The sequence below is a fragment of the Arthrobacter sp. NPDC057259 genome, assembly GCF_042668995.1.
Classification (GTDB): Bacteria; Actinomycetota; Actinomycetes; order Actinomycetales; family Micrococcaceae; genus Arthrobacter.
In genome coordinates this window covers 225,859-339,041 of record NZ_JBHUYA010000001.1, presented here as the reverse complement: position 1 = coordinate 339,041, position 113,183 = coordinate 225,859, and the positions used below count along the sequence as shown (strand labels likewise).

Here is a 113,183-nt window from a genome sequence, read left to right as displayed (position 1 = left end):
ACGCCGTGGATCTTGCCGGTGTCGCTGTTGCCTGCCACCAGGCCGGGCACCAGCTCCAGGTAGGCCGGGGCGAGGCAGGTCCAGAACGGGCCGCCGAAGACGACGCGGTCCACGTCCAGGGCGTTGATGACGGCTGACACGGCCCGGCTGACCAGCACCGCCGAGTCGCGGAGGATTGCGACGGCACCCTCGTGGCCGCCGTAGGCCATGGCACACAGCTCGGCGAAGCGCTCCTGGACGGCGGGGGCGCTGTGGCCCTCCTCGGGGCCGTCCAGCACGCCGGTGGCGACGGCCTTGGCCACCAGGACCTGCGGGATGGCGGAGGACTTGACGCAGCCGCGCTGGCCGCAGTCGCACTCGGGCCCGTCCGGGTCCACGATCACGTGGCCGATCTCGCCCGCGTTGCCGGAGACACCGCGGACCACTTCACCGTTGAGGACGAGGCCGCAGCCGATGCCGGTCCCCATGTACATGAAGAGGAAGCTGCCGGCGCCGCTGGGGCCGCCTGCCCAGGTCTCGGCGACGGCGGCGCTGGTGACGTCCTTGTCCAGGATGGTGGAGAGGCAGGTGGCCTCGGCCAGGGCGTCGCGGAGGTTCACGCGGTCCCAGCCCGGCAGCAGCGGCGGGTCCACGACCGCGCCGGCCACCAGGTCGATGGGTCCGGGCGAGGCGACGCCCAGGCCGGCGATCTTGGCCCGGTCCACGCCCGAGTCGTCGATCAGCTGTTTGATCTCGGCGGCGATGGTGTCGATGATGGCGCCGGGTTCGCTCCCGTCGGGCGTCGGGATCCGGGTGTGCCGGACGACGTCGCCCACCAGGTCCAGCAGGACGAACGTGAGGACGGCGGGGTCCACGTGCACGCCGACGGCGTACATGCCGGCCGGGTTCAGCCGCAGCATGGTGCGGGGCTTACCGGGGCCGGTGCCCTCCTTGCCGGCCTCGACGATCAGGCTCTGGTCCAAGAGGCGGCGGGAGATGTTGGAGATGGTCTGCGGGGAGAGCCCGACGATTTGGGCCAGCTCCACCCGGCTCAGTCCCGCCGGGGAACGGCGGATCGCGTCCAGGATGACGGTGAGGTTGAAGTCGCCCATCCGTGGGAGGTTCGTTCCCCGCCGCGGCGAGGGTGTGCGGCTCTCAGTCACTGGTACCTCTCAACGTCATCGGGCAAGTACTGCTGATGAGGGAAATGCTACGTCACCGGCCTGTTGCTGCCACACAGGCAGCCGTCACGTTCGCGCGGATTACGCGGGCCGGCGGGTGCTGGCGGTGACGGTGAACTTCGGGTTCCGGCCAGCCTCGCGGGTGGGACCCACCAGGCGCTCCAGGGCGGGCCGGTACTGCAGGTGGCTGTTGTAGACGGTCCAGAGTTCTCCCCCGGGCGCCAGCACCCGGGCGGCGGCCTCGATCAGCTTGAGGCCGGCGCCGGCGTGCACGGCCGAGCCCAGGTGGAAGGGCGGGTTGAGCAGCACCAGGTCCACCGAGGCGTCGGGCAGGGTGCTCAGGGCGTCGTCCCGCAAACCCGTCACGCTCGTGATCCCGTTGGCGCGCGCGGTGGCCAGGGCGGAGTCGACGGCGGCGGCGGAGCGGTCCGTGGCGGTGACGCGGGACTCCGGGTGGCTCCGGGCATAGAGGGCGGCGAGGATGCCGGTGCCGCAGCCGAGGTCGACGGCGTGCCGGGCGGCCGGCATCTGCGGCAGGAAGTGCAGGAGGAAGCGGGTGCCGATGTCCAGCCCGGTGCCGGCGAAGACCGCACCGCGGGCGCAGACCGTGAGGTCCAGGCCCGGGTGGTGCTCTGACACCGGGTACGGCGGCTCCCCCACGGCCGGCTTCGGGCCGCGGGCCACCAGCACGCGGGACTTTTGCCGCGCGAGCTGGGGCTGGACCTCCGCGAAGGAGCGGGCCAGGACCGCGTTCATGCCCAGGCTCATGTGCTTGACCCGGCCGCCGGCCAGCAGCACCGCGCCGGGGGCGGCGTGGCGCGCGACGGCGTCGGCGATCTCCTCCAGTTCGGCGAGGGAGCGGGGCAGCTGGAGCAGCACCAGGGAGGCGCCGTCGACGGCGTCGGACAGGGTGGTCTGGATGAAACCGCCGGTGAGGCCCGCAGCGTCGGCGTTGCGCCGCAGGGCGCGTTCGCCCGTGATGAGGTCCTGATGGACCCGGACCGCCGGTGTCGCCGGGTCAGTGCCGCCGTCGGCGGTCCCCAGCGCGAGGAGGCCGAGGGTCAGTGCGCCGTAGTTGTCGCCGATGACCGCCACCGGGCCGCCGTCGTGGAAGCCGGCAGCGGTGTCCAGCAGCAGGCGGTCGGTGGCGTCCCAGGCCTGGAGGTTGGGGGCCTCCACGTCAGGGAAGCGCCGCAGTCCGGCGAAGAGCTGGTCGAGGGGATGGTCCGACACGTCCGGTTTCCGCCGTTTCGTCATGGTGGGTGGGGTGGCCGAAGGGTTAAAGCGGTGAGGCCCCGCTCAATGAGCGGGGCCTCGTTCGGTGGAGCTGAGGGGACTCGAACCCCTGACCCCCTGCATGCCATGCAGGTGCGCTACCAGCTGCGCCACAGCCCCGAACCGTTTCCTGCCGATCCGGTTTTTTATGCCGTTCCGATCAAGCAACCTGATTAGAGTAATGCACTTTCGTCCGGGATGCTAATCGGCGGCCGGCGGGCGTGTCCCGGCTGGTTTCCGGGGGGCTTCGCGGGACTCCGGAGCGCATCCGGGCAATAAAAAATCCGCCGGAACCTGTTGGTTCCGGCGGATTACGGTGGAGCTGAGGGGACTCGAACCCCTGACCCCCTGCATGCCATGCAGGTGCGCTACCAGCTGCGCCACAGCCCCGTATTCTCGCCGCTTCGACCTCGTTCCCGCCGAAGCAACTCAAATATCTTAGAACACCACTTCCGAAAATTCCAAATCGGGAATATTCAGGATGGGCCCGCCCCGGAGGGCTGGCAGCTACTCCGCGTCGGTGCCGGCCGCGGCCTTGGCGGACGCGTCGTCGCCGAGCTGCAGGTCGACCACGGGGCAGTCCTTCCAGAGACGCTCGAGGGCGTAGAAGACCCGGTCCTCTTCGTGCTGGACGTGGATGACGACGTCGGCGTAGTCCAGCAGCACCCAGCGGCCGCCGGAGCGCCCCTCGCGGCGGACGGGCTTGAGATCGTGCTTGGACAGTTCGTCCTCGATGCCGTCGACGATCGCGTTGACCTGGCGCTCGGACGGGGCCGACGCGATGAGGAAGACGTCGGCCAGGGCGAGGCGTTCGCTGACGTCGAGCGCCACGATGTCTTCGGCCAGCTTGTCCGCGGCCGCGTGGGCGGCGTGGCGGGCGGTGGTGATGGCTGAATCGGTTGCAGTCACGGGACTCCTTGTTGGTGATGAAACTGTGGTGAAACTCGGTGAATAGGGTGCCGGCCCGGGGCCGGACGGTGAAAGCTGGTGACGAGGGCGGTCCGGCGGGGGCCGCGTCAGTGGCCCATGCCGGTGATGATCAGGATGACGCCGGCCACGAGGGCCAGGACGCCGAGGGCCAGGACGCTGAGCTGCAGCAGGTGCAGCCGCCGCGCCCGGCCGAGCCCGGCGGTGGAGGCGTCCAGCGGGTCCAGTCCGTAGGCGGCGTTGGCGGCGACCGGCGGACGGGCGGCCAGGTCTTCCTGCGCCTGCGTGTCCTGGACCTGGTCCCCTGCTGCGGGACGCCGGCCGGCCTTGGCCGCGGCTTCGGCCCGGGCCAGGACCCCGGTGCGGCCGGCGTCGCGCTGCTGCTTGGCCGGACGGCGGCCGGTGCGGGGCTGGACTTTCGGACCCTGGTTGGTTACGAGCGGCACGTAGGAGGTCGCCGGGCGCTTCATCACCGGGCGTTCCATGCCGGGCACCTCGACGAATTCCAGCGGGGTGACCATGGCCAGGTTGCTGGCCGTGGAGGGCCCGTTGTCCGGGGCGCCGGGTTTGGGGGCGGATCCCTCGGCCCCCGCCTCCGGGACGCCGGCGGTGGTCCGGGGTGCCTGCTGGCTGTTCTGCTCGGCAAGCTTCTGCTTGGCCGCGGCGCGCCGGTTCAGGACGGCGGCCCGCTCGGCCAGGGCGATCTGCTGCGCCAGGACCTCGGGGTCGACGGCGTCGGGGTCGGTGGCGGCAATGTGCTCCATCTTCGCCACCTGGTTGCGGGCCTGGGCTGCCAGGATTTCCCGGGCGGCAAGGGCCTGCTCGACGCTCATGCCCTCCGGGGCGGCCGGTGCTTCCGGAGCGTCCGCCGTTTCGGGAGCCTGCTGCGGAGCCGCTTCGGGTGGGGCGTCCCGCTTCGGAGCCACCACCGGGTGCCGCTGCGTCCGCGGCGAGGGCATCGGCACGATCGGGTTGGCCGACGTGGCCGGAGCCGTTTCCTCGGCCAGCTGCTGGAGGCGCAGCTGCCGGCGGGTGGGCGGGCCGCCCGGGGAGAGCTGGCCCTCCTTCTCGGCGAGTTCCTTGATGGTGCGCAGGGCGGCCCGGTCACGGGCACGGACCTGGGAGGACCGCTCGGCGGGCGACTCGCGGCGCACGGTGTCTACCGGGCCGGGGATCCGGCGGCGGCCGGTGGTCTCGGCCTCGGTGGGTTCCACGGGCCGGGACTGCCGTGCAGCGGCGGCGTTCTCCGGGGAGCCGGAACCGGCGCCGGCACTCCCCGGGTTCCCGGGGGTATCGGCGCTCCCGGAGTTATCCGGTTCCGCTGCCTGCCGTTCATCCCTGGCACGGCGCAGTTCGCGTCGGCTGCGGATGGGAGGCTGTTCCTGACTCATGGGAGGCTCACTCGGTACTGGCGGTTAGGTGTGGTTGGAGGACGGGGCGGACCTGGTGGACGTCCAGTTCCGTTTCCGGCTGGCCGTCGTAGAGCCCGTACTTGGCGATGTACTGCACCACGCCGTCGGGCACCAGGTACCAGACGGGGTTGCCGGCGGCCACGCGGGCGCGGCAGTCCGTGGACGAGATCGCCATCGCCGGAATCTCCAGGAGCGTGACGTCGTCGCGGCCCATGCCGTCCAGGACGTGGCCGGGACGCGTCACCCCGACGAAGTGCGCCAGCGACCAGAGCTCGTTGATGTCCTTCCAGGAGAGGATCTGCGCCAGGGCGTCCGCTCCGGTGATGAAGAACAAGTCCGCGTCGGGACGCTGCGTGTGCAGGTCCCGCAGGGTGTCGATGGTGTACGTCGGACCGGGCCGGTCGATGTCCACGCGGCTGACCGTGAAGCGCGGATTGGACGCTGTGGCAATGACGGTCATCAGGTACCGGTGCTCGGCCTGGGTGACCTTTTTGCTGCTCTTCTGCCACGGCTGCCCGGTGGGTACGAACACCACCTCGTCGAGGCCGAACTTGGCCGCGACCTCGCTGGCGGCCACCAGGTGCCCGTGGTGGATCGGATCGAACGTGCCGCCCATCACACCCAGGCGCAGGCGGCGTGTTGCGCCGTGCGGCTTCATGATGGCGGAAATATTAGTGGCCTTGGCCGTGGTCGTGCTTGTTCGGGTGCTGGCGGTGCGGGTCAGCGTGCTCTTCGACGGCGCTGTGGCGCTTGCCCAGGTTGCCGTAGGAGAGAGTGATGAACATCAGGACCAGGAGGAGCACGAACATCGTGCCGCCGATCACGTAAGGCGGCGCGATGAGCGGAGCGGGTTCTTCGTGCGCCACTGCTGCGGCAACGGACGTGGCGATCTGCTGAAACAGCATGTTCTCCCCTAGTGAGTTCTACAAATGGACGACGGCGGAGGATCCCGCCGTTCCTGGCTTTAGTCCATGGTACCGCGTGACTAGGCCCGGACCTGGCCCTCGCCCTGCACGATCCACTTGGTGGTGGTGAGTTCGGTCAAGCCCATCGGACCGCGGGCGTGCAGCTTCTGGGTGGAGATCCCCACCTCGGCGCCCAACCCCAGCTCGCCGCCGTCGGTGAACCGGGTGGAGGCGTTGACGATCACCGCGGCGGAATCAATCTCCGCGATGAAGCGCTCGGCGTTGGCGAGGTCGTTGGTGACGATCGCCTCGGTGTGGCCGGTGGACCAGGAGCGGATGTGGGCCAGTGCCTCGTCCATGCTGTCGACCATGGCTACGGCGAGGTTCAGGTCCATATACTCGGTGGCCCAGTCCACGTCCGTGGCGGGCACGGTCTCCACCGAGGGCAGCGCGGCGGTGACGCGGGCGTCGGTGTGCAGGGTGACCCCGGCGGCCCGGAGGGCGTCGGCGACGGCGGGCAGCACGGTGGACCCCGAGTGCACCAAGAGGGTTTCGACCGTGTTGCAGACGCTGGGCCGCTGGGTCTTGGCGTTGAGGAGGATCTCCACGGCCATCTTCTCGTCCGCGGAGGCGTCGAGGAAGATGTGCACGTTGCCCTCGCCGGTCTCGATGACGGGGACGGCGGAGTTGGTCACGACGGTCTGGATCAGGTCCCGGCCGCCGCGTGGAATCAGGACGTCCACACGGCCGCGGGCCCGCATCAGCACGTTGGCGCCGTCGCGGCCGTATTCGTCGACGCTCTGGACGGCGTCCGCGGGCAGCCCAACGGAGACCAGGGCGTCGCGGAGGACGTTGATCAGGGCGATGTTGGTTTCGGCTGCGGCGCTGCCGCCGCGCAGGATCACGGCGTTGCCGCTCTTGAGCGCCAGTCCGGCGATGTCCACGGTGACGTTGGGGCGGGCCTCGTAGATGGCGGCGACGACGCCCATGGGCACGTTGACCTGCCGGAGCCGGAGCCCGTTCGGCAGGGTCTGGCCGCGCACCACGTTGCCCACGGGGTCGGGCAGGCCGGCGAGGTTATCCAGCGCCGCGGCGAGGGCTTCGATCCGGGCGTCGTTCAGCGTCAGCCGGTCCAGCAGCGCGGCGGAGGTGCCGTTGGCGCGGCCGGCGGCGACGTCCTTGGCGTTGGCGGCGAGGATGGTGCCCCGGTGCTCCAGGAGGGCGGCGCCGATGGCGCGCAGGCCGCGGTCCTTCCAGGCCCGGTTGGCGCGGGCCATCTCGCGCGAGGCGGCGCGAGACCGGTCGGCGATCGCGTGGACCGCGGCTTCGACACCCGGGGCCGCCGGCGGCAGGCCTGCGGCAGGCGTGTCGTTCAGGGGCAGGTCGGGGTGCGAAGTCAGGGCCTCAGTCATGCTCCAAGTTTAGGCGAGTGGGTGGGTCAGACCAGCACCAGGTCGTCAACATGAACAACTTCGCGCTCGTAGCCAGGGCCCAGGCTGCGGCCCAGGTCCATGGTGGAGCGTCCGAGCATCTGCGGCAGCTCCCCGGCGCCGTAGTTGACCAGCCCGCGGGCGATCACGGTGCCGTCGGCGCCGACCATCTCCACCGGGTCGCCGCTCTCGAAGTCCCCATGCACGGCGGTGATGCCGGCTGGCAGCAGGGAGGTGTGGCGTTCCCGGACGGCGCGGACGGCGCCGTCGTCGAGCACCAGCCGGCCCTGGACGGACGCGAGGTGCGCCAGCCAGAGCAGCCGGATGGGCTTGCGGGCGCCGTTAACGGAGAACCAGGTGCCCACGTCCTCCCCCGCCAGTGCGGCGGCGGCGTTCGGGGTGGAGGTGACCAGGACGTGGATGCCGGAGCCGGCGGCGATCGAGGCTGCCTCCACCTTGGTGACCATTCCGCCGGTCCCCACGCCGGCCTTGCCGGTGCTGCCAATCGAGACGCCCTCGAGGTCACGGGGGCCCGCGACGTGCGGGATCCTCCGGGCGCCGCGTGCGGGCGGCCCGTCGTAGAGGGAGTCGACGTCGGAGAGCAGCACCAGCGCGTCGGCGCGGACCAGGTGGGCCACCAAGGCGGCCAGCCGGTCGTTGTCGCCGAAGCGGATCTCGTGGGTGGCGACGGTGTCGTTCTCGTTGACCACGGGCACGACGCCGAGGTTCAGCAGCCGGTCCAGGGCGCGGAACGCGTTGGTGTGCTGGCTGCGGCGCATGAAGTCGTCCGCGGTCAGCAGGACCTGGCTGACAGTGACCCCGTGGGCGCCGAAGGCGTGGGTGTAGCGGGCCATGAGCAGGCCCTGCCCCACGCTCGCCGCGGCCTGCTGGGTGGCGAGGTCGCGGGGGCGCTTCTCCAGGCCCAGAGGTGCCAGGCCGGCGGCGATCGCGCCGGAGGAGACCAGGATGATCTCGGTGCCGGCGTTGCGCTTGTGCGCCAGGGCGTCGGCCAGGCCGGTGAGGGCCTCCTCGTCGATGCCGCCCTTGATGGACGTCAGCGAGGAGGAGCCGACCTTGACGACGATCCGGCGCGCGTCGGCCAGGAGTGCCCGGCCGGGAAATACTGCCGACGTCACGTCGCCGGCCCGGGTGGCGTTACTGGTCATCGGCGTCGCCGAGTCCACTCTCCTTGAGCGGCTGCTGGGCGCGGCGGCCGCTGACCGATTCGGTCCAGATGCCGGCCTTGCGCTCGGCTTCCAGCTCGGCGCGGGCGGCGGCCTTGGCGTCGCGGCGTTCCTGCTGTTCCTCGCGCTTCTGGCCGCGGGTGGGCCGGTCGCCGATGTCCGCGAAGCGGATGTCGGTGCCGCGCGGGGAGGCCAGCAGTTCCGCGCCGGCCATCATAGTGGGCTCCCAGTCGAAGACGACGCCGTCGTCCTCGCCGATCACCACGGCGTCGCCGGGCTTGGCGCCCTGCTTGAACAGCTCGGTTTCCACGCCCAGCTTGGCCAGCCGGTCCGCGAGGTAGCCGATGGCTTCCTCGTTGGTGAAGTCCGTCTGCTTGACCCAGCGGACCGGCTTTTCGCCCAGGACGCGGAACAACGGCTCCATGCCGCGCTCCTCGCGCCGGATGGTGAAGCCGGATTCGTTGACGGCGCGGGGGCGCAGCACCGGGGCGGCGACCTTCGGCGGGGTGGCGGCGACGGCATCGCGGGCGGCCTTGACGATCTCTGCCATGGCAAAGCCGAGCTGGCGCAGGCCCTCGTGGCTGGTGGCGGAGATTTCGAAGACGCGGTAGCCGCGCTTCTCCAACTCGGGGCGGACGAACTCGGCCATGTCCTTGCCGTCGGGCAGGTCCACCTTGTTCAGGGCGACCAGCCGAGGGCGGTGGTTCAGCGGGACGACCTCGCCGTCGGTGCCGGCGTAGCTCATGTCGACGGCGTACTTCTCCAGCTCGGCCTCGATCACGGCCAGGTCGGAGAGCGGGTCGCGGTCAGATTCGAGCGTGCCGCAGTCGAGGACATGGACCAGGGCGGCGCAGCGTTCGACGTGGCGCAGGAAGTGGTGGCCGAGGCCCTTGCCCTCGCTGGCGCCCTCGATCAGGCCGGGCACGTCGGCGATGGTGAAGCGGATGTCGCCGGCCTGGACGACGCCGAGGTTGGGGATCAGGGTGGTGAAGGGGTAGTCCGCGATCTTGGGCCGCGCGGCGGACATGGCGGCGATCAGGCTGGACTTGCCGGCGGACGGGAAGCCGACCAGGGCGATGTCCGCGATGGACTTCAGTTCCAGGACGATGTCGCTGGATTCGCCCTCGATGCCGAGGAGGGCAAAGCCGGGGGCGCGGCGCTTCTGCGAGGACAGGGCGGCGTTGCCGAGGCCCCCGAGGCCGCCGGCGGCGGCGATGTATTCGGTGCCCTCCCCCACCATGTCGGCCAGGACGGTGCCATCCTTGCTCTTGACGACGGTGCCTTCGGGGACGGGCAGGACCAGGGTCTCGCCGTTCTTGCCGCCGCGCCAGTCACCCATACCGGGGCCGCCGTTGGTGGCGTGCCGGTGGGGGGCGTGGTGGTAGTCCAGGAGGGTGGTGGTCTGGGGATCGACGCGGAGGATGACGTCGCCGCCGTTGCCGCCGTTGCCGCCGTCGGGTCCGCCGAGGGGCTTGAACTTTTCACGGTGGACGGAGACACACCCGTGACCGCCGGTACCGCCGGATACGTGCAGTACTACCCGGTCTACAAAGCTGGCCACGTGGATCTCCTCAGTGCTGTTCCCGGTCCGCAAGGTCCCGGAATGATTGTAATGCGGTTAAAACACCGGTGGAGCGGACCCATTGGCCCGCCCCACCGATTGTGAAACGTAGGTGTTACTCTGCGGCTGCAGCAGCCACGATGTTCACGACGCGACGGCCGCGGCGGGTGCCGAACTCGACAGCGCCGGGGGTCAGTGCGAACAGGGTGTCGTCGCCGCCACGGCCAACGCCGGCGCCCGGGTGGAAGTGGGTGCCACGCTGGCGGACGATGATCTCGCCGGCGGAAACAACCTGGCCGCCGAAGCGCTTCACGCCGAGGTACTGGGCGTTGGAGTCACGACCGTTGCGAGTGGAGCTCGCGCCTTTTTTATGTGCCATTTGGAATGCCTGCCTTCAAAAAATTCTGGGAAACTGCGGGAACCTGATCAGTAACGGAAAGTTACTTGATACCGGTGATCTTGACCTTGGTCAGTTCCTGACGGTGACCCTGGCGCTTCTTGTAACCGGTCTTGTTCTTGTACTTCTGGATGACGATCTTGGGACCACGGAGGTCTTCCAGGATCTCAGCCGTAACCGTTACCTTAGCCAGGTCCGCTGCGGCAGACGTGACCTTGTCACCGTCCACCAGGAGCAGTGCGGGCAGCTCAAAGGTGCTGCCGGCTCCACCGGGGACGCGGTTCAGGGTAACGAAGTCTCCAACAGAAACCTTCTCTTGGCGGCCGCCTGCGCGGACAATCGCGTACACCACTGGGGAACTCACTTCTCTCGACGTTTATTACTAGATTTGCGTGCGGAACCTGGCCCCGAAATACCGGAGCGGCTCACGCTGTGCCTCAACGCCGGCAGGTTCCCCGGGGGAACCCATGAGCTATCCCGTGGATCATCCGTCCCGCGTGGGGTGGACAGGTCCTCAAGGTCATAACCCAAGTGTTGGCGTAAGCACCGAAGATCAAGACTACGCTAATTTCGCCTTCGGCCGCAAACGAGGCAGGCCCCGGAGAGTCGGGCGTGACCGGTGCCACAGTGCCGTTTTTCAAGGAACCGGACCGGGCGCCGCAGCCGCTTTCGGGAACCGCGCCCCACCACCTTACCGGCCGCGGTCCCCGTTCCGGGTCAGGCGTGGAGCCTCGGCGCGTCGAAGAAGTCCACCTCGAAGCGCACCGAGTGGACGAACGCCTCGGTCATGGCGCCCCGTTCGGCGGCGGAACCGCGGCGGGCGGCGGCGTCCGTGTAGCGGATCGCCTGCCGGGTTGACTCGGCGAAGGCCTCGTCCGCGTAGGTCCGCAGCCAGGCCGCGTAGGGGTGGCCTTCGTCCGCGCCCGCGGCGAGGTACTGTGCGTGCAGCGCGGCGCCCACCTCGGCGTAGAGCCAGAAGCAGGGCACCGCCGCGGCCACGAGGACCCCGTAACTGCCGGCCAGGGACGCAGCGTGCAGGTGGTCCACGTAGGACTTGGTGACCGGTCCCTGCCGCGGGGTGCCGGCGCGCCCGGCGAGCCAGCTGCGGTGCAGTTCCGACTCAACCTCAAGGCACTGGGCGGCCGACCGTGACCAGAACAGTTGCTCCGCCTCCGTCGGGGCAAGCGCCGCGGCGCGGGACAGCACCCGGGAGTAGCCGTTGAGGTAGAGCGCGTCCTGGCCGAGGTAGTAGGCGAACTCGTGTTCCGGCAGGGTCCCGTCCGCCAGGCCCCGGATGAAGTCCAGGGCGTAGATCTCCGACAGGCCCTCCGCGGCGAGGGGCTCGAGGCCGGTGGCGAAGTCGCCGGGTTCCTTAAGGTGTTCCGTGGAGTGTTCCGCGCCGGCCCCGGGCGCCGGTTCCGCCGGCTGGGCAAGGTGGTGGAAGTGGTGGACGGGTCCGTTGCCGGTGCCGACGTCGAGCCGTCCGGCTTCGCGCAGCGCCCCGAGCAGCCAGGGCTTGACGCGTCGCAGCGCGGCCTCCCAGTCCCCGCCGGCGGCGTAGGCCGTGGCGAGGGCCGAGGACAGCGAGCACCCGGTTCCGTGGCTGTTGCGGGTGTCGACCCGCTCCCCCGGCACCACCACGGTCTCGCTGCCGGGCAGTCCCGCGCTGTTGACCAGCGCGTCCGGGCACCCGCCGTCGGCGTCCTCCTCGAGATGGCCGCCCTTGACCAGGACCGTGGTTCCGGCCAGCGCGGAGAGGCGCTTGCCCTGCTCCAGCGCCCCCGCCCAGCCGGCGGCGACCGGTTCATCCAGCAGGAGGGCGAGTTCGGCCAGGTTCGGGGTCACCAGGTCGGCGAGCGGCAGCAGGGTGTGGAGGGCCGCGACGGCCGATTCCTGCAGCAGCGGGTCGCCGCTGGTGGCGACCATGACGGGGTCCAGGACGACGACGGCGGGCCGGGTGCGTTCCAGCCACTCACGCACCGCGTCGATGACGCCGGCGTCGCCGAGCATGCCGATCTTGACGGCGTCGATGGTGATGTCCTCGGCGATGGCGTCCAGCTGCTCGGTCAGGAAGGCGGCGGGGGGCACGTGCACGGACCGGACGCCGCGGGTGTTCTGCGCGGTCAGCGCGGTGATGGCGGCCATGCCGTAGCCGCCCATGGCCGCGATGCTCTTCAGGTCCGCCTGGATCCCGGCGCCGCCGGAGGGGTCGGACCCGGCGATGGCCAGGACCCGGGGAACCGGGGCCCGTCCGGTGGCGTCGTGGGCCATGCCGGCCGACGCCTCGGGTCCGGCGTCGGCCCTGGATGCAGGGAACACCGTCTGCAGGAAACTGGCGCCGGCCGCGGGCGTGGTTGAAGGTGCCGCGGGTGCTGCCGCGGGTTGGGTCAAAGACAAGAGACATCCCTTCGCCGGTGCTAACCGGACAGGTTCAACGGGTGTGGATCTCAGCCGGTCCGATGCGCGGCACCCCGTGTCGCGTTCCAGCGTAGCGCCCCGTCCCGGGTTCGCCCGCCCGTCCCGTTCGATCCTCCGGCCAGCCTTCCTCCTTAACCGGCTCGCGGGTACCGCCCGGAGCCGACGCTTCGAAACGTCGAGTCCGGGAGATACCCGCGAGTGGTACGGAGCGGTACCGGGTGGTGCGGCGGCGGAGCGGTTTAGAGCTCCGAGGCCGGTACGCCGACGCCGAGGATGATCGGGCCCCCGTTGTCCTTGACGACCGGCTTGACCGTTTCCGGTGCCTTGGCCTCGTGGACGGAGCCCTGGCCGGACGGGGCGGAGGCCTGCCGGCGCTGCTCGACGGCGGTCTCGTTGGCTGCCCCCTGGGCACGGCTGGCACTACGGTGCCGCCGCGGACGGCGCTGGCCGGTGGCCGGTTCCGCTGCCGCCGGAGTGCGGGTGGCGACGGGGGCCGCCGTCGGTGCGGCCGTCTTCGGAGCCTCCTGCTGGCGGGTTTCCTGTTTCGGAGCCTGCTGCGGGGCGGGTTCCCTGCGGTTTTCCGGTTCGGCCGCGCGGTTGCGGGCGTTCGGCGGCTGGATCCGGGCCGTGCGGGCACGTCCCCGGCCACGGGTGGCCCGGGACTGGTCGGCGGACCGTCCGGCGGCCGGAGCCTCGGCGGGTGCTTCAGCCTCCGGGGCGGGGGCTTCCACGGACCGTGCTTCCACGGACGGCGCTTCCACGGACGGGACGGCCTCGCGGACCGCGGACTCCGTGGTCCCGGACTGGCGGTTCCGCGAGTCCGAGTCGCCCAGGTTGGCGAACGCCTCGGTCAGCAGGTCCAGGGTCAGGGCCGGCTGCGGCGCCTGCTCGGCGTGCTCGACGAAGGGCAGGGCCACCTGCTCGCCGCCGAACGTCAGCACGGCGGCGGGACGACCTGCTGCTTCCTCGGTGGAGGCCAGCTCGACGGCGGCGTCCAGCGCCGCCTGCCGGGTCTCGGCGTCGGGCGCTGCGCTGGCGTCGCCGTCGTGCAGGTGGGCCGCGTGGGCGGCCGCCGCGATATTCGCCAGCGCTGCACGGGTGGCCTCGGCCTTGGCGTGCCGCTCGGCCTCGGTGGGCTCGTGGTGCCCGGCCGCCGGCACCTGCTGCTGCTGGCCCTCGGTGCCCTGGCCGCCCTTGCCGCGGCGGCGCTTGCGCTCGTTGCGGGCGGCGGGCTGCTGCTCGGTGCGCGGAACATGGTGTTCCGCGGCGACGGTGTTGGCGCGGCGGTGCTCGACCGGTTCGTCGTGCGTGACGACGCCCCGGCCGGCGCAGGCCTCGCACTGCTCGCCGAAGACTTCCAGCAGGCCGGTGCCCATCCGCTTGCGGGTCATCTGCACGAGGCCGAGCGAGGTAACCTCGGCCACCTGGTGCTTGGTCCGGTCCCGGCCCAGGCACTCCACCATGCGGCGCAGAACGAGGTCGCGGTTGGATTCGAGCACCATGTCGATGAAGTCGATGACGATAATGCCGCCGATGTCGCGCAGGCGCAGCTGGCGGACGACTTCCTCGGCCGCTTCGAGGTTGTTCTTGGTGACGGTTTCCTCGAGGTTGCCGCCGCTGCCGGTGAACTTGCCGGTGTTGACGTCCACCACGGTCATTGCCTCGGTGCGGTCAATCACGAGGGAGCCGCCGGACGGCAGGAAGACCTTGCGTTCCAGAGCCTTGTGGATCTGCTCGTCGATGCGCCAGGCGGAGAAGATGTCCGTGTCCTTGGTCCACTTCTCGAGCCTGCCCACCAGGTCCGGTGCCACGTAGGTGACGTAGGCCTCGATGGTGTCCCAGGCCTCCTCACCGGAGACGATCAGCTTGGAGAAGTCCTCGTTGAACACGTCGCGGACCACCTTGATGGTCAGGTCCGGTTCGCCGTAGAGGAGCTCCGGGGCGAGGATCTTGGTGGACGTGGCCTGGCTTTCGATGCCCTCCCACTGGGCGCGGAGCCGGTTGATGTCATGCGTCAGCTCCTCTTCCGAGGCTCCCTCGGCCGCGGTGCGGACGATCACGCCGGCGTCTTCCGGCAGGCGGTCCTTGAGGATGCGCTTGAGCCGGTTGCGTTCGACGTCGGGCAGCTTGCGGGAGATGCCCGTCATGGAACCGCCGGGCACGTACACGAGGTACCGGCCGGGCAGCGAGATCTGGCTGGTGAGGCGGGCGCCCTTGTGGCCCACCGGGTCCTTGGTCACCTGGACCAGGACGGAGTCGCCGGACTTGAGCGCGTTCTCGATCCGGCGCTGCTTGCCCTCGAGGTTGACGGCGTCCCAGTTGACCTCGCCGGCATACAGCACGGCGTTGCGGCCGCGTCCGATGTCGACGAAGGCCGCCTCCATAGAGGGCAGCACGTTCTGGACGCGGCCCAGGTAGACGTTGCCGATCAGGGAGTCCTGCTGGGTCTTGGACACGAAGTGCTCGGCCAGGACGCCGTCTTCGAGGACACCGATCTGGATTCTGTCGTCGCGCTGGCGAACGATCATCTGCCGGTCCACGGATTCGCGGCGCGCCAGGAACTCCGCTTCGGTGATGACGGTGCGGCGGCGGCCGGTGTCGCGGGACTCGCGGCGGCGCTGCTTCTTCGCCTCCAGCCGGGTGGAGCCCTTGACCGAGGTGACGCGGTTGCTGACCGGTGCTTCGCTGACGGTGCGCGGCGCGCGGACCCGGGTGACGGTGTTGGGCGGGTCGTCGTCGCTGCCGCCGGTCAGTTCGAGGTCCTGGTCACCGCGACGGCGGCGACGGCGGCGGCGGGACGTCACGCCGTCCTCCAGTGCGGCCTCGCGGCCCTCCTCGGCGTCCTCGTCGCCGGGCTCGGCGTCGGTGTCGGCCTCGGAGACCCGGCTGCGGCCACGGCGGCCGCGGCTGCGGCGACGGCGGCGGTTGCCCTGCTCGTCGTCTTCCTCGTCTTCGTCGGTGTCTGTGTCCTCGGCAGCTGCCGCGGCAGGGGCGGGACGGACGACAGCGGTGAGGTCCGGGGCCTGGAAGAGCATGGAGGTGACGGCGCCGGGGGCGGAAGGGGCGAGGAACAACGACGGCGTTTCGGTTTCCTGGGCCTCCTCGGCGGGGGCCTCCGTTGCCGGGGCCTGCTCGGCGGGGGTTTCGGTGGCGGCGGCGGGAGCGTCCGGGGCGGCAACGGCAGCATCAGCCGTGGGCGCGTCGTCGGTGGCGCCGGCCTCCGGGGCGGTTTCCGCGGGCACCTCGGCGGGGGCAGCCTTGGCGCGGCTGGCCCGGCGGCGGACCGGCTTGCGCGGGACATCGGCCTCAGCCTCGGCATCGGCGGGAACGTCGGCGGGGGCCACGGCCTCGGAAACGGTCAGGAGGGCGGGGGCTTCGTCCGCGGCGTCAGCCTCGGGTGCTGCGGCTGCCTTCGGGGCGGCCTGGCGGCGGGTGCGGGTCCGGCGCGCCGGGGCCTTCTCCGCTGCGGGTTCCTCCGCGGCATCGGCCGGGACGCTGTTGTCTGCATTGGCAGCGTCTGCTTCGGCGCCTGCGGCGGGAGCCGCGGCGTCGGCGGTTTCATCGGCCGGTGCGGCCGCTTCGGCCTTGGGAGCCGCTTTCTTTCGGGTGCGCGGTGCCCGTTTAGGCTTTTCCGGCACCTCGGTGGCGGTTGCGCCGTCGGTCATGGGGGCGTCGGAAACCGTTGCTTCGTCGTTGCCCGTTTCCAGCTGTTCATTATCCATATGTGGCCACGCTCCTGCCCCTGATGCGCCGCCACATCCGGCGCCCTGGGGGCATATATTTGTCAACACCCGCAGGCATTGACAGAAGTCAATTGAATACCCTCAGGTTCGCACCGGCCTTGGGGTGCGGCAGCCCTGGAGGGCCGGCGGCTTCGCTGCGAACCCGTTGATCGATGCATCACAACCAGGTGCCGTCCAATGGCATTGCGGGAAAACCGGATCATCAGACCCGGGAAGATCCCTGCTCCTCATTGGCGGTCTTGAATTCGAAGTCGCCGGACTGAAGCGCGAATGTGGTTCACGTCCCAGCCAGCTTCATTGTCTCACAGCACTCGGAAATGCCGGCTTAGGCCACACATCCCGGACGCACATGACACCGAATCACCGGTACGCGAGGGGGTGGCCGGGACCGGAACCCGGGATTCGTCCAGCCTCCGGCGATAGAATCGGCCTGAGCACGCCGTTCCGCAGCCACCGCTACGGTCGCGACGGACCACAACACAGAGAACCTGACCATGAGAAGACCCAGCACCGAGAACCGACGCAAAGGACGAACGATCCATGCCCAGCATCTCCCACGCCCCTGACGACGTGGCCACCCCGGCACGGGACAACGGACCGGCCGAAGCGGACCGGCAGGTTCCGTCGATGACCCGGCCGCGGCCGTTCGGCTGGCTGCTGGTGATTACCGGCGTCGTCGGCTGGCTCGCCTCCGGCGCCTTGGTGCTGGAGAAGCTCGCCGTCCTCAAGGACCCCAGCCACGTCACCGTCTGCGACGTCAACCCCTGGATCTCCTGCGGCCAGGTGATGCAGACCTGGCAGAGCTCACTCTTCGGTTTCCCGAACATGTTCATCGGGATCGTCGCCTTTGCCGTGATCATCACCACCGGCATGGGCCTGCTGTCCGGCGCCCGCTTCGCCCGCTGGTACTGGATCGGGCTGCAGACCGGCGTGACCCTGGGCTTCGCCTTCGTGGTGTGGCTGTGGTCGCAGGCGCTGTACTCGATCCACATCCTCTGCCCGTTCTGCATGATCGTCTGGGCGGCCATGATTCCGCTCTTCGTCTGGGTAACCGTCCGCAACATCACCCACGGCGTCATTCCGATGCCCGCCGGCGCCACCCGCATCCTGGGCGAGTCCGGCTGGATCCTGACCGCCCTGCTCTACATCGCCGTCGTCGCCACGATCTTCTTCGCCTTCATCCAGGTCTTCGTCGGTACGTCCGGCTACTAAGAGGCCGCAGCAACGCGAAAAAGCCGGGGCCGGTGTTCGATTACGAACACCGGCCCCGGCTTTTTTCGCGCCCCGCGGGGGCGGGAGCCTAGAACCAGATCTCGATCTCGCGCTCGGCGGACTCCACCGAGTCGGAGCCGTGGACCAGGTTCTGCTGGACCTTGACGCCCCAGTCGCGGCCGAAGTCGCCACGGATGGTGCCCGGAGCCGCCGTCGTCGGGTCGGTGGTGCCGGCCAGCGAACGGAAGCCCTCGATCACGCGGTGGCCCTCGAAGATCGCCGCGACCACGGGGCCGCTGAGCATGAATTCGACCAGCGGCTCGTAGAAGGGCTTGCCGACGTGCTCTTCGTAGTGCTGCTCGAGGAGTTCGCGGGTGGCGTTGACCTTCTTCAGTTCGGCCAGGGCGTAGCCCTTGGCTTCGATCCGGGCGATGATGCTGCCGGTCAGGTTGCGGGCGACGCCGTCGGGCTTGACCAGGACTAGGGTGCGCTCGATGCTCACAGCTGCTCCAATGTGTTGGGGTGGGTTTGGGACAAGTCTAGTTGCTCGGGGTGTCCGGGTTGGCGGCCTCCCAGGCAGCCTGCTCCCGGTCCCGCTGGGCCGCCTCGCGGTCGATCCGGATGCCGGTGCGGATGCCGTACCACCAGGTGAGGGCGAACAGGGCGCCCACCACGAACATGGTCGGTTCCACGAAACCGGTGAGGATCAGCACCAGCTGCAGTACCCAGCCCAGAGCCACGCCCCACGGTTTGGTCAGCACCGCGCAGGTCAGTGCCAGCACCAGGGCCAGCCCGATGCCGAGCCCAAAGACCAGCGCCGGGGGAAATTCCCCGCGCCGCAGGCCGAACACGGCCAGGGTCCCGAAGAGCGCCACGAAGGCCTCCAGCAGGAGGACCGTGGAGGCGAACATGACCTTGGTTGAACGCCGCTTCTTCGGCATGCCCGGGCGCCACTCGCGCTGGGCCTTGGTGAGTTTCGCCATCGGTTACGCCTCGGACTTTCCGAGCAGGATCCGGGCTTCGGCGACGAGCGTGATGGAGCCGGTGACCAGGATGCCGCCGGCCAGGTCGTCGTTGGATTCTGCCCGCTCCACCGCCCATTCGAGGGCGTCGTCGAGCTTCTCCGCGGTGTGCACGAGGTCCTCGCCGAAGCCCAGGTCCAAGGCAAGCTCGCCGAGTTCCTCGGCGGGGATGGCCCGCGGCGAGTTGGACTGCGTGAAGCAGAATTCGGCCGGGACCTCCGCGAGGGAGTCCTTGAGCTGGCGGAGGATTTCCTCGGCGTCCTTTTCCTGCAGGATGCCCAGGACCACCACCAGCTTGCTGAAGCTGAAGGCCTCCTGGAGCGCCTCGGCGGAGACCCGGATGCCCTCCGGGTTGTGTGCGGCGTCCACCACGATGGTGGGGGCGGTGCGCAGCACCTCCAGCCGGCCCGGGGAGGTGACGGCGGCGAAGGCCTCCTGGAGCACCTCGGGGTTCAGCGGCTTGTCCGCGCCGAAGAACGCTTCCAGGGCGGCGACGGCGACGGCGGCGTTCTCGGCCTGGTGGGCGCCGTGCAGCGGCACCAGGAGGCCCTCGTACCGGTCCGCGAGGCCCTGGATGGTCACCATCTGGCCGCCGACGGCCACGGTGCGGGACTCGACGCCGAACTCGACGCCTTCGAAGCGGAACGGCACGCCCACCTCTTTGGCCTTCTCCAGCAGCACCTGGGCGGCGTCCACCGGCTGGGCGGCGCTGACCAGGAAGCCGCCGGGCTTGATGATGCCGGCCTTCTCGTGCGCGATGTCCTCGGTGGTGTCGCCCAAGAGGTCCGTGTGGTCCAGGGAGATCGGGGTGATGACTGAGACCAGGCCGTCGCCGACGTTGGTGGCATCGGTGATGCCGCCCAGGCCCACCTCGATCACGGCCACGTTCACCGGCTGGTCCGCGAAGACCGCGAAGCCCAGAATGGTGAGGCATTCGAAGTAGGTCAGCCGGGGCTGGCCCTCCGCGGTGAGTTCGTTGTCCACGATCTCCAGATAAGGCCGGATCTCGTCCCAGATCCGGACGAAGGTCTCATCGGAGACCGGTTCGCCGTCGATGCTGATCCGCTCGGTGACCTTGGACAGGTGCGGGCTGGTGTACCGGCCGGTGCTCAGGCCGTGGGCACGCAGCCCGGCCTCAATCATCCGGGCCGTGGAGGTCTTACCGTTGGTGCCGGTGACGTGGATGATCGGGAAGGCCTTGTTCGGCTCCCCCAGGATGTCCATCGCCCGGCGCAGCGGCGCCAGCCGGGGTTCCATCTTGTTCTCCGGCGCCCGGCCCAGCAGTTCGGCGTAGACGCTCTCGACCGAAAATTCGTCGCTCATGGATTATGCCCCTGCCTTCTGGAGATTCACCGAGACACTCCGACCGCCGGGAAGAACAGAATCAAGGCCACCCCAAGGATTACTCAGGCTTGGTTCCATTTCGCCGGGCCCTCCCGGGAGTTCGCTATCGAGTTTGGCGAGATCCATATTCACGCCGCCGCCTGGTTTCCATGCAAGCTCTGTGGCGAGCGTCGCCGTCATGATCAGGTCACGCTGTGCCGAGATAGCTGACCCAACAGTGGGGTCTCCTAGAACCTCAACACTGATCCTGTCACTGACCTGGAAGTTGTTCTTACGGCGAGTCTCCTGGATGACTCGGATGATGTCCCGTGCCAGACCCTCGGCCTCCAGTTCCGGCGTGACCTCGGTGTTAAGGACCACGAAGCCGCCGCCGGGCAGGACTGCCGCCGCCCGGGATCCCTCCCCTGCCGCGGCCTCGGCCACGACGGTTTCCAGGGTGTATTCCTGCGGCTCGAGTTCGAGGCCGCCGGCGGTGACCACGCCGGCGTCGTTCACGGACCAGTCGCCGGACTTGGAGCCCTTGATGGCCTGCTGGACGTTCTTGCCCAGCCGCGGACCGGCGGCGCGGGCGTTGACCACCAGCTTCTGCTCGATGCCGAACTCCTCCGGGGAGGCGGCGTCGGCGTCGAGCACGCGGACGGAGCGCAGGTTCAGCTCGTCCGCGACGACGGCGGCGAAGCCCGCCAGTGTGTCCGCGCCGGGGGCGACCACAGTGAGTTCCTGCAGCGGCAGGCGCACCCGCAGGTTCGCGGCCTTACGCAGCGAGGAGCCGGTGGAGCAAATCTGCTGCACCCGGTCCATCGCCTCCACCAGCCCGGCGTTGGCGGGGAACAGGCCCGCGTCCGGCCAATCGGCCAGGTGCACGGAGCGCCCGCCGGTGAGGCCGCGCCAGATCTCCTCGGAGATCAGCGGCAGCAGCGGGGCGGCGACGCGGCAGACGGTCTCCAGCGCGGTGTACAGCGCGTCAAAGGCATCGGTGTTCTCGTCGAAGAACCGCTGGCGGCTGCGCCGGACGTACCAGTTCGTGAGCATGTCCAGGTAGCCGCGCAGTTCGTCGCAGGCGCCGGAGATGTCGTAGCTGTCCAGCTGTTCGGTCATGCTGCGGACCAGGTCGCCGGTGTTGGCCATCAGGTACTGGTCCAGGGTGTCGGCGTAGCCGTCGTAGCGGAGCTTCGCGTCGTAGCCGGAGCCCCCGTTCGAGGCGTTCGTGTAGAGGGTGAAGAAGCTGTACACGTTCCACAGCGGCAGGATGACCTGGCGGACGCCGTCGCGGATGCCCTGTTCGGTGACCACGAGGTTGCCGCCGCGCAGGATGGGGCTGGACATCAGGAACCAGCGCATCGCGTCGGAGCCGTCGCGGTCCAGGACCTCGGAGACGTCCGGGTAGTTGCGCAGGCTCTTGGACATCTTCTGCCCGTCGGAGCCGAGGACGATGCCGTGGCTGATGACGTTGCGGAAGGCCGGGCGGTCGAACAGCGCGGTGGAGAGGATGTGCAGCATGTAGAACCAGCCGCGGGTCTGGCCGATGTACTCGACGATGAAGTCCGCCGGGTTGTGGGTGTCGAACCATTCCTCGTTCTGGAACGGGTAGTGCACCTGGCCGTAGGGCATGGAGCCGGAGTCGAACCAGACGTCCAGGACGTCCTCGACGCGGCGCATCACGGACTGGCCCTCTTCGGGGGTGCGCGGGTCGTCCGGGTTCGGGCGGGTCAGTTCGTCGATGAACGGACGGTGCAGGTCCACCTGGCCGTCGTTGTTCAGCGGCAGCCGGCCGAAATCGGCCTCGATCTCGGCGAGCGAACCGTAGACGTCGGTGCGCGGGTAGTCCGGGTCGCTGGACTGCCAGACCGGGATGGGGCTGCCCCAGTAACGGTTGCGGCTGATCGACCAGTCGCGGGCGTTGGCCAGCCACTTGCCGAACTGGCCGTCCTTGACGTTGCCCGGGATCCAGTTGATTTCCTGGTTCAGTTCGGACATGCGGTCCTTGAACTTGGTGACCTCGACGTACCAGGAGGAAACGGCACGGTAGATCAGCGGGTTCCGGCAGCGCCAGCAGTGCGGGTAGGAGTGCTCGTAGCTGGCCTGGCGGACCAGGCGGCCCTCGGCGCGGAGCACCTGGGTGATGGGCTTGTTGGCCTCGAAGACCTGCAGCCCGGCGATCGCGGCGAGGGGTCCATGGCCGAAGAGGGGCAGGAACTTCGCGCCCTCGTCGACGGAAAGGACCACGGGGATGCCGGCCTCTTCACAGACCTTCTGGTCGTCTTCACCGTAGGCCGGGGCCTGGTGGACGATGCCGGTGCCGTCGGTGGTGGTGACATAGTCGGCCACGAGGAAACGCCAACCGTTCTCGGTGCCGTACTTCTCGGCGTCGGCGAAGTAATCCCAGAGCGGCTCGTACGTCAGGCCCTCGAGTTCCGTGCCCAGGTGGCGGGAGACGACGGCGGCCTCGGCCGCGGCGGCACCCTCGGCGCCGTCGCCGTAGCCCAGGTCCTTGGCGTAGGCGCCGAGGAGGTCGGCGGCGAGCAGGAAGGATCCGGTAACGGGGGCGTCGTCGGAGGCGGCCTTGATCCCGTGCGGTCCGGCGGGCAGCACCACGTAGGTGATGGCGGGTCCGACGGCGAGCGCCAGGTTGGTGGGCAGGGTCCAGGGCGTGGTGGTCCAGGCGAGCGCCTGGACACCGGCGAGCTGCTTCGAGAGCTCCGACTCCCCCGCCGTGATCGGGAAGGTCACGGTGACGGTCTGGTCCTGGCGGTTCTTGTAGACGTCGTCGTCCATCCGCAGCTCATGGTTGGAGAGCGGCGTCTCGTCCTTCCAGCAGTACGGCAGGACCCGGTAGCCGTTGTAGGTCAGGCCCTTCTCGTGCAGCTGCTTGAAGGCCCAGAGCACGGACTCCATGTATTCGACGTTGAGCGTCTTGTAGTCGTTCTCGAAGTCCACCCAGCGGGCCTGGCGGGTGACGTAGCTCTTCCACTCGTCGGCGTACTTCATCACCGAGGCGCGGCAGGCATCGTTAAACTTATCGATGCCCATGGCCTCGATCTGGGTCTTGTCCGTCATCCCCAGCTGCTTCATCGCCTCGAGCTCGGCGGGCAGGCCGTGGGTGTCCCAGCCGAAGCGGCGCTCGACGCGGCGGCCGCGCTGGGTCTGGTAGCGGCCCACCAGGTCCTTGGCGTACCCGGTCAGCAGGTGGCCGTAGTGCGGGAGGCCGTTGGCGAAGGGAGGGCCGTCGTAGAAGACGAATTCGTTGGAGCCGTCCTGACCCGCATCCCGCTGGTCGATGCTCGCCTGGAACGTGCTGTCCTGGTCCCAGTACTTGAGGATGCGCTCCTCGATCTCCGGGAACTTCACGGAGGCGGACACGCCGGCGGCGTTGGAAGCCGTGCCGGAGGCGCTGGCGTCGGAGGGTGCGGCTGAGGCCTTGGGGTAATGGGTCATCTCGACATCCTGGGTTGAGCTGTGAACAACGGGATTCATTCAGGATGCGAGGACGGCTCCTGTGCTGTCGGAACAACACCGGCGCCGCGGTACCACCTCACTTACCGGCTACGGGCCCGGACCACCCGTGAGGGTGGCACGCGCACCGCTGCCGGCCGCTCGTTGACTGCTGTGACGGGCTTACCCGTCCGGTTCTACTGGCACCGCGCGGACCGTGGGGTCGCGCCGGAGTGTTCTTCCGGAAGCTCACCGGTGATGGCCGGGTCGACGCTGTTAGTTCGATGGTACCGGAAAGGGGCCGGTGCCCGCCGCGCACCATGGGCCGCCAGCCAGGGATACGGGCGGCTCGTTTCCGGCCGAACCCTCGCCCCGGGCGCCGCGCCTGCCTACACTCGGGGAATGGGCCTCCCTCACGGCGTTGCGGACCGGCTGTCCGGGACAACCCGGGCCGGGGTGGTGCCGCGCCGGCGCTGGCTGGCGGCGGCGGGGCTGCTAGGGGTGCCGGTGGCCGGACTGTCCGTGTGCCGTGCCGTGGATCTGCCGTGGCCGGAAACGGTGGTGCAGCTGCTGTCCTTCACGCCCTGGCTGGTGGTTCCTGCCGGATTCTCGGTGCTCTGTGCTGTGGCGGCACGCCGTCCGGTGGCGGCCGGCGCCGCCGCGGCGCTCCTGGCCCTGCAGGCGGCGTGGCTGTTTTCGCCCGGCCACGCGCGTCCGTTGCCGCCGGCGGGGGGCAGGGGCGCGGAGCTGGTGACGATGAGCATCAACGCGAAGCTTGGCCGGGCCGACGCCGGGGAGATCGTCCGGCTGGTCCGGGACCACGGCGTGGGGCTGCTGGCGCTCCAGGAGTACACCCCGGCCCTGGAGCTGCGGCTGGAGGCCGCGGGCATCACCGGCGAGCTGCCCTACCGGATCAGCGCCCCTGCCAAGGACGCCTCCGGCGGGGCGCTCTACTCCCGCTTCCCGCTGCAATCGACCGGAACCCTGGCCGGGACCCGGTTCCCGATGGCCTCAGCGAGGCTCGAGCTGCCCGCCCCGGACGGCGGCGCCGCCCTGCTGGAGGTGACGAACGTGCACACCCGGGCGCCGGTGGGCGGCGGACTGGGCCAGTGGCGCCGGGAGCTGGCGGCCCTCGGCAGGCTGCCGGAGCAAGCGGCAGCCGCAGTTGCCGGCCGGCAACAAGCAGGGCAGCAGCCACCGCTGCTCCTGCTGGGCGACTTCAACGCCGGATACGACCACGCGGAATTCCGGCGCCTGGTCTCCGCCGGCGCCGCTCATCCCCTGGTGGACGTGGCCACCGCCCAGGGTGCGCGGCTGGTCCCCACCTGGCCGATGGACCTGCCGCTGCCGGGGACCACGCTGGACCACCTGCTGACAGGCCCATCGGTCGGCAGCACGGACTTCGCGGTGCACCGGGTGGCCGGTACGGATCACGCGGTCGTAGTGGCCACGCTCACCATCCCGGCGCCGGGCTAAGCCGCCGGGCTAGGTTACCGGGCTAAGCCGCCGGGCGGGTGGCCGCTCCGGTCCGGAACATCCGATCAGCCCTTGCGGATGACCTTGAAGTTGGACGCCTGCGCGACCGGCCGGATGATGATCTGGTCCAGGTTCACGTGGTGCGGGGCGGTCACCGCGTAGCGGACCACGTCGGCGACGTCGTCGGCCGTCAGCGGCTTCTCGACCCCGGCGTAGACCTTGTCCGCGGCGCCCTTGTCCCCGAGGCGGTTGAGCGAGAACTCCTCCGTCTGCACCATGCCCGGGGCCACCTCGATCACACGGAGGTTGTGTTCGGCTTCCTCCAGGCGGAGCGCCCCGGTGAGGGCGTGCTGGCCGAACTTGGCCGCGTTATACCCTCCCCCGCCTTCATAGGCGGAAAGCCCGGCGGTGGAGGTGAGGTTCAGGACGGTGCCTTCCCCGCAGGCCCGCAGCATCGGCAGGAAGGCGCGGGTCAGCTTGAGGGTGCCGAGGACGTTGACCTCGTACATCCACTGCCAGTCCTCGGTCTTGCCGTCGGCAATCTTGTCCGCCCCGCGGGCTCCGCCGGCAACGTTGATGAGGGTGTCAATACCGCCTTCGCGGGTGACCTCCTCGACCAGGCGGGCGACGGCGTCGTCGTCGGTCACGTCCGCGGCCAGCGCGACGGCGCCGGTTTCCGCCGCGAGGGCGTCCAGGCGGTCGGCCCGGCGGGCGACGGCGAACACGGTCCACCCTTCCTGGCGGAGCGCACGGACCGTGGCCTGCCCGATTCCGGTGCTGGCGCCGGTGACGACGGCCGCTTTGGCTGCTGCTGTGTTGGTGGTTCCCTCAGTCATGGCACCACCCTAATCGGAATCGGGCGGCGGTTAGCGGCCACCGCGCTGGAGGAATTCCAACAGCACCCGGGCGTGGTTGGTTTCCACGTCCCTTGCCCCGAAAAGCAGGGTCACGCGGGCGTGCTCGGTCCCGATCCGGCGCAGGGTTTCCACCGCCGGGTTGTCCGCAAGCTCCGCCTCGTAGGCGGACCGGAAGTCCTCGAAGCGCTCCTGCATGTGCGCGAACTCGGTGCGCAGCGGCCCGGACGGGGCCACCTCCTTGAGCCACAGGTCCAGCTGGGCCCGCTCCTTGCTGACGCCACGCGGCCAGAGCCGGTCCACCAGGACCCGGTAGCCGTCGGCGTCGCCGGGCGGGTCATAGATCCGTTTGATCGCGAAATTCGCCGAATTTTCCTCCATAGTCCCGCACGTTATTGCAGCGGGATCCCGAAATCGCGAAACGCGGTGAAAACTAAAGCGAAAAGAACTGCAAGAATTGACCCATGGCTGAAGACACGCAGGGTACAGACACGCCCACCACCGCCCCCACCAACGTTCCGGACAAGCCCGCCCTCGAGGGCCTGGAGGCATCGCTCACCCGGCGCTGGCTTGACGAAGGAACCTACAAGTTCAACCCGGACACCACCCGGGAGCAGGTCTACTCGATCGACACTCCCCCGCCCACCGCGTCGGGTTCGCTGCACGTCGGACACATGTTCTCCTACACGCAGACCGACGTCCTGGCCCGCTACCAGCGGATGACCGGCAAGAACGTCTTCTACCCGATGGGCTGGGACGACAACGGCCTGCCCACCGAGCGCCGCGTGCAGAACTACTACGGTGTGCGCTGCGATCCGGCCATCCCCTACGATGCCAACTACCGGCCCCCGGCCGAGCCGGCCAAGAACCAGCGCGACTTCGACGTCGTCTCGCGCCGGAACTTCATCGAACTCTGCGAGGAACTCGCCGTCGAGGACGAGAAGGTCTTCGAGAACCTCTTCCAGACCCTGGGTCTCTCCGTTGACTGGGACCTGACCTACCGGACCATCGACGACAAGTCCCGCGCCATCTCCCAGCGCGCGTTCCTGGCCAACCTGGCCGCCGGCGACGCGTACATGGCCGAGGCCCCCACCCTGTGGGACGTCACCTTCCGCACCGCGGTGGCCCAGGCCGAACTGGAGGACCGCGAGGTCGCCGGCGCCTACTACCGCTACCCGTTCTTCACCGAATCCGGCGAGAAGATCTACATCGAGACCACCCGCCCCGAGTTGCTGGCCGCCTGCGCCGCGCTGGTGGCGAACCCCGACGACGAGAGCTACCAGCCGCTCTTCGGCACCAAGGTCACCTCCCCAATCTTCGGCGTCGAGGTGGAGGTCAAGGCCCACCCGCTGGCCAAGGCGGACAAGGGCTCGGGCATCGCGATGGTCTGCACCTTCGGTGACCTCACCGACGTCACCTGGTGGCGTGAGCTGCAGCTGCCCACCCGCGCGATCGTGGGCCGCGACGGCCGCATCGTCGGCGAGACCCCGGACTGGATCACCACTGCGGAGGGCCGCGAGGCCTTCGCCGCGATCGCCGGCAAGACCGTCTTCAGCGCCAAGGAGGGCGTGGTGGAGTTGCTGGCCGCCGCGGACCTGCTGGACGGCGAACCGAAGAAGATTATGCACCCGGTCAACTTCTTCGAAAAGGGCGACAAGCCCCTTGAGGTCGTTACCTCCCGCCAGTGGTACATCCGCAACGGCGGCCGCGACGAGGACCGCCGCGAACGCCTGATCGGCCGCGGCAAGGAGATCGACTTCCACCCCGCGTTCATGCGCTCCCGGTACGAGAACTGGATCACCGGCCTGAACGGCGACTGGCTGGTCTCCCGCCAGCGCTTCTTCGGCGTGCCGGTGCCGGTCTGGTACCCGCTGGACGCCGACGGCAACCCCGACTACGACACGCCGATCCTGCCGGCCGACGGCCAGCTCCCGGTGGACCCCGCCGCGGACGCAGCCCCCGGCTACGAGGAAGCCCAGCGCGACGTCCCGGGCGGCTTCACCGGCGACGCCGACGTCCTGGACACCTGGGCCACGTCGTCGCTGACCCCGCAGATCGTGGGCGGGTGGAGCACCGACGAGGCGCTCTTCTCGAAGGTCTTCCCGTTCGACGTGCGCCCGCAGGGCCACGACATCATCCGGACGTGGCTGTTCTCCTCCGCGGTCCGTGCCGACTCCCTGCAGGGCGTGGCGCCGTGGAAGCACGCTGCCATTTCCGGCTGGATCCTCGACCCGGACCGGAAGAAGATGTCCAAGTCCAAGGGCAACGTGATTGTTCCGACCGATGTGCTCAACGAGTACGGCTCGGACGCGGTCCGCTACTGGGCGGCCTCGGCCAAGCTCGGCGCGGACACCGCCTACGAGATCGCGCAGATGAAGATCGGCCGCCGCCTTGCGATCAAGCTGCTCAACGCCTCCAAGTTTGTCCTGAACCTCGGCGCCACCGAGGACTCGGTGCTCTCCGGGGACCTGTCCGTCCTGACGAACCCGTTGGACCGCGGCGTGCTTGCCCAGCTGGCCGACGTGGTGGCCCAGGCGACGAAGGCCTTCGAGGCCTACGACTACGCCCGTGCCCTGCAGATCACCGAGAGCTTCTTCTGGCACTTCACCGACGACTACGTGGAACTGATCAAGGACCGCGCCTACGGTGCCGCCGGGGAGGAGCAGCAGGCCTCCGTGCTGGCCGCTCTCGCCACCAGCCTGGACACCCTGCTGCGGCTCTTCGCCCCGTTCCTGCCCTTCGCCACGGAGGAAGTCTGGAGCTGGTGGCGGAAGGACTCCGTGCACCGTGCGCAGTGGCCCGCCGCCGTGGAGGTCGACGGCGACACCACGCTGCTGTCCAGCGTCGGCGCGGCCCTGGGCGGCATCCGCAAGGCCAAGTCCGAGGCAAAGGTCAAGCAGCGCACCGAGGTGCTCTCCGCGGCCATCACCGGCTCGGAGTCCCTGGTCCAGCAGCTCCGTGCCGGACTGGGCGATCTGAAGGCCGCGGCGAACGCCCGTGAGCTGACGCTGATAGCCGGCGACGGCGAGCTGGCGGTCAGCGACGTCGTCCTGGCCCCGGCGGACGCTCCCGTGGAAGCGCCCACCCAGGCCTAGTCCCGCGACGCTTAACGACAAGGGCCCCCGCCCGGCTGATGCCGGACGGGGGCCCGTGTGGTTGCGGGAGGCGCTCAGGCCTCGAACGAGGTCTCAAAGTGCGTCAGCGTCGGCGGGGCGGCCAGCAGGGCGCCGAGGCCGCTGGCGCCCTCCTCGGTGGCGCGCCAGGCACGGTAGGCGGCGTCCTGTTCCATGGAGGCCCAGCGTTCGACGACGAGGACGTGCGTGGGATTCTCCCGCTCGACCAGGACATCGACGCCCAGGCAGCCGTCGAAGGCGCGGGTGTCGGCCAGCGTCTCGCGCAGGACGTCGGGGGCGGTGTCGAGGACTTCGGTCTTCAGGGTCAGGTCCAGATGTGCGGTGATAGCCAATGTCGCTCCAATGGTCGCGGGACATCCCGGGGGATGCTGTCATAGGGGCCAACCTCATCAGCGCGGCGCTTGTTCCCCGCCGTCGTCTCCCCCGGCATTCTCCTCCCGGCTCCGCCGCTCGGCCTCGCCGATGGCCCAGGCCGCATTTACCAGCCCGATGTGGCTGAAGGCCTGCGGAAAGTTGCCCAGCAGTTCCTGGCCGTCCGGGGCTACCTCCTCAGCCATCAGCCCCAGGTCGGTGGCGAAGCCAGCGGCGCGCTCGAAGACCTCCCGGGCGCGCTCGGTCCGGCCGGCGAGGGCCAGTGCGTGGGCCAGCCAAAAGGTGCAGAGCAGGAATGCGCCCTCCCCGCCGGGCAGGCCGTCGTCGGCGAGGTAGCGGTAGACCAGCCCGCGGGAATCGGTGAGGCGTTGCTCCACGGCCTCCACGGTCGCAAGGAACCGCGGGTCCGTCCCCTCCAGGAACCCCACGATGCCCAGCATCAGTGCGGAGGCGTCCAGTTCGGCGGCGCCGTAGGACTGCGTGTACGCACCGGCCGCCTCATTCCAGCCGTGGGTGCAGATCGATTCCCTGATCTCCTCCCGGGCCGCCGTCCAGCCGGGCAACCGGTCCGTGGCCCGCAGCAGGGCGGCCAGGCCGATGGCGCGGTCCACGGCCACCCAGCACATCAGCTTCGAGTACAGGAAGTGCCGTGGCTCGCCCCGGACTTCCCAGATGCCTTGGTCCGGGCCCCGCCACCGGGCCGCGGCGACGTCGGCGGCGTCGGCCAGGAACCGCAAGGTCTCCGGTGCCAGCTCCGCGACGGAATCCCGCATCGTGGCGGCCGCGTCCAGCAGCTCTCCGTAGACGTCCAGTTGCCGCTGGTCCCAGGCGCCGTTGCCCACCCGGACGGGTGCGCTGCCACGCCAGCCGGGCAGGTGGCTGAGCTCCCGTTCCGGAAGTTCCCGTTCGCCGCCGATGCCGTACATGATGTGGAGGTCTTCCCCGGCTGCCAGCTGCCGGGCGGCGGCCGTCGCCAGGAACTGGAAGAACGTACCGGCCTCGTCCGGGCAGGCGGCCACCCACAGCGCCTGGAGCGTCATGCTGGCGTCCCGCACCCAGGTGTAGCGGTAGTCCCAGTTCCGGGTGCCCCCGGCGACCTCCGGCAGCGAGGTGGTGGGCGCCGCCACGATCGCTCCCGACGGATAGTAGCTCAGCGCCTGCAGCACCCTCCCGCTGCCTGCCACCAGGTCCTGCCAGGGCCCGCTGTAGTTCTGGTGGATACCGGACCAGCTGGTCCAGCCTTCGAGGGTGTCCGCGAGCCTGCGGTGCATCTCCGCCTGGTCCCAGAACACGGGGTCCTCGCCGCCGCCATGCGGGCGGTGCAGGGCGAATGCCACCTTCTCGCCGGCCCGCAGCCGGAACGTGGCGGACGCCGTCCCGCCGTCGGGCTCCAGCGCCACCGGGGAGGACAGCGTGAGCGCCTCGCCGCCCGCGGTGATCAGCAGGCCGCCGGGGACTCTCCGCAGGACAGGTTCGAGGAGGCCATAGCCGGGGCGCGGCGCGCACTCGACCTCCACGTGGACGCTCCCCCGCGTGCAGGCCAGACTCCGGAGCAGGGTGCCGGGCGAGCCGTCTCCAAGGTCGTGGCCACGGCGGCCGCTGCCCAGGACCAGGGCGTCGGTGACGGTCAGGTCTCCGTCATCGGTCCGGTGCCGGGTCTCCAGGACCATCGACGGTCCAAGGTACCGCCGGGAACTCCCGCGCGCGCCCGCGGCACGCACCGACCAGTGACCGGCAGACTCACCGAGAATCCGGCCGAAGACGGAGGGGCTGTCAAAGCGCGGAAAACAGAGCCAGTCCACGGAGCCGGCGGCACTGACCAGGGCGGCGGACCGGCAGTCGGACAGCAACGCGTAATCGGCGATGGGCTGGTTGCTCATGTCCCGGTCTGTCCTCCGGTGAGGCGGGAGTTTTTAAAGTGTTTTTTGGGCAAAGGGGAAGCCCCATCAGCTTTTTGCGGTTGGTGGGGCTTCGACTTTTTCGATCACCACGTGACGTCTTAGGCAATCTGGCGGGATCCTTGGAATTTCAGGTCTTCCTACCTCGCCACTGGTAGCCATCATCTGACTGTGCCGAAGGCTGCGTCGGATGAGTGTCACTGAATCTTTGGTTCCTGCGTCCCTCCCCTTGCGGAGTGGGTAATAACCATTGTTCTCCCGTCCCCGGGGATGCACAAGGGCGCCGCGGGAACTACAGCGTGGTAGTTCCCGCGGCGCCCTGTGGTCCCGCTGTGGCGGGTCCGGTGCCTAGTCGAAGACGGGGGTTTCGGTGCGGCTGCGCTTGAGCTCGAAGAAGTACGGGTAGGATGCCAGGCCCACGGAGGCGTCCCAGAGCTTGCCGGCGTCCTCGCCGCGGGGAATGCGGGTCAGGACCGGGCCGAAGAACGCGGTGCCGTTGATGGCCACCACCGGGGTGCCGACGTCCTGGCCCACCAGGGAGATGCCGGACTCGTGGCTGGCGCGGAGTTCGGCGTCGAACTCGTCGCTGTCGCCGGCCGCGGCGAGCTCCGCCGGGAGGCCGACCTCGGACAGGGACTTCGCGATGACCTCGGCGATGTCCTTGTTGCCCTCGTTGTGGATCTTGGTCCCCATGGCGTCGTAGAGCGGCTTGATGTACTGCTCGCCGTGTTTCTGCGCCGCGGCCACGATCACCCGGACCGGGGCCCATGCCTTGGTCAGGAATTCCTTGTACTCGGCGGGCAGTTCGTCCCGGCCCTCGTTCAGGACGGCGAGGCTCATGACGTGCCACTCGGTCGAGATGCTCCGGACGGTTTCCACCTCGGAAATCCAGCGGGAGGTGACCCAGGCAAAGGGGCACATCGGGTCGAACCAGAAGTCGGCCTTGTTCGTGGCGGTGTTCTCAGGCACGTGAATTCTCCTTGTTGGGAAGCTGACAGGCGTCTCAGGGCACAGCGGAGAGCGGCGCGGATTTATTCCGGGTTCCTGCCGTTCCGAGAAGGAATCAGGCGGACTTACGGCGCTTCACGTCGTGCGGAATCATCGTGGGTTCGGCCTTCTTCGCCACGACGTCCTCGGTGATCACCACGGTGGCGACGTCGTCGCGGCTGGGCAGGTCGAACATCACCGGCAGGAGGACTTCCTCCATGATGGCGCGCAGGCCGCGGGCGCCGGTGCCGCGTTCCAGTGCCTGGTCCGCAATCATGTCCAGCGCCTCGTCCTCGAAGACCAGTTCCACGCCGTCGAGCTGGAACATCTTCTGGTACTGCTTGACCAAGGCGTTCTTGGGCGTGGACAGGATCTGGATCAGGGCGGGGCGGTCCAGGTTGGAGACCGTGGTGATGACCGGGAGGCGGCCGATGAATTCGGGGATCAGGCCGAACTTCAGGAGGTCCTCCGGCATGACCTCACCGTAGGAGTCGGCGTTGTCCTTGACCTCGTTCAGCGGGGCGCCGAAGCCGATGCCCTTCCGGCCGGACCGGGACCCGATGATCTCCTCGAGGCCGGCGAAGGCGCCGGCGACGATGAAGAGCACGTTGGTGGTGTCGATCTGGATGAATTCCTGGTGCGGGTGCTTGCGGCCGCCCTGCGGGGGGACGGACGCCACCGTGCCCTCGAGGATCTTCAGCAACGCCTGCTGGACGCCCTCGCCGGAGACGTCCCGGGTGATGGAGGGGTTCTCGCTCTTGCGCGAGATCTTGTCGATCTCGTCGATGTAGATGATGCCCTGTTCGGCCTTCTTGACGTCGTAGTCCGCGGCCTGGATCAGCTTGAGCAGGATGTTCTCGACGTCTTCACCGACGTAGCCAGCCTCGGTCAGAGCCGTGGCGTCGGCGACGGCGAACGGGACGTTCAGGCGCCGGGCCAGGGTCTGGGCCAGGTAGGTCTTGCCGCAGCCGGTGGGGCCGATCAGCAGGATGTTGGACTTGGCGATCTCCACGTCGTCGTGGTGGCCGCCTTCGGCCAGCGCTCCGCTCTTGGGCGCGTGGCCGGCCTGGATGCGCTTGTAGTGGTTGTAGACCGCGACGGCGAGGGAACGCTTGGCGGGTTCCTGGCCGATGACGTATTCCTGCAGGAAGTCGAAGATTTCCCGGGGCTTGGGCAGTTCAAAGCTGCCCAGGTCGGCGACTTCGGCGAGTTCTTCTTCGATGATCTCGTTGCAGAGTTCGATGCACTCGTCGCAGATGTAGACGCCGGGCCCGGCAATGAGCTTGCGGACCTGCTTCTGGCTCTTTCCGCAGAACGAGCACTTCAGCAGATCGGTGCTCTCGCCAATCCGAGCCATATGTGAACCCCTTTGTATCTTGCTGCCGGCCGGGTCATGCCTCCGTGCAGCGTGGCACCCATTTTGAAACACCGCCAGCCCCGAACGGGACGGCCGTGACATAGTCCACTCTAGGTCACTTTGGGCCTGTTGGGTGGAAAGAAGACGCCGGTTCACCCCGTTTCCACGGGCCGAACCGGCGTCGTCTACTGCTGTGAAGCTGCCAAGGCTACTTGGTCAGCGCCTGCGGCTTGATCTTGCGCGAGTCGAGGACCTGGTCGATCAGGCCGTAGCTCATGGCCTCGGCGGCCGTGAGGATCTTGTCGCGCTCGATGTCGTTGTTGACCTGCTCGGAGGTCCGGCCCGAGTGCTTGGCCAGGGTGTCCTCCAGCCAGGAGCGCATCCGCATGACCTCGGCGGCCTGAATTTCCAGGTCGGAGGCCTGTCCGCCCTGGCCCCCGGAGAGTGCCGGCTGGTGGATCAGGACGCGGGCGTTCGGCAGTGCCAGGCGCTTGCCCGGCGTCCCGGCGGCCAGCAGCACGGCGGCGGCGCTGGCTGCCTGGCCGAGGCAGACCGTCTGGATCTCCGGGCGGATGTACTGCATGGTGTCGTAGATCGCCGTCATGGCGGTGAAGGAGCCGCCCGGGGAGTTGATGTAGAGGGTGATGTCCCGGTCCGGGTCCGTCGACTCGAGGACCAGCAGCTGGGCCATGATGTCGTCGGCCGAGGCGTCGTCCACCTGGACGCCGAGGAAGATGATGCGGTCCTCGAAGAGCTTGGTGTACGGGTCCTGGCGCTTGAAGCCGTAGGGGGTGCGCTCCTCAAACTGCGGCAGCACGTAGCGGCTGCTGGGCAGGTTTCCGGCAGTCGATCCGAAGTTGTAGTTCATGTTCATTGCTCCTGGAGTCGGTTCTGTCTGCGTGCCGGTTACTTGCCGCTGTCGGCGTTGGTTCCGCCGCCGCCGGCCACGGACCCGGCGTGGGCCGCGATCTTGTCGAAGAAGCCGTATTCGAGGGCCTCGGTCGCCGTGAACCACTTGTCACGGTCGTTGTCCTTGAGGATGGTCTCCACGGTCTGGCCGGTCTGTTCGGCCGTCAGTTCGGCCATGACCTTCTTCATGTGCAGGATCAGCTCGGCCTGGATCTTGATGTCCGAGGCGGTGCCGCCGATGCCGCCGGAGGGCTGGTGCATCAGGATGCGGGCGTTCGGGGTGGCGTAGCGCTTGCCCTTGGTGCCGGAGCTGAGCAGGAACTGGCCCATCGAGGCGGCGAGGCCGGTGGCCACGGTGACGACGTCGTTCGGGATGAACTGCATGGTGTCGTAGATGGCCATGCCGGCGGTGACGGAGCCGCCGGGAGAGTTGATGTAAAGGTAGATGTCCTTTTCGGGGTTCTCCGCCGAGAGGAGGAGCAGCTGGGAGCAGATCGCGTTGGCGTTCTCGTCGCGGACCTCGGAGCCGAGCCAGATGATGCGCTCTTTCAGCAGGCGGTTGTAAATGTAGTTATCCTGGGCCGCGGGATCGACGGTAGCCATCCGGGGTGCCCCTGCTTGCTGTGACATGTGTACTTACCTCTCGCTGGCGACGGTGGTGCCGTGGGGTGGCTCCACTGAACTTTCCTACATGGACACTAACCGTTTTCCCTGCCGCATTGTGCCGGCGTGGCGGGCTGTTCGCTGACGGCGCACGATTGGGCCGCCGGGTTCGTCTGCGGCTTAAAAAGCCGCACCCCCGGATCGGTGATCCGGGGGTGCGGGCACTGCTCAGGGTGCCGGGCGGGCTAGAACTTCACTGCCGCCGGGTCGTCGTTCTTGGGAGCCTCGGTGGCTTCCTCGGAGGACGCTTCCTCGGCCGGAGCTTCCTCGAAGGAGGACTCTTCGCCGCCGGGACGGACGAACTCGCTCAGGTCAACCTTGTTGCCCTCGGAGTCGGTGACCTCGGCCTGGCCCAGCACGACGGCCAGGGCCTTGCGGCGGCGGACCTCGGAGACCATCATCGGGACCTGGCCGCTCTGATCGATGATCTGGGCGAACTGGTTCGGGTCCATGCCGTACTGGCTGGCGGTGGTGACGATGTAGTCGATCAGCTCGTTCTGAGTGACGTTGACTTCTTCCTTTTCAGCGATGGCGTCAAGGATGATCTCGTTCTGGAAGGCACGCTCGGTGTTGGCCTTGACCTCGGCGCGGTGCTCCTCGGTGTCGTGCTCGCCTTCACCGTGGTTGTTCTCGGCGCTGAAGTGCTGCTCGAGCTGCTCTTCGACGACGGACTCGGGAACCGGGACCTCGATCATTTCGACGAGCTTGTCCAGGACCTTGTCGCGGGCTTCGACGCCCTGCTCGACGGTCTTGGAGTCGGCGGCCTGCTTGGCGAGGTCCTCGCGGAGCTCGGCCAGGGTGTCGAACTCGGAGGCCAGCTGGGCGAAATCGTCGTTGGCCTCGGGGAGCTCGCGCTCCTTGACGGCCTTCACGACAACCTTGACCTGGGCGGCTTCGCCGGCGTGGTCGCCGCCCACCAGGGTGGTGTCGAAGATGGCATCCTCGTCGGCGCTGAGGCCGGTGACAGCCTCGTCCAGGCCCTCGAGCATGGTGCCGGCGCCAACCTGGTAGGACAGGCCGGAGGCGGAATCAACCTCGGAGCCCTCGATGCTGGCGGTGATGTCGATGGTCAGGAAGTCGCCGTCGGCGGCCGGGCGGTCAACGCTCTTCAGCGTGCCGAAGCGGCCGCGCAGCTCGTCCAGGGCCTTGTCGACGTCGGCCTCGGAGGACTCGGCGGCGGCAACCTCGACCTTGATGCCGGCGTAGTCCGGCAGCTCGATCTCGGGACGGATGTCAACCTCGGCGTGGAACTTCAGCTCACCGTCGGTGGCGGACGGGTCCGGCACCTCGGTGATCTCGACCTCGGGACGGCTCAGCGGGCGGATACCGGTCTCCTGGACGGCGGCCTGGTACCAGCCGTTGAGGCCCTCGTTGATGGCGGTTTCCAGGACGTAGCCGCGGCCGACGCGCTGGTCGATCAGCTTGGAAGGGACCTTGCCCTTACGGAAGCCGGGTACCTGAATCTGGGAAGCAACGCTCTTGTACGCCTCGGCGATGCTGGGCTGCAGTTCCTCAAACGGGACCTCAACATTGAGCTTGACCCGCGTAGGGGTGAGGTTCTCGACGGCGCTCTTCACAGTCTAAGTACTCCTGGTTTTGGGGGATTGTGGGTCTGCAACGCCGATGACCGGCAGTTGCTGCAGAGTCGGGGTGACAGGATTTGAACCTGCGACTTCCTGCTCCCAAAGCAGGCGCTCTAGCCAAGCTGAGCTACACCCCGTAAGTGCACAGAACAGTCTAAGGTCATCGTGTGGCCATTTGCACATTTGACACTGCGGGGCTGCATTGGGTTTAGTTGTATCCGGCTTGAACAGCCGACCGGAAGTTTTGCTGGATTTCCAGCATAGTCCCGGGGACGTAGCTTAATGGTAAAGCCTCAGTCTTCCAAACTGATTACGCGGGTTCGATTCCCGTCGTCCCCTCTCAAAAAAACACAGAAGGGCCCCTCCAGCGGAGGGGCCCTTCGTGCTTTCTGCGGGCCCTGCGTCACGGTTTTAGCCTTGCTGGCAGACCGTGCACCAGTACAGCTTGCGGGCCGAGTGTTCCACGAGCGAGACGGGGGTACCGCAGACCCGGCAGTCCTGGCCCTGCCGCCGGTAGACGAAGTGCGCCTCCTCCGGGGCGGGAAGGGCCGCTGCCTCTCCTTCGGAGGACTCTCCCCCGCCGCTCCAGTACCGGGGTCCGGTGGTGATGATCCGGCCGTCGCGCACGCCGTCGGCCATGATGGCGGCCGTGTCGTCCCAGAGCAGCCCGGCGTCCCCGGCCGGGAGGCCGGTTCCGGGCAGCCAGGGGTCCAGGCGCTGCCGGAACAGCAGCTCGGCGCGGTAGACGTTCCCGACGCCGGCAATCACCTTCTGGTCCATGAGCAGGGTGGCCAGCGGGGTCTTCCGCCGGCCCAGCGTGGCGACAAAGGCCTCCCTGTCCCCCGGCAGGTTCCGCAGCGGATCCGGGCCCAGCCGGGCCATCACGGCGTCGGTTTCTGCTTCGGTGAGGGTCTCGCAGGTGGTCGCCCCGCGCAGGTCCGCCCAGCCGTGGCTGCCGGCGAGCCGGACGCGGACGGCGCCCACCGGGGCGGGCGGGCCGGCGTAGGCGGCGTCGTCATTCACCGCGTCGGTGCCGGCGTCGCGGTCCTCCCGCTCCCCGACCCTGCGCGGCGCGCCGATGCTGGAGGCGCCCCGGAAGGTGCTGTCGCCGCCGAAGTTCCAGGCGCCGTAGAGGCCCAGGTGGACGTGCAGGGACAGCCCGTGCTCGAAGCGGAGGAACAGGTGTTTGCCGTGCGCGGTCGATCCGGTGAGGACGTGCCCGTCCAGCAGGGCGGCGCCGCCGGCGAAGCGTCCCTGCGGACTAGAGACGGCCAGCCGCGCGCCCGTGAAGACGTCCGCGAACTGGCGGGCGAGCCGGTGGATCGAGTGGCCCTCGGGCACTACTCGACGACCTCGCCGGTGGCCTCGTAGCGCGCGATCTTGCCGATGCGGCGGACGTGGCGCTCGTCGTGGCTGAACGGCTCGGTCAGGAACGCCTCGATGATTTCGGTGGCCTCGTCGACGCTGTGCTGCCGGCCGCCGACGGCGACGACGTTGGCGTCGTTGTGCTCGCGGGCCAGCCTCGCGGTGGGCAGGCTCCACGCCAGGGCCGCGCGGACGCCCTTGACCTTGTTGGCGGCGATCTGCTCGCCGTTGCCGGAACCGCCCAGGACAATCCCCAGGGCGTGGACGCCGGCGTCCTGGTCCGCCACGACGGCCAGGGCGGCGTTGATGCAGAAGGACGGGTAGTCATCGAGCGCGTCGTAGACCTTCGGTCCGTGGTCCACCACCTCGTAGCCCTTTGCGCTGAGGTGCTCCACCAGGTGGGCGCTGAGCTCCATGCCGGCGTGGTCGGTAGCGATGTGGACGCGCGGGAGGTCCTGGGCGGTGGTCACAGTCGGATCCATTCTGTGGTCGCCGGAGGGCATCCGGCGTGGTGATCGGGGTGGCTCCAGCCTACTAGGGACGGGGCGGCGCACCGTCGCCGCGGGCCCGGGAAGCCACGCGGGTCAGGGTCTGCGCGACGTTGTCCGCCGAGGCGGGGCCGCCGGCGCTGACCGTCACGGTGCCGCCGTCCAGGCGCCGAACCACGACGGCGGGCCCGTTGGCCACCAGCATGCTGGAGTCCCGGCCGTGGCGGCGGAAGCCCCAGCCGCCACGCTCCGCCGCGCGCACCAGCTCCGGGGCGGCCGAGCCGATCTCGGCGGCGGGGACCGTCAGCACGGGCAGCAGCCCGGCGGCGAGGACCCGGAGCCCGGCCCGGTCCACCTTGACCCGGGCGAAGAGGAACAGGGTTGCCGCGAGCGCCGCGGCCGTCAGAACGGCCGCGAGCCAGGGCAGGGCCACGCTGAGCAGCGCTGCCGGGAACAGCGTGGAGATTCCGAGCATCACGAAGATCGAGCTGCGGGCGTGGACCCAGAGGCGAACGTCGTCCCTGGCCAGGTCCGGGTCGCGGATGTGTTCGAGCGCCGCGCGGGCGGCGCGTTCGTCGTCGACGGACCAGCGCTCGTCGGCCTTGAACACGAAGCCCATCACCACGCCCAGGCCCAGGGCGGCGCCGCTGCCCATCGCCAGGATGGTGACGTCAACGTGCGAGGCGCGGGCGTCGGACAGACCGATCTGCCCGACCAGGACCGCGGCCAGCACGGCGGTGACGAACAGGCTAAGGCCCAGCCCGGCGCCCATCATGATCCGGCGCATCACGGCCGGCCGGGTCAACGGGGCGGCTTGGAGCAGCACCGCCCAGCCCGTCAGGACGATCATGGCGGCGCCCACGCCCACCACGGCGGCGAAGGGGGCGAAGTTTTCGGCGCCGTCCGCGGACCACCGGACGGCCAGCGGCTCGGGCAGCCGGGACCGGATCAGGAACGCGCACACCGTGAAGGCGGCGGCCAGCACCAGGGGAAAGCCGATGGCGAAGCGCACGGCCCTGGTGTCGACGGAGTTCCGGAAGGTTCCCATGCCGTCAACGCTACCCCCGTCCGCGCCACCGGCGGCTGGGCTGTGACGGGGGCAACTTGCCAAGGCCGCAAGGCGTGAAAGAATAACTTCACGCCTATCCCCATCTCCCGTTCCCGCATTCCTGGAGGCCCCCTTGCCCGGTATGAACCTCACACGCGCCGAAGCCCGCGAGCGCGCCGCCCTGATCGCCGTCGACTCCTACGACGTGACCCTGGACCTGACCCGGGGCGACACCGTCTTCGGCTCCACCACCCGCGTGCGCTTCACCGCGGCGCCGGGATCCTCCACGTTCATCGACGCGGTCACCCGGACCGTGCACAGCGTGACCCTCAACGGCCGCGAACTGGACCCGGCCGAGGTCTCGGACGGCATCCGCATCCAGCTCCCGGACCTGGCCGCGAAGAACGAACTCGTGGTGGTCGCGGACGCCCCCTACATGAACACCGGCGAGGGCCTGCACCGCTTCGTGGACCCGGTCGACGGCGAGGTCTACCTCTACACCCAGTTCGAGGTCCCCGACTCCCGCCGGATGTTCGCCGTCTTCGAACAGCCGGACCTCAAGGCCACGTTCACGTTCACCGTCACCGCGCCGTCGCACTGGGACGTGGTGTCCAACTCCCCCACCCCGGCACCGTCCGAGACCAGCCCGGGCGAGGACGGCGGCGCGCGCTCGGTCTGGGCCTTCGCGCCGACCCCGCGGCTGTCCTCCTATGTCACCGCGCTGATCGCCGGCCCGTACCAGAGCGTCCGCAGCGAGGTGGTCTCCGCCACGGGCAAGGTCACCCCGCTGGGCGTCTTCGCCCGCAAATCCCTCATGCAGTACCTGGACGCGGACAACATCTTCGAACTGACCCGCCAGGGCTTCGAGTTCTTCGAGGCGCAGTTCGGCTGCCCCTACCCGTTCGAGAAGTACGACCAGCTCTTCGTGCCCGAGTTCAACGCCGGCGCTATGGAGAACGCCGGGGCGGTGACCATCCTGGAGGGCTACGTCTTCCGCAGCAAGGTCACCGGGGCACAGGTGGAGCGGCGCGCCATCACCGTCCTGCACGAACTGGCCCACATGTGGTTCGGCGACCTGGTGACGATGCGCTGGTGGAATGACCTCTGGCTGAATGAGTCCTTCGCCGAATACATGTCCCACCTCGCCGCCGTCGAAAACACCAAGTTCGACGCCGCGTGGACCACCTTCGCCTCGGTGGAGAAATCCTGGGCCTACCGCCAGGACCAGCTGCCCACCACGCACCCGATCTTCGCGGAGATCAACGACCTGCAGGACGTCGAGGTCAACTTCGACGGCATCACCTACGCCAAGGGAGCCTCCGTGCTGCGGCAACTGGTGGCCTGGGTGGGTCCGGAGGAGTTCATGGCCGGCGTCCGCGAGTACTTCCGCAAGCACTCGTGGAAGAACACCGAGCTGGCGGACCTGATGGTGGAGCTGGAGCAGGCCAGCGGCCGCGACCTGGACCAGTGGGGCAAGCTCTGGCTGGAGACCGCCGGCGTGAACACCCTGAAGCCGGAGCTGTCCGTCGGCGAGGATGGGACCATCACCTCCTTCGCGATCCTGCAGTCCGCCACCGAAGCGCAGCCGACCATCCGCCCGCACCGGCTGGCCGTGGGCTTCTACAACCTCGACGGCGCCGGCAAGCTGGAGCGCGTGCACCGCGAGGAGCTCGACGTCGACGGCGCACGCACCGAGGTCCCGGCCCTGGCCGGCCTGGCGCGGCCGGACCTGATCCTGCTCAACGACGACGACCTCGCCTACGCGAAGGTCCGGCTCGATCCGCAGTCGTGGGCCACCGCCACGGCTCACCTGAAGGACTTCGGCCGCAGCCTGCCGCGGACCCTGGTCTGGGGCTCGGCCTGGGACGCGGCGCGCGACGGCGAGACCCCGGCGCGCGGCTACGTGGAGCTGATCCTGGCCAACATCGCGGAGGAGACGGACTCCTCGGTGATCCTGGTGCAGCTGCGCCAGCTGGCCACCACGCTGAACTTCTACGTCGCCGCCGAGCACAAGGACGCCACGGCGGCCGCCGCCGCGGACCGGCTCTGGGACCTCGCCTCCCGCGTGGCCGCCGGTTCCGACGCCCAGCTGCAGTTCGTGAAGTCCTACGCTCTGCTGGCCCGCACGGGCGCGCAGTTCGACACGGTCGCCGGGCTGCTGGACGGCTCCCGTGAGCTGCAGGGCCTCACCGTGGACCAGGACCTGCGCTGGGAACTGATCACCTCCCTCGTGGTGGGCGGCCGGGCCGGCAAGGCGGAGATCGACGCCGAACTCGAGCACGACAACACCGCCACCGGCCAGAACGCGGCCGCCCAGGCCACGGCCGCCATCCCCACCCCGGAGGCCAAGGCCGCCGCCTGGGAGTCGATCGTGGTGACGGGCGAGCTGTCCAACGCGCTGCAGGGGTCCGCCGTCGCCGGCTTCACCCGGGTGTTGGACACCGCCCTGCTCGAGCCCTACGCGGAGAAGTACTTCGAGGCCGTTCCCGGGATCGTGCGGGACCGCACCCACGCCCTGGCCCAGCAGATCGTCGTGGGGCTCTACCCGGCGCAGCTGACCACCCAGGCCACCGTGGACCGCACGGACGAGTTCCTCGCCGCCCTGCCGGCGGACAGCGCCGCGCTGCGCCGGATGATGCTGGAGAACCGCGACGGCGTGGCCCGCGCCCTGCGCGCCCGCGCCGCGGACGTCGGCTAGGCAGGAAGCCCCACCCCGCCCAACTAGCTCGCAGCTAAGGCCGTTTTGGACGCTCAAAACGGCCCCTGCTGCCAGTCAGTTGGGCGGGGACGTGTCCTAGACTGGCGGCATGAGCCTGGACGAGCACAACTACGCCCTGACGGTCACCTGGACGGGCAACCTCGGCGAGGGGACGTCCGGCTACCGGGCGTACAGCCGGGACCACGACATCGAGATTCCCGGCCTGCCTGTCCTCAAGGGCTCGGCGGACCCGACGTTCCGCGGCGACCCCGGCCGGTACAACCCCGAGCAACTGCTCCTGGCCGCGCTAAGCCAGTGCCACATGCTCTCTTTCCTGCACGTGGCGGTGGAGCATGGCGTGGTGGTCACCGGCTACCGGGACCGGGCCGAGGGGCTGATGCGGACCAACCGGGACGGCAGCGGCCAGTTCGAGTCGGTCACGCTGCGTCCGGTGGTGGCCACGAAGGACCCGGTGTCCCCGGAAGCCTTGGCGGAGATGCACCACGAGGCCAACTTGCTCTGCTTCATCGCCCGCAGCGTCAACTTCCCGGTCCGGCACGAGGCGTCCGCCGGCTGACGGTTCGGCGCCTCCCAGCCTCGGGCGGCCATTAGCCTGCGGCGCCGACCGGGTCCGTCGCGTCCCGCCATTCCTCCAGCAGCCGGCGCTCGGTGTCCGGGCTGAGTCCGGCCTTGCGTTCCCGGTCCAGCCCCCGGCGGCGCTCGTCGTCGAGACTGTCCGCCAGCGTCCGGGTCCACGGCCGCAACCGGAGTCCGGCCGCAACCGCCGCGGCGTTGCTGCGGGTGCTGAATCCCTCGTGGCCCGGCGGCAGCCACAGCGGCAGGGAGTCCGGACCCGCCCAATAGTTCACCCCGCGCGCGGCGAGCCAGTCGGGCGGCGCGGCCACGATCTCCGCGGCTCCCCCGTCGAGACGCCGTGATTCATCGAGGTATTCGGCGAACGGCACGGGATCGCCGACCGCGTTCAGCGGCCCGGTAACGCCCCGCTCCGCCGCGGTCAGCACCCAGGCGGCCAGGTCCCGGACGTCGATGATCTGGGTCAATGCTGCCGGGGTGTCCGGGACGAGGACGGGTCCCGGGTGTCGGGCGAAGCGGGCAGGCCAGTACCCGTAACGGTCCGATTCGTCCCCGGGGCCGCCGATCAGGCCCGGCCGGCACAGGTGCGCCTTGTCCCCGGCCAGTTCCAGGGTCAGGTGTTCAATCGCGGACTTCGTGGCACCGTAGTTCTCCATGGTCGCCGGCGTCCCGGCGGGCAGCGGCGGCAGCACGACGGCGTCCTCCGCCGTGCCGGGGACCGAGGGGTCCGCGTAGACCGAACAGCTGGAGACGAAGGTCCAGTGCCGTGCGCGGCCGGCGAGCGCCACGAGGGCATCCTCCGCCTGCCCGGGGTCGCGGGCCACGTCGACGACGGCGTCCCACTCCCCCGCGTGGACGGCCCCGGCGTAGGCAGCCGGACCCTGCGAGCGGTCCGCCTTGAGCCAGCTGGCACCCTGGGGCGGCGCGGTCCGGGATCCACGGGCCAGGCACATGACGTCGTGGCCGGCGGCGACTGCCTGCCGGGCGATTTCGGCAGAGAGGAAGGCGGTGCCACCGAGGACGAGGATGCGCATGGGGCCACGCTACGGCGCTAGTCTGGACAGTGAACAGAGTCTTATGCGGCCGGCGAACGCGGGCGTGCCGAAGGAGCAGTACCACTTGATCTTGAGCTTGACCACCCCCGAACCCCTGACACCGCTCGATGTCTCCGCCATCAACGTGCCCGGAGCCCTGATCAGCATCGGGGTGGGCGTCCTCGTCTGGCTGGTGGCGTCCTTCGTGATTTCCGGGATCACCAAGCGCGTCGCCGCGGGCAGCACCTTCTTCAAGAAGCCGCGGTTCCGCTGGGTTGCCCCCGCCCTGCGCGCGCTGGACCACCAGCGCCGGGAGCAGCGGGCCCGCACCATCGGCGCGCTGCTGACCAGTGTGGTGAGCGTCCTCGTCGTCGTGATCACCGCGATGTACGTGCTGCAGTATCTTGACGTCAATATCGCGCCGCTGCTGACCAGCGTCGGCATCCTGGGTGTCGCGATCGGCTTCGGCGCCCAGCAGCTCATCCGCGACTTCCTGGCCGGGATCTTCATCACCATCGAGGACCAGTACGGCATCGGCGACGTCATCGAAACCTCCGAGGTGGTGGGCACGGTGGAGTCGATGGGCCTGCGCATCACCCGGGTCCGCGCCGACGACGGCACCATCTGGTACCTGCGCAACGGCGAGATCCTCCGTGTGGGCAACCGCTCCCAGGGCACCTACACCCCGCCCGCCGACGAGGTCGACCAGGCCGGTGCCGCCGAGGCAGCACCCCAGCAGAAAGCCGGAGAGTAATGACCATCCCCCTCGGCGGAGATCCCCGCCAGCCCCGGCAGCTGATGCAGAACGACCCCTTCAGCAAGCCCGGCTACACCGACAACTTCTACGACGCTGTCGGCGGGCACGAGACGTTCGTAAAGCTCATCGACGTGTTCTACGACGGCGTCGCCACCGACCCGCTGCTGCGGCCCATGTACCCGGAGGAGGACCTCGCGCCGGCGAAGCGCCGCTTCCTCATGTTCCTGGAGCAGTACTGGGGAGGTCCCACCACCTACGGCGAGGAACGCGGCCACCCCCGGCTCCGGATGCGGCACCAGCCGTTCCGCGTGACCCCGGAGGCCAAGGACGCCTGGCTCCGGCACATGCGCACCGCCGTCGATGCCCTGGAGCTCCCGCCGCTCTACGAGGGAACCCTGTGGGACTACATGGAGCGGGCCGCCCTCTCCATGGTCAACAGCCCGTCCGGAGCCTAGGCGGGTTGCGCCGCTTGCCGGCCGGCACACAGAGAAAGACCCCGGAGGCACTTGGGGGGATGCCTCCGGGGTCTTTCTGAAATTTATAATACCCACCCGGGTATGACCGCGCAAGGGGTCGCCTCCGCCTAGGCTGGAGCCATGATCACCATTCGCGAAACGGTCGACGGCGACCTGCCCGCCCTCGCCGCGCTGCGGACCACCTGGACGGCCGAACAGGCACCCGCCGCCGACGGCACGACCATAGACCCGGAAGAGTTCGTCGCCGTGCTCAAGCGGTGGCTGGAGGCCAATCCGCGGACCTTCTTCCTCGCCGAGCACAACGGCGTTCCCGTGGGCATGCTGAACCTCATGGTGTTCGAACGCATGCCCAAGCCAGGCAAGGACATCTCACGCTGGGTGTACCTGGGGAACGTCTATGTGCTTCCGGACCGCAGGAACGCCGGCATCGGGGCGCAGCTGGTGGAGGCCGCCCTGACCTATTCGCGGGAGATCAACGCGGTCCGCATGCTCCTCTCTCCGTCGTCGGAGTCTCGAAGCTTTTACGCGCGGCTCGGTTTCGTGCCGGCGTCGGAACTCAACGTGCTGACCTTCTGAGCTGCGTACCCACCCTTACCGGGCCCGCTTACGGGCACTTCCGAGCACTTCCCGGCGCCCCCGGGTCTAGGCTGGCGGTCATGGCGATCATTCATCAGGCAACGTTGACCCCCTCCAAGATGGAACTCCTCGAGCGCTGGCTCCCCGGCCGGTCCTGGTTCCCGGACACCGGGTCCGTCCCGGAGAAGGCCGGGCACTTCCGCTTCGACGACCCGGAGGGGGAGGTGGGCCTCGAGACCATCCTGGTGCGTTCCGGCGGCGCCGTGTTCCAGGTGCCGCTCAGCTACCGGGGCGCTCCCCTGCCCGGCGGCGACGATCACCTGGTCGGCACCATGGAACACTCCGTCCTGGGCAGCCGCTGGGTCTACGACGCGTGCGCGGACCCGGCCTACGTCCGTGCCCTGGCCGGTGCCATCCTGGCCGGCACGCCGCAGGCACAGCATGTCCTGCAGGTCGACGGCGGGCAAAAGGTTCTCCCCGAGTCGGTTACCGTGCACGGCACGGGAACCGCGGGTACACCGGTTCCGGAGGTTGGCGACGTCACGGCCAGCGACGCCGCGGAGGGGACCGTGATCCGCGCCGGTGCGCTGGAAATTTTGGTCTACCGGCGGCTCGACCCCGCTGTCCCGCCGGCAGCCCGCTCCCTGGTCGGCACCTGGGAGGGTCAGGACACTCCGGTAGCCCTCGCCGCCGTCACGGAAGGATAGGGCGTCGTCGCGGGGGCCGCTAGAGGCCGGACCCTGTGCGGACCAGCACGTGGCCGCGGGGGCTGCTGAGCCGGAACCACGTGTCGGCGCGGAAGACGGACTGCTCCCCCTCGGCCAGGAACCCCAGGGTCAGCGCCGCGAAGGCCGCCCCCGCGGGCAACCCGTGCGCCGCCGGCAACGGCCGGCCCCAGACGGTGGCGCGGGCGTTGTTCACGATCAGGGCACCGGGCTTGTCCGGGATGATGCCGGCGATCTCCCTGATCCCCTCCTCAGCCGCCCGCCGCAGTTCCGCGTCGGGGACGGTGCCGGCCGGTTCCCAGCCGCCGCGGGGTGCTCCGACGCCGGCCCAGGATTCCCGCAGGGTCATCGGCGGGACGGGAAGGTCGACGTCGTCGGGCCCCGACCGGGCCAGGCGGTCCAGCACCGCCGAGAGCGGCACCGTCACGTCCAGCCGGGCCGGCGCGGCCAGAGCCATCGTGCGCAGGCCCAGGATGGTCGGCGTTCCCTCGCCCAGCAGCCGCGGCCGCAGGAGGCAGACGTAGGCGGCCAGGACGGTGCCGTCGGCGCTGAGGCGGATGCCGCCGTCGTCCACCGCCTTGGCCCTGGTGGCGAAGGTGCGCAGGTCGGCAAGGTCGCGGGGATCGGAGAACTGCAGGGACTCGGTGAGGACATCAGACACATTCCCGACTTTACCGGCTGAGCCTCTTTGGAGCCCGGCCAAGCCGCCGTCTAAAGTCAAACCATGACTGAAGCCGAAGCCGCAGTGCAGGCCGCACCCCCGGAGGACCCGACCACCTCGCTCATCCAGCTCCTGGACCTGGGCGAACTTCAGGGCGCCCGGACGGACGAGGACATTTTCCTGGGCCCGTCGCAAAAGCAGCCCCGGCAGCGGGTGTTCGGCGGCCAGGTGCTGGCGCAGTCGCTGGTGGCCGGCAGCCGGACGGTTCCCGAGGGCCGGGGCGTGCACTCGATGCACGGGTATTTCCTGCGGCCGGGCGACGCGAACCAGCCGATCACTTTCGGCGTCCAGCGGCTCCGCGACGGGCGCTCCTTCTCGGCCCGCCGGGTCCACGCATACCAGGACGGCAAGCCGATCCTGTCGATGATCGCCTCTTTCCAGGACGAGGATGAGGGCATCGAGCACCAGACGCAGATGCCGGAGGGAATCCCGGACCCGGAGTCGCTGCCGAGCACGGCCGACCTGCTGGGCAAGTTCGACCACCCGGTGGCCCGGCACTGGGCCTATGAGCGGCCCTTCGACATCCGCCACGTGGACCCTGCCCTGTATGTCTCGGCCGAGGGGCCCAAGGAGGCCCGCAACGCCGTGTGGATGCGGACCTTTGGACCGATGCCGGACGATCCCGGCCTGCACCGCGCCGCGCTGGCCTACGCCAGCGACTACACCCTCCTGGAGTCGGTCCTGCGGCGGCACGGCTTGAGCTGGATTACGCCGGGGATGTCCGTGGCGAGCCTGGACCACGCCATGTGGTGGCACCGGCCCGTGCGGGTGGACGAATGGCTGCTGTACGTGCAGGAATCCCCCAGCGCCCAGGGCGCCCGGGGCCTGGCGACCGGGAAGATCTTCAGCCGCGACGGCCGGCACGTCGCCACCGTGGCGCAGGAGGGCATGATCCGGGTGCCCACGGAACCGGCGCCCCGGTAACGGCGAACGCCTTTAACGCATAAGCCCGGCGCACCCCCTCTCGGGGGCGCGCCGGGCTTTTGCGTTGGCGGGCCGGCCGCGGAACTAGTCGCGGGTCAGGCGGCGGTGGGTGACCCGGTGCGGCTTGGCCGCGTCGGGGCCGAGGCGCTCCACCTTGTTCTCCTCGTAGGATTCAAAGTTGCCCTCGAACCAGTACCACTTGGAGGGGTTCTCCTCGTCACCTTCGTAGGCGAGGATGTGGGTGGCCACCCGGTCGAGGAACCAGCGGTCGTGCGAGACGACGACGGCGCAGCCGGGGAATTCCAGCAGGGCGTTCTCGAGGCTGCTGAGGGTTTCGACGTCGAGGTCGTTGGTCGGTTCGTCGAGGAGCAGCAGGTTTCCGCCCTGCTTGAGGGTCAGCGCGAGGTTCAGGCGGTTGCGCTCACCGCCGGAGAGGACGCCGGCCTTCTTCTGCTGATCCGGGCCCTTGAAGCCGAAGGCGGCGACGTAGGCGCGGGACGGCATCTCGACCTGGCCGACCTGGATGAAGTCGAGTCCGTCGGAGACGACCTCCCAGAGGGTCTTGTTCGGGTCGATGCCGCCGCGGCTCTGGTCCGCGTAGGAGATCTTCACCGAGTCGCCGACCTTCAGTTCGCCGCCGTCGAGCGGCTCCAGGCCGACGATGGTCTTGAACAGGGTGGTCTTGCCGACGCCGTTGGGGCCGATGACGCCCACGATGCCGTTGCGCGGCAGCGAGAACGACAGGCCGTCGATCAGCATCCGGTCCTCGAAGCCCTTTTGCAGGTTCTTCGCTTCCAGGACCAGTCCGCCCAGGCGCGGTCCCGGCGGGATCTGGATCTCTTCGAAGTCGAGCTTGCGGGTCCGGTCCGCCTCGGCGGCCATTTCCTCATAGCGGGCCAGACGGGCCTTGGACTTGGTCTGGCGGCCCTTGGCGTTGGAGCGCACCCACTCGAGTTCCTCGGCGAGGCGCTTGGCCTGCTTGGCGTCCTTCTTGCCCTGGATTTCCAGGCGGGCACGCTTCTTCTCGAGGTAGGTCGAGTAGTTGCCCTCGTAGGGGTAGAGGTGGCCGCGGTCCACTTCGGCGATCCATTCGGCCACGTGGTCCAGGAAGTACCGGTCGTGGGTGACGGCCAGGACGGCGCCGGGGTACGAGGAGAGGTGCTGTTCGAGCCAGAGCACGCTCTCGGCGTCGAGGTGGTTGGTGGGCTCGTCGAGGAGCAGCAGGTCGGGCTTCTGCAGCAGGAGCTTGCAGAGGGCGACGCGGCGACGCTCACCACCTGAGAGCACGGTGACGTCGGCGTCGGCCGGCGGGCAGCGCAGCGCGTCCATGGCCTGCTCCAGCTGGGAGTCGAGGTCCCAGGCGTCGGCGGCGTCGATCGCTTCCTGAAGCTGGCCCATCTCTTCAAGCAGGGCGTCGTAGTCGGCGTCCGGATTGGCCATCTCTTCGGAGATCTCGTTGAAGCGCTGGATCTTGCCGTAGATCTCGCCCACGCCCTCCTGGACGTTGCCGAGGACGGTCTTTTCCTCGTTCAGCGGCGGCTCCTGCAGCAGGATGCCGACGGTGTAGCCGGGGCTCAGCCGAGCCTCGCCGTTCGAGGGAGTGTCCAGGCCGGCCATGATCTTGAGGATGGTGGACTTACCGGCGCCGTTCGGGCCGACAACACCGATCTTGGCACCGGGGAAGAAGGACATACTCACGTCGTCGAGGATGAGTTTTTCGCCAACGGCCTTACGGGCCTTGGTCATTGTGTAGATAAATTCCGCCATACTCTCAAATCTAGTGGTTCGGCGCTGATAACTCACATTCCGAGGCGACAGGTTCCGCGCCGCCCATACCGGGGAGACCGGTCAGGCGGCCGGGCCCGCGAGGCAGCGGCCGTCGGCGAGGGCCGGCAGGACGGTGGCGGTGACGGACCGCCCCCGGATCTGGGCGACGACGCAGTCCCCGCCCTGCCGGACGGACGCTTCCACAGCATCGGCGTCCAGGCCCGTGGGGGTCCGGCTGGCGGTGACCTCGATGGCCCCGGGAGCGTAACCGGCCCGGACCAGGGCCGCCCGCACGCTGTCCGTCCCCGGCACCGACCCAGCGGCGAGGCCGGCGAGCGCGTCGCGCACTTTGGCCGCATCCTCGGGTTGCGTGGCCGCCGAGCCGCCCGCCACCGAAGGAGCCGTGGGCGTGGGCGCGGAGGGGGCGGCGGGCGTGGCCGTCGCGGTCGCGGTCCCGACGGCGGTGGATGCTTCCGGCGCGGGGGCGACCGTATCGCCCGACCCGGAGCATCCGGCGAGGGCCATTGCCACTACGATGCCGGCCAGGGTGGCGGACGTCGGGAACAGGGCGCGGGGAAGGAGTCTGGGCCGGGTCACCCGGCCATTCTGCCACCGGCGCCGGTCCGGACATCGCCGTCACCGCCTCCACCGCTCTTGTCCGAGCCCCTCTGGTCGGCGGTGCCGGCAGCCTGCTGGCACTGGCCGGGAAACGAGGCCCTCAGGCGGCGTCCTCCTTCACCTCTCCGGTTTCCTCGTCGAAGTCGGGCAACTCCTCCGCGGCGTCGGCTCCGCCGTCGCCGGCGCTCCCCTGCCCGGCGGCTCCCGGAGTCCCGCCCTGGTCCGCCCCGTCCGACTGCTGCTGCTGCCCGCCGGTATTGCGGGTGAAGTTGGCGGCGCCCCACGACAGGTCGTGACCGATGGCGTCGGCATCGATGTCCACGGCGTGGTGGATGCGGCCCTCCGACTCCCAGGTGCGGATCTTGAGCCTGCCGGCAACGATGACGGGCTGCCCTTTCCGGATACTGCAGGCCATGTTGCCGGCCAGCTGGCGGTAGCCCTGCACGGTGAACCAGTTGGTGGTCCCGTCCACCCAGGCGTTGGCCGCCCGGTCGAAGCGCCGTCCGGTGGAACCCAGCCGGAAGGACGCGGTGGCGACGCCGCCGGGCGTCGTCGAACTCTTAATCTCCGTGGCGACGAAGCCCCGGATGGTGATGCTGTCATTCATTGGTATGTCCTGTCTCATGGGAAGGCTGGCTGGTCCTTCCCACTCTGCAACCGGGGTCCGGCACACGGCAGTCCATACCGGGGCTATGTGGAAAACGGGACGCGGTGGCACGGTAAACTTCTTGAGGCGTGCCCGGCTCCGGCCGATAGGCACGCGCGTGCCCCAGTAGCTCAGGGGATAGAGCAGCGGCCTTCTAATCCGCCGGTCGGGGGTTCGATTCCCTCCTGGGGCGCCTGCACGGCCCCGGTCACGGACTATCCGTGACCGGGGCCGTTCCGCTTAAGCTCCCGCCGCTTCTTGGGCTCCCCGGCTCAGCTTCCGGAGCGCCGTCTCCCGCCCAAGCCATAAGCAGGCTTAGTATTGAGTCCAGAGAGATGGAGGCAGGGCCCCGGCCCATAACCGAAAGTAAGGCAGCCATGACGCAGACACCCCGCGGATTCGACTCCTACGACCAGGCCGACACCCCGGCGGCACCGGAGCACGCAACCACCGGACTCCCCCGGGAGGACGCCCCGGCGGCCACGTCCTCCCCCGCCCGGACGCCCGCGGAGGTTCCCACGCCGGAGCCCGCCCCCGCCACCACGGCAGCACCCGCGCCCACGCACGAGCCCCGCCAGGTGACCCGCGCCGGGATTGTGTGGACCGTCGTAGCCGTCGCCCTTGTGGTGCTGATCCTGCTGATCGTCTTCATCCTGCAGAACCAGGACTACGTCCAGGTCAAGTACTTCGGACTGGCGGGAGCCGTCCCGCTGGGGGTGGCGCTGTTCATCGCCGCCGTCGGCGGCGGGGTGCTGGTAGCCATCGCCGGGGCCGCCCGCATCATCCAGCTCCGGCTGACCGCGCACCGCCAGCGCGCCCGCCTGGCCGGCCAGGGCACCCGCGAACGCTAAACCTGGGAAGCGCTAAGCCGGAAGCACGGCAGGAGCGCAGACCGGCCGGACTGCCCTACAGTTGCCGCATGTCCGAAGGCCTCGTCACCACCATCCGCGCTGCCCTGCATGTCGCGGCAGATCCGGTTCGCGGCGCGGCGGCCCAGCGGTATCTGAAGTCGGAGATGCCATCCCTGGGCGTCCGGGTCCCGGAGGTCCGGGCCATCGTCAGGAATGCCGCCCGGCGGTTGCCGCCGCAGTCGCTGTCCGAACTCACCGCCGCCGTGACCGAGCTGTGGCGCGAGGCCCGCTGGCGGGAGGAACGGCTCGCGGCCATCGAACTCACCGGCTTACGGCTGGCCCGGGACGAGCTCGCCATGCTTCCCCTGTACGAGGAGATCATCCGCGACGGCGCCTGGTGGGACCTGGTCGATTCCCTGGCGCACCGCCTGGGCGGCCTGCTCCTGGCCCACCCCGCCACGGTGGGGTCGCTGCTGCGTCGGTGGAGCCAGGACGCGGACCTCTGGATCCGCCGTGCTTCCATCACCGCCCAACTGGGAGCCAAGGGCGCCACGGACCGTGAGTTACTGGCGGACGTAATCACGACCAACCTCGGCGACCGCGAATTCTTCATCCGCAAGGCCATCGGCTGGGCGTTGCGGGACTTCTCCGCGACGGATCCGGACTGGGTCCTGGGTTTCGTCGACCGCGCCGGGGACGGGCTGAGCCCCCTCTCCCGCCGCGAGGCGCTGAGGAAGCTGGGAAGAACCGACGGAATCAGATGAGCGGTCTCAGGCGACCGACTTCAGGTGACCGGCCTCAGATGACGGGCCGGCTGGTGACCGGTTCGTCCGGCTTGCTGAACAGCTGCTTGGTCTTGGGGTCCAGGAAGATCAGGTAGAGGGCGAACAGCAGGGCGATGATCGCGGCGGCGTTGCGGGCCAGGGCCAGCGCCAGGCCCAGGTCCTGGCTCTGCAGGTACGGGAAGACCTCCAGCTGGTCGGAAATCGCGTAGACCATGAAGAACGAGACCATGAAGTACAGGGCCTTGACCTGCCAGTCGTCGCGGATACCGGTGACGGCGAAGAGCGGGATCAGCCACACCACGTACCAGGACTGGATCATCGGGGCGAGGAACACGACGGCGGCGAAGGCCAGGGTCAGGCGGCGCATCAGCCGGTCGTAGTCGCCGCGGAAAATCTGCCAGGCCACGATCCCCAGCGCCAGGACCTTACCGGCGTCGTACACGTACTTGGCCAGGCCCCAGCCGTCGAGGCCGAAGGCGTTGGAAATGGAGGCGACGATCAGCCCGACCAGGCCCACCGGGGCGTACCAGATCCAGATGCTGCCGGGGGCGGACAGGCCGTTGATCCAGCCGAAGCCGAAGCCGTTGACGGCGCTCATGGCGTAGAGCAGGCCCACGCTGATCCCGGCGGTCAGGGCCCAGAACACGAACTTCCGCGGCCACCCGGCGTTCTTGCCGGCCCACAGCAGCCCGATGAAGGGCAGGAAGACGATCGTGATCGGCTTGACCGCAATCGAGAGCGTCACCAGGACCAGACCCACCAGCACCCGCTTGGTGGCGCAGTAGTAAAGGCCGGCGAGGGCCAGGCCGATCATCAGCGCGTCGTTGTGGACGCTGGCGATGAAGTTGGTCAGGAACAGCGGGTTGGCGGCGGTCAGCCACAGGGCGCGGTGCGGGTTGACCCCGTGCAGTTCCGCGAGCTTCGGGACGTAGATGATGCAGAGCACGATCCCCACGAGGGCGGCCAGCCGGAACAGCATGATGCTGGCCTCCGGCTGGACGTTGGTGGACCACACGACGAACTGCTCAATCCAGAGGAATAGCTGGCCGTAGGGCACCGGCGCCTCGGTCCACATCTTGTCCGCGCCGAGCTGGAAGTAGTTGGAGAGCGCGGAGATGCCGTTCTCGTAGGGGTTGAAGCCCTCGACCATCAGCCGGCCCTGGCCGATGTAGGCATAGACGTCGCGGCTGAAGAGCGGCACGGAGAACATCATCGGCAGGCCCCACGCGACGACGGCGGTCATGGTCGCCTTCCGCGCACCGGCGCCCCAGTGCCGGACCCGCTGGCCCAGCCGCAGCCACGCCCGCACCAGCAGCATCCCGCCGACCGCCAGCAGCACGATGCACATGCCGACGCCCACGGCCTCGGTGCGCATCCAGATGAAGAGCGGCAGCCGGCGCAGTTCGGAGACCGGCGCCAGCCAGCCGACGCCGAGGGAACCGACGAACATGAACAGCGAGCCCAGGAATCCGGAGAGGATGGGTGAGCGTGCGTTGTCCACGTCGGCCGGGGCCGCCGCTGACGGTGCCCCGGAGGATGTCCGGGACGTACCGGCAGCCGTCTTCCCCGCCGCAGGTACAGGCGCCGTCATCTCAGGGGTGTCCAATCTGTCGAGTGCTGGTGGAGCCCACTCGTGGCCTGAAAGCCGGTCAGGGGCACGCCGCACGGAGGAAAAATTCCGACGGCCGCGTTGCCAAAATCGTAGCACCGGGCCCCTCCGGGGCGGCGGAACGGTAGGCTGGGCGCGTGCCTATATCTAATGAACGCATCGTGTGGATCGACTGCGAAATGACCGGCCTGGACACCAAGAATGACGCCCTGATCGAGGTGGCGGCCCTGGTGACCGACTCGGAACTGAATATCCTCGGCGACGGCGTCGACGTCGTCATCAAACCGGACGACGCCGCCCTGGCCCAGATGAACGACTTCGTGCGCGACATGCACACCCGCTCCGGACTGCTGGAGGAACTCCCGCACGGCAAGACCATGGCCGAGGCGCAGGAAATGGTGCTGGCCTACATCAAGAAGTGGGTGCCGGACCCGAAGAAAGCACCGCTCGGCGGCAACTCGGTGGGCACCGACCGCGTCTTCCTGGTCCGGGACATGCCGGACCTGGTTGAGCACCTGCACTACCGGGTGATCGACGTCAGCACCATCAAGGAACTCTCCCGCCGCTGGTACGCCCGCGCTTACTTCCAGTCCCCCGCCAAGCTCGGCGGCCACCGCGCCCTCGGCGACATCAAGGACTCCATCGACGAGCTCCGCTACTACCGGCAGGCCGTCTTCGTCCCGGCGCCCGGCCCGGACAGCTCCACCGCGCAGCGCATCGCCAAGGACGTCATGGCCACCTCGGGTGCCGCCCCCGGCAGCGCGCCGACGGACGCCGCGGACGACGCCGGGAACCCCGGAGGCGCCCCGGACGAGTCCCCCGCGGGTGCCCGGGCAGAGTAATCTGCCTCACGTTTCGGCCTTTTTTCGATGAAATCGCCGAAACTGGCAAAAGCACCCCCGCGAAGCAGGTAAGCTATTTGTCGTTGCCTTTCCGGAAGGCCGGTTCGCCGGTTCGCCTGACAGGCACATGGTGGGCGTAGCTCAGTTGGCAGAGCGCCTGGTTGTGGTCCAGGAGGTCGCGGGTTCAACCCCCGTCGCTCACCCTCACCGAGGACGGCACGATTGTCCGACCTTGCCAAAGGCCGCACCGGATATCCGGTGCGGCCTTTGCTGTTTGTCCCGAAAACGCATGGAAGGAACCGCGATGAGGCGCCAGCTCTTCGAAGAAGACCATGAGATGTTCCGCGAAATGGCGGCCGAGTTCAACGTCCGTGCCGTGGCCCCGCATTACGCGCAGTGGGACCGGGACCACATGATGCCGCGGGAGCTGTGGACCGCCGCCGGGGAACAGGGCCTGCTGGGGCTCGCCGTCCCCGAGGAGTTCGGCGGCCTCGGCATGACCGACTACCGGTTCCGCGCCGTGCTGGATGAGGAATTCGCCAAGAGCAACCACCTCGCCGTGGGCCTGGCCTTCCACCTGCACGACGACATGGTCCTGCCGCATCTGCTGGCCTACGGCTCGGAGGATTTGAAGCAGCGCTGGCTGCCCGGCATGGTTTCCGGCGAGACCGTCACCTCCGTGGCCTGGACCGAGCCGGGCGCGGGCTCCGACCTCCGCGGCGTCCGCACGAAGGCCGTCCGCGACGGCGATGACTGGCTGATCACCGGCCAGAAGACGTTCATCGGAAACGGCATCTCCGGCGACGCCGCCCTGGTCCTCGCCCGCACCGACGGCGGGAGCGGCCGCGGCGGCGCCGAGTCCTTCTCGCTCTTCATGGTCCGCAAGGGCGAGGGTTACACCACCGGAAACCAGCTCGACAAGATGGGCCTGAAGGCCTCCGACACCGCCGAGCTCTTCTTCGACAACGTCCGGGTCCCGCACGCCGACCTGGTCGGCGAGGTGGGCCAGGGGCTGCGCTACTGCGCCGGCCAGCTGCCGCAGGGCCGGCTGGGCATCGCCGTCGCCGGTTCCGCCGTCGCCCGGGCCGTCTACGAGGCGACCGTGCGATACACGAAGGACCGCAACGCCTTCGGCGAGCGGATCATCGATTTCCAGAACAGCCGCTTCGAACTCGCCGACATCCTCACCGAGGTCGAGGTCACCGAGTCCTACGTGGACCGGGCCATCACCGCGTTCAACGCCGGGGAACTCGACGCGTCCTCTGCCGCCCGGGTGAAGCTGTGGGCCTCCGAGCGGGCGAAGTCCGTCACGGACCGCTGCCTGCAGCTGCACGGCGGCTACGGCTACATCATGGAATACCCGGTGGCGCAGGCCTTCCTCGCCGCCCGCCTGCTGACCATCTTCGGCGGCACCAACGAGATCATGCGAGACGTCGTCGGCCGCGGCATCGCCGGCTGACCCGTCCCCTCCCCCGCACCACTCCGTCCCCCGCACCAAAGGAAGCTCCGCGCCATGACTGTCCTGCCCATCACCATCTGGGGCGAACCCGTGCTGCACCGCCGGGCCGCCGAGGTCGAGGTCTTCGACGACGAGCTGCGGACCCTGATCGCGGACATGTTCGAAACCAACGACGCCGCCAACGGCGTCGGCCTGGCCGCCCCGCAGGTGGGGGTCGGCAAGCGCCTCTTCGTCTACAAGTACGAGAACGACGATGGCGCGCCGCCCTCCGGTGTCGTGGTCAACCCGGTCCTCACCCTCTCCAAAGTCTCCGGGGCGCTCCCCGACCCCGACGAGGAAGAGGAAGGCTGCCTGTCCTTCCCGGGCGGCCACTACCCCCTCAAGCGGGCCGAATGGGCCCGCGTGCAGGGTTTCGACGGCGAGGGCAACCCGATCGAGTTCGAGGCGACGGGCTGGTTCGCCCGGGTCATGCAGCACGAATTCGACCACCTCGACGGCAAGCTGTACGTCAATCGCCTGATCGACCGGTACTCCCGCAAGGCGATGAAGCAGGCCAAGAATAGCGGCTGGGGCGTCCCGGGCCTGACCTGGATGCCCGGCGTGGACCCGGACCCCTTCGGGCACTAACCGGAGAGGACCCGGGACACCGGCGGCCGCCGCTCCTATGCTTGGCAGCATGGAAGCCACTCTGCCCGCCCCGGCGAAGCCCATCCTGACACTCACCATCAATCCGGCGCTGGACGTCAGCACCACCACGGAGCAGGTCACCAGCGGCCATAAGCTGCGCTGCGGCCCCAGCCGCCTGGATCCTGGCGGCGGCGGCATCAACGTGGCCCGCGTGGTCCAGCGCCTCGGCGGCCGGCCCCTGGCCATCTACACCGCCGGCGGGCCCACCGGCGAGGCCTACCGCCGCCTGGTCGAGGCGGAGCGGCTGCCCGCCCTGGTGGTCCCGATCCAGGGCAGCACCCGGCAGGACTTCACCGTGGACGAGACCGGCAGCGGCGAGCAATTCCGCTTCGTCCTCCAGGGCCCCGAGCTCAGCGAACCCGAATGGCGCCTCTGCCTGGGGTTGGTGGCCGACGCCATCCAGCCCGGCGGCTACGTGGTGGCCAGCGGCAGCCTGCCGCCGGGCGTGCCTGAGGACTTCTACGCCCGGATCGCCCGCCTGGCCCGGGAGCAGGGCGCCCGCTGCGTGGTGGACGCCTCAGGTCCCGCCCTGGCCGCGGCCCTGGCCGAGGGCGTCTTCCTGGTCAAACCCAGCCGGCGGGAATTGGGCCTGCACTTCGGCGCCACCCTGAAAGATGAGCAGGCCGAACTCGACGCCGCCGCCGCGCTGGTGGCGGACGGCTCCGCCGAGAACGTGGCTCTGACCCTCGGCGGGGCCGGCGCCGTACTCGCCTCGGCGGCGGGGACGCTGCGCCTGGCCGTCCCGAAGGTGGAGGTCCGCAGCACCGTGGGTGCCGGAGACAGCTTCCTCGCGGCATTCGTCCTGCGGCTGGCGCAAGGGCTGGACAGCGCCGCCGCGTTCCGCTCCGCCGTCGCGGCGGGCAGCGCAACGGTCACCACCCCGGCCACCGAGCTCTGCCACCGGGACGACGTCGAGCGGCTGGAAGCCGAACTGGCCCGGCAGGAGTTCAGCCTGGCCTGATGGTGGGTTGGCCGGATTGTTGGTTGGCCTGATGGTCGATTGATCCGGGCAGCTTCCGAGCACCCGCCGCATCGCCTCCTTTTCCGCCGCCGTCACCCACAGGGCGTAGGCCGCCTTCACCGAGACCTGGCGGGCGACGTAGTGGCAGCGGAAGGCCTTGTTGGGCGGGAGCCAGCCGGCGGCGTCCGAGGAGCTTTTGTCCTGGTTGGCAGGGCCGTCCGCAGCAACCAGGTTCAGCGGGTCGTTGGCGAGGTGTGTGCGCTGCAGGGCAGTGAGCTGCTGCGCGCCGGTCTGCCACGCGTCGCCGAGCGCCACGACGTGGTCGATCTGGATGGCTTTGCTGGACTCGGCCCCACGTCTGAAGGCGGTCTGCCGGCCGGTATAGGGCTCTCGAAAACTGCCGGACCCGATCCGGCAGCGGGACCCGTCCGTGAAACGGGCGTCGGCCATGTCCCTCCGCAGGATGTCGTTTCGGGTGTCGCAGCCGTTCCGGTCGACGTCGAGCCACGCCTGTTCAAACGCCGCCCGGTCATAACTGGCGGCGGGATCCCGAATCCTGACCGGCAGTGATTCCAGCAGGTCCGCGGCCCGGCCCGCCGGCACCGCCCGCACCGAGGCGACGGGAGTCATCCACGCCGCCACCACCGGGGCGTCCGAGGGCCCGTCGGAGAACCCGCCGCCGAAGCGGAACTGGCCATCGGCAAAGAACCAGACCAGCGCCAGGAGGACGGCCAGCGCGGCGGCCGCCAGGACAATCCACGCTTGGCGGGACCGCCGTCGTGCCCTCCGGTACTGCGCCCACGTGACGCTCACGCGGTCTCCGCGGGGTCCGGTGCCGGGCGCTGGTTTTCCATCACGGGAATAGCCTAGGCCGCTCCCCGCCCCGGGCCGCGGTTATGCACAGTGTGGAGGGAAGGTCTCCCGCGGGGCACCGGGCTACTGTTCGCGGGTGACGCGGCGGAGGTCCTCCTCCGCGAGGTTCGACAGGGCCTCCAGCTGGGCGACCCGGGCGTCGTCGATCTCGCCGGCTTCACGTTTGGCGCGGGCGTCGTCGAGGAGCCGCTTGGCTTCCTTGGCATTGCGCCGGGCCACATCGAGGGCGTGTTCAAGGGTGGTTTCGTGCTCCGTAGCCTGGTTCTGTTCCATGGCTCCCATTGTGGTTCGCTTTCCCGGCCGTTTCCAGAGAACCGGCCGGGAAAGCGCTCCGTGTCGGTGACTTAGCCGACCTCGACGGGCAGGCCAGCGGCCTCAAGGGTGGCGACGGCGTCCTTGGCGGGGAACGACGGCGGGTTGACCCCGGCCATTTCCTCCATGACCCGGACCACCTGGCAGCTGTAGCCGAACTCGTTGTCATACCAGACGTAGAGGACGAGGTTCTTGTCGTTGGAGATCGTGGCGAGCCCGTCCACGATGCCGGCGCGGCGGGAGCCGACGAAGTCGGTGGAGACCACCTCGGGAGAGTCGATGTAGTCGATCTGCTTCCGCAGCTCGGAGTGCAGCGACATCTCACGCAGGTAGTCGTTGACTTCGTCCTTGGTGGTGCCGTTCTCGAGGTTCAGGTTCAGGATGGCCATGGAGACGTCCGGGGTGGGGACGCGGATGGCGTTGCCGGTGAGCTTGCCCTGGAGTTCGGGGAGGGCCTTGGCGACGGCCTTGGCGGCACCGGTCTCGGTGATGACCATGTTCAGCGCTGCTGAGCGTCCGCGCCGGTCGCCCTTGTGGAAGTTGTCGATCAGGTTCTGGTCGTTGGTGAAGGAGTGGACGGTCTCCACGTGGCCGTGGATGACGCCGTAGCGGTCGTTGATCGCCTTCAGCACCGGGGTGATGGCGTTGGTGGTGCAGGACGCGGCGGTGACGATCTTGTCCTCGTCGGTGATCGCGGCGTGGTTGATGCCGTGCACGATGTTCTTCAGGTCGCCCTTGCCCGGTGCGGTGAGCAGGACCCGGGACACGCCCTTGCTCTGCAGGTGCTGGGAGAGGCCCTCGGCGTCACGCCAGCGGCCGGTGTTGTCGACCACCAGCGCATCGTGGATGCCGTAGGCGGTGTAGTCGACGGTGGCGGGGTTGTCCGAGTAGATGACCTGGATCTGCACGCCGTTGGCGGTGATGGTGTCGTTCTCGAGGTCAACCTTGATGGTGCCCTCGAAGGAGCCGTGGACGGAGTCGCGGCGGAGCAGGCTGGCGCGCTTGGCCAGGTCATTGTCCGAGCCCCGGCGCACCACGATCGCACGCAGGCGCAGGCCATGGCCGCCGCCGGCCTTTTCGATCAGGAGGCGGGCCAGGAGGCGTCCGATGCGGCCAAAGCCGTAGAGCACGACGTCGGTGCTGGTGCGGTCATCGCCGCCGCGCTTGCCGACAACCTCGGCGAGTTCTTCGCGGAGGAACTCGTCCAGGCTGACGCCGTCGCCCTCGGCGCGGTACTTTTCGGTCAGGCGGGCGATGTCGATGGCCGCGGCGCCGAGATCCAGCTTGGTGAGCGCGTCCAGCAGCGGGGCGGTCTCCTCGAGGCGGAGTTCCTCCTTGCTCATCCGGCGGGCGAAGCGGTGCGCCTTCAGGATGTTCATGGTGGACTTGTTGATCAGGCTCCGGCCGTGAATGGAGGTCACCACGTTGTTTTCGCGGTACAGCCGGCCGATCACCGGAATCATGGCCTCGGCGAGCGCCTCCCGGCCCATCCACGTATCAAGACAAGAATCTGACGTCTGGCTCACAGAACTACCTTCCTAAAATCCACCGCATACGTCCTCGTGTGCGGAAGTCGGCCGCCGGCGGGTCTCCGGAACCTTCTCGCTGCGGGGATTCGGTCCACCCCGGCGAGCGCGTGACCGCAAAGAAAAAGCCACCGGCTGCGAACGCAGACCCGATGGCTGAACCTCTACGTTCACGCTCCATTCTAGGGCGGACCCCCTCCCCCTACCGGCCGGTACAGGGTGAAATCACTCACATCGGATTGCCGGGGTTTCCCGGCACCACTGGCCTAGGATGGCGGCATGGGACTCATCGTTGCACTTCTTGTCATCTGGCTCATCCTCTCGATCCTTGGCTTCGTGGTGAAGGGCCTGCTGTGGCTGGCCATCATCGGCCTGGTCCTCCTGGTCGCCACCGCCGTGTGGGGCTGGATCAAACGCAAAGCCTGACCCGCACGTCCACCAACGGCTGAGGGCCGGCACCGCATGGTGCCGGCCCTCAGCCGTTGTCCTGCTCTAAGTCGTGGGATGGGTTGACCGATACGCCGGGTTCTGTGGTCCCGGGCCGTTGCCGGCACGGGAATAGCGGCCATCCATCTACGAACGCCGTTGCCGACGCCCTCCAGCAGCCTACCCGGACACTCGGGCGGGCAGCCCTCAAACGTGTCCTGTCTGGCCTTGCTCCGGGTGGGGTTTACCTAGCCTTCCCGGTCACCCGGGAAGCTGGTGGTCTCTTACACCACCGTTTCACCCTTACCCGGCCGCGGAACCGTGCAAACACGGCGCCGCCCCGGGCGGTCTGTTCTCTGTGGCACTGGCCTGCGGGTTACCCCGAGTGGGCGTTACCCACCACCCTGCCCTGCGGAGCCCGGACGTTCCTCGAGTCACTTGCGTGACGCGCGGCCGCCTGGTCAACCCATCCGCTGACCATTCTACGGTCTGGCCGGCAGGCCGTTCGCCCCGGATCCTTCCGCCCCGGCCGGTGGGAGAATGGAAACAGGCACCCCACCGTCCAAGGAAGCGATCCGGATGGACTTCACCGCCGTCGTCATATGGCTGATCGTCGCCGTCCTCGTGCTGATCGCCGCCCGTTCCTCGATCAGGATCGTCCGTCAGTATGAGCACGGCGTTCTCTTCCGCCTGGGCCGGGTAATCGGCGTGCGGATGCCGGGGCTGCGCTTCATCATCCCGGTCGTCGACCGGCTGCAGCTGGTCAGCCTCCGGATCGTGACCATGCCCATCCAGTCCCAGGGGATCATCACCCAGGACAACGTCAGCGTGGATATCTCCGCTGTCGCCTATTACCGCGTCATCGACGCCGTGAAGTCCGTCGTCGCGATCGAGAACGTCGCCGCCGCCATCAACCAGATCGCCCAGACCACGCTCCGTAAGGTGGTGGGCCGGCACAGCCTGGACCAAACGCTCTCCGAGACCGAGCGCATCAACGGGGATATCCGGGAGATCCTGGACGCCCTGACCCTGGAATGGGGCGTCGAGGTGACCCTGGTGGAGCTCAAGGACATCCAGCTGCCCGAGAGCATGAAGCGGGCCATGGCCCGGCAGGCCGAGGCGGAGCGGGAGAAGCGGGCCAAGATCATCGCCGCCGAGGGCGAATCGATCGCGGCCGCTGCCCTCGGCGAGGCCTCGGACATGATGATGGAGCACCCGCTCGCCCTGCAGCTGCGGAACCTGCAGTCTCTGGTGGAGATCGCGGTGGACAAGAACTCCACGGTCGTCTTCCCGGCACCTCTCATGAGCACCATCGGAGAGCTCTCGGCCTTCCTCGCCCGGGAGAACCAGGCCGCGGCGGCCGCCGCCCGGACGGCAGCCACGCCGCCGGCCCCTCCCCCGCCCAGCTAGGCGCGCCACCACCTTCACGAGGCCCGGCAGCCGTCACCAGGCCGGATCCGGGTGACGAAGCCGCGCCGGTAGGATCGTACGGTGCTGATTCTGCTCCCGCCCTCCGAGGGTAAGACCCCCGCAAGCCGCGGCGACGCCGTCGACCCCTCGTCGCTGAGTTTTCCCGCCCTGAACGACGGGCGGGCGCAGGTGCTGGAGGCCCTCGGCACGGTCAGTGCGCACGAGGACGCCTTATCGCTGCTGGGTGTAGGAGCCTCGCTGAGCGCCGACGTCGAACGCAACACCAGGCTGCACGCCGAGCCCGCCGCGCCCGCCCACCAGGTCTACTCCGGGGTGCTCTACGACGCCCTGGGCTACTCTTCGCTGACCCCGGCGCAGCGGAAGAAGGCCGACGCGTCCGTGCTGGTGGTCTCCGCGCTTTGGGGCGCCATCCGGTTCGGCGACCGGGTGCCGGCCTACCGGCTCTCGATGGGCACGGCGCTCCCCGGAATCGGGCGCCTGGCCTCCTACTGGAAACCGCAGATCACCGCAGCTTTGGCCGGGGAGACCGACGGCGAGCTCCTGGTGGACTGCCGCTCCAGCACCTACGCGGCCGCCTGGGCCCCGCCGCCGGAGCGTACCGTTGCCGTGAATGTGTTCGCCGAGGTCAACGGGGTGCGCAAGGTGGTCAGCCACTTCGCCAAGCACACCCGCGGCGAGCTGGCCCGGCACCTGCTGACCCGGCGCGGCAGGGCTCCGCAGACCCCCGCGCAGCTGCAGAAGGCGGCGGCCGAGAAGTGGCCGGCGGAACTGGTCCCCGGTACGGCCCGGAAGCCGCACACGCTGAACCTGCTCCTGCCGGGCTAGGCCGCCGTCAGGCCCATTCGGCGGAGCGGACCAGGATGCAGCCGGAGTCAGGGCAGAAGACGATGTCGTCCTCCGCGGCGGCCTTGATCTCGGCCAGGTCGCCGGGGCTCAGCTGCATGCCGGAGCCCTCCGAGGTGCCGTGGAACAGCCGGGCGGCGCCGACGCCGCGTTTGGCCAAAGTCTTTTCGTAGATCGCCAGCATGCCCTCGTCCAGGCCTGCCGCAAACTCTGCCCGCTGCCCGCGGACCACGGTGTGTTCCGCGGCAACCTCGGCGAGCTTCTCGTCGATCTCGGCGCGGATGCCGGCGAACGAGCCCTGGATGTCGTCGACAATCTGCTGCTGCTCCGCCTGGCGCAGGCGCAGAGCATCCAGCCGCTCCAGGACTTCGAGCTCCACGTCCTCCAGGTCCGAGCGGCGCTTGTTCAGGGACGCGATGTCCTTCTGCAGGGCCACCAGGTCCTTGGACAGACCGGTCCCGCTGTTCAGCCGGGCCTCGTCGCGGGTGATCCGGGAGGCCACCTGCTCGACGTCTGCCTCGGCGCGTTTGAGCTCCAGTTCCGCGTCGGCGACGGCCACCTTCGCCGCGCCGAGCTCACCGTTGGCCACGCCCAGGGCGGCCTCCAGGTCGGTGATGCGGGAGTCGCCTTCGAGGCTGCGGCGGCGGTTGGAGAGTGACTTCAGTTTCGCGTCGAGCGCCTGCAGCTCGAGTAACTTCATCTGTTCCGCCGGGGCTGCCTTGGCCACTGTTTCCTCCGAGTGTCTGTCGTCCGGCCGTGCCGGGCACCTGAACGGCGCTCCCTCGACTCTAGCGCGTGGCATGCCCTGCGCTCACCCGGGGCTCCACGCATGCCAGGCCCAACGCAGACCAACGCAGACCTCAGCCGGACTCAGCCGGGAGTGAGGATGAAGTCCCACGGGTCGCTGTTGGTGGTGCTGACCCGGATCTCGACGTCGTGGCCCTGGTCCGCCAGGACGTTACCCAGCGCCTCGGCCGCCGCAGGGAGCCAGAGCCATTCGCTGGCGAAGTGCGAGACGTCGATCAGGTAGGGGCGGTCGTTAAGCGCGGCCTCGCGGGCCTCGGAGGCAGGGTGGTGGCGCAAGTCGGCGGTGACATAGACGTCGGCGTTGCTGGCCCGCACCTGATCGAAGAGCGAGTCGCCGGCCCCGCCGCAAACCGCCACCCGGCGCACCAGGCCGTCGCGGTCGCCGGAGACGCGGACACCGCCGGCGACGGCGGGCAGGATGCCGAAGACACGGGCGGCGAAGTCACCCAGGGTCTCGACGTCGGCGAGGTCGCCGACCCGTCCGATGCCTTCCTCGGGGAGCCCGTTCGCCGCCTGGGTCAGGGGCTGGACGTCCTGCAGGCCGAGCGCGTCAGCCAGCACGTCGGAGACACCTCCCACGGCGGAGTCGCCGTTGGTGTGCACGGTCAGCAGCGCGGTACCGGTTTCGATCAGGCGGTGCACCGCCCGGCCCTTGGGCGTGTTGGCCGCCACCGAGGTCACGCCCTTGAGCAGCAGGGGGTGGTGGGTGATGAGCAGTTCCGCTCCCCACTCCACGGCCTCCTCGATCACTTCGAGGGTGGGGTCGACGGCGAAGAGCACGCGGGTGACCGGCGCGGACGGGTGTCCGGCCACCAGGCCCACCTCGTCCCAGCCTTCGGCCAGGGATTCGGGCCAGAGTTCCTCGACGGCCACCTGGACGGCGCCGAGGGTGGCGCCGTTGTCCCCGGCATCGGCGGTCTCATCGGTGCCCTCGTGGCGGGCTGTCCCGGCGTCGGCGGTTCCTGCTGTGTCAGGGGTGTTCCCGGTGCTTCCCGTGGGAGCGGCATCGTCCGGGGCGGGGCCGGCGGGCGGGGCTGAAGCGTCCGTATCCTCTGGTTCCATACCCACATTCTTACCCTATTGACCGTCCGGGACGCCCTGCGGGAATGATCCGGACGGTTCATCCATTGAACAAGGAGGATCCCGTACGGACGATCCCGCACGGGCCGAAAGGAACAGCATGCAGGAAACCAAGACAGGAGAACGCGTGGACACCGACGTCGTGAACGGCAGCAGCGAACGGACCTTTGTGCTGGGTGGCGGCTGCTTCTGGTGCCTGGACGCCGTGTACCAGAAGACCCGAGGCGTGACCTCGGTGGTCTCGGGCTACACCGGCGGTCACGACCGAAACCCCGACTACTACTCGGTCTGCTCCGGGACCACCGGCCACGCGGAAGTGGTGGCGGTCAGCTTCGACGAATCCGTCATCCCGGCGGAGGTCATCCTGGACATGTTCTTCGCCCTGCACGATCCCACCACGCTGAACCGGCAGGGGTACGACGTCGGCACGCAGTACCGCTCGTCCATGTTCTACGAGACCACGGAGGAGAAGATCCTGTTCGAGGAGGCCATCGAGCGGAACCAGGAGCTGTGGGCCAACCCGATCGTCACCGAGGTCAGCCGGTTGCCGGTCTTCCACGTGGCGGAGGATTTCCACCAGGATTACTTCGCGAAGAACCCGGACCAGGGCTACTGCCAGGTGATTATCAACCCGAAGCTGGCGAAGGCAAGGAAATATTACTCCGCATGGCTTAATGCTTAGCCGGGCTTCTCGCGCCCTCAATAAGCTGACCCTAGAATTCCCTCCTCACAGATAGGCACATTTCCCCATGGCACGAATCTATGACGACGTAACCCAGCTTGTCGGCGGCACCCCGCTGGTCCGCCTGAACCGGCTGTCCGAGGGCCTGGACGCAACCGTGGCCGTGAAGCTGGAGTTCTACAACCCGGCCAACAGCGTCAAGGACCGGATCGGCGTCGCCATCATCGACGCCGCGGAGAAGTCCGGCGCCCTCAAGCCCGGCGGCACGATCGTCGAGGGCACCTCCGGCAACACCGGCATCGCCCTGGCCATGGTCGGCGCGGCCCGCGGCTACAAGGTCATCCTCACCATGCCGGAGACCATGTCCACCGAGCGCCGCGTCATGCTGCGCGCCTACGGTGCCGAGATCGTCCTGACGCCAGGTTCCGAGGGCATGCGCGGCGCCGTCGAAAAGGCGCAGGAGATCGTCGCCAACACCGAGAACTCCATCTGGGCCCAGCAGTTCGCCAACGAGGCCAACCCCGCCGTCCACCGCCGCACCACGGCCGAGGAGGTCTGGGAGGACACCGACGGCAAGGTGGACATCTTCGTCGCCGGCGTCGGCACCGGCGGAACCGTCACCGGCGTCGGCCAGGTCCTCAAGGAGCGCAAGCCCGGCGTGCAGATCGTCGCCGTCGAACCCAAGGACTCCCCCATCCTCAACGGCGGCGCCCCCGGCCCGCACAAGATCCAGGGCCTGGGCGCGAACTTCGTCCCCGAGATCCTCGACACCACCATCTACGACGAGGTCATCGACGCCTCCCTCGAGGACTCCGTCCGGGTGGCCCGGGACCTCGGCGTCAAGGAAGGCATCCTCGGCGGCATCTCCTCCGGTGCGATCGTCTGGGCCGCGCTGGAACTGGCCAAGCGGCCGGAGAACGCCGGTAAGCTGATCGTTGCCGTGGTCTGCGATTTCGGGGAGCGCTACATCTCCACCGTGCTGTACGACGACATCCGCGGCTGACCCTAACGCGGCCGCATTCTCAGAAAGAATTTTGTGGGCTTTTTCGCACGACTCAAGGAAGACCTCGACACCGCCCGGTCCCACGACCCGGCGGCGCGAGGCTCTTTCGAAAACTTCTTCGCCTACTCGGGGCTGCACGCAATCTGGGCCCACCGGCTCACCCACCGCTTGTGGCAGAACCCGTCGCTGCGGTTCCCGGCGCGGCTGATCTCCCAACTGGCCCGGTTCATGACCGGCATCGAGATCCATCCGGGCGCCACGATCGGCCGGCGGTTCTTCATTGACCACGGCATGGGCGTGGTGATTGGCGAGACGGCGGAAATCGGCGAAGACGTGATGATCTACCACGGCGTCACCCTCGGTGGTCGCTCGCTGGCGAAGATCAAGCGGCACCCCACCATCGAGGACCGCGTCGTGATCGGCGCCGGCGCCAAGGTCCTGGGCCCTATCACCATCGGCCGGGACAGCGCCATTGGCGCGAACGCCGTCGTGGTCAAAGACGCCCCGGCCGAATCGATCCTGACCGGCGTGCCCGCCACCTGGCGGCACCGCGACGCCCAGCGCGAGACCAAGAAGGCCGTCGACCCGGCCGAGTACCTGATCGAATACCGCATCTAGGGTTAAACCACTGCGGCCGCCGCCCCGGACTCCCGGGACGGCGGCCGCAGCCGTTTAAGCGCTAGTGGGTGTCCACGGCCTCAACCTCGGACTTGTCCTCGCCCCACAGGGTGTGGAACGTGCCCTCGGAGTCGACGCGCCCGTAGGTGTGGGCGCCGAACAGGTCGCGCTGGCCCTGGATCACGGCGGCCGGCAGGCGCTTGCGGCGCAGGCCGTCGTAGTAGGCCAGCGAGGAGGAGAACACCGGCACCGGGATGCCCAGCTGCACCGCGGTGGCCACCACGCGGCGCCACGCCGGCAGGGCGTCGGCGATCGCGGCGGTGAACGCAGGGGCGAAGAGCAGGTTGGCCGGCTTCTCATCGGCGGAGTACGCCTTGGTGATGTCCTTGAGCAGTTCGGCGCGGATGATGCAGCCGCCCCGCCACAGGGAGGCGATCTCATCCAGCTTCAGCTCCCAGCCGTATTCCTTCGCGGCGGAGGTGAGCATGTCCAGGCCCTGCGCGTAGGAGACCAGCTTGGAGGCGTAGAGCGCCTGGCGTACGTCCTCTACAAAGGTCTCGGGGACCTCGACGTCGGCCTCTCCCCCGGCGAGCAGCTCCTGGGCCAGCTTCCGCTGGCCGGCCTGGGAAGACAGCGCCCGGGCGAAGACGGACTCGGCGATGCCGGAGACCGGGGATCCCAGCTCCAGGGCGGAGATGACCGTCCAGCGGCCGGTGCCCTTCTGGCCGGCGGCGTCCACGACGACGTCGACGAACGGCTTGCCGGTTTTGGCGTCGACGTGGCCCAGGACCTCGGCGGAGATTTCAATCAGGAAGGAGGCAAGGTCGCCCTTGTTCCATTCGGCGAAGATCTTGGACTGCTCGGCCGGTTCGATGCCCGCGCCGGAGCGGAGCAGGTCGAAGGCCTCGCCGATGACCTGCATGTCGGCGTACTCGATGCCGTTGTGGACCATCTTGACGAAGTGGCCGGCGCCGTCGGTGCCGATCCAGGCGCAGCAGGGCTGGCCGTCCACGTGGGCGGAGATCTTCTCCAGGAGCGGGCCAAGGGCCTCGTAGGACTCCTTGGAGCCGCCGGGCATGATCGAGGGTCCGTTGAGGGCACCCTCCTCGCCGCCGGAGACGCCGATGCCGACGAAGTGCAGGTCCTTCTTGGCGAGGGCGGCCTCGCGGCGGCGGGTGTCCTCATAGTGCGAGTTGCCGGCGTCGATGATGATGTCGCCGGGTTCGAGCAGCGGCTCAAGCTGTTCGATGACGGAGTCGACCGGCTTGCCGGCCTTGACCATGATCAGGACGCGGCGGGGCTTCTCCAGCGAGTCAACGAGTTCCTGCAGCGTTTCGGTCCGGACGAAGTCGCCCTCGGAGCCGTGCTTCTCAAGGAGCGCGTCGGTCTTTTCCACCGAGCGGTTGTGGAGGGCGACCGTGAAGCCGTTACGGGCGAGGTTACGGGCGAGGTTTGCCCCCATCACCGCAAGGCCGGTGACACCGATGTGTGCTGACATCAAATCTCCAATTCATTGGGTGCAACGAGTGCAGTTGGCTGGCCGAAGACGGCGCCTCTTAGACAGTCTATGATTTTCGGCCGGGACCGCGCCCGTTCGCGGCTCCTGTGACGGGCACGCCACTATGCTTACGACTATGTCGACCAGCCTCCACCATCAAGCCATCGAGCATCTGGGAACCCGGATTGTCAGGGGCGAGCTCCCGACCGGCCATGTGATGCTCGCCGAGCACCTGGAGGACGAACTCAAGGTCTCCCGCTCCGTGGTCCGCGAGGCGGTCCGGGTGCTGCAGTCCCTCGGCCTGGTCGAGACTATCAAGCGGGTGGGAATCCGGGTGCTGCCGGCCAACCGCTGGAACCCCTTCGACCCGTCGGTGATCCGGTGGCGCCTGGCCGGCGAGGGGCGGGGCGCCCAGCTCCGCTCGCTCGCGGAGCTGCGCACGGCGGTGGAACCCGTCGCAGCCGAGCTGGCCGCGGCCAACGCACCCGATGACATCCGCAGCGAGCTGGTGGAAATCTCCCACGCCATGCGGGAAGCGGGCGTGGCCGGGGACGTCCCGAGGTTCCTGGACCTCGACATCAGGTTCCATTCGCTGCTGCTCACGGGGTCCGGGAACGAGATGTTCGCCAACCTTGTGGGGCAGGTGGCGGAAACGCTGACCGGGCGGACCATGCACGGGCTCATGCCCGACCATCCGCAGACCTACGCGCTGCAGTGGCACGTGGATGTCGCGGAGGCCATCGCCACCGGCAACGGGCCGGCGGCGCGGGAGGCCTCGGACAAGATCATGCACGAGACCATCGCGGACATGGAGCCGAGCTGGCGGGACCAGCCCCGGGTTTTCGTCCCCGTCCGGCCCGCCTGATCCGGAGCCGGTGACTGGCCTCCCGAATTAGTCCCGACACTGGGCTAATTCAACCGCTTTCAGTTTCACATTTCGTCTCATTTCCGGTATCTTTTTCTCAAGCCCTCCACCGCGGCATCCCCCAATAGCCGCGGTGGAGGGCTTTTCCAATGCCCGGAATTCGGCCCGGAACAGGGCCTCACGCCGCGTCGGCCACCAGGTCCCTGAGCCGCCACCCGCCGCCGAGGCCGTCGCGGATCAGTTCCATGGTGGTCAGCGCCGATCCGGCATTGCGGCCCAGCCGCGCCTGGACCTGCCAGACCTCCACGTCCACCCGGCCGAGGCCCCGCGGCATCCGCCGCTCGGCCTCCCACCAGCTCACCCGCTCGAACCAGCGGACCGGGTCCGCGCCGATGATCCATTCCCGGCCGCCGCGGATCACGGTGTGGGGGCGCCCGTCCGGGCCGGCTGTGACGAGTACGTGTTCCATGCCGCTGACGCTATGGCCAGGCACCGACATTTATCCGGGACCGGCCGCCGTGGTTTACGGCCTGACCTCCACCGGTCCCCCGGGCCGGACCGCAGGCAAAGAAAAACCCCGCCGCGGCTGCCTTTCGGCTCCCGCGACGGGGTTCATGATGGTGGGTCCTACCGGGATCGAACCGATGACATCCACGGTGTAAACGTGGCGCTCTACCAGCTGAGCTAAAGACCCATCACGCCGGTTTCCGCGCCTCGGCACGTCAACCAACGAACATTGACCTTACCCGAAACGCGGGCTCCTGCGCCAATCGGTGCGGTCACGGAACGCCGGGTCAGAGGGCGGGGAGCTCGGCCTCGAGCCAGGTCAGGGACTCGCTGACGCCGGCCTCCAGCTTGATGGTCGCCAGGTCGTCGCCGCGGGTCTGGCCGCGGTTGATGATCACGACCTCCTTGCCCTGCTTGACGGCGTGGCGGACGAAGCGCAGCCCGCTCATCACGGTCAGCGAGGAACCGGCCACCAGCAGCGCGCCGGCGGAGTCCACTATGGCGTAGGAACGCTCCACCCGGTCCTTGGGCACGTTCTCGCCGAAGTAGACGAAGTCGGGTTTCAGGGTGCCGCCGCAGGCCGGGCAGATCGCGACAACGAACTCGCTGATCAGCGCCTCGTCCTCCACGGTGGCGTCCGCGTCCGGGGCGGCCTCCACCACGCCGCCGGCGAGGGCGGCGTCGAGGAATCCGGGGTTGAGTTCCTCCAGCACCCCGGCCAGCAGGGTCCGGCTGTAGCTGCGGCCGCAGGCCAGGCACACCACCCGGTCGAAGCGGCCGTGCAGGTCCACGACGTTCCGGCTGCCGGCGTCCTCGTGCAGCCGGTCCACGTTCTGGGTGATCAGGCCGGTGAGCAGCCCGCGCTGCTCCATCCGGGCCACGGCCGTGTGGCCGTCGTTGGGGTCGGCCCGGCGGAGGTGGGACCAGCCGATGTGGTTCCGGGCCCAATAGCGCTGCCGGTTATCCGGCGAACCGATGAACTCCTGGTATGTCATGGGCGCGCGCGGCGCCGCGCCGGGGCCGCGGTAGTCGGGGATGCCCGAGTCGGTGCTGAGACCGGCGCCGGTAAGCAACGCGAAGCGTTTCCCGGCGAGGACCCCGTGGATCTCCTGCAGGACCTTGAGCTCGTCGCGGGCCGGCTCCGCGGGCGTGACGGGGGGCAGGCTCGCAAATCCCGTCATCCCCACCCCGGGCCGCCGCTGCCTCATGCCGTTTCCGGTCCCCGGCTGTAGGACGGGTCCGTGGAGGGGGCGGGGGAACCGCCGGACAGTTCCGCGAGGGCCGCCCGGTAACCGGCGAAGTCACGCGCCTGGCCCCGGGGATTGACCACGACGTACCGGACAGTGCCGGCCGCGTCGATGATGAACGTCCCGCGCAGGGCCATGCCGCTCTCCGGGTCGAACACCCCGTACCGCTCCGCCACCGCTCCGTGCGGCCAGAAGTCCGCCAGCAGGTCGAAGCTGTAGCCCTCCTTCTCGGCGTAGGCGCGCTGGGCGAACTTGCTGTCCACCGAGATGCCCAAAACCACGGCGTCGGCGTCCTCGAAGACGGCAAGGTTGTCCCGCAGTTCGCACAGTTCGCCCGTGCAGATGCCGGAGAAGGCGAACGGGAAGAACACCAGCACCACGTTGCGGCCGCGCAGTTCGGAGAGCCGGACGGGTTCCCCGAACTGGTTCACCAGCTCGAAGTCCGGTGCCGGCTGCCCGACGGCGGGCACGGTGCCGGCCTCCGGGGCGGGAGCCTGCACCGGCGCGGAACCGGTCACTTGTTCTTCCGGGTCACCAGCCGGGTGGCGCTCCAGTCCTGGGAGACGCCGGCGGAGGTGGTGCAGTGCAGGCCGGCGGTGGGCGCCGCTTCCTGCAGTTCCGAGGGCGAGACATAGCCGGTGCGGCCCTTCTTCGGGGTCAGCACCCAGACCACACCGCCGTCCGTCAGGGAGGTCAGGGAGTCCACCAGCGTGTCCACCAGGTCACCGTCACCGTCGCGCCACCAGAGGATGGCCGCGTCGACCACCTCGTGGTCGTCCTCGTCGAAGATCTCGGACCCGGTGAGGTCCTCGATGTCATCACGCAAGTCGAAGTCGACGTCGTCGTCGTAACCGAACTCCTGAATCAGATCCCCGTTCTTGAAACCCAATCTTTCCGCCACATTTACCGAAGTGGCGGCGTCGGCCTCGCTCACGTGCTGCTCCTATGCTGTTGATGCGTCTGTTGGTGCCTGCCGGCAGAATGCCCGCTGTGTCCGATAGTGACACATTCCTTGGTGCTAGTGATTTCCATTACTCCAAGCCAACACCCTTTGTGCGTCCGCTTCAAGCTGTGGGCCCCGCGATCCGCCATATTCTGCGTCACACCGGGGCGGCGGCGGCTACGCATCCGCGGACGCGCAAGGCTAGAGTGGCTGATGACGACCATGCCTGCGCGGACAACCGACCGCTCCCACTGTCAGGCCTGGTTGTGATTGGACCAAGCCCGGCGTACAGGACCGGGCTGCTGTTACCGATATGTCGCACACGTCGCGTTCACGCCAGGCAGTCACCCTGCCCGGAGCTGAGGGTGCCGGTGAATGCGCTCAAAGAGAGGTTGGACGTGGCTGCAGGAGAAGATACCTCCCATATCCTCAGCGGGTTGACTAACCAGCTGCCTGATCGTGATCCGGAAGAGACCGCCGAATGGCTGGAGTCCCTGGACACCCTGATTCAGGAACAGGGCACGGAGCGTGCCCAGTACATCATGCGCAGCCTGCTTCAGCGGGCCGGCGCCCAAAGCGTGGGCGTGCCGATGGTGACCACCACGGACTACGTCAACACCATCCCGGTGGACCAGGAAGCCCCGTTCCCCGGCGATGAGGAAATCGAACGCAAGTACCGCGCCTGGCTGCGCTGGAACGCCGCGATCATGGTGCACCGCTCGCAGCGGCCCGAAATCGGCGTCGGCGGCCACATTTCCACCTACGCCGGTGCCGCGACCCTCTACGAGGTCGGCTTCAACCACTTCTTCCGCGGCAAAGACCACCCGGGCGGTGGCGACCAGGTTTTCTTCCAGGGCCACGCCTCCCCCGGCATGTACGCCCGCGCCTTCCTCGAGGGCCGGCTGAGCGAGGAAGACCTCGACGGCTTCCGCCAGGAGAAGTCCAAGGAGGGCCACGCGCTCTCCAGCTACCCGCACCCGCGCCTGATGCCGGAGTTCTGGGAGTTCCCCACCGTCTCCATGGGCATCGGCCCGATGAACGCCATCTACCAGGCACAGTCGAACCGCTACCTGCACAACCGCGGCATCAAGGACACCTCCGACCAGCAGGTCTGGGCGTTCCTGGGCGACGGCGAAATGGATGAGCCGGAATCCCGCGGCCTGCTCCAGCTCGCCGCGAACGACAAGCTGGACAACCTCAACTTCGTCATCAACTGCAACCTGCAGCGCCTCGACGGCCCGGTCCGCGGCAACGGCAAGATCATGCAGGAACTCGAGGCCTTCTTCCGCGGCGCCGGCTGGAACGTCATCAAGGTCGTCTGGGGCCGCGAGTGGGACAACCTGCTGGCAAAGGACGACGACGGCTCGCTCGTGAAGATCATGAACGAGACGGTCGACGGCGACTACCAGACCTACAAGGCCGAGTCCGGCGGCTTCGTCCGCGAGCACTTCTTCGGCAAGACCCCGCAGACCAAGGACATGGTCGCGGACATGACGGACCAGGAAATCTGGAACCTCAAGCGCGGCGGCCACGACTACAACAAGGTCTACGCCGCGTACAAGGCCGCCACCGGGTTCAAGGGCAAGCCGACGGTCATCCTGGCCCACACGGTCAAGGGCTACGGCCTGGGCACCCACTTCGAGGGCCGCAACGCGACCCACCAGATGAAGAAGCTCACCCTGGCGGACCTGAAGGCCTTCCGCGACCACCTGCGCATCCCGATCACGGACGAGCAGCTCGAAGCCGACCCGTACCAGCCGCCGTACTACCACCCGGGTGCCGACTCTCCGGAGATCAAGTACCTGATGGAGCGCCGCCAGGCCCTGGGCGGTTTCGTGCCCGAGCGCCGGTCCAAGCACACCGACGTCACCCTGCCCGGCGACAAGGCGTACGAGGTCGCCAACCGCGGCTCCGGCAAGCAGCTGGCCGCCACCACCATGGCGTTCGTCCGTCTGCTCAAGGACCTGATGCGGGACAAGGAATTCGGTTCCCGGATCGTGCCGATCATCCCGGACGAGGCCCGCACCTTCGGCATCGACGCGTTCTTCCCGACCGCGAAGATCTACAACCCGAACGGCCAGAACTACTTGTCCGTGGACCGCGACCTGGTCCTCGCGTACAAGGAGTCGATCGCCGGCCAGATCGTGCACGCCGGCATCAACGAGGCAGGTTCGGTCGCGGCCTTCACCGCCGCCGGCACCTCCTACGCCACCCACGGCGAGCCGCTGATCCCGATCTACGTCTTCTACTCGATGTTCGGCTTCCAGCGCACCGGCGACTCCTTCTGGGCCGCCGCCGACCAGATGACCCGCGGGTTCATCATCGGCGCCACCGCCGGCCGCACCACGCTGACCGGCGAAGGCCTGCAGCACGCCGACGGCCACTCCCCGATCCTCGCCGCCACCAACCCGGCTGTCGTCACGTACGACCCCGCCTACGGCTACGAGATCGGCGTCATCATGCGTGACGGCCTGAACCGGATGTACGGCCCCGGCCCTGCCGATAACGACCCGTCGCGGAACGTCATGTACTACCTGACGGTTTACAACGAGCCGATCTCGCAGCCGGCGGCCCCCGCCGAGCTCGACGTCGAAGGCATCGTCAAGGGCATCTACCTGCTGGCGCCGGCCAAGATCGACGGCCCCCGCACGCAGATCCTCGCCTCCGGCGTGTCCGTGCCGTGGGCCCTTGAGGCCCAGCGTGTGCTGGCCGAGGACTGGGGCGTTTCCGCCGACGTCTGGTCCGTCACGTCCTGGACCGAGCTGCGCCGCGACGCCATGGCCGCCGAGGAAGATGCCTTCCTCAACCCGGGCCAGCCGGCCCGCGTGCCGTTCGTCACCGAACAGCTCGCCGGCGCCACAGGCCCGATCGTCGCGGTCTCGGACTACATGAAGGCCGTCCCGGACCAGATCCGGCAGTTCGTCCCGAACGAGTTCGCCTCGCTCGGCGCCGACGGCTTCGGCTTCTCCGACACCCGCGCCGCGGCACGCCGCTTCTTCAAGAACGACGTGCACTCGATCGTTGTCCGCTCGCTGCAGATGCTCGCCCGCCGCGGCGAGGTTGATGCGCAGGCCCCGGCCCAGGCGATCGAGAAGTACCGGCTGCTCAACGTCAATGCCGGCACCACCGGCAACGCGGGCGGCGACTCCTAGGAGTCACCCGGCCGGACCGGAAAACACGACGACGGCGGTCCCCACGGTGTGGGGGCCGCCGTCGGGCTTTAACCACGGCGGTCCCGCCGTGTGATCCAGCGCAAAGCAAGTTGTAGCCTTCGCACAAATGGAGCTTGTCAGGCGGGCGCCGTATGCTCGTTGTCATGGCAGAGCCCACCCCCACCCCCGCGCAGCGCAAATCCGCCGCCCGGACCCTGTCCCCGGAGAAGGCCGAGACGCTGAAGAAGCTCCGCTCCAGCGTCGGCCAGCTCTCCACCACCACGCTGCGGCGGCTGGAATCCTCACTGCCCTGGTACAGCCGGCTGAACTCCGACGAACGCTCCGCGCTCGGCATGGTGGCCCAGAACGGCATCGCCGCCTTCGTCACCTGGTTCGAACGGCCCAGCTCGCCGTCGTGGATCCTCTCCGACGTCTTCGGCACCGCCCCCACCGAACTGACCCGCTCCATCAGCCTGCAGAAGGCGCTCCAGCTGATCCGGATCGTGGTGGAGGTGGTCGAGGAGCAGGTCCCGATCATCGCCCCCGAGGCGGACCAGGCCGCCCTGCGCGAGGCGGTGCTCCGCTACTCGCGCGAGGTCGCCTTCGCCGCCGCCGACGTCTACGCCCGCGCCGCGGAGACCCGCGGCTCCTGGGACACCCGGCTGGAAGCCCTGATCGTCGACGCCATCCTGCGCGGAGAGAACACCGACGCCCTGCGGTCCCGGATCGCGGCCCTGGGCTGGAAGGCGCAGGAACGCTTCACCGTCATGGTGGGCAATTCGCCCTCGGAACCCAGCGCCAGCTACGTCAGCGAGCTGCGCCGCACCGCCGGCCGGTTCGCCGAGGACGCTTTGGTGGGAATCCAGGGCGACCGGCTGATCCTGATCCTCGGCGGCGTGCAGGACCGGGAGACCGCCTGCCAGAAGCTCAGCGAACTCTTCGCCCCCGGTCCCGTCGTGTACGGCGCTGAGGCAGCCTCCCTGCCGGAGGCCAGCAGCTCCGCCCAGTCCGCCTTCGCCGGTCTCACCGCGGCCCGCGCCTGGCCCTCGGCCCCCCGCCCGGTGGCCGCGGACGACCTGCTGCCGGAGCGGGTCATCTCCGGCGACGACGCGGCCCGCCGATCCCTGGTGAAGAACATTTACCGGCCCCTCCTGGCCGCCTCGAACGGGCTGGTGGAGACCTTGGGGACCTACCTGGAACTGGGTCATTCGCTCGAGGCCACGGCCCGGGAATTGTTCGTCCACGCCAACACGGTCCGTTACCGGCTCAAGCGGGTCTGCGACGTGACCGGCTGGGATCCGCTGATCCCGCGGGAGGCGTTCGTGCTCCAGGCGGCCCTCGTGGTGGGGCGTCTCTCCACCCCGCCGAAGCCCGCCGTGGAGCGTCAGCCATCCCGCAACGGCGGCTGAGAGGTTGTAGACTTCCTACAAACTGACCCAGTGAGCTTGGTGCATGAAAGTACCGATGAATCACGCGGCATTTGGAAAGCTGGATACGTGCTTGCAATCGTCTGCCCTGGACAGGGCTCCCAGACCTCCGGTTTTCTGGCCCCCTGGCTGGAACTGCCCTCCGTCCCAGGCCACCTGGCCTCCCTGAGCGAAATAGCAGGTATCGACCTCACCGCCCACGGCACCACCTCCGATGAGGAAACCATCAAGGACACCGCCGTCGCGCAGCCGCTGATCGTCGCGGCCGGACTGGTCGCCGCGAAGGCCCTGTTCGACGTCGAACTCGAAACCCTCCCCGTCATCCTCGCCGGGCACTCGGTGGGCGAAATCACCGCCTCCGCGCTGGCCGGTGTCCTCACCGAGACCGAGGCGATGACCTTCGTCCGGGAACGCGCCAACGGCATGGCCGCCGCGGCCGCCGCCACCCCGACCGGAATGAGCGCCGTCGTCGGCGGCGACCCCGCCGAGGTCCTGGCAGCCATCGAGGCCGCCGGGCTGACCCCCGCGAACGTCAACGGCGCCGGACAGACCGTCGCCGCCGGCACCCTCGAACAGCTCAAGGCCCTCGCGGACAAGCCGCCGGCCAAGGCCCGGGTCATCCCGCTCAAGGTTGCCGGGGCGTTCCACACCTCCCACATGTCCCCCGCCGTCGCCGCACTGCAGGCGCTGCGCCCCACGCTTCACCCCCGCAACCCGCAGGTTCCCCTGCTCTCGAACTTCGACGGCGCGCAGGTCACCGACGGCGGCGCCGCGGTGGACAGCCTCATCGCCCAGGTCTCCCGCCCGGTCCGCTGGGACCGCTGCATGGAGACCCTGGTGGAGCGCGGCGTCACCGGCCTGATCGAATTGGCCCCGGCAGGCACCCTCGCCGGCCTGGCCAAGCGCGGCATGCCCGGCGTGAAGACTGTTACCGTCAAGACACCGGACGATCTGTCCGATGCCCTGGCACTATTCGCAGAACTTGAGGGAGGAAAATGAGCACTCCTACGCTGAAGCAGGCTCCCCTGCAGAACGGCACCCGCGTACTGGGCGTCGGTGCGTACCGTCCCGACGTCATCGTCACCAACGAGGACGTCTGCCAGTGGATCGACTCCTCCGATGAGTGGATCCGCCAGCGCACCGGGATCGTCACCCGGCACCGCGCCCCCGCAGACGTCAGCGTGATCGACATGGCCGAGGGCGCCGCCCGCGAGGCCCTCGAACGCGCCGGCGTCGACCCCTCCGAGCTCGGTGCCGTGATCGTCTCCACGGTCACCCACCCCTACGCCACCCCCTCCGCGGCCGCGAGCCTGACCGACCGCCTGGGCGCCACTCCGGCCCCGGCCTTCGACATCTCCGCCGCGTGCGCCGGGTACTGCTACGGCATCGCCCAGGCCGACGCCCTGGTCCGCTCCGGTGCCGCCAAGTACGTGCTGGTGGTTGGCGCGGAGAAGCTCTCGGACGTCATCGACAACACCGAGCGCACCATCTCCTTCCTGCTCGGCGACGGCGCGGGCGCCGTCGTCATCGGCCCCTCCGACACCCCGGGCATCGGCCCGTCGGTCTGGGGCTCGGACGGCAGCAAGTGGGACGCCATCGGCATGACCCACTCGATGCTGGACATCCGCGACCACGCCGCCGGCAAGGGCGCCCTCAGCGAGGGCGGAGCCGCCGTCACCGAGGCCGCGCTCTGGCCCACGCTGCGCCAGGACGGCCAGACCGTGTTCCGCTGGGCGGTCTGGGAAATGGCCAAGGTGGCCCAGCAGGCCCTCGACGCTGCCGGCGTCAAGGCCGAGGACCTCGCGGCCTTCATCCCGCACCAGGCCAACATGCGGATCATCGACGAGATGGCCAAGCAGCTCAAGCTGCCGGAATCGGTCATCATCGCCCGGGACATCGCCGAGGCGGGCAACACCTCGGCGGCGTCCATTCCGCTGGCCACGCACCGGCTGCTGCAGGACAACCCCGGCCTCAGCGGCGGACTGGCCCTGCAGATCGGTTTCGGCGCCGGGCTGGTCTTCGGCGCCCAGGTGATCGTGCTGCCGTAGTCCACCGTGACTTCCCGGGTGCCGGCACGGAAGGCAGCCCGGATTCCCCCACCGGGCCGAACCCTCGGCCCGAACCACTCCGCCCAACGCTCCGGACCCGTCCGGCGGCCGATGGCACCAACAAAAGAAGGAGCCACCATGGCTAACAACGAAGAGATCCTGGCCGGCCTGGCCGAAATCGTCAACGAAGAGACCGGTCTGGCCCCCGAGGCCGTCGAAATGGACAAGTCCTTCACCGAGGACCTGGACATCGACTCCATCTCGATGATGACCATCGTGGTCAACGCCGAGGAAAAGTTCGGTGTGCGCATCCCGGACGAAGAGGTCAAGAACCTCAAGACCGTCGGCGACGCCGTCAACTTCATCGCCAACGCCCAGGCCTAATTCCGCCTGGTCCCTGGCACTGTCCCCCACGGGGGCGGTACCGCGGGCCGCCGGGTGCCGCTGACACAGCGGCTCCCGGCGCTCCCCCGATTCACTGACTGACCACCGAGTTTCCTACGCAGGCCCCGGCGCCCTGGCTGGCACCGTAAGCGGCACGCGCACCGACGAAAGAGTGATCCCATGGCACGCAAAGTAGTCATCACCGGTCTGGGTGCCACCACACCCATCGGCGGCGATGTCCCCACAATGTGGGAGAACGCGCTCAAGGGCGTCTCCGGCGCGCATACGCTCGAAGATGACTGGGTTGCCAAGTACGAGCTGCCCGTCCACTTCGCCGCCCGCGCCTCCACCCCCGCCCTCGAGGTCCTGAGCCGAGTCGAAGCCAAGCGCATGGACCCGTCCACCCAGTTCGGCGTGATCGCCGCCCGTGAGGCCTGGGCCGACGCCAACATCGACGGCATCGACCACGACCGCCTGGCAGTGGCCTTCGCCACCGGCATCGGCGGGGTCTGGACCCTGCTGGATGCCTGGGACACCCTGCGCGAAAAGGGCCCCCGCCGCGTCCTGCCGATGACCGTTCCGATGCTGATGCCCAACGGCGTCGCCGCTGCGGTCAGCCTGGACCTGGGAGCCCGGGCCGGCGCCCACACCCCCGTCTCGGCCTGCGCCTCCGGCACCGAAGCCGTGCACATGGGACTGGAGCTGATCCGCTCCGGGAAGGCCGACGTCGTCGTCTGCGGCGGCGCCGAAGCCGCGATCCACCCCATGCCGATCGCCGCGTTCTCCTCGATGCAGGCCCTCTCCCGCCGCAACGACGATCCCGAGCACGCCTCCCGCCCGTACGACCGCGACCGTGACGGCTTCGTCATGGGTGAGGGCGCCGGCGCCTTGGTCCTCGAGGCCGAGGAGCACGCCCTGGCCCGCGGCGCCCGGATCTACGCCGAACTGGCCGGGACCTCGGTGACCGCGGACGCGTACCACATCACCGCCCCGGACCCCGAGGGCCTGGGCGCCACCCGCGCGCTGAAGGCAGCCATGTTCGACGGCCGCATCCAGGCCGAGGACGTGGTGCACGTCAACGCGCACGCCACCTCCACCCCGGTCGGTGACAAGCCCGAGTACACCGCCCTCAAGGCCGCCCTCGGCAACCACGTGGACAACGTGGCGGTCTCCGCCACCAAGTCCCAGATGGGCCACCTGCTGGGTGCCTCCGGTGCCGTGGAAGCGGTCCTGACGGTCCTCGCCGTGCACGAACGCAAGGCTCCCGTCACCATCAACCTGGAGAACCAGGACCCGGAGATCCCGCTGGACGTCGTGACCTCCGAGCGGGCGCTCCCGGCCGGCAACATCGTCGCGCTGAGCAACTCCTTCGGCTTCGGCGGCCACAACGCCGTGATCGCGGTGCGCAGCATCTAGCGTCCACCGCACGCAGCACGAACGACGGCGGCCAGGTTCCCTTCGCGGGGAACCTGGCCGCCGTTGTTTGCGTTGGCCCGGCCGTTACTTATTGACCGTGGGGTTGACCTCGGCCTTGGCGATGGCGCCGCCGTCGGTGCCCCACGCCGCCAGGATCTTCTTGTACGTCCCGTCCTGGATCAGCTTGTTGGTGGCGCCGGCCACCGCGTCGGCGAGGCCGGTGTCAGACTTGGCGACGGCGATGCCCACCGGCGAGGCGCCGTAGACGTCGCCGAGGGTCTGCAGCTTCCCGTCGGACTGGGTGATGGCGTAGGCCACCGTGATGGACCCGGCAGCCATGGCGTCCATGCCCCCGGCCACCAGACGGGTGGTGACGTCGGTCTGGTTCTTCAGGGAGACGACGTCGATCGCGGGCTTGCCGGCCGCGACGCACTGGGCGCTCCGTCCGGAGATGTCCGGGTTCTCCTGGAAGGTTCCGGTCTGCACCCCGACGGTCTTCCCGCACAGGTCGTCCAGGGAGATGTTCTTCGGGTTGCCCTTCTGCACCGCCCACTGCGTCCCGGCCTGGAAATAGCTGACGAAGTTGGCGGCCTTGCTGCGCTCCTTCGTGATGAAGAACGAGGACACACCCAGGTCGTACTTCGGGCCGAGCGACGGGAGGATGCCTTCGAACGGGGAGGTCTGCACCTCCACCTTCAAGCCCAGGGTGGCGCCGATCGCCTTGGCCAGGTCGACGTCGTACCCCACCGGGGTCTGGCCATCGGAGGCCGCGAGAAACTCCGCCGGGGCGTAGGTGGTGTCCGAGCCGACCGTCAGCTTCCCCTTGGACCGGACCTGGTCCGGCACCTTGGCGGCCAGGGCGTCGTCCTTGGCGACGGTTCCCGGGTCAAACGTCGCCGTCGCCTGCCCGCTGCCGCCGGTGCCCGAACCCGCCCCGGAACCTGACCCCGCCTCGGACGCGTTCGTGCAGGCGCTCAGGGCGACGAGGACGGCCGCTGCGGCCGCCGCCGTGCGGAGGCCTTGCCCATTCAGTACGTTCATGCTGTTACTACCTTTCCTGGTGCCCTCCCACGCGGTGGTCGGGCGGGCTGTCCTAGGCTCCCTGGTTGATCCGGCGCAGCGCCACCTCGGCCAGCCAGGCGGCAGCGTCGGGGAGCACGGCGTCGTCGAAGAGCGCGTGGGGTGAGTGGTTGGAGCCTGCGTCGGCGGGGTCGCCATGGGCGCAGGCGCTGAGGAAGAGGTAGGCGCTCGGGACCTCGTTGCCGACGAAGGAGAAGTCCTCGGCGCCTGGCATCGGGTTGGCCATGGGCTCGTAGCGGTCCTCGCCGAAGAGGTCCACGATGGTGCGGCGGGCCAGCTCGTACGCGTCCGGGGCGTTCTCCGTGACCGGGTAAAGCTCGTGGTAGTTCACGTCGGCCTTCAGGCCGTGGGAGGCGGCGATGCCCTCGAGCAGCCGCACGCTGCGTTCCTTGATGGCGGCCCGGGATTCGGCGCTGAAGCTGCGGACGGTCGCGTCGAATTCGGCGTGCTCGGGGATGATGTTTTCCCGGGTGCCGCCGGCGATCCGTCCCACGGTGAGGACCACCGGGTCGAAGACGTCGAAGGCCCGGGTCACCATCGTCTGCAGTGCGGTGACCGCCTCGCAGAGGGCCGGGATAGGGTCGTTGGCGTGGTGCGGCTGGGAGCCGTGGCCGCCGGATCCGATGAACCGGACGTGGAGGTCGTCGACTGCGGCCATCTGGGGGCCGGGGCGGCCGAACCAGACGCCGCGCGGGTGCGCCGCGGAGAAGACGTGCAGGCCGAAGGCCGCGTCCACGCGGCGTCCCGCGGCCTCGAGGACGCCCTCCTCGATCATCGGCAGCGCTCCCCCGGGGCCTTCCTCCCCCGGCTGGAACATGAACACGACGTCGCCGGCCAGCTCGTCCTTCAGCGAGGACAGAATCCGGGCCGCGCCCACCAGGCCCGCGACGTGCATGTCGTGGCCGCAGGCGTGCATCAGCCCCTCGTGCGACGAGCGGTACTCCAGCCCGTTGTCCTCGGTCACGGGCAGGGCGTCCATGTCGCCGCGGAGCAGCACCACGGGCTTGGTTCCGCCGGCCGGCACTGCGCCACCGCGGAGGACCGCCGTCACGGAGCTCAGGCTCCGTCCCAGCGTGATCTCCAGGCCGAGGCCCTCCAGTTCGGCAAGGAGCCGGCGCTGGGTCAGGGGCAGGTCGTTGCCCAGCTCCGGGATCCGGTGCAGCTCCCGCCGGAACGAGACGAGCCCGTCGGCGAGCTCCGCCGCCAGTTCCTGAGTACGGGTGGGTTTCCTGGTGTCTGAGATCGTCACGCTCTCCATGCTTTCGGTAGTCGGGCGGTCACGGGGACCGGATCAACCCCTCCACCGTGTGATACTTGGCCAATGCAGATGCCCAAATTGACGGAAACGGACTCTACTCTCCGTAATATGCAGGATTCGGTCACGCTGGGTGAGCTGGACCTGGCGCTGGTGAACGCCCTGCAGCTGCGCCCGCGGGCCAGCTGGGCGGAACTGGCCGGTCCACTGGGCACGACGGCGACCACACTCGCCCGCCGGTGGGACCGGATGACCGCCGCGGGGTTGGCCTGGATCACGGCCTCTTTCGGTCGGGAATTCAGCCGCAGCCGCTGCATCTCCTACGTCATGATCCGCGCGGATCCGGGTACCCGGACGGGATTGGTGGAGCGGCTCTCCGTGTGTCCCGAGGTTGCCACGATTGAGGTCGCCACAGGCGGTCACGACATCAATTGCGACGTGCTGACCCGTGACCTGCGCGAACTGGACGTCTTCCTGACCACCAAGGTCTACGGGGTGCCGGGGGTGGTGTCCGTGTCCGTGCTTCTCACCACGTCCCTCTATCTGGAAGGGAGCCGCTGGCGGCTACGGTCGCTGGACCCGAGCCAGCTCAATGTCCTCAACCGGAGCACCATGTCCGTGGGTCAAGGCACCTACGCCATGGTCCTGGACGACCTGGACCGGTCCCTGCTGGAGCACCTGTCCCTGGACGGGCGGCTGGGATGGGCGGAGCTGGCATCGTTGACGGGCGCGAGCACGGCCACGGCGAGGCGCCGGGTGAACCGCCTGATCTCCTCGGGGATCATGACCTTCCGCTGCGAGATCGCCCATCAGCTGGCAGGCTGGCCGATCCAGGCCTCGCTACTGGGCGTCGCGCCGGGGCAGGACCTGGACCGGATCGGCCGGGAGTTGGCCGCGTGGCCGGAGTGCCGGTTCGTGGCGGCGGTGACGGGGACGGCCAACCTTTACGCCACGTTCTGGGTAAGGGATCTCGGCGAGTTGCAGCGGGTGGAGGCGCGGACGAGCGCCGTCTTCCCGACCCTGGGCGTGCTGGACCGGATGGTGGCGCTGAGCACGCCCAAGCGGATGGGGCACCTGTGCGACGCCGAGGGCCGGCGCATCGGGACGGTGCCGATTTCGCCCTGGTAGGCAGGGCAGTCCCCGGTCAGCTCCCTCCCGCTGGCTCTGTGCGCCGCCATGGAGGAAGCGGCGCCGGAGCCTGCCGGGGAGTCGTGGGGTGCTAGCCGACCTGGTGGAGCCAGCGCACGGGGGCGCCCTCGGCGGCGTGCCGGAAGGGCTCCAGCTCCTCGTCCCAGGCCTCGCCGAGGGCCAGGGAGAGCTCGTGGTAGACGGCGGAGGGGTCGCCCGCGCCGGATTCATAGGCGTAGCGGATGCGGTCCTCGGAGACCATGATGTTGCCGTGCACGTCGGTGACGGCGTGGAAGATGCCGAGTTCGGGGGTGTGGGACCAGCGGCCGCCGTCGACGCCCTGGCTGGGCTCTTCCGTCACCTCGTAGCGCAGGTGGGCCCAGCCGCGCAGTGCCGACGCCAAAGTAGCTCCCGTCCCCGGCGTACCGGTCCACGAGAGCTCGGCCCGGAACATTCCGGGCGCGGCGGGCTGCGGGGTCCACTCAAGGTCCGTGCGCTTGTCCACGACCGAGCCAATGGCCCACTCAACGTGGGGGCATAGGGCGGTCGGGGCCGAGTGAACGAACAGGACACCACGGGTTAGTGCAACAGACATTCCATCCTCCATAGCTATAGGTACGTCTTCCCCAACGACCTCTGCCAGGATGTTCGTCTGCCGCGGTTGCCCGCGTGCGGGGCTGATGCCCCTGCCAGACTATTCAGTTGTGTTGCGACTCAAATGCTTTCGAATGCACGGTGACTCGACATAAATCACGTCCGGGTCCGTGGTGGCCGGGAAACTCGGGAGCTTCGCGTGACCACGTGGTGGATGCCGGGCGTGAACCCCATTGTGCCGTACCCCACCCTAATAAGCCAGTGCCGCGCAGCGCGCCGCCACCGCCGGGTTTTCGGCGTGTCGCGGATGCGGTTTCAGGCGCGCGGGTGGGCCTGCTGGTAGCTGCTGCGGAGCCGGTCCACGGAGACGTGCGTGTAGATCTGGGTGGTCGCGAGGCTGCTGTGGCCGAGGATCTCCTGGACGGCCCGGAGGTCGGCGCCGCCGTCGAGCAGGTGGGTGGCAGCCGAGTGCCGCAGCGCGTGCGGACCGGTGGCGGAGGTGTCCCCGAGGCCCTCCAACTGGTCCTTGACGACGCTGCGGACCTGCCGCTGGTCCACCCGGTTACCCCGGGCGCCGAGGAAGAGGGCGGGCCCGGAGCCGTCCGCCACCAGGGCGGGGCGGCCACGCCGCAGCCAGTCGTCGACGGCGAGAGCGGCCGGGACACCGTAGGGCACCGTCCGCTCTTTGTTGCCCTTGCCGAGCACCCGCAGGGTGCGGCGGTCCGGGTCGAGGTCGTCGATGTCGAGGCCGGTCAGTTCGCCGACGCGGATGCCGGTGGCGTAGAGCAGTTCCAGCATGGCCCGGTTCCGTAGCGCCATGGGTCCGCCGTCCGCCGCGGCCGCTTCGGCGCCGGCGACCAGGCGTTGCACCTGGCCCTGCTGCAGGACGCCGGGCAGGGACTTCTCGCGCTTGGGGGCCCGCAGCCGGAGGGCCGGGTCAGCGGCCAAGAGCTCCTCGCGGACGGCCCAGGCGGTGAAGGCCCGTGCGGTGGCGGCGCGGCGGGCCAGCGTTGCCCTGGCCATGCCGGCCTCGCTCTGCGCGCCCAGCCAGCGGCGGAGAGTTCCGAGCTCAAGGTCGCCCAGTCCCGTGGCACCCTCGGACGCGGCGTGGCCGAGGAGACTCTCGACATCGGCCAGGTACGCGCGCACGGTGTGGGCGGAGCGGCCGCGCTCGGCGTCGAGGTACCGGCCGAAGGCGGCGGCGGCATCGGCGAGCGCGGGAGGGATGGTTGGAGCTGGCACCCTTCCACTCTCCCAGCCCCATCCTGCTTCCCGGCGGAGCCCGACGGCGCGCCGTTTCCTTCCGGCTCGAGCGGGCTTGCCACGGTACCGCCCCCTCTTGGCGACGCGGGATGCACGGCGTCTGCCCTAACCCGCCGCCGCCGAGCGTTTCCAGCCACCGTGGCGGGACTCGGCCAGGCCCACCAGGCCGAGCCGTCCCAGGCCGGCCCGGACGGACTCGGGGTTTAGCCCGGCGACGACCGCCAGTTTCTCCACGGTGCTGGTGACCCGCAACGGCAGCGCGTCGAGGAGGATCAGGTCTTCCAGGGTCAGCCCGTCGTGGGCCTCCGACCGTCCCGCTGCCGGGTCCGGCAGGGAGTCACCGCTGGGCGAGACGAGTTCGGCGATCTCCGCGGCATCCGTGACGCACACCGCCCCGCCCTCCCGCAGCAGCCGGTGGCAGCCCGCGGAGTTGGCACTGTGGACCGATCCGGGGACGGCGCCGACCGCCCGGCCGAGGGTTTCGGCGTGGTGGGCGGTGTTGAGGGCGCCGGAGCGCCAGCGCGCCTCCACCACCACGGTGGCCCCGGCCAGGGCGGCGATGATCCGGTTGCGCTGCAGGAAGCGGTACCTGGTGGGCGCAGAGCCGGGAGGGACCTCGGCCAGCACCGCACCCTGGTTGGCCACCGTGCGGAGCAGGTCCTCGTTCCCGGACGGATAGAAGCGGTCCACTCCCCCGGCCATCACGGCGACCGTCGGCAGGCCGGTCGCCCCGGCCAGGGCGGCCCGGTGGGCGTGGGCGTCGATACCGTAGGCCCCGCCGGAGACGATGGTGAAGCCGCGCTGGGCCAGGGCGTAGGCGAGGTCGGCGGTAACGGAGGAGCCGTAGGAGGTGCTGTCCCGGGACCCGACGATGGCGACAGCCTTAGCGGGAGGAGGCAACTCCTGTTCCACGCCCCGCCACCAGAGGCATAGCGGCTGCTGCAGCCCCAGGTCCGCCAGCTGCGCCGGCCACAGCTGGTCGGAGGGGATGAGCAGCCGCCCGTCGAGTCGTTGCATGGTGGCCAGGTCCCGTGCCGGGGCGAGGTCCGGGACGCGGGGTGCCCAGCGTTTGAACGCCATGCCCAGGCCCGACCAGCCCCCGCCGGCGCCGGCTTCCGCCAGCAGCCCGGTGATCTCCTGCTCGGTGGACGGGCCCGCCTTCAGCTGGCCGGTAGCGATCCGGAGCGCGTCCTCCGCACCAACCGCCCGCACCAGGGCTAGGCCCGCGGCGTCCTGCGGTTCCATCAGCCGGGACAGGGCGGCCCGGGCGGTGCGTTCGTTCGCGGTCATGCTGTTCTCCTCGGGGTGGGACACGCTGTCATGGGGTTGCTCCGCCGGACTGCCGGAGGGCCAGGGCCTGGCCGACGTCATCGGCGTCGGGGCTGCCGCGGCCGGCGAGATCGGCGACCGTCCACGCCAGGCGGAGTACCCGGTCGTAGCCCCGGGCGGTGAGGGAGCCGCGTTCCAGGGCGCGGTCAAGGATGCCGGTGTGGTGGGCGCCGAGCCGGAGCCCGCCGCGGAGCACCCTGCCGGGGACCTGCGCGTTCGTCTCGAAGCCGAGCGGCCGTAGCCGGTCCAGCTGGGTGTCCCTCGCCGCCCTGACCCGGGCGGCAATGGCGGCCGATGCTTCCTCCGCCCGGGGCGCACCGAAGTCGGCAAGCGCTACCCGTTCGACGTCCAGCTGGATGTCGACCCGGTCCAGCAGCGGCCCGGAGAGCCGGGCGAAGTACCGGCGGCGCATCGTCGGGGTGCAGTTGCACTGCACGCCCTTCCCCGAGGCTTTGCCGCAAGGGCAAGGATTCGCGGCGAGGATCAACTGGAAGCGGGCCGGGTAGGCGGCGGTGCCGGCGGCGCGATGGAGGATCAGCTCGCCGCTTTCCAGCGGCTGCCGCAGGGCGTCCAGGACCCGGCGTTCATACTCGGGCGCCTCGTCCAGGAACAGCACGCCGCGGTGCGCCCGGGACGCGGCGCCGGGCCTGGGAAGGCCGGAACCGCCGCCGATGATGGCGGCCGCGGTGGCGGTGTGATGGGGGCTCTCATAAGGCGGCCTGCGGCGGAGCGTCACCGCAGACGTGGTCAGCGAGCTGAGCGAGTGGATGGCTGTGACCTCCATCGCCTCCTGGTCGCCGAGGTCCGGCAGCAGCCCGGGCAGGCGCTCGGCCAGCATGGTCTTGCCGGCACCCGGCGGCCCGGTCAGCAGCACGTGGTGCGCCCCCGCGGCCGCCACCTCCAGGGCCCGCCGTCCCTCGGCCTGGCCCGACACGTCGGCCATGTCCGGCACCATCGCAGGCTCCACGTGTCCGTCGCCGTCGTCGGGTTCTTCCCCCGGGTCGGCGTCCAGGGCCAGGTCCTGCGGGTCCGCGCCGAAGTCGAAGGCCAGCCTGGCCAGGGTGGTGTAGGCGCGGACTCTGGCGCCGGGGACCAGTTCGGCCTCGGCTGCGTTGGCTAGGGCCACGACCACGTCCGGGTAGCCGGCGCGGACGGCGGCCATGACGGCCGGGAGGATCCCGCGGACGGGGCGGAGCCGGCCGTCCAGGCCCAATTCGGCGAGGAAGACGTGACGTCCCGTGGACCGGATATCGTTGGCCGCCAGCAACGCGGCCATGGCAATGGCCAGGTCGAAACCGGAGCCTCGTTTGGGCAGCGACGCGGGGATGAGGTTGGCGGTGATCTTGCGGCGGCTCAGGGGGATGCCGGAGTTCTGCGCGGCGGAGCGGATCCGCTCCCTGGCCTCGTTCAGCGACGCGTCGGGCAGCCCGAGGATCACAAATGCAGGCAGCGTCTGCCCGATGTCCGCCTCGACCTCGACGATGTACCCGTTGAGGCCCACCAGGGCCACGGCATAGGTCCGGCCGAGCGCCACCTACCCCACGCCTTTGAGGTGTTCGATGGCGGCCTCGCCGGTGCCGTCGTCGAGCACGGCGATGACATCCACCCGGCGCAACGGCATCCGCAGCCCATGCTCCCGGCACCACGCCGACCCGAGCCGGTGCAACCGGGCAAGCTTCTCCGCACCGACAGCCTCGAAAGGGTGCCCGAACGCCAGCGACCGGCGGGTCTTGACCTCGGCGATGACCAGGGCGTCGCCGTCGAGCGCGACGATGTCGATCTCACCGGCGGAACAACGCCAGTTCCGGTCCACCACCCTGATCCCCTGGTCCTCCAGGAAACCGGCCGCCAGGTCCTCGCCGCGGCGGCCCAATACGTCTTTGGCTCTCATCCCTCCAGCGTGGACGGCACGGAGCGGATTACGTAGGTGGAAATCACGCTATGTGGGTAACTCCGCCCAGGGGTCCAGCAGGAGGGGCGGAGCGGGAGACGATCGGCTAGTTACCCAGGTCCTCGACCTTAGGCAGGGCGAGTTCCTCATTGCGCGGAAGTTCCTCGACGTTGACGTCCTTGAACGTAATCACGCGAACGCTCTTGACGAACCGGGCTGAGCGGTAGACGTCCCAGACCCAGGCGTCCTGAAGCGTCAGGTCGAAGTAGACCTCGCCGTCGGCGCTGCGGGCCTGTAGGTCGACGTGGTTGGCAAGGTAAAAGCGCCGTTCGGTCTCGACGACGTAGCTGAAGAGCCCGACGACGTCGCGGTATTCGCGGTAGAGCTGCAGCTCCATGTCGGTTTCATAGTTTTCCAGGTCTTCGGCACTCATGGTTCCATCTTGCACCATCGGGCGGAGGCCGCGCGCCACGGGGCGGCCAACCGCCGGCGCCACGGGCAGGCGCCATTACCAGGACGCCGCGGCTCAGTCGCCCAGCAGCTGCCAGCTCACCCGGTGATAGGGGCTGGGCCCGGCGGCGCGGAGGGCGTCCTTGTGGGCGGCGGTGCCGTAGCCCTTGTTCTCGTTCCAGCCGAAGGCGGGGTATTCCTCGTGCAGCGCGGCCATCTGCCGGTCGCGTTCGACCTTGGCCAGCACGGACGCCGCCGCGACGGAGAGGCACTGCATATCCGCCTTGACCAGGGTGTGGACCGGGGCGTCGCAGCCGGGCTCCGCCGGGCCTGCGTCGTCGGGGTCCGGGTCGAACAGGGAGGCCTGGGCCGGGGTCGTCAGCCAGTTGTGGCTGCCGTCCAACAGCACCACCTCGGGCGTCACGCCGGCGGCGAGCACGGCAGCCCAGGCCCGGTTGCCGGCGAGCCGGAGCGCGGCGATGATGCCGAGGGCGTCGATCTCCGCGGCGGAGGCGTGCCCGACGGCGGACGCGACGCTCCAGGCGCGCACCAGCGGCTCCAGGCGTTCGCGTTCGGAGACCTTCAGCAGCTTGCTGTCCCGCACATCGGCGAGCAGTTTCTGCCGCTGCAGGTCGATGACGGCGATCCCCACGCTGACCGGGCCGGCCAGCGCCCCGCGGCCGACCTCGTCGATGCCGGCCAGCAACCGTGCGCCCGAGGCCTTGAAGCGGCGTTCGTAGTCCAGGGTTGGTGCGAGGGACACTGCTCTTGCCTTACTTTCCTGCCGGGGCGCTGCTGGGGGTGCCGGACGGAGCGGGAACGCCGGTGAAGACGTCCGGGTAGTTGTCCAGTGCCTTGACGCGGTTCAGCGGCCAGGCGATCACGGCGGCCTGGCCCTCGATGTCCGCCATGTCGATGAAGCCGCCGTCGGTTTCCATGTGGGCGCGGGAGTCGGCCGAGTGGTTGCGGTTGTCGCCCATCACCCAGACCTTGCCGGCGGGAACCACGACGTCGAACGTCCGCACCTGCGGGACCTCGGCGCTGTTGATGTATTTCTCGTCCAGGGCCTTGCCGTTGACGGTCAGGCGGCCGCTGCCGTCGCAGCAGATGACGTGGTCGCCCGGGAGCCCGATGACGCGCTTGACCAGGTGCTGCTCCGAATTGTCCGGCAACAGCCCCACGAACGTCAGCGCGTTCTGCACCCCGGTCATGGGACCCACCGCTTTCGGCGCCGCGGGGGCCAGCCAGTTCTTGGTGTCCCGGAAGACGATGACGTCGCCGCGCTGCAGGGCGATCGGCTGGGGCACCAGCAGGTTCACGAAGATCCGGTCGTTGACGTCCAGCGTGTTCATCATCGACTCGGACGGGATGTAGAAGGCCCGGAACAGGAAGGTCTTGATCAAGAAGGACAGGACGACGGCGATGACCACCACTGTGGCGATCTCCCGGAGCCAGACCAGCACGGGATTGCGGCCCTCGCGGGCCAGCGCCCGGCGCGCCCGGGCCGACGTCGGGCCCGCATGCGAGGGACCGTCCTGCGCGACGCCGGCCGCCCGTTCCGGGATGCGCCGCGCCTCCGGCCGGGGTCCCTCGGCCGACGTCCCGCGGACGGGAGTCTCCTGGGCCGACGTCTCCGGCGCTGACGCCGCCGGGACCGACCTTTCCGGCGCTGTCATGTCCGGCACGGCCGGGAGCCGCGTCGTCGGGTGTTCGCCGTCGGGAATGGGCGCGGACGTCACCCGGGGTTCGGCCTGGCCATGGGGCTCAGGGGTCCGGGGTCCGGTCTCGGGCATCTACTGTCCGTTCTGTGTCGTCGTGGCGGCCGCGTCGGGCCGCGGTAGTGCAGCAAATCTATCAAGCGGCCAGATGATCATCACCGGCCGGCCGATCACCCGGTCCAGCGGCACCATGCCGCCGCCGGGAGCCCCCAGCAGCCCCCTGGAATCGGCCGACTTGGACCGGTGGTCCCCCATCAGCCAGAGCCGTCCCGCGGGGACGATCGCGTCGAATTTCAGGGTGCTGGGCTCATCGCCGGGATATATATACGGTTCACTAAGTTGCTGGCCGTTGACTGTGAGCTTGCCGGACCCGTCGCAGCAGACCACCCGGTCCCCCGGCAGCCCGATGACCCGTTTGACGTAGGTGGTGTCACTGCCGGTGATGCCCAGCCAGTGCCCCGCCCCGGCCACCAGCTCCGCGGCCGGGCCGGCGCCGCTGTTCAGCGGCGCGAAGGACCCGCGGCCGTCGAAGACCACCACGTCGCCGCGACGGATCGGGTCGGCGGCGAAGTCGGTACGGGAGACCAGGATCCGGTCCCCGTCGCGCAGCAGCGGCTCCATCGAGGCGGACGGGATGAAGTACACGTCCAGCCACAGGGACCTGACCAGGCCGCTGATGGCGATGGCCAGCACGAGCCCCAGAAGCACAAAACGCCAGCCCAGTTTCCTGGGCCGGCGTTTTGGCTGTTCCATGGTCCACATCCCCTGACGCGTGAAGTGCTTGATCGGCGCAGTGGCGCTGGCCCGGGGTGAGCCGGGCCGGCCGTGGATCCGCGGAGTAAGTCCGGGGACTTACTTGGCGGTCTGGAAGTCGCGCTTTTCCTTGATCTTCGCAGCCTTACCGCGCAGTGCACGCATGTAGTAAAGCTTGGCGCGGCGCACGTCACCCTTGGAGACGAGCTCGATCTTGTCGATGATCGGGGAGTGCACCGGGAAGGTACGCTCCACGCCGACACCGAAGGAAACCTTGCGGACGGTGAAGGTCTCGCGGACGCCGTCACCCTGGCGGCCCAGGACGAAGCCCTGGAAGACCTGGACACGGGAGTTCTTGCCTTCGATGATGTTCACGTGCACCTTGATGGTGTCACCCGCGCGGAACTCGGGAACATCGTTGCGCAGCGAGGCTGCGTCGACGGAATCGAGGATATGCATTGATCCACTCCTGGTGAACGCCACAGGTCATTCACGTTGGGTCACGGCGGCCAAGCCCGGCCGCAGTCGCGCCCGGAAATCACCGCCGAAAATGTGTCGTTCCGGTCCAGTCAGGAATTGACCGGGCCGGGGTGCCGCGCTGTTGGTGACGCTCCCCCTGTGGCAGGTTCGCACCCAGCAGGCACAAGGACTTATTTTGCCACAGAATGGCGGGTTTTGCTCAATCCGCGGAGTCCGCCGGACGCTCGACGACGGCGGGAAAGTCCGGTGTGTGGCAGTGGTTAGGAGTCGTCGCGGCGGCGAAGCCGGCCGTCTTCGATGCTGTACCCGAGGTCCGCGAACGCGGTGCGGTCCGCGCGGGGCAACGTCCCGGCGTCGAACGCCTCGAGCAGGTCGGGGCGGCGCTCCGCGGTCCGTCGGTACTGTTCGTGCCGGCGCCACTGGGCGATCTTGCCGTGGTTGCCGCTGAGCAGCACGGCGGGGACGTCCCGGCCGCGCCAGCTGGAGGGCTTGGTGTAGACCGGGTACTCCAGCAGCCCGTCGGAGTGCGATTCCTCCACGAGGGATTCGGGGTTGCCGACGACACCGGGCAGCAGCCGCCCGATGGCCTCGACCATCGCCAGGACCGCCACCTCGCCGCCGTTGAGCACGTAGTCGCCCAAGCTCATGGGGCGGACGGTGAAGTAGTCCGCCGCCCATTCGAGGACGCGTTCGTCGATGCCCTCGTACCGGCCGCAGGCGAAGACCAGCTGCTCCTCCTCGGCGAGCTCGTGCGCGATGGCCTGGGTGAAGCGCTCCCCCGCGGGCGAGGGGACAATCAGCACGGGTTTCCGGGCCTCACCCTCCCCTGCCGCCGCAGTCCCCGCGACGGCGCCGAGCGCCTGGGCCCACGGTTCCGGTTTCATGACCATGCCGGCGCCGCCGCCGTACGGGGTGTCATCGACGGTGCGGTGCCGGTCGGTGGTGAAGTCGCGGAGGTCGTGGACGGTGAGCTTGAGCAGTCCGTCCTGCCGGGCCTTCCCGATCAGGGACAGCTCCAGCGGGGCGAGGTACTCGGGGAAGATGCTGACGACGTCGATCCGCATCTTAGGCGCGGTCCCCGTCTGCGCCCTCGGCGGCACTGTCTTCGGAGTCGCCGTCGTCGGGCGTCGCGGAGGCTTCCGTGTTGACTTCGAACAGGCCCGCCGGCGGGGTGACGACGACGTACTTCTCGGCGACGTTGACCTCGGGGACGATCTGCTCCACGAACGGGATCAGGATCTCCTTGCCGGCGGGGTCCTTGACCACCAGCAGGTCCTGGACGGGCATGGTGTGCAGCGCGGACACCGTGCCCACCACCTCGTTGCCCACCCGGACGTCCAGGCCGACGAGTTCGTGTTCGTACCAGCCCTCGTCGTCGTCCTCGTCGAGTTCTTCGGTTTCGATGAAGAGCTTGGCGCCGCGCAGGGCCTCCGCATCGTTGCGGGTCTCCACCTCCTCGAATGCCAGCAGCAGGATCTCCTTGTTCCAGCGCGCGCTCTCGACCGTGAGCGGCCCGGCGGACGCGGGCTCCACGACGAACTGGGTGCCCGGCACGAACCGGTCACCGGGGGCGTCCGTCAGCACCTGGACGGTGACCTCGCCGCGGATGCCGTGGGGTTTGCCGATTCGTGCCACCTGAAGCTGCATGCTGTCCTCTTGTTCGGGGATGGGAAGGATGGGTCGTTGTGGGGGCGCAGTGTGCGCAAAACAGTCCGGCCCCTCCACCAATGCTGGTGGAGGGGCCGGACAGAGATCAAGCGTGTGCTGGCTGCGCTACCGGCGGCGGTCGGTGTCCACGACGTCGACCCGCACCGGCTCACCGTCTGCCAGCGCCGCAACCACGGTGCGCAGTGCGCGTGCGGTCCGGCCCTGGCGGCCAATCACCCGGCCAAGGTCGTCCTGGTGAACGCGCACCTCAAGGGTGTCCCCCCGGCGGTTGTTCTTGGCACTGACCTTGACGTCCTCGGGGCTGTCTACAATCCCGCGGACCAGGTGTTCGAGCGCGTCTGCCAGCAAGTTACTCAGCCTCGGTGGTCTCTGCTTCGGCGTCGGCCGGGGCCTCGGCTGCGTCGTCCTTCTTGGCCTTCTTGGTGATGGCTTCCGGAATGATGACGGAACCCTTCTCCGGGGCTACGAAGCCTTCCTTGGCAGCCTTGGTCTTCAAGGTGCCTTCCTGGCCGGGCAGACCCTTGAACTTCTGCCAGTCACCGGTGATCTTCAGGATCGCGGCAACCTGCTCGGACGGCTGAGCGCCGACGCCGAGCCAGTACTGGGCGCGGTCCGAGTCGACCTCGATGTACGAGGGCTCTTCGGTCGGGTGGTACTTGCCGATCTCCTCGATGGCACGGCCGTCACGCTTGGAGCGTGAGTCCATGACGACGATGCGGTAGTACGGGGCGCGCATCTTGCCGAAGCGCTTAAGGCGAATCTTAACGGCCACTTTTGTGGTCACTCCTGTTTCTGAAACGGGGTCGAACCCGGCGTTCTGCACCCGTGGGGCGGGCCATACTAGGGGGTTCTAAAAGGACAAGATCCAGACGCGGAGAGAGGGGCCACGCAGATCAAGTACCTGATCATTGTGCCAGATCACCGCGCCGATTTCGACTTGACACCCGCGGCGGGCCGCCGCGGGTGGCGCCGCAGTCCGGCTCAGGCGGTCCAGACGTACAGTTCGGTGCGGGCGGCGGGGTCGACGCCCGAGGCGAGCTCCGCGATCCGGCGGGTGTGGCCGAGGGCCTCGGCGGCACCGAAGGGCATGTCCTCCTCGGCCGCCCACTGCCCGGCGACATCGGCCAGGACACTTTCGCCCTCGTCGGTCTCGTAGCTGAGCAGCTCGGCGAGGGTCCGGACCATGGCGGCGGGCACGCCGAGCAGTGCGTCGCTGGAGACGTCGACCATCGCGAGTTCGTAGTCGGCGCCGGCGGCGTGGACGGCGGTGCCGGCGAGGTCGCCCAGCCGTTCGATCTCGTAGTCGCTGATGCCCTCGATCCGGACGGCGTCCGGGCCGGCGGGGGCGCCCCCGGCGAGGGCAGCGGCCCGCTTGAGCGCGGCGTCATGGGTGGCGACGAAGACTTCGGTAAATCCCACGGGGCTCATCCTTGGATTTCGGGCGGCCCGGGGGCCGCGGCGTGTGGCGTGGTCCCAGCCTATCGGCTGGCGGCCCGGAGGCCGGTCAGCGGACGGCGACCCGGATTCGGTTGCGCCAGGGGTCATCGAACCGGAGCTCGGCACCGGTGTGGTGGGACGCGACGCCGGCGACCTTCAGCCGGTCCGCGAGGGCGCCGACGTCGTCCCCGGAGGGCACCTCGATCAGCACCTCGCCCAGGCCCAGCGTGTCGCGCCGGGGGCCGGCGCCGCGGCTGTTCCAGACGTTCATGGCCATGTGGTGGTGGTAGCCGCCCGCCGAGACGAAAAGCGCCTGGCTGTGCCAGCCTGCGGTCTTTTCGAAGCCCAAGGTCCCGACGTAGAAGTCGTGGGCCGACTGCACGTCGCCGACCTGGAGGTGGACGTGCCCGACGCCGGCGCCGGTTTCGTGCTGGCCGGCGAGCGACGCCTCGGTGAGGTGCTGCTCCAGGTAGCGCTGCGGCGGCAGCGCCAGGCTGTCCATGACAACATTCGCGCCATCCCAGGACCATTCCTCGCGCGGCCGGTCCCAGTACAGTTCGATGCCGTTGCCCTCGGGATCGTTGAAGTAGAAGGCCTCGCTGACCAGGTGGTCCGCGCTGCCGGTGAAGAACCGGGGATCGTACTGGGCTGCGGTGGCGACGGTGGCGGCCAGCGCCGCCTGGTCCTCGAACAGGAGGGCGGTGTGGAAGAGCCCGGCCTCACCCCGGGAGGGGAGGTTCAGCCCCGGCGCCGGCGCGAGGTGCACCAGGGGCGTGCGGCCGCGTCCGAGGTAGAGGCCGCCGTCCTGCTCGGCCACCACCTCCAGGCCGAGGGCGCGCTGGTAGTAGTCGGTCATCAGCGCCAGGTCGCCCACCTTGAGCATCACGGTGCCCATCGACAGGTCGGCCGGCAAGAGGTCCTGGGTGGCGGCGTTGGTGGTCATTGCATCACTCCGGTGTTGTGGGGTTTTGCCGTCGTTCGGCGGCTCTCACCAGATAAAATTACTTGAAGCTTCAATTTATTCCGCGGACGCCGCGCCGATGACGACCCCGCGGAGGACGACGGCGCGCAGGTTCCGCAAGGTGGAGAGATCCCGCCGCGGGTCCGCGGCGCAGACCAGGACGTCGGCGGGGGCACCCTCGGCGATTCCGGCGGCGCCCAGCCAGGCCCGGGAGGACCAGGCGCCGGCGTCGAGGGCGGTGGCCGCGCCCAGTCCGGCGGCGTGCAGGGCCTCCAGCTCGTCGACGATCCGCCCGTGGGCAATGACGCTCCCGGCGTCGGTTCCCGCATAGATGGCCACCCCGGCCTCGTGGGCCTCGAGGACCCGCTCGGCCCGGCGTTCCCAGAGCGCGCGCATATGGGCGGCGTAACGCGGGAACTTGGGTTCGGCCTGCGCGGCGATGTCCGGGAAGGTGGCGATGTTGATCAGGGTGGGGACGATCGGCACGCCCTGATCAACGAAACGCGGAAGATGCCGGGGCAGCAGCCCGGTTGCGTGTTCGATGCAGTCGATCCCGGCGTCGAGCATGTCATCGAGGGTGTCCTCGGCGAAGCAGTGAGCGGTGACCCGGGCGCCCTCGTCGTGGGCGGCGCTGACGGCGTCCCTGACGGTGCGGGCGGGGAAGCTTGCGGCAAGGTCCCCGGCGTCGCGGTCGATCCAGTCCCCCACGAGCTTGACCCAGCCGTCCCCCGCCCGCGCCTGCTTCCGGACCTCCTCGACCAGGTCACCGGGGTCCACCTCAACGGCGAGGCCGCGCAGGTAGCGGCGGCTTCGGGCGATGTGGCGGCCCGCACGGATGATCCGGGGCAGGTCCCGCCGCTGCTGGATCCAGCGGGTGTCGTGCACCGCTCCGGCGTCGCGGACCAGCAGGGTCCCGGCGTCACGGTCCGTGCGCGCCTGCGTTTCGGCGACGGCGGCGTCCACGTCACCGCCGGGCCCGAGCCCGATGTGGCAGTGAGCGTCGACCAGTCCCGGGATTACCCACCCGTCGATGACTTGGTCCGGCGCCGCCTCCGGACGGTCGAAGGTCAGCACCCCGTCCACGGACCACAGGCCGCGCCGCTCCCGGTTCACGGCGGTGAGGACGGGCCCGGTGAATTCGATGATGCCGCTCATGGGTCCCAGCCTAGGAGGCGCGGGCGTGCCGGCTGCGGACGACGTCGGCGATAAAGGAGCGGATCGCCCGGTCCCCTTCCGGTGAGTCCTGCGGCCGGTGCCCGCCCGGGGCGGTGCGGTGCCGGGCGCCGGTCTCCACGAGGTAACCGGCAATCTCCTCGTACAACGGTTCCCAGCCGCCGGTGAGGACCAGTGTGGGGACGCCGGGGACGATGTGCAGGGGCGCCTCCCAGGCCGGCGCCTGCAGCCGGAGCCGCCGCGCCTCCCGGGCGTTGTCCGCCGCGACTTCCCCGGGGGCGCCGTGCAGCGGGGCGTGCGCGGCGAACACCCGGCGGACGAATTCGCGGTGGAAGTCCTCGTCGCCCAGGCTGTGCCGGACGTCGAAGAGCGGTTCCATCAGGGCCCGGTGCGCGGCGGTGGCCGGCAGTTCCGCCGTCAGGGACAGGCAGGCCGGTTCCACCAGCGTGAGGGACTGGACCAGGTCGGGCCGTTCGACGGCAGCCATCATCGCGGCGATGGCGCCCTGGGAGTGGGCGACGACGTGGCCTCCGGCGGCACCGCGGCCGTCGTCGGCCAGTGCGCCGAGGACGATCCCGGCGTCGGCCGCGAAGTCGGTTTCCAGCGGCTCGGCCACCGGGTCGAAGCCATGCCGGCGGAGGAAGAGCGCGTCATAGGCCAAGGCCACGCCGTGCTGTTTCGGCCACGCCGCGGCACCGAAACTGCCGGCCCCGTGGACGAAAACTACGCGCTCCTTGAACATGCTCCAAGCCTATTCCACGGGTCCGTCAACGGGGCCGCGACATACGCCGCGGCCCGCCGCAGCGTGTCGCTACTTGCTGCCGCCAAGGAACTTGTCGAAGCCCTTGGGCAGGTTCAGCTGGGAGGGGTCGAAGTCGCCCTGCTGGCCGAAGGAGGCGCCGGTGGGGACGGCCTTGGCGCCGGCTGCGCGCCGTGCCTCCGCGTCCTTGAGCTCCTGCGCGGCCTTGGCCGGGTTGCCGGAGCGGGCCTTCTTCTTTGGCGCGGGCTTGTTGCCCTTGCGGGCCCCGCCGCCCATGCCCGGCATCCCGGGCATGCCCGGAATGCCGCCGCCGGCGGCCATCTTCTTCATCATCTTCTGCGCCTGGGCGAAGCGTTCCAGCAGGCCGTTGACCTCGGAGACGTGCACGCCGGAGCCGCGGGCGATGCGGGCGCGGCGGGAACCGTTGATGATCTTCGGCGCGACCCGCTCGTGCGGGGTCATGGACCGGACGATCGCCTCAACCCGGTCGATTTCGCGCTCGTCGAACTGCTCGAGCTGCTGCCGGATGTTCTGCGCGCCGGGCATCATCATGAGCATCTTCTTCATCGAGCCCATGTTGCGGATCTGCTGCATCTGGGCGAGGAAGTCCTCGAGGGTGAAGTCTTCCTGGTCGGCGAACTTCTTCGCCATCCGGGCCGCTTCGTCCTTGTCCCAGGACTTCTCGGCCTGCTCGATCAGGGTGAGCACGTCGCCCATGTCGAGGATGCGGGAGGCCATGCGGTCCGGGTGGAAGAGCTCGAAGTCGTCCAGGCCTTCGCCGGTGGAGGCGAACATGACCGGCTTGCCGGTGACCGACGCGACGGAGAGCGCGGCACCGCCGCGGGCGTCGCCGTCGAGCTTGGAGAGGACGATGCCGGTGAAGTTAACGCCCTCGTCGAACGCCATGGCGGTGTTGACCGCGTCCTGGCCGATCATCGAGTCGATGACGAACAGGACTTCGTTGGGGACGATGGCCCGGCGGATCTGGCGCGCCTGCTCCATCATGTCCGCGTCGACGCCGAGGCGGCCGGCGGTGTCAACGATCACGACGTCGTGCAGGGTGCGCTTGGCTTCCTCGACGCCGGCGCGGGCGACGGCGACCGGGTCGCCGGCCGGGTGGTCCAGCTCGGTGGAGGTGGCGCCGGGGTGCGGGGCGAACACCGGTACGCCGGCGCGCTGGCCGACGACCTGCAGCTGGGTAACGGCGTTGGGGCGCTGCAGGTCACAGGCCACCAGCATGGGGCTGTGGCCCTGGGACTTCAGGTGCTTCGAGAGCTTGCCGGCGAGGGTGGTCTTACCGGCGCCCTGGAGGCCGGCGAGCATGATGATGGTGGGGCCGGTCTTGGCCAGCCGGATCCGGCGGGTCTCGCCGCCGAGGATCTCGACGAGTTCCTCGTTGACGATCTTCACGATCTGCTGGCTGGGGTTCAACGCACCGGAGACCTCGGCGCCGAGGGCACGCTCGCGCACGCGGGAGGTGAATTCGCGGACCACCGGCACGGCGACGTCGGCGTCCAGCAGGGCACGGCGGATCTCCCGGACCGTGGCGTCGACGTCGGCCTCGGTCAGGCGGCCCTTGCCGCGAAGGTTCTTGAAGGTTGCTGTCAACCGGTCAGAGAGTGAATTGAACACGCGCCGTGCACTTCTTTCAGTGGATCTGCAGCTGGCGTCCGGAACGGCGCGCCAGTGTCGGAACTGTCTCGCCGGAACGAACCGGCCCGACAACGGGACTCGACTATCTAGGGTACCAAGACCCGGCTCGGAGGTGGCATGCTGGCGTAGGTGACCAGTGAACCGACGGTAAAGACCCTGCTCATCCTCGGCGCGTCCGGCGACCTGACCGGCCGGCTGCTGCTTCCGGGCCTGGCCCGGCTGGTGGCCCGCGGCCACGCCGCCGGCCTGACCCTGGTGGGCGCCGGCTCCGACGACTGGAGCCAGGAGCAGTGGCTGGAGCGGCTGGACACCGCCTTCGCGGACGCGAATTCGCAGGCAAACACGGACGGAAAACGCGAACTCAAGCGGATCCGCACCTCCACCAGCTACCACCGCCTGGATGTCACCTCGGGCGGCGAGCTCGCGTCCCTGCTGGCCGGGCTGGACGGCCCGGTGGCGGTGTACTTCGCGCTGCCGCCGAAAATCAGCCAGCTGGCCTGCGAGGCACTGACCCCGGAGGAAGTCCCCGCCGGCACCCGGCTGGTGATGGAGAAGCCCTTCGGCTCCAGCGAGGAATCGGCCCGGCACCTGAACAAGACCCTCGCCGCTCTGGTCCCCGAGGACCACATCCACCGGGTGGACCACTTCCTGGGCAAGGCCACGGTCCTGAACATCCTGGGCCTCCGCTTCGCGAACACCTTCCTGGAGCCGGTCTGGAACCGTGAGCACATCGAGAAGGTGGAAATCATCTTCGACGAGGACCTCGCGCTCGAGGGCCGGGCCCGGTACTACGACGGGGCGGGCGCGCTGCGGGACATGATCCAGAGCCACCTGCTGCAGATCATGGCCCTGATGGCGATCGAGCCGCCGGCCTCCGTGGACGAACGCGACCTGCGGGACGCCGTCGCCACCCTCCTGCGGGCCAGCAGCATCAAGGCCCCCTACGCAAAGAACACCCGCCGCGCCCGGTACTCCGCCGGCTCGATCGATGGGCGCAAGGTTCCCGACTACGCGAAGGAAAAGGGCGTCGACCCGTCCCGGAACACCGAGACCCTCGCCGAGGTCCGGGTGGACATCGACAACTGGCGCTGGCAGGGCGTGCCGTTCCTGCTCCGGTCCGGGAAGGCACTCGGATCGATGCGCAAAGAGGCCATCGTGACGTTCCGCCCGGTGCCGCACCTTCCCAAGGGGTTCACCGGCGTCGACTCCCCCAACCAGCTGCGGATCGGCTTCGGTCCCGACACCCTGCAGTTCGACGTCGACGTCAACGGCCCCGGAAACGTGCTCAGCCTGGACCGGGCCACCCTGAAGGCGGAGTTGAGCGCCTCGGACCTGCTCCCCTACGGCGAAGTCCTCGAGGGTGTCCTCAGCGGCGATCCGTTGCTCTCGGTCCGGGCCGACACCGCCGAGGACTGCTGGCGGATCGTGGAACCGGTCATCAAGGCCTGGGCCAGGGACAGCGTGCCGCTGGAGGAATACCCGGCAGGCACCCCGGGACCCGAGGGCTGGCCTACCTAAGTCACCCGGCTGAACACAAAAGCGGGCCGGGCACCTGTTCAGGTGCCCGGCCCGTTGTTCGCAACCCTCATTCGCGTTCCGCTGAGTCGGTCCGCGGCTGGAGGGATTGCAGCTAGATGGCGGCCGCGCCGCGTTCGCCGGTGCGGACCCGGACCGCCTCGAAGACGTCCATGGTCCAGACCTTGCCGTCGCCGGCCCGGCCGGTGTTGGAGCTGGCGATGATGACATCGAGGATGTCATCGGCCTGCTCGTCGGTGGCCAGCACCTCCACCCGGATCTTCGGCAGCAGGTCCACGTTGTACTCGGCCCCGCGGTAGACCTCGGTGTAGCCGCGCTGCCGGCCGTAGCCGCTGGCCGCGCTGACCGTCAGGCCCTGCACCCCGTAGGCTTCCAGGCCTTCACGGATGGCGTCGAGTTTTTCCGGTCGGACGATGGCGGTGATCAGTTTCATGCTTCCACGCTTTCTTTGCCTGCTGCGGTCTGCTTGCCGTGCTGCGGGACGCCGGCGATGTCCTCGGCCGGGAGCTGAACGGCCTCGCCGCCGAGCGACTTGCCGGTGATGATTTCGTGCAGCGGCTGGAAGCTGCCGCCCCGGCCGCTGAGGCCGAACTCGTAGGCGGTCTCGGCGTGCAGGCTGAGGTCCACGCCCACGACTTCCTGCTCCTGGGAGACCCGGAAGCCCATCAGCTTGTGGATCGGGAAGGCGATGATGAAGGTCATCACGGCGGTGAAGATGATCGAGAACAGGGCGGCCAGGGCCTGGGCGACGAGCTGGGTGCTGCCGCCGCCGTAGAAGAGGCCGGCGGTGCCCTGGGACGGGGTGGCCAGGAAACCGATGGCCACGGTGCCGACGACGCCGGAGACCAGGTGGACGCCGACGACGTCGAGCGAGTCGTCGTAGCCGAACTTGAACTTCAGGCCGACGGCCAGGGCGGAGGCGACACCGGCGACGACACCCAGGATGATGGCGCCCAGCGGGGAGACGTTGGCGCAGGCCGGGGTGATGGCGACGAGGCCGGCGACCACACCGGAGGCCGCACCGAGGGAGGTCGGGTGGCCGTCACGGAACCGCTCCACGGCGAGCCAGCCGAGCATGGCGGCGGCGGGGGCGGCGAGGGTGTTGACCCAGATCAGGCCGGCCTGCTCGACCGTGGCGGCGGCGCCGGCGTTGAAGCCGAACCAGCCGAACCAGAGGATGGCGGCACCGAGCATGACGAACGGGATGTTGTGCGGGCGGTGGTTCGGGTCCTTGCCGAAGCCCTTGCGGTTGCCGATGACCAGGACCAGGATCAGGCCGGCGATACCGGCGTTGATGTGGACCACGGTGCCGCCGGCGAAGTCGATCACGGGGGCGAACGTCTGGCCGAACCAGCCGTCCTTGGAGAAGAGGCCGCCGCCCCAGACCATGAAGGCCATGGGGGCGTAGACCAGGGTTGCCCAGATCGGGGTGAAGATGACCCAGGCGGAGAACTTGGCGCGGTCGGCCACGGCACCGGAGATCAGGGCCACGGTGATGATCGCGAAGGTTGCGGCGTATCCGACCTTCAGCAGGTCCGCCGGATCGGTGAAGTTGTGCAGCCCGAAGTGCGTGAACGGGTTGGCGAAGATCTGGAAGAAGTTGTCTTCGTTGCTGGTGGCCATGGAGGCGCCCCACAGAACCCAGACAATGCCGACGGTGCCGATGGCGACGAAGCTCATCATCATCATGTTCAAGGCTGACTTGGCGCGCGTCATGCCGCCGTAGAAAAATGCCAGGCCCGGGGTCATGAACAGCACGAGCGCTGCTGCGACCAGGAGCCAAACGAGACCCGCGGTGAGTTCCATGGTCTGCGTCCTCTCTTGCTCTTAGGTGCGGATCCAGTCCGCAAGTTCAACGCATTTTGCGTTCTACAAAGAGTCTGCTGGCGTAGTGTTTCACCGGCTCGGGATTTAGATTGCCGGGCTGTTACAAGAACCTCCCGGAAGTAAATGGTGCGTCTCGCGCTTGTTACGGTTGTGTTTCACGCGGACCCATCCCCCCACCGGCCTCTCAAGGCATCGAAAGCAGCACCATGAGTAAAACAGCCCGTCCCGCCAGGGATTCCAGCCTTCTCTCCGCCCTGCGCCCCTCCCGCGGACCGCGGCTCCCCCGCGACATCAAGGTGATGCTGGCCGCGGCCTTCCTGATCGCGCTGGGCTTCGGGCTGGTGGCGCCGGTGCTCCCCCAGTTCGCGACGACGTTCGACGTCGGGGCGACGGCGGCAGCGGTGATCGTGAGCATCTTTGCCTTCATGCGGCTGATGTTCGCCCCGGCCGGCGGCGCGCTGATCGTGCGGCTGGGCGAGCGGCCTGTGTACGTCGCCGGGCTGCTGATCGTGGCGGCGTCGACGGCGGCGTGTGCCTTCGCCCAGGATTACTGGCAGCTGCTGGTGTTCCGCGGCCTCGGCGGCGCCGGCTCGGTGATGTTCACGGTGGCGTCGATGGCCCTGGTGGTCCGGCTGGCCCCGCCCGAGAGCCGCGGCCGGGTTTCCGGCGCGTACGCCTCGGCCTTCCTGATCGGCAACGTCTGCGGCCCGATCGTCGGCGGCCTGCTGGCGGGATTCGGCCTGCGGGTGCCGTTCCTGGCCTACGCCGCCGCGCTGGTGCTGGCTGCCGCCGTCGTCCAGACCCAACTCACGCACGTCCCCTCCGGGTCCCGGGAGGCCGGCACGGCCGCCCCGGCCATGCTACTGCGCGACGCGGTGCGGGACAGCGCCTACCGGGCCGGGCTGGCCTCCAGCTTCGCGAACGGCTGGGCCACGTTCGGGGTGCGCATGGCGACGGTGCCGCTGTTCGCCGTCGCGGCCCTCGGTGCCGGGGCGTCCTCCGCGGGCTGGGCGCTGGCGGTGTTCGCGGCCGGTAACGCCGTGGCGCTGACCTTCTCGGGACGGCTCGCGGATTCCGCCGGCCGGAAGCCGATGATGCTGGCGGGCCTGGTGGTCACCGGCCTGGCCACCGCCTCGATCGGCCTGACGCACGATCTGCCGCTGTTCCTGTTGGCCTCCACGGTCGCCGGCATCGGCTCCGGCCTGCTGGGCCCGGCGCAGCAGGCCGCGATCGCGGACGTGATTGGCAACGAACGCTCCGGCGGCAAGGTGCTGGCGGTATTCCAGATGACGCAGGACAGCGGCGCGATCGTGGGGCCGGTGATCGCCGGCCTGCTGGCGGACCGGCTGGGTTACGGCTGGGCCTTCGGCGTCACCGGCGGCGTGCTGCTGGCCGCGGCCGCCGGATGGCTGCTGGCGCGGGAAACGTTCCGGCCCGCAGCCCCGGCGGCCGGGTAGGGCAACCGGTCCAGCTCGGGATCGCGCTAGTTCAGGATCGCGTCCACGAAGCTGTCGGCGTCGAACGGGGCCAGGTCGTCCGCGCCTTCGCCCAGGCCCACGAGCTTGACCGGGACGCCCAGGGTCTTCTGGATCGCGACGACGATGCCGCCCTTGGCGGTGCCGTCCAGCTTGGTGAGCACGATACCGGTGATGTTGACGACCTCGGCGAAGACCCGGGCCTGGTTCAGGCCGTTCTGGCCGGTGGTGGCGTCCAGGACCAGCAGCACCTCGTCGACCTCGGCGAGCTTTTCAATGACGCGCTTGACCTTGCCGAGTTCGTCCATCAGGCCGACCTTGTTCTGCAGTCGGCCGGCGGTGTCGATCATGACGACATCGACTTCCTGGTCGATGCCGGCCTTCACGGCCTCGTAGGCGACGGAGGCGGGGTCCGCGCCGTCGATGTCGGACTTGACCGTGGGGACGCCGACCCGCTGGCCCCACGTGGCCAACTGTTCGGCCGCGGCGGCGCGGAAGGTGTCCGCCGCGCCGAGCAGGACGTCCTTGTCTTCGGCGACCAGGACGCGGGCCAGCTTGCCGACGGTGGTGGTCTTGCCGACGCCGTTGACGCCGACGACCATCATCACGGCCGGCTTGTCAGCGTGGCGCTGGACGTTCAGGCTGCGGTCCATGGTCGGGTCGACGAGCTTGAGCAGTTCCTCGCGCAGCAGCGCCTTGACCTCTTCCGGGGAACGGGTGCCCAGGACCTTGACGCGGGCGCGGAGGGCGTCCACCAGCTGCATGGTCGGCTCGGTGCCCAGGTCCGCGAGCAGCAGGGTCTCCTCGACCTCGTCCCAGACGTTCTCGTCGATCTTGTCGGAGGACAGGAGGGCCAGCAGGCCCTTGCCGAGGACATTGTTGGACTTGGCCAGGCGTTCACGCAGCCGGGTCAGGCGGCCGGCGACCGGCAGCGGCGTCTCGACCGGGACGGTCTCCAGGCCGGCGGCGTCGTCCGGCACCTCCACGGTTCCGAGGTCCTCGAGGCCTTCGGTGTCCCGGGCGGGGGCCCCGGTCCGGTCCTCCAGCAGGGTCCCGCCGCCGGTGCCCTGGACGGGGTCGTTGGCGTCACGCTGCGTGGGGTAGTTGGTGATGTTCCTCCGGGTCCGCACGAGCACCGGAATGAGGGCGCCGATGACCACCAGGGCAACGATAATGGGCAGGATGATAGGGAGGATGTCGTTCACTCCCCTAGCTTCTCATAACCGCTAAAGCCGCCGGTCGGCGGCCCAATCGGCCCCGGCTCAGACCTCGGCGCCGAGCCGCTGGCTGATCACGGTGGAGACACCGTCGCCGCGCATGGTGACGCCGTAGAGGGCGTCGGCGACCTCCATGGTGCGCTTCTGGTGGGTGATCACGATCAGCTGGCTCGATTCGCGGAGCTCCTCGAAGATCGTGATGAGCCGGCCCAGGTTGGTGTCGTCGAGGGCCGCCTCCACCTCGTCCATAACGTAGAACGGCGAGGGCCGGGCCTTGAAAATGGCCACGAGCAGCGCCACGGCCGTCAGGGACCGCTCGCCGCCGGAAAGCAGCGAGAGGCGCTTGATCTTCTTCCCCGCGGGACGGGCCTCCACTTCGATGCCGGTGGTCAGCATGTCGCTGGGGTCGGTCAGGACCAGCCGTCCCTCACCGCCCGGGAAGAGCCGGGCGAAGACCCGGACGAACTGCCGGGCGGTGTCCTCGAAGGCCTCGGCGAAGACCTTCTGGACCCGGTCGTCGACGTCCTTGATGATGTCCAGCAGGTCCTTGCGGCTGGCCTTGAGATCCTCAAGCTGGGTGCTGAGGAACTGGTGGCGTTCCTCCAGCGCGGCGAATTCCTCCAGGGCCAGCGGGTTGACCCGGCCCAGGGCGGCAAGGTCCCGTTCGGCCTTCCGCAGCCGTTTTTCCTGTTCCTCCCGCACGAAGGGCTTGCCCTCGAGGATGGCGCGGCCGTCTTCGTCCACGGGCGCGCGCAGGGCCGCCCACTTGTCCCCGGTCTCCTCCGCCGGCACCGGCACCGGCTGGTCCGGGCCGAAGCTCCCCACCAGCTGGTCCGGGCTGAGCCCGAGTTCCTCGACACTGCGCAGCTCGAGGGCCTCGATCTTCAGGCGCTGCTGCGCCCGGGCCAGCTCGTCCCGGTGCACGGAGTCGGTCAGTTCCGCCAGTTCGCGGGCCAGGGCGTCGTTGCCGGTCCGAACCTCCGCCAGTTCCTGGTCCAGCCGTATGCGACGCTCCTCGGCAAGGTCCCGGTCCACGCGGGCCAGCTCGACCGACACGTCCAGGAAGCGGGCCACGTGGGCGACGGCGGCGGAGACGGCGGCGGCGCGGCGGGCCTGCAGGGCGCGGCGGCGGGCGCGTTCGGCTGCCTCGGCGCGGGCCTGCCGCTCGGTGGCGGCGGCCCGTTCCAGCGAGGAAGCACGGTTGCTGATGGCGGTGAGCTGTTCCTCGGCGCTGCGAAGGCCCAGCCGGGCCTCCATCTCGGCCGCGCGGGCCGCGGCCGCGGTCTGGGCGAGGGCGTCCCGTTGGTCCTGGGAAGGTTCCTCCTCCGCAGGGGCCTCATGCGCGGCGGCCAGCCGGGCGGCCACCGTTTCCAGGGCATCCTGTTCGACCGTGACCGCGGCCTCGGCGCGGGCCAGGGAGGCGGCCAGGCGTTCGCTCTCCCCCGCGGCGCTGCGGAGCACGGAATTCAAGTGCCCGAGGCGTTCGGCCACGGCCGCGAGCCGGGCGTCGGACTCGTGGAGTTTGTCCAGGGCCGCGTCCGCGCGCTCCTGCGCTTCCGCCCGCCGGGGCGCCGCGGCCGCCAGGGCGAAGCGGGTGCGTTCCAGCTCCGCGGTCACGGCGGCCAGCCGGGCGGCGGCGTCGTCGACGGCGGCCTGTACCTCCAGCAGCGACGGGGCCGAAGCCGAGCCGCCGCGGACGGCAAGCGCGGTGAAGACATCCCCCGCCCGGGTGACGGCGGTCAGCTCCGGGTGGTCGGCCAGCAGGGACGCGGCGGCGTCGTGGTCCTCGACGACCGCGGTGCCGGCCAGCAGCCGGTCCAGCAGCCCGCGCACGGGCACGGCGTCCGCCGCGTCGGCCGCCGGAGCAGCCAGTCCGGTCGCCGGGCGTGCCCCGGCCGGCAGCGCCGCTGTCCCGGGCACGTTGTCCCGGCCCTCGGCACCGGCCGCGGCGAGCAGCAGCGACGCACGGCCGGCGTCCTCTTCCCGGAGCAGGCCGAGCGCGGCGGTGGCCGCGGCCCGGTCGGCCACCACGACCGCGTCGGAGCAGTGGCCCAGCGCCGCGGCGATGGCGGCCTCGTAGCCGGGTTCAACGGCCAGCATCGACGCGAGCGGGCCGAGGATCCCGGCGAGGCCGGAGGAGGCGACGTGGCCGGAGCCGTCCTTGCGGTTCAGGCCGAGCTGCAGGGCTTCGTGCCGGGCCGCGAGGGCACCGCGTTCCCGGTCGGCATCGCGTTCGGCGGCCTTCAGCGCGTCGATCTCTGCGGTGACGGCGTCGAGTGCCTCGCTGGCGGCCTCGTACTCGGCGTCGAGGCTCTCTTCCCCGTCCTCGACGCCGGCCACCTGGGACTCCAGGGCGGTGAACTCGGCCTGGGCCTGGCGCCGGCGTTCCTCGCCGGCTGTCAGTGATTCCCGCAGCCGGCCCACCTCGGCCTGCGCGGATTCGACCCGGGAACGGGCCGCGCCGACCTGCCCGGCCAGCCGGGCCAGGCCCTCGCGCCGGTCCGCGGCGGCCCGCAGCAGGGCGTCGAGGCGTTTGGATTCGGCGGTGGACGCGGCCTCGGCTTCCTGCTTGGCAGCGGTGGCGTCCGCGAGCGCGTCCCGCCGCAGCCGGATCTGCTCTTCCAGCCCGGCCTGCTCGGCCCGGACGCGGGCGGCCTGCTGGTCCAGGTGGTCGGGGTCCCGGCCCGTCGCGGGTCCCGGGTCCGCGGCGCCGAGCAGGCGCCGGCGTTCCTCGGCCAGCGATCCGAGGGAGCGGAGCCGTTCCCGCCCGGAGGAGAGCCGGTACCAGTTGTCACGGGCGGCGTTGAGGGCGGGCGTAGCCTCGGCGGCCTGCTGCTCCAGTTCCGCCTGGCGGCGCCGGCCCAGGTCCAGGTCCCGTTCGACGACGGAGCGCCGGGCCTTGAGCGCCGATTCGTCCGCGACGTCCCGGGCAAGCGTGGACTGCAGCTGGACCAGGTCGTCGGCGAGGAGCCGTGAGCGCGCGTCGCGGACCTCGAACTGGACGGTCTGCGCGCGGCGTGCGACGGCGGCCTGCTTGCCCAGCGGCGTCAACTGCCGCCGGATCTCGGCCGTCAGGTCCCCGAGCCGGGCCAGGTTGGCCTGCATGGCCTCCAGCTTCCGGACTGTCTTTTCCTTCCGGCGCCGGTGCTTGAGGATGCCGGCGGCCTCCTCGATGAAGCCGCGCCGGTCCTCGGGGGTGGCGTGCAGGACCTTGTCCAGCTGGCCCTGTCCGACGATCACGTGCATTTCCCGGCCGAGGCCGGAGTCGGAGAGCAGTTCCTGGATGTCCAGCAGCCGGCAGGGGGCACCGTTGATGGCGTACTCGGACCCGCCGGTGCGGAACAGCGTGCGCGCGATGGTGACTTCGCTGTACTCGATCGGGAGGGCGCCGTCGCTGTTGTCGATGGTCAGGGACACGTGCGCCCGGCCCAGCGGGGGCCGGCCGGAGGTGCCGGCGAAGATGACGTCCTCCATCTTGCCGCCGCGCAGGGTCTTGGCGCCCTGTTCGCCCATCACCCAGGACAGGGCGTCCACCACGTTGGACTTGCCGGAACCGTTGGGACCCACCACGGCGGTGACGCCGGGTTCGAACTCAAAGGTCGTCGCGGACGCGAATGACTTGAATCCGCGGACGGTCAGGCTTTTGAGGTGCACGGTGGTTCCGGTCTCCTGCTGTGGGTGAGGTAAATGAAGCGGTGGCAGCCGCTACCGGCTACATACAATCTACTGCGGGGCACCGTCAGAATCCGCGCCATCGCGGTTCCGGCGGCGCGCTGGGCCCCTCTGTCCCCGCCGTCGATGCCGTGGACTGCATATGCAGGAATGGATGTGCAGCGGGCATAGTTAAGCACTTGGGCTTGTGCTTGACGGCGCAGTGAGCCGCAGGAGCGCAGGACAGATACGAACAGAGGCTTGATTTGATAGGCAATGCCACCTTCCGGCACACCAACACCGCGTTGCTTTCGGTGAGCAGCGTCGAGGCGCCCACGATCGTGAGTTCCCGCGACTTCGACCAGGCCCTGGCCGGGACGCTGCGCCGGTTGAAGTTCCCGCCGCGCCTGCTGGAGCGGGTCGCCGGGATCACGCACCGGCGCTGGTGGGCCCCGGGGACGGCGTTCGACGACGCCGCCGTGGAAGCCGGCGCCAAGGCCCTCGCCGAGTCCGGAATCGCGGCCTCCGACGTCGGGCTCCTGATCAACACCTCGGTCACCCGCCGGAACCTCGAACCGTCTGTCGCGGTCAAGATCCACCACGGGCTGGGACTGCCCTCCTCCGCCATGAACTTCGACTTGGCCAACGCCTGCCTGGGCTTCGTCAACGGCATGACCCTGGCCGCCACCATGATCGACTCCGGCCAGATCAAGTACGCCGTGATCGTCAACGGCGAAGACGCCCAGGCCACGCAGGAGGCCACCCTGGCCCGGCTGCAGCGTCCCGAGACCACCCGCGAGGACTTCAACCGCGAGTTCGCCACCCTCACCCTCGGCTCCGGCGCCGCGGCCGCCGTCCTGGGTCCCGCGGACCAGCACCCGGGCGCGCACCGGGTCGTCGGCGGCGTGGTCCGCGCCGGCACCGAACACCACGAACTCTGCGTCGGCGGCATCAACGGCATGGCCACGGACACCAAGGGACTGCTCGACGGCGGCCTGCAGCTGGTGGTGGACGCGTGGCGCGAAGCCCAGCCGGAGTGGGACTGGGCCTCGATGGACAGGTACGTCACCCACCAGGTCAGCAACGCCTACACCCAGGCCATCATCGACGCGATCGACCTGGACCCGGACAAGGTGCCGATCACCTTCCCGCACTGGGGCAACGTGGGCCCTGCGTCCCTGCCGATGACCCTCGCCGCAGAGGCGCAGACCCTCACCAGCGGTGACCGCGTGCTGTGCATGGGCGTCGGTTCCGGCCTGAACACCGCGATGGTGGAAATCGCTTGGTAGCCGCCACCTGGCCCGGCGTCGATCCCGCCTGGTCCCGCGAGATCGACGTGCCCGCGACCTCGGGTGCCGGGACCGCGCCGGGCCCTGACAAGCACGGCACAAGGCGCCGCTGGCACATCCTGGACAACGCGGCCCAGCTGGCCGAGCGTGGCCTCACCCCCGCCGGGACCCTGCTGTGCGTCCACGGCAACCCCACCTGGTCCTACCTCTGGCGGACCCTGCTGGCCGCCGGAACCGACCCCGCCCACCCCTGGCGGGTGGTGGCGGTGGACCAGCTGGACATGGGATTTTCCGAACGGACCGGCACCTTCCGCCGGCTGCAGGACCGGATCGACGACCTCGGCAACCTCACCGACGAACTCGGCCTGACGGGACCGGTCGTCACGGTCGGCCACGACTGGGGCGGGGTCATCAGCCTCGGCTGGGCGCTGGCCCACCAGGACCGGCTCGCCGGCGTCGTCCTCACCAACACGGCTGTCCACCAGCCCGCCGGGGTGCCCATCCCCGCGGCGCTGCGGCTCGCGCTGCATCCGGCCGTGCACCGCTGGGGCACGACGACGTCGGACGCCTTCCTGCGCGTGACCCACGCCCTGGCGCACCCGGCGCTGGACCCCGCGGTCCGCGCGGCGTTCATGGCCCCGTACCGCAACGCCCGCCGCCGCGCCGGGGTGGGCAACTTCGTGGCCGACATCCCGGCCGATGCCTCCCACCCCAGCTACCCGGCCCTGACGGCCGTCGCCGAGGGGGTGCGCGGACTCACTGTCCCGGCGCTGATGCTGTGGGGACCCCGGGACCCGATCTTCTCCGACCGGTACCTCAAGGACCTGGTTGGCCGGCTGCCGCACGCCCAGGTGCACCGCTTCGAGGGGGCCGGCCACCTGATGGCCGAGGACCGCAACATCGCGGATCCCATCTTCACCTGGCTCACCGAACACGTTTCCGACGCTCCCACGGCAGAAGCCGCCGCACCGGCCGCCGCAGAGACCGCCGGGACCGGGCCGCTCTGGGCCCCGCTGACCGTCCTTGCCTCGGGCCCCGACGCTGACCAGACGGCCGTAGCCGAGATGGCGCCCCACGGGGGCGTGTCCCGCTCACTCAGCTGGCGCGAACTGGACCGGCGGGTCACCGACCTGGCCCGAGGCCTCAGCGGCGCCGGCGTCGCCGCCGGGACCCGGGTCAGCCTGATGGTTCCGCCCGGAGTGGACCTCACCGTCGTCCTCT

Annotated in this window: 103 protein-coding genes, 7 tRNA genes, 1 other RNA gene, 1 pseudogene and 1 riboswitch (2 of these 113 only partly in view); of the genes and pseudogenes, 37 read left to right on the top strand and 75 right to left on the bottom strand. The window is 69.4% G+C overall.

From position 1 onward, the window contains the following. The 15 genes from ACFUCU_RS01590 to ACFUCU_RS01520 form a co-directional block, all read right to left on the bottom strand. On the bottom strand, positions 1–1,142 hold the 5' portion of the coding sequence (locus ACFUCU_RS01590) for an ROK family transcriptional regulator (RefSeq protein ID WP_377970223.1). 112 nt of this gene lie to the left of the window's left edge; only the first 1,142 of its 1,254 coding nucleotides appear in the window; the start codon lies at positions 1,140–1,142; the stop codon falls past the left edge of the window. A 99-nt stretch (positions 1,143–1,241) separates the two neighbouring features. Continuing rightward, the gene (locus ACFUCU_RS01585; RefSeq protein WP_377970222.1) at positions 1,242–2,417 is read right to left on the bottom strand and encodes a class I SAM-dependent methyltransferase; all 1,176 of its coding nucleotides are present in this window, start codon (positions 2,415–2,417) and stop codon (positions 1,242–1,244) included. A 65-nt stretch (positions 2,418–2,482) separates the two neighbouring features. Continuing rightward, positions 2,483–2,555, bottom strand: a tRNA-Ala gene (locus ACFUCU_RS01580). Between the two features lie 197 nt (positions 2,556–2,752). After that, positions 2,753–2,825: transfer RNA gene (locus tag ACFUCU_RS01575), tRNA-Ala, on the bottom strand. A gap of 117 nt (positions 2,826–2,942) precedes the next feature. Continuing rightward, positions 2,943–3,344 (bottom strand): ribosome silencing factor, encoded by a 402-nt coding sequence (gene rsfS, locus ACFUCU_RS01570; RefSeq protein ID WP_290257628.1) that lies wholly within the window; start codon positions 3,342–3,344, stop codon positions 2,943–2,945. Between the two features lie 107 nt (positions 3,345–3,451). Then, the gene (locus ACFUCU_RS01565; RefSeq protein ID WP_377970220.1) at positions 3,452–4,753 is read right to left on the bottom strand and encodes a hypothetical protein; all 1,302 of its coding nucleotides are present in this window, start codon (positions 4,751–4,753) and stop codon (positions 3,452–3,454) included. A gap of 7 nt (positions 4,754–4,760) precedes the next feature. Next, the gene (nadD, locus tag ACFUCU_RS01560; protein ID WP_290257626.1) at positions 4,761–5,432 is read right to left on the bottom strand and encodes a nicotinate-nucleotide adenylyltransferase; all 672 of its coding nucleotides are present in this window, start codon (positions 5,430–5,432) and stop codon (positions 4,761–4,763) included. A 13-nt stretch (positions 5,433–5,445) separates the two neighbouring features. Beyond that, positions 5,446–5,679 (bottom strand): hypothetical protein, encoded by a 234-nt coding sequence (locus ACFUCU_RS01555; RefSeq protein ID WP_290257625.1) that lies wholly within the window; start codon positions 5,677–5,679, stop codon positions 5,446–5,448. A gap of 80 nt (positions 5,680–5,759) precedes the next feature. After that, complete coding sequence (locus tag ACFUCU_RS01550) at positions 5,760–7,091, bottom strand: glutamate-5-semialdehyde dehydrogenase (protein ID WP_377970218.1); 1,332 nt, start codon at positions 7,089–7,091, stop codon at positions 5,760–5,762. A gap of 26 nt (positions 7,092–7,117) precedes the next feature. Then, positions 7,118–8,275: a glutamate 5-kinase gene (proB, locus tag ACFUCU_RS01545; protein ID WP_377970216.1), complete on the bottom strand. Its 1,158-nt coding sequence runs from the start codon at positions 8,273–8,275 to the stop codon at positions 7,118–7,120. Continuing rightward, a complete protein-coding gene (gene obgE, locus ACFUCU_RS01540; RefSeq protein WP_377970215.1) occupies positions 8,265–9,854 on the bottom strand; it encodes a GTPase ObgE in 1,590 nt (529 codons plus the stop codon). The genes proB and obgE overlap by 11 nt, the downstream gene beginning before the upstream one ends. A 115-nt stretch (positions 9,855–9,969) precedes the next feature. Continuing rightward, positions 9,970–10,233, bottom strand: a complete 264-nt coding sequence (gene rpmA, locus ACFUCU_RS01535) for a 50S ribosomal protein L27 (protein ID WP_009372867.1) — start codon at positions 10,231–10,233, stop codon at positions 9,970–9,972. 61 nt (positions 10,234–10,294) lie between these two features. Then, on the bottom strand, positions 10,295–10,603 hold the full coding sequence (gene rplU / locus ACFUCU_RS01530; protein ID WP_290257883.1) for a 50S ribosomal protein L21: 309 nt from the start codon (positions 10,601–10,603) through the stop codon (positions 10,295–10,297). Positions 10,604–10,968: 365 nt separating this feature from the next. Further along, on the bottom strand, positions 10,969–12,522 hold the full coding sequence (locus ACFUCU_RS01525; RefSeq protein WP_377970783.1) for a bifunctional hydroxymethylpyrimidine kinase/phosphomethylpyrimidine kinase: 1,554 nt from the start codon (positions 12,520–12,522) through the stop codon (positions 10,969–10,971). Between the two features lie 115 nt (positions 12,523–12,637). Then, positions 12,638–12,735: riboswitch (TPP riboswitch) on the bottom strand. Between the two features lie 173 nt (positions 12,736–12,908). Next, the gene (locus ACFUCU_RS01520) at positions 12,909–16,391 is read right to left on the bottom strand and encodes an Rne/Rng family ribonuclease (RefSeq protein ID WP_377970213.1); all 3,483 of its coding nucleotides are present in this window, start codon (positions 16,389–16,391) and stop codon (positions 12,909–12,911) included. A 561-nt stretch (positions 16,392–16,952) separates the two neighbouring features. Between ACFUCU_RS01520 and ACFUCU_RS01515 the strand changes: the two genes are divergently transcribed. Next, positions 16,953–17,624 carry a vitamin K epoxide reductase family protein gene (locus ACFUCU_RS01515; RefSeq protein WP_364135200.1) on the top strand — a complete coding sequence of 224 codons (672 nt, stop codon included), beginning with the start codon at positions 16,953–16,955 and terminating at the stop codon, positions 17,622–17,624. 88 nt (positions 17,625–17,712) lie between these two features. Here the strand turns inward: ACFUCU_RS01515 and ndk are convergent, their stop codons facing one another. Genes ndk through ileS form a run of 4 tightly spaced genes read right to left on the bottom strand, consistent with a single transcriptional unit; the run spans position 17,713 to position 23,425 of the window. Continuing rightward, entirely contained in the window at positions 17,713–18,126 is a 414-nt protein-coding gene (ndk, locus tag ACFUCU_RS01510; RefSeq protein WP_377970211.1) for a nucleoside-diphosphate kinase, read from the bottom strand. Positions 18,127–18,163: 37 nt separating this feature from the next. After that, on the bottom strand, positions 18,164–18,607 hold the full coding sequence (locus tag ACFUCU_RS01505; RefSeq protein ID WP_377970209.1) for a DUF4233 domain-containing protein: 444 nt from the start codon (positions 18,605–18,607) through the stop codon (positions 18,164–18,166). A 3-nt stretch (positions 18,608–18,610) separates the two neighbouring features. Continuing rightward, a complete protein-coding gene (locus tag ACFUCU_RS01500; protein WP_377970207.1) occupies positions 18,611–19,969 on the bottom strand; it encodes a bifunctional folylpolyglutamate synthase/dihydrofolate synthase in 1,359 nt (452 codons plus the stop codon). 3 nt (positions 19,970–19,972) lie between these two features. Next, positions 19,973–23,425 carry an isoleucine--tRNA ligase gene (gene ileS / locus ACFUCU_RS01495; RefSeq protein ID WP_377970205.1) on the bottom strand — a complete coding sequence of 1,151 codons (3,453 nt, stop codon included), beginning with the start codon at positions 23,423–23,425 and terminating at the stop codon, positions 19,973–19,975. Between the two features lie 399 nt (positions 23,426–23,824). On the opposite strand from ileS, the gene ACFUCU_RS01490 reads away from it, so the two are divergent. Beyond that, positions 23,825–24,898: an endonuclease/exonuclease/phosphatase family protein gene (locus ACFUCU_RS01490; protein ID WP_377970203.1), complete on the top strand. Its 1,074-nt coding sequence runs from the start codon at positions 23,825–23,827 to the stop codon at positions 24,896–24,898. 65 nt (positions 24,899–24,963) lie between these two features. Here ACFUCU_RS01490 and ACFUCU_RS01485 read toward each other — a convergent pair whose 3' ends face one another. Together ACFUCU_RS01485 and ACFUCU_RS01480 are read right to left on the bottom strand one after the other, a co-directional pair. Next, on the bottom strand, positions 24,964–25,734 hold the full coding sequence (locus ACFUCU_RS01485; RefSeq protein WP_377970201.1) for an SDR family oxidoreductase: 771 nt from the start codon (positions 25,732–25,734) through the stop codon (positions 24,964–24,966). 30 nt (positions 25,735–25,764) lie between these two features. Next, positions 25,765–26,133, bottom strand: coding sequence for a DUF488 domain-containing protein (locus ACFUCU_RS01480; protein WP_377970199.1), 369 nt, complete (start codon positions 26,131–26,133; stop codon positions 25,765–25,767). An 83-nt stretch (positions 26,134–26,216) separates the two neighbouring features. On the opposite strand from ACFUCU_RS01480, the gene valS reads away from it, so the two are divergent. Continuing rightward, complete coding sequence (valS, locus tag ACFUCU_RS01475; protein ID WP_377970198.1) at positions 26,217–28,847, top strand: valine--tRNA ligase; 2,631 nt, start codon at positions 26,217–26,219, stop codon at positions 28,845–28,847. A gap of 74 nt (positions 28,848–28,921) precedes the next feature. On the opposite strand, the gene ACFUCU_RS01470 is transcribed toward valS, so the two are convergent. The 8 genes from ACFUCU_RS01470 to ACFUCU_RS01435 all read right to left on the bottom strand — a co-directional run bounded on the left by ACFUCU_RS01470 (position 28,922) and on the right by ACFUCU_RS01435 (position 36,792). After that, a complete protein-coding gene (locus ACFUCU_RS01470) occupies positions 28,922–29,218 on the bottom strand; it encodes an antibiotic biosynthesis monooxygenase family protein (RefSeq protein ID WP_364135176.1) in 297 nt (98 codons plus the stop codon). A gap of 57 nt (positions 29,219–29,275) precedes the next feature. Continuing rightward, positions 29,276–31,138 carry a glycoside hydrolase family 15 protein gene (locus ACFUCU_RS01465; protein WP_377970196.1) on the bottom strand — a complete coding sequence of 621 codons (1,863 nt, stop codon included), beginning with the start codon at positions 31,136–31,138 and terminating at the stop codon, positions 29,276–29,278. 366 nt (positions 31,139–31,504) lie between these two features. Then, on the bottom strand, positions 31,505–32,125 hold the full coding sequence (locus tag ACFUCU_RS01460; protein ID WP_377970194.1) for a DsbA family protein: 621 nt from the start codon (positions 32,123–32,125) through the stop codon (positions 31,505–31,507). 94 nt (positions 32,126–32,219) lie between these two features. Continuing rightward, on the bottom strand, positions 32,220–33,500 hold the full coding sequence (gene clpX, locus ACFUCU_RS01455; protein ID WP_290257608.1) for an ATP-dependent Clp protease ATP-binding subunit ClpX: 1,281 nt from the start codon (positions 33,498–33,500) through the stop codon (positions 32,220–32,222). A 208-nt stretch (positions 33,501–33,708) separates the two neighbouring features. After that, positions 33,709–34,368, bottom strand: coding sequence for an ATP-dependent Clp protease proteolytic subunit (locus ACFUCU_RS01450; RefSeq protein WP_056738346.1), 660 nt, complete (start codon positions 34,366–34,368; stop codon positions 33,709–33,711). Between the two features lie 38 nt (positions 34,369–34,406). Next, the gene (locus tag ACFUCU_RS01445; RefSeq protein ID WP_290257881.1) at positions 34,407–35,012 is read right to left on the bottom strand and encodes an ATP-dependent Clp protease proteolytic subunit; all 606 of its coding nucleotides are present in this window, start codon (positions 35,010–35,012) and stop codon (positions 34,407–34,409) included. Positions 35,013–35,257: 245 nt separating this feature from the next. Then, positions 35,258–36,649: a trigger factor gene (gene tig, locus ACFUCU_RS01440; protein WP_377970192.1), complete on the bottom strand. Its 1,392-nt coding sequence runs from the start codon at positions 36,647–36,649 to the stop codon at positions 35,258–35,260. A gap of 68 nt (positions 36,650–36,717) precedes the next feature. Then, positions 36,718–36,792, bottom strand: a tRNA-Pro gene (locus ACFUCU_RS01435). A gap of 131 nt (positions 36,793–36,923) precedes the next feature. On the opposite strand from ACFUCU_RS01435, the gene ACFUCU_RS01430 reads away from it, so the two are divergent. Beyond that, positions 36,924–36,994 (top strand) — tRNA-Gly (locus ACFUCU_RS01430). 72 nt (positions 36,995–37,066) lie between these two features. Here the strand turns inward: ACFUCU_RS01430 and ACFUCU_RS01425 are convergent. The 3 genes from ACFUCU_RS01425 to ACFUCU_RS01415 all read right to left on the bottom strand — a co-directional run bounded on the left by ACFUCU_RS01425 (position 37,067) and on the right by ACFUCU_RS01415 (position 39,556). After that, entirely contained in the window at positions 37,067–37,996 is a 930-nt protein-coding gene (locus ACFUCU_RS01425; RefSeq protein WP_377970190.1) for an Fpg/Nei family DNA glycosylase, read from the bottom strand. After that, the gene (locus ACFUCU_RS01420; protein ID WP_377970188.1) at positions 37,996–38,490 is read right to left on the bottom strand and encodes a ribose-5-phosphate isomerase; all 495 of its coding nucleotides are present in this window, start codon (positions 38,488–38,490) and stop codon (positions 37,996–37,998) included. Before ACFUCU_RS01420 ends, ACFUCU_RS01425 begins: the two co-directional genes overlap by 1 nt. Before the next feature lie 64 nt (positions 38,491–38,554). Then, positions 38,555–39,556: a hypothetical protein gene (locus ACFUCU_RS01415; protein ID WP_377970186.1), complete on the bottom strand. Its 1,002-nt coding sequence runs from the start codon at positions 39,554–39,556 to the stop codon at positions 38,555–38,557. A gap of 142 nt (positions 39,557–39,698) precedes the next feature. On the opposite strand from ACFUCU_RS01415, the gene pepN reads away from it, so the two are divergent. Both pepN and ACFUCU_RS01405 read left to right on the top strand, forming a co-directional pair. Then, positions 39,699–42,254, top strand: a complete 2,556-nt coding sequence (gene pepN, locus ACFUCU_RS01410; RefSeq protein WP_377970185.1) for an aminopeptidase N — start codon at positions 39,699–39,701, stop codon at positions 42,252–42,254. Between the two features lie 109 nt (positions 42,255–42,363). After that, complete coding sequence (locus tag ACFUCU_RS01405; RefSeq protein ID WP_377970183.1) at positions 42,364–42,831, top strand: OsmC family protein; 468 nt, start codon at positions 42,364–42,366, stop codon at positions 42,829–42,831. Positions 42,832–42,862: 31 nt separating this feature from the next. On the opposite strand, the gene ACFUCU_RS01400 is transcribed toward ACFUCU_RS01405, so the two are convergent. Then, complete coding sequence (locus tag ACFUCU_RS01400) at positions 42,863–43,882, bottom strand: NAD-dependent epimerase/dehydratase family protein (RefSeq protein WP_377970182.1); 1,020 nt, start codon at positions 43,880–43,882, stop codon at positions 42,863–42,865. Between the two features lie 88 nt (positions 43,883–43,970). Between ACFUCU_RS01400 and ACFUCU_RS01395 the strand changes: the two genes are divergently transcribed. The 4 genes from ACFUCU_RS01395 (at position 43,971) to ACFUCU_RS01380 (ending at position 46,398) form a co-directional block, all read left to right on the top strand. Continuing rightward, positions 43,971–44,636 carry a mechanosensitive ion channel family protein gene (locus tag ACFUCU_RS01395; protein ID WP_377970782.1) on the top strand — a complete coding sequence of 222 codons (666 nt, stop codon included), beginning with the start codon at positions 43,971–43,973 and terminating at the stop codon, positions 44,634–44,636. Beyond that, positions 44,636–45,094, top strand: a complete 459-nt coding sequence (locus tag ACFUCU_RS01390; RefSeq protein ID WP_364135146.1) for a globin — start codon at positions 44,636–44,638, stop codon at positions 45,092–45,094. The genes ACFUCU_RS01395 and ACFUCU_RS01390 overlap by 1 nt, the downstream gene beginning before the upstream one ends. A 141-nt stretch (positions 45,095–45,235) precedes the next feature. Continuing rightward, positions 45,236–45,691: a GNAT family N-acetyltransferase gene (locus ACFUCU_RS01385; RefSeq protein ID WP_377970179.1), complete on the top strand. Its 456-nt coding sequence runs from the start codon at positions 45,236–45,238 to the stop codon at positions 45,689–45,691. Between the two features lie 80 nt (positions 45,692–45,771). Beyond that, the gene (locus tag ACFUCU_RS01380) at positions 45,772–46,398 is read left to right on the top strand and encodes a hypothetical protein (RefSeq protein ID WP_377970177.1); all 627 of its coding nucleotides are present in this window, start codon (positions 45,772–45,774) and stop codon (positions 46,396–46,398) included. 19 nt (positions 46,399–46,417) lie between these two features. On the opposite strand, the gene ACFUCU_RS01375 is transcribed toward ACFUCU_RS01380, so the two are convergent. Beyond that, entirely contained in the window at positions 46,418–47,077 is a 660-nt protein-coding gene (locus ACFUCU_RS01375; protein WP_377970176.1) for a hypothetical protein, read from the bottom strand. A 63-nt stretch (positions 47,078–47,140) separates the two neighbouring features. Here ACFUCU_RS01375 and tesB point away from each other — a divergent pair, with 63 nt between their 5' ends. Continuing rightward, complete coding sequence (gene tesB, locus ACFUCU_RS01370) at positions 47,141–48,061, top strand: acyl-CoA thioesterase II (protein ID WP_290257596.1); 921 nt, start codon at positions 47,141–47,143, stop codon at positions 48,059–48,061. A gap of 84 nt (positions 48,062–48,145) precedes the next feature. Here tesB and ettA read toward each other — a convergent pair whose 3' ends face one another. The 3 genes from ettA to ACFUCU_RS01355 all read right to left on the bottom strand — a co-directional run bounded on the left by ettA (position 48,146) and on the right by ACFUCU_RS01355 (position 51,053). Beyond that, positions 48,146–49,828: an energy-dependent translational throttle protein EttA gene (gene ettA, locus ACFUCU_RS01365; protein WP_290257595.1), complete on the bottom strand. Its 1,683-nt coding sequence runs from the start codon at positions 49,826–49,828 to the stop codon at positions 48,146–48,148. Between the two features lie 81 nt (positions 49,829–49,909). Then, complete coding sequence (locus ACFUCU_RS01360; RefSeq protein WP_377970174.1) at positions 49,910–50,425, bottom strand: DUF6993 domain-containing protein; 516 nt, start codon at positions 50,423–50,425, stop codon at positions 49,910–49,912. A 121-nt stretch (positions 50,426–50,546) separates the two neighbouring features. Then, entirely contained in the window at positions 50,547–51,053 is a 507-nt protein-coding gene (locus ACFUCU_RS01355; RefSeq protein WP_364135129.1) for a single-stranded DNA-binding protein, read from the bottom strand. Positions 51,054–51,212: 159 nt separating this feature from the next. On the opposite strand from ACFUCU_RS01355, the gene ACFUCU_RS01350 reads away from it, so the two are divergent. From ACFUCU_RS01350 to ACFUCU_RS01340, 3 genes are all read left to right on the top strand, one after another. Continuing rightward, positions 51,213–51,285: transfer RNA gene (locus ACFUCU_RS01350), tRNA-Arg, on the top strand. A 184-nt stretch (positions 51,286–51,469) separates the two neighbouring features. Beyond that, a complete protein-coding gene (locus ACFUCU_RS01345; protein ID WP_377970172.1) occupies positions 51,470–51,943 on the top strand; it encodes a lipopolysaccharide assembly LapA domain-containing protein in 474 nt (157 codons plus the stop codon). A 68-nt stretch (positions 51,944–52,011) separates the two neighbouring features. Then, complete coding sequence (locus ACFUCU_RS01340) at positions 52,012–52,707, top strand: DNA alkylation repair protein (protein ID WP_377970170.1); 696 nt, start codon at positions 52,012–52,014, stop codon at positions 52,705–52,707. Positions 52,708–52,741: 34 nt separating this feature from the next. Here the strand turns inward: ACFUCU_RS01340 and mptB are convergent, their stop codons facing one another. After that, positions 52,742–54,319: a polyprenol phosphomannose-dependent alpha 1,6 mannosyltransferase MptB gene (mptB, locus tag ACFUCU_RS01335; RefSeq protein WP_364135120.1), complete on the bottom strand. Its 1,578-nt coding sequence runs from the start codon at positions 54,317–54,319 to the stop codon at positions 52,742–52,744. 155 nt (positions 54,320–54,474) lie between these two features. Here mptB and orn point away from each other — a divergent pair, with 155 nt between their 5' ends. The 5 genes from orn (at position 54,475) to ACFUCU_RS01310 (ending at position 58,286) form a co-directional block, all read left to right on the top strand. Then, positions 54,475–55,179 (top strand): oligoribonuclease, encoded by a 705-nt coding sequence (gene orn, locus ACFUCU_RS01330; protein ID WP_377970168.1) that lies wholly within the window; start codon positions 54,475–54,477, stop codon positions 55,177–55,179. Positions 55,180–55,309: 130 nt separating this feature from the next. Then, positions 55,310–55,382: transfer RNA gene (locus tag ACFUCU_RS01325), tRNA-His, on the top strand. 101 nt (positions 55,383–55,483) lie between these two features. Next, complete coding sequence (locus ACFUCU_RS01320; protein WP_377970166.1) at positions 55,484–56,638, top strand: acyl-CoA dehydrogenase family protein; 1,155 nt, start codon at positions 55,484–55,486, stop codon at positions 56,636–56,638. Between the two features lie 54 nt (positions 56,639–56,692). Beyond that, complete coding sequence (gene def / locus ACFUCU_RS01315; RefSeq protein WP_377970164.1) at positions 56,693–57,265, top strand: peptide deformylase; 573 nt, start codon at positions 56,693–56,695, stop codon at positions 57,263–57,265. A gap of 49 nt (positions 57,266–57,314) precedes the next feature. Continuing rightward, on the top strand, positions 57,315–58,286 hold the full coding sequence (locus ACFUCU_RS01310) for a 1-phosphofructokinase family hexose kinase (protein WP_377970163.1): 972 nt from the start codon (positions 57,315–57,317) through the stop codon (positions 58,284–58,286). A 30-nt stretch (positions 58,287–58,316) separates the two neighbouring features. On the opposite strand, the pseudogene ACFUCU_RS01305 reads toward ACFUCU_RS01310, so the two are convergent. The 3 genes and pseudogenes from ACFUCU_RS01305 to ACFUCU_RS01295 all read right to left on the bottom strand — a co-directional run. After that, a pseudogene (locus ACFUCU_RS01305) lies at positions 58,317–59,099 on the bottom strand (HNH endonuclease family protein); the annotation flags it as partial. A gap of 123 nt (positions 59,100–59,222) precedes the next feature. After that, positions 59,223–59,432, bottom strand: coding sequence for a hypothetical protein (locus tag ACFUCU_RS01300; protein ID WP_290257583.1), 210 nt, complete (start codon positions 59,430–59,432; stop codon positions 59,223–59,225). Positions 59,433–59,503: 71 nt separating this feature from the next. Continuing rightward, positions 59,504–60,997: a glyceraldehyde-3-phosphate dehydrogenase gene (locus ACFUCU_RS01295; protein ID WP_377970161.1), complete on the bottom strand. Its 1,494-nt coding sequence runs from the start codon at positions 60,995–60,997 to the stop codon at positions 59,504–59,506. Between the two features lie 279 nt (positions 60,998–61,276). Between ACFUCU_RS01295 and ACFUCU_RS01290 the strand changes: the two genes are divergently transcribed. Beyond that, positions 61,277–61,423 (top strand): hypothetical protein, encoded by a 147-nt coding sequence (locus ACFUCU_RS01290; protein WP_290257580.1) that lies wholly within the window; start codon positions 61,277–61,279, stop codon positions 61,421–61,423. Positions 61,424–61,498: 75 nt separating this feature from the next. Here the strand turns inward: ACFUCU_RS01290 and rnpB are convergent. Further along, positions 61,499–61,892, bottom strand: an RNA gene (gene rnpB, locus ACFUCU_RS01285) — RNase P RNA component class A. Positions 61,893–62,002: 110 nt separating this feature from the next. On the opposite strand from rnpB, the gene ACFUCU_RS01280 reads away from it, so the two are divergent. Together ACFUCU_RS01280 and ACFUCU_RS01275 are read left to right on the top strand one after the other, a co-directional pair. Beyond that, on the top strand, positions 62,003–62,833 hold the full coding sequence (locus tag ACFUCU_RS01280; RefSeq protein WP_290257879.1) for a slipin family protein: 831 nt from the start codon (positions 62,003–62,005) through the stop codon (positions 62,831–62,833). An 81-nt stretch (positions 62,834–62,914) separates the two neighbouring features. After that, positions 62,915–63,679 carry a YaaA family protein gene (locus tag ACFUCU_RS01275; protein WP_377970159.1) on the top strand — a complete coding sequence of 255 codons (765 nt, stop codon included), beginning with the start codon at positions 62,915–62,917 and terminating at the stop codon, positions 63,677–63,679. Between the two features lie 7 nt (positions 63,680–63,686). Here ACFUCU_RS01275 and ACFUCU_RS01270 read toward each other — a convergent pair whose 3' ends face one another. Together ACFUCU_RS01270 and ACFUCU_RS01265 are read right to left on the bottom strand one after the other, a co-directional pair. Next, entirely contained in the window at positions 63,687–64,424 is a 738-nt protein-coding gene (locus tag ACFUCU_RS01270) for a zinc ribbon domain-containing protein (RefSeq protein ID WP_290257578.1), read from the bottom strand. A 143-nt stretch (positions 64,425–64,567) separates the two neighbouring features. Further along, positions 64,568–65,566, bottom strand: coding sequence for a Nif3-like dinuclear metal center hexameric protein (locus ACFUCU_RS01265; protein ID WP_377970156.1), 999 nt, complete (start codon positions 65,564–65,566; stop codon positions 64,568–64,570). Positions 65,567–65,684: 118 nt separating this feature from the next. Here ACFUCU_RS01265 and msrA point away from each other — a divergent pair, with 118 nt between their 5' ends. The 3 genes from msrA to epsC all read left to right on the top strand — a co-directional run bounded on the left by msrA (position 65,685) and on the right by epsC (position 67,887). Continuing rightward, positions 65,685–66,266, top strand: coding sequence for a peptide-methionine (S)-S-oxide reductase MsrA (gene msrA / locus ACFUCU_RS01260; RefSeq protein WP_290257574.1), 582 nt, complete (start codon positions 65,685–65,687; stop codon positions 66,264–66,266). Positions 66,267–66,333: 67 nt separating this feature from the next. Next, positions 66,334–67,269 carry a cysteine synthase A gene (gene cysK / locus ACFUCU_RS01255; RefSeq protein ID WP_364135082.1) on the top strand — a complete coding sequence of 312 codons (936 nt, stop codon included), beginning with the start codon at positions 66,334–66,336 and terminating at the stop codon, positions 67,267–67,269. Positions 67,270–67,302: 33 nt separating this feature from the next. Next, positions 67,303–67,887, top strand: coding sequence for a serine O-acetyltransferase EpsC (epsC, locus tag ACFUCU_RS01250; protein ID WP_290257571.1), 585 nt, complete (start codon positions 67,303–67,305; stop codon positions 67,885–67,887). Positions 67,888–67,948: 61 nt separating this feature from the next. Here epsC and gndA read toward each other — a convergent pair whose 3' ends face one another. Beyond that, positions 67,949–69,385, bottom strand: a complete 1,437-nt coding sequence (gene gndA, locus ACFUCU_RS01245) for an NADP-dependent phosphogluconate dehydrogenase (RefSeq protein ID WP_377970154.1) — start codon at positions 69,383–69,385, stop codon at positions 67,949–67,951. Between the two features lie 136 nt (positions 69,386–69,521). Here gndA and ACFUCU_RS01240 point away from each other — a divergent pair, with 136 nt between their 5' ends. Further along, entirely contained in the window at positions 69,522–70,250 is a 729-nt protein-coding gene (locus tag ACFUCU_RS01240; protein WP_377970152.1) for a FadR/GntR family transcriptional regulator, read from the top strand. A gap of 178 nt (positions 70,251–70,428) precedes the next feature. Here ACFUCU_RS01240 and ACFUCU_RS01235 read toward each other — a convergent pair whose 3' ends face one another. The 5 genes from ACFUCU_RS01235 to ACFUCU_RS01215 form a co-directional block, all read right to left on the bottom strand. Further along, positions 70,429–70,719 carry a hypothetical protein gene (locus ACFUCU_RS01235; RefSeq protein ID WP_290257568.1) on the bottom strand — a complete coding sequence of 97 codons (291 nt, stop codon included), beginning with the start codon at positions 70,717–70,719 and terminating at the stop codon, positions 70,429–70,431. 149 nt (positions 70,720–70,868) lie between these two features. After that, positions 70,869–70,944: transfer RNA gene (locus ACFUCU_RS01230), tRNA-Val, on the bottom strand. Positions 70,945–71,044: 100 nt separating this feature from the next. After that, positions 71,045–71,965, bottom strand: coding sequence for an NAD-dependent protein deacetylase (locus tag ACFUCU_RS01225; RefSeq protein ID WP_377970150.1), 921 nt, complete (start codon positions 71,963–71,965; stop codon positions 71,045–71,047). Next, entirely contained in the window at positions 71,962–72,522 is a 561-nt protein-coding gene (locus tag ACFUCU_RS01220; protein WP_377970148.1) for a peroxiredoxin, read from the bottom strand. The genes ACFUCU_RS01225 and ACFUCU_RS01220 overlap by 4 nt, the downstream gene beginning before the upstream one ends. Then, entirely contained in the window at positions 72,519–72,938 is a 420-nt protein-coding gene (locus ACFUCU_RS01215; protein WP_290257565.1) for a DUF3052 domain-containing protein, read from the bottom strand. Before ACFUCU_RS01215 ends, ACFUCU_RS01220 begins: the two co-directional genes overlap by 4 nt. A gap of 407 nt (positions 72,939–73,345) precedes the next feature. Between ACFUCU_RS01215 and aceE the strand changes: the two genes are divergently transcribed. The 6 genes from aceE to fabF all read left to right on the top strand — a co-directional run bounded on the left by aceE (position 73,346) and on the right by fabF (position 81,374). Then, positions 73,346–76,099: a pyruvate dehydrogenase (acetyl-transferring), homodimeric type gene (gene aceE / locus ACFUCU_RS01210; protein WP_377970146.1), complete on the top strand. Its 2,754-nt coding sequence runs from the start codon at positions 73,346–73,348 to the stop codon at positions 76,097–76,099. 164 nt (positions 76,100–76,263) lie between these two features. After that, the gene (locus ACFUCU_RS01205) at positions 76,264–77,508 is read left to right on the top strand and encodes a CdaR family transcriptional regulator (RefSeq protein WP_290257563.1); all 1,245 of its coding nucleotides are present in this window, start codon (positions 76,264–76,266) and stop codon (positions 77,506–77,508) included. 87 nt (positions 77,509–77,595) lie between these two features. Beyond that, positions 77,596–78,525, top strand: coding sequence for an ACP S-malonyltransferase (locus tag ACFUCU_RS01200; RefSeq protein ID WP_364135057.1), 930 nt, complete (start codon positions 77,596–77,598; stop codon positions 78,523–78,525). After that, positions 78,522–79,574, top strand: a complete 1,053-nt coding sequence (locus tag ACFUCU_RS01195) for a beta-ketoacyl-ACP synthase III (protein ID WP_377970143.1) — start codon at positions 78,522–78,524, stop codon at positions 79,572–79,574. Before ACFUCU_RS01200 ends, ACFUCU_RS01195 begins: the two co-directional genes overlap by 4 nt. Before the next feature lie 138 nt (positions 79,575–79,712). Further along, positions 79,713–79,958, top strand: coding sequence for an acyl carrier protein (locus ACFUCU_RS01190; RefSeq protein ID WP_290257560.1), 246 nt, complete (start codon positions 79,713–79,715; stop codon positions 79,956–79,958). Positions 79,959–80,138: 180 nt separating this feature from the next. Then, positions 80,139–81,374 carry a beta-ketoacyl-ACP synthase II gene (gene fabF / locus ACFUCU_RS01185; RefSeq protein ID WP_377970141.1) on the top strand — a complete coding sequence of 412 codons (1,236 nt, stop codon included), beginning with the start codon at positions 80,139–80,141 and terminating at the stop codon, positions 81,372–81,374. Positions 81,375–81,458: 84 nt separating this feature from the next. Here fabF and ACFUCU_RS01180 read toward each other — a convergent pair whose 3' ends face one another. Then, the gene (locus ACFUCU_RS01180; RefSeq protein WP_377970139.1) at positions 81,459–82,415 is read right to left on the bottom strand and encodes an ABC transporter substrate-binding protein; all 957 of its coding nucleotides are present in this window, start codon (positions 82,413–82,415) and stop codon (positions 81,459–81,461) included. 52 nt (positions 82,416–82,467) lie between these two features. Then, positions 82,468–83,703 carry a M20 family metallopeptidase gene (locus tag ACFUCU_RS01175; RefSeq protein ID WP_377970137.1) on the bottom strand — a complete coding sequence of 412 codons (1,236 nt, stop codon included), beginning with the start codon at positions 83,701–83,703 and terminating at the stop codon, positions 82,468–82,470. Between the two features lie 117 nt (positions 83,704–83,820). Here ACFUCU_RS01175 and ACFUCU_RS01170 point away from each other — a divergent pair, with 117 nt between their 5' ends. Beyond that, positions 83,821–84,837: an Lrp/AsnC family transcriptional regulator gene (locus ACFUCU_RS01170; RefSeq protein ID WP_377970135.1), complete on the top strand. Its 1,017-nt coding sequence runs from the start codon at positions 83,821–83,823 to the stop codon at positions 84,835–84,837. 91 nt (positions 84,838–84,928) lie between these two features. Here ACFUCU_RS01170 and ACFUCU_RS01165 read toward each other — a convergent pair whose 3' ends face one another. The 19 genes from ACFUCU_RS01165 to ffh form a co-directional block, all read right to left on the bottom strand. Further along, a complete protein-coding gene (locus ACFUCU_RS01165; protein WP_290257555.1) occupies positions 84,929–85,432 on the bottom strand; it encodes a DUF3145 domain-containing protein in 504 nt (167 codons plus the stop codon). A gap of 314 nt (positions 85,433–85,746) precedes the next feature. After that, positions 85,747–86,673 carry a tyrosine recombinase XerC gene (locus tag ACFUCU_RS01160; RefSeq protein WP_290257554.1) on the bottom strand — a complete coding sequence of 309 codons (927 nt, stop codon included), beginning with the start codon at positions 86,671–86,673 and terminating at the stop codon, positions 85,747–85,749. Between the two features lie 126 nt (positions 86,674–86,799). Beyond that, positions 86,800–87,984, bottom strand: a complete 1,185-nt coding sequence (gene dprA / locus ACFUCU_RS01155; protein ID WP_377970133.1) for a DNA-processing protein DprA — start codon at positions 87,982–87,984, stop codon at positions 86,800–86,802. Between the two features lie 28 nt (positions 87,985–88,012). Next, a complete protein-coding gene (locus ACFUCU_RS01150) occupies positions 88,013–89,557 on the bottom strand; it encodes a YifB family Mg chelatase-like AAA ATPase (protein WP_377970131.1) in 1,545 nt (514 codons plus the stop codon). Further along, a complete protein-coding gene (locus ACFUCU_RS01145; protein ID WP_377970129.1) occupies positions 89,558–89,914 on the bottom strand; it encodes a YraN family protein in 357 nt (118 codons plus the stop codon). A 106-nt stretch (positions 89,915–90,020) separates the two neighbouring features. Continuing rightward, complete coding sequence (locus ACFUCU_RS01140; protein WP_290257548.1) at positions 90,021–90,347, bottom strand: DUF2469 domain-containing protein; 327 nt, start codon at positions 90,345–90,347, stop codon at positions 90,021–90,023. 93 nt (positions 90,348–90,440) lie between these two features. After that, on the bottom strand, positions 90,441–91,127 hold the full coding sequence (locus ACFUCU_RS01135; RefSeq protein WP_377970127.1) for a ribonuclease HII: 687 nt from the start codon (positions 91,125–91,127) through the stop codon (positions 90,441–90,443). Between the two features lie 10 nt (positions 91,128–91,137). Further along, complete coding sequence (lepB, locus tag ACFUCU_RS01130) at positions 91,138–92,157, bottom strand: signal peptidase I (RefSeq protein ID WP_377970125.1); 1,020 nt, start codon at positions 92,155–92,157, stop codon at positions 91,138–91,140. Next, positions 92,158–92,835 carry a signal peptidase I gene (gene lepB / locus ACFUCU_RS01125; protein WP_364135016.1) on the bottom strand — a complete coding sequence of 226 codons (678 nt, stop codon included), beginning with the start codon at positions 92,833–92,835 and terminating at the stop codon, positions 92,158–92,160. A 99-nt stretch (positions 92,836–92,934) separates the two neighbouring features. Continuing rightward, the gene (gene rplS / locus ACFUCU_RS01120; RefSeq protein ID WP_056738299.1) at positions 92,935–93,294 is read right to left on the bottom strand and encodes a 50S ribosomal protein L19; all 360 of its coding nucleotides are present in this window, start codon (positions 93,292–93,294) and stop codon (positions 92,935–92,937) included. Positions 93,295–93,575: 281 nt separating this feature from the next. Next, positions 93,576–94,379 carry a tRNA (guanosine(37)-N1)-methyltransferase TrmD gene (trmD, locus tag ACFUCU_RS01115; RefSeq protein WP_377970123.1) on the bottom strand — a complete coding sequence of 268 codons (804 nt, stop codon included), beginning with the start codon at positions 94,377–94,379 and terminating at the stop codon, positions 93,576–93,578. A 1-nt stretch (position 94,380) separates the two neighbouring features. Further along, positions 94,381–94,962, bottom strand: a complete 582-nt coding sequence (gene rimM, locus ACFUCU_RS01110) for a ribosome maturation factor RimM (protein WP_377970121.1) — start codon at positions 94,960–94,962, stop codon at positions 94,381–94,383. Between the two features lie 126 nt (positions 94,963–95,088). Then, entirely contained in the window at positions 95,089–95,331 is a 243-nt protein-coding gene (locus ACFUCU_RS01105) for an RNA-binding protein (protein WP_290257539.1), read from the bottom strand. A gap of 1 nt (position 95,332) precedes the next feature. Further along, a complete protein-coding gene (rpsP, locus tag ACFUCU_RS01100; RefSeq protein WP_290257538.1) occupies positions 95,333–95,755 on the bottom strand; it encodes a 30S ribosomal protein S16 in 423 nt (140 codons plus the stop codon). Positions 95,756–95,964: 209 nt separating this feature from the next. Beyond that, entirely contained in the window at positions 95,965–96,402 is a 438-nt protein-coding gene (locus ACFUCU_RS01095) for a hypothetical protein (protein ID WP_377970120.1), read from the bottom strand. A gap of 85 nt (positions 96,403–96,487) precedes the next feature. Beyond that, positions 96,488–97,363, bottom strand: a complete 876-nt coding sequence (locus tag ACFUCU_RS01090; RefSeq protein WP_377970118.1) for a VOC family protein — start codon at positions 97,361–97,363, stop codon at positions 96,488–96,490. 75 nt (positions 97,364–97,438) lie between these two features. Beyond that, entirely contained in the window at positions 97,439–98,536 is a 1,098-nt protein-coding gene (locus ACFUCU_RS01085; protein WP_377970116.1) for an amidohydrolase family protein, read from the bottom strand. Positions 98,537–98,546: 10 nt separating this feature from the next. After that, positions 98,547–99,296, bottom strand: coding sequence for an alpha/beta fold hydrolase (locus ACFUCU_RS01080; RefSeq protein ID WP_377970114.1), 750 nt, complete (start codon positions 99,294–99,296; stop codon positions 98,547–98,549). 69 nt (positions 99,297–99,365) lie between these two features. Continuing rightward, the gene (gene ffh / locus ACFUCU_RS01075; RefSeq protein WP_364134996.1) at positions 99,366–100,946 is read right to left on the bottom strand and encodes a signal recognition particle protein; all 1,581 of its coding nucleotides are present in this window, start codon (positions 100,944–100,946) and stop codon (positions 99,366–99,368) included. A 150-nt stretch (positions 100,947–101,096) separates the two neighbouring features. Between ffh and ACFUCU_RS01070 the strand changes: the two genes are divergently transcribed. Continuing rightward, positions 101,097–102,485, top strand: a complete 1,389-nt coding sequence (locus ACFUCU_RS01070; protein ID WP_377970112.1) for a glucose-6-phosphate dehydrogenase — start codon at positions 101,097–101,099, stop codon at positions 102,483–102,485. Between the two features lie 112 nt (positions 102,486–102,597). Here the strand turns inward: ACFUCU_RS01070 and ACFUCU_RS01065 are convergent, their stop codons facing one another. Together ACFUCU_RS01065 and ACFUCU_RS01060 are read right to left on the bottom strand one after the other, a co-directional pair. Next, a complete protein-coding gene (locus ACFUCU_RS01065; RefSeq protein WP_136322366.1) occupies positions 102,598–102,936 on the bottom strand; it encodes a P-II family nitrogen regulator in 339 nt (112 codons plus the stop codon). Beyond that, positions 102,933–104,309, bottom strand: a complete 1,377-nt coding sequence (locus ACFUCU_RS01060) for an ammonium transporter (protein WP_377970110.1) — start codon at positions 104,307–104,309, stop codon at positions 102,933–102,935. The genes ACFUCU_RS01065 and ACFUCU_RS01060 overlap by 4 nt, the downstream gene beginning before the upstream one ends. A 227-nt stretch (positions 104,310–104,536) precedes the next feature. Here ACFUCU_RS01060 and ACFUCU_RS01055 point away from each other — a divergent pair, with 227 nt between their 5' ends. Further along, positions 104,537–105,787 carry an MFS transporter gene (locus tag ACFUCU_RS01055; protein WP_377970108.1) on the top strand — a complete coding sequence of 417 codons (1,251 nt, stop codon included), beginning with the start codon at positions 104,537–104,539 and terminating at the stop codon, positions 105,785–105,787. Between the two features lie 26 nt (positions 105,788–105,813). Here ACFUCU_RS01055 and ftsY read toward each other — a convergent pair whose 3' ends face one another. Together ftsY and smc are read right to left on the bottom strand one after the other, a co-directional pair. Then, entirely contained in the window at positions 105,814–107,010 is a 1,197-nt protein-coding gene (ftsY, locus tag ACFUCU_RS01050) for a signal recognition particle-docking protein FtsY (RefSeq protein WP_377970107.1), read from the bottom strand. Between the two features lie 57 nt (positions 107,011–107,067). Then, entirely contained in the window at positions 107,068–110,676 is a 3,609-nt protein-coding gene (gene smc / locus ACFUCU_RS01045; protein WP_377970105.1) for a chromosome segregation protein SMC, read from the bottom strand. 263 nt (positions 110,677–110,939) lie between these two features. Here smc and ACFUCU_RS01040 point away from each other — a divergent pair, with 263 nt between their 5' ends. Continuing rightward, positions 110,940–111,962, top strand: a complete 1,023-nt coding sequence (locus ACFUCU_RS01040; RefSeq protein WP_377970104.1) for a 3-oxoacyl-ACP synthase III — start codon at positions 110,940–110,942, stop codon at positions 111,960–111,962. Then, positions 111,956–113,183: the 5' end (the start) of an alpha/beta fold hydrolase gene (locus ACFUCU_RS01035; protein WP_377970102.1), read on the top strand. Its footprint extends 1,448 nt past the window's final position; only the first 1,228 of its 2,676 coding nucleotides appear in the window; it begins with the start codon at positions 111,956–111,958; its stop codon lies off the right edge, out of view. Before ACFUCU_RS01040 ends, ACFUCU_RS01035 begins: the two co-directional genes overlap by 7 nt.

Coding starts and splice junctions, on each gene's coding strand:
- ACFUCU_RS01585 (WP_377970222.1), bottom strand. CDS start 2,417: ATGACGAAACGGCGGAAACCGGACGTGTCGGACCATCCCCTCGACCAG.
- ACFUCU_RS01565 (WP_377970220.1), bottom strand. CDS start 4,753: ATGAGTCAGGAACAGCCTCCCATCCGCAGCCGACGCGAACTGCGCCGT.
- nadD (WP_290257626.1), bottom strand. CDS start 5,432: ATGAAGCCGCACGGCGCAACACGCCGCCTGCGCCTGGGTGTGATGGGC.
- ACFUCU_RS01555 (WP_290257625.1), bottom strand. CDS start 5,679: ATGCTGTTTCAGCAGATCGCCACGTCCGTTGCCGCAGCAGTGGCGCAC.
- ACFUCU_RS01550 (WP_377970218.1), bottom strand. CDS start 7,091: ATGACTGAGGCCCTGACTTCGCACCCCGACCTGCCCCTGAACGACACG.
- proB (WP_377970216.1), bottom strand. CDS start 8,275: ATGACCAGTAACGCCACCCGGGCCGGCGACGTGACGTCGGCAGTATTT.
- rpmA (WP_009372867.1), bottom strand. CDS start 10,233: ATGGCACATAAAAAAGGCGCGAGCTCCACTCGCAACGGTCGTGACTCC.
- ACFUCU_RS01525 (WP_377970783.1), bottom strand. CDS start 12,522: ATGGCCCACGACGCCACCGGACGGGCCCCGGTTCCCCGGGTCCTGGCC.
- ACFUCU_RS01520 (WP_377970213.1), bottom strand. CDS start 16,391: ATGGATAATGAACAGCTGGAAACGGGCAACGACGAAGCAACGGTTTCC.
- ACFUCU_RS01515 (WP_364135200.1), top strand. CDS start 16,953: ATGCCCAGCATCTCCCACGCCCCTGACGACGTGGCCACCCCGGCACGG.
- ACFUCU_RS01505 (WP_377970209.1), bottom strand. CDS start 18,607: ATGGCGAAACTCACCAAGGCCCAGCGCGAGTGGCGCCCGGGCATGCCG.
- ACFUCU_RS01500 (WP_377970207.1), bottom strand. CDS start 19,969: ATGAGCGACGAATTTTCGGTCGAGAGCGTCTACGCCGAACTGCTGGGC.
- ileS (WP_377970205.1), bottom strand. CDS start 23,425: ATGACCCATTACCCCAAGGCCTCAGCCGCACCCTCCGACGCCAGCGCC.
- ACFUCU_RS01490 (WP_377970203.1), top strand. CDS start 23,825: ATGGGCCTCCCTCACGGCGTTGCGGACCGGCTGTCCGGGACAACCCGG.
- ACFUCU_RS01485 (WP_377970201.1), bottom strand. CDS start 25,734: ATGACTGAGGGAACCACCAACACAGCAGCAGCCAAAGCGGCCGTCGTC.
- ACFUCU_RS01480 (WP_377970199.1), bottom strand. CDS start 26,133: ATGGAGGAAAATTCGGCGAATTTCGCGATCAAACGGATCTATGACCCG.
- valS (WP_377970198.1), top strand. CDS start 26,217: ATGGCTGAAGACACGCAGGGTACAGACACGCCCACCACCGCCCCCACC.
- ACFUCU_RS01465 (WP_377970196.1), bottom strand. CDS start 31,138: ATGAGCAACCAGCCCATCGCCGATTACGCGTTGCTGTCCGACTGCCGG.
- clpX (WP_290257608.1), bottom strand. CDS start 33,500: ATGGCTCGGATTGGCGAGAGCACCGATCTGCTGAAGTGCTCGTTCTGC.
- ACFUCU_RS01450 (WP_056738346.1), bottom strand. CDS start 34,368: ATGAACTACAACTTCGGATCGACTGCCGGAAACCTGCCCAGCAGCCGC.
- ACFUCU_RS01445 (WP_290257881.1), bottom strand. CDS start 35,012: ATGGCTACCGTCGATCCCGCGGCCCAGGATAACTACATTTACAACCGC.
- ACFUCU_RS01415 (WP_377970186.1), bottom strand. CDS start 39,556: ATGGGAACCTTCCGGAACTCCGTCGACACCAGGGCCGTGCGCTTCGCC.
- pepN (WP_377970185.1), top strand. CDS start 39,699: ATGAACCTCACACGCGCCGAAGCCCGCGAGCGCGCCGCCCTGATCGCC.
- ACFUCU_RS01405 (WP_377970183.1), top strand. CDS start 42,364: ATGAGCCTGGACGAGCACAACTACGCCCTGACGGTCACCTGGACGGGC.
- ACFUCU_RS01400 (WP_377970182.1), bottom strand. CDS start 43,882: ATGCGCATCCTCGTCCTCGGTGGCACCGCCTTCCTCTCTGCCGAAATC.
- ACFUCU_RS01390 (WP_364135146.1), top strand. CDS start 44,636: ATGACCATCCCCCTCGGCGGAGATCCCCGCCAGCCCCGGCAGCTGATG.
- ACFUCU_RS01385 (WP_377970179.1), top strand. CDS start 45,236: ATGATCACCATTCGCGAAACGGTCGACGGCGACCTGCCCGCCCTCGCC.
- ACFUCU_RS01380 (WP_377970177.1), top strand. CDS start 45,772: ATGGCGATCATTCATCAGGCAACGTTGACCCCCTCCAAGATGGAACTC.
- tesB (WP_290257596.1), top strand. CDS start 47,141: ATGACTGAAGCCGAAGCCGCAGTGCAGGCCGCACCCCCGGAGGACCCG.
- ettA (WP_290257595.1), bottom strand. CDS start 49,828: ATGGCGGAATTTATCTACACAATGACCAAGGCCCGTAAGGCCGTTGGC.
- ACFUCU_RS01355 (WP_364135129.1), bottom strand. CDS start 51,053: ATGAATGACAGCATCACCATCCGGGGCTTCGTCGCCACGGAGATTAAG.
- ACFUCU_RS01345 (WP_377970172.1), top strand. CDS start 51,470: ATGACGCAGACACCCCGCGGATTCGACTCCTACGACCAGGCCGACACC.
- ACFUCU_RS01340 (WP_377970170.1), top strand. CDS start 52,012: ATGTCCGAAGGCCTCGTCACCACCATCCGCGCTGCCCTGCATGTCGCG.
- mptB (WP_364135120.1), bottom strand. CDS start 54,319: ATGACGGCGCCTGTACCTGCGGCGGGGAAGACGGCTGCCGGTACGTCC.
- ACFUCU_RS01320 (WP_377970166.1), top strand. CDS start 55,484: ATGAGGCGCCAGCTCTTCGAAGAAGACCATGAGATGTTCCGCGAAATG.
- def (WP_377970164.1), top strand. CDS start 56,693: ATGACTGTCCTGCCCATCACCATCTGGGGCGAACCCGTGCTGCACCGC.
- ACFUCU_RS01310 (WP_377970163.1), top strand. CDS start 57,315: ATGGAAGCCACTCTGCCCGCCCCGGCGAAGCCCATCCTGACACTCACC.
- ACFUCU_RS01300 (WP_290257583.1), bottom strand. CDS start 59,432: ATGGAACAGAACCAGGCTACGGAGCACGAAACCACCCTTGAACACGCC.
- ACFUCU_RS01290 (WP_290257580.1), top strand. CDS start 61,277: ATGGGACTCATCGTTGCACTTCTTGTCATCTGGCTCATCCTCTCGATC.
- ACFUCU_RS01280 (WP_290257879.1), top strand. CDS start 62,003: ATGGACTTCACCGCCGTCGTCATATGGCTGATCGTCGCCGTCCTCGTG.
- ACFUCU_RS01265 (WP_377970156.1), bottom strand. CDS start 65,566: ATGGAACCAGAGGATACGGACGCTTCAGCCCCGCCCGCCGGCCCCGCC.
- msrA (WP_290257574.1), top strand. CDS start 65,685: ATGCAGGAAACCAAGACAGGAGAACGCGTGGACACCGACGTCGTGAAC.
- cysK (WP_364135082.1), top strand. CDS start 66,334: ATGGCACGAATCTATGACGACGTAACCCAGCTTGTCGGCGGCACCCCG.
- gndA (WP_377970154.1), bottom strand. CDS start 69,385: ATGTCAGCACACATCGGTGTCACCGGCCTTGCGGTGATGGGGGCAAAC.
- ACFUCU_RS01240 (WP_377970152.1), top strand. CDS start 69,522: ATGTCGACCAGCCTCCACCATCAAGCCATCGAGCATCTGGGAACCCGG.
- ACFUCU_RS01235 (WP_290257568.1), bottom strand. CDS start 70,719: ATGGAACACGTACTCGTCACAGCCGGCCCGGACGGGCGCCCCCACACC.
- ACFUCU_RS01225 (WP_377970150.1), bottom strand. CDS start 71,965: ATGAGGCAGCGGCGGCCCGGGGTGGGGATGACGGGATTTGCGAGCCTG.
- ACFUCU_RS01205 (WP_290257563.1), top strand. CDS start 76,264: ATGGCAGAGCCCACCCCCACCCCCGCGCAGCGCAAATCCGCCGCCCGG.
- ACFUCU_RS01195 (WP_377970143.1), top strand. CDS start 78,522: ATGAGCACTCCTACGCTGAAGCAGGCTCCCCTGCAGAACGGCACCCGC.
- ACFUCU_RS01190 (WP_290257560.1), top strand. CDS start 79,713: ATGGCTAACAACGAAGAGATCCTGGCCGGCCTGGCCGAAATCGTCAAC.
- fabF (WP_377970141.1), top strand. CDS start 80,139: ATGGCACGCAAAGTAGTCATCACCGGTCTGGGTGCCACCACACCCATC.
- ACFUCU_RS01180 (WP_377970139.1), bottom strand. CDS start 82,415: ATGAACGTACTGAATGGGCAAGGCCTCCGCACGGCGGCGGCCGCAGCG.
- ACFUCU_RS01170 (WP_377970135.1), top strand. CDS start 83,821: ATGCAGGATTCGGTCACGCTGGGTGAGCTGGACCTGGCGCTGGTGAAC.
- ACFUCU_RS01165 (WP_290257555.1), bottom strand. CDS start 85,432: ATGTCTGTTGCACTAACCCGTGGTGTCCTGTTCGTTCACTCGGCCCCG.
- dprA (WP_377970133.1), bottom strand. CDS start 87,984: ATGACCGCGAACGAACGCACCGCCCGGGCCGCCCTGTCCCGGCTGATG.
- ACFUCU_RS01145 (WP_377970129.1), bottom strand. CDS start 89,914: ATGAGAGCCAAAGACGTATTGGGCCGCCGCGGCGAGGACCTGGCGGCC.
- ACFUCU_RS01140 (WP_290257548.1), bottom strand. CDS start 90,347: ATGAGTGCCGAAGACCTGGAAAACTATGAAACCGACATGGAGCTGCAG.
- lepB (WP_377970125.1), bottom strand. CDS start 92,157: ATGCCCGAGACCGGACCCCGGACCCCTGAGCCCCATGGCCAGGCCGAA.
- lepB (WP_364135016.1), bottom strand. CDS start 92,835: ATGGAACAGCCAAAACGCCGGCCCAGGAAACTGGGCTGGCGTTTTGTG.
- rplS (WP_056738299.1), bottom strand. CDS start 93,294: ATGCATATCCTCGATTCCGTCGACGCAGCCTCGCTGCGCAACGATGTT.
- trmD (WP_377970123.1), bottom strand. CDS start 94,379: ATGCGGATCGACGTCGTCAGCATCTTCCCCGAGTACCTCGCCCCGCTG.
- rimM (WP_377970121.1), bottom strand. CDS start 94,962: ATGCAGCTTCAGGTGGCACGAATCGGCAAACCCCACGGCATCCGCGGC.
- ACFUCU_RS01090 (WP_377970118.1), bottom strand. CDS start 97,363: ATGACCACCAACGCCGCCACCCAGGACCTCTTGCCGGCCGACCTGTCG.
- ACFUCU_RS01085 (WP_377970116.1), bottom strand. CDS start 98,536: ATGAGCGGCATCATCGAATTCACCGGGCCCGTCCTCACCGCCGTGAAC.
- ACFUCU_RS01080 (WP_377970114.1), bottom strand. CDS start 99,296: ATGTTCAAGGAGCGCGTAGTTTTCGTCCACGGGGCCGGCAGTTTCGGT.
- ACFUCU_RS01065 (WP_136322366.1), bottom strand. CDS start 102,936: ATGAAACTGATCACCGCCATCGTCCGACCGGAAAAACTCGACGCCATC.
- ACFUCU_RS01060 (WP_377970110.1), bottom strand. CDS start 104,309: ATGGAACTCACCGCGGGTCTCGTTTGGCTCCTGGTCGCAGCAGCGCTC.
- ACFUCU_RS01055 (WP_377970108.1), top strand. CDS start 104,537: ATGAGTAAAACAGCCCGTCCCGCCAGGGATTCCAGCCTTCTCTCCGCC.